The 111,245-nt window shown below is 52.2% G+C and carries 117 protein-coding genes and 9 pseudogenes (1 of these 126 running past the window's edge); 53 read left to right on the forward strand and 73 right to left on the reverse strand.

What is annotated here, in order from left to right; genetic code table 11:
• Positions 1-474 precede the first annotated feature (474 nt).
• The 11 genes from OTG14_RS22155 to parM form a co-directional block, all read right to left on the reverse strand.
• Positions 475-672 (reverse strand): hypothetical protein, encoded by a 198-nt coding sequence (locus tag OTG14_RS22155; RefSeq protein ID WP_072050670.1) that lies wholly within the window; start codon positions 670-672, stop codon positions 475-477.
• A 49-nt stretch (positions 673-721) separates the two neighbouring features.
• On the reverse strand, positions 722-1,132 hold the full coding sequence (locus OTG14_RS22160) for a DUF1380 family protein (protein WP_117500388.1): 411 nt from the start codon (positions 1,130-1,132) through the stop codon (positions 722-724).
• A 42-nt stretch (positions 1,133-1,174) separates the two neighbouring features.
• A complete protein-coding gene (locus OTG14_RS22165) occupies positions 1,175-1,603 on the reverse strand; it encodes an antirestriction protein (protein WP_063409766.1) in 429 nt (142 codons plus the stop codon).
• Positions 1,604-1,955: 352 nt separating this feature from the next.
• The gene (locus tag OTG14_RS22170; RefSeq protein WP_117500387.1) at positions 1,956-2,378 is read right to left on the reverse strand and encodes a DUF1380 family protein; all 423 of its coding nucleotides are present in this window, start codon (positions 2,376-2,378) and stop codon (positions 1,956-1,958) included.
• Between the two features lie 55 nt (positions 2,379-2,433).
• Entirely contained in the window at positions 2,434-2,655 is a 222-nt protein-coding gene (locus OTG14_RS22175) for a hypothetical protein (RefSeq protein WP_013087144.1), read from the reverse strand.
• On the reverse strand, positions 2,652-3,344 hold the full coding sequence (locus OTG14_RS22180) for a DNA methylase (RefSeq protein ID WP_248175879.1): 693 nt from the start codon (positions 3,342-3,344) through the stop codon (positions 2,652-2,654). Before OTG14_RS22180 ends, OTG14_RS22175 begins: the two co-directional genes overlap by 4 nt.
• A gap of 405 nt (positions 3,345-3,749) precedes the next feature.
• On the reverse strand, positions 3,750-4,130 hold the full coding sequence (locus tag OTG14_RS22185; protein ID WP_248175878.1) for a hypothetical protein: 381 nt from the start codon (positions 4,128-4,130) through the stop codon (positions 3,750-3,752).
• Between the two features lie 294 nt (positions 4,131-4,424).
• Positions 4,425-4,628 carry a hypothetical protein gene (locus OTG14_RS22190; protein WP_045325841.1) on the reverse strand — a complete coding sequence of 68 codons (204 nt, stop codon included), beginning with the start codon at positions 4,626-4,628 and terminating at the stop codon, positions 4,425-4,427.
• 28 nt (positions 4,629-4,656) lie between these two features.
• Positions 4,657-4,920, reverse strand: a complete 264-nt coding sequence (locus tag OTG14_RS22195; protein ID WP_117500385.1) for a hypothetical protein — start codon at positions 4,918-4,920, stop codon at positions 4,657-4,659.
• A gap of 3 nt (positions 4,921-4,923) precedes the next feature.
• Positions 4,924-5,586 carry a plasmid partitioning/stability family protein gene (locus OTG14_RS22200; protein ID WP_117500384.1) on the reverse strand — a complete coding sequence of 221 codons (663 nt, stop codon included), beginning with the start codon at positions 5,584-5,586 and terminating at the stop codon, positions 4,924-4,926.
• Between the two features lie 2 nt (positions 5,587-5,588).
• Positions 5,589-6,560, reverse strand: a complete 972-nt coding sequence (parM, locus tag OTG14_RS22205; protein ID WP_117500383.1) for a plasmid segregation protein ParM domain-containing protein — start codon at positions 6,558-6,560, stop codon at positions 5,589-5,591.
• A 231-nt stretch (positions 6,561-6,791) separates the two neighbouring features.
• Between parM and umuD the strand changes: the two genes are divergently transcribed.
• Together umuD and OTG14_RS22215 are read left to right on the forward strand one after the other, a co-directional pair.
• Positions 6,792-7,223: a translesion error-prone DNA polymerase V autoproteolytic subunit gene (gene umuD / locus OTG14_RS22210; RefSeq protein ID WP_117500382.1), complete on the forward strand. Its 432-nt coding sequence runs from the start codon at positions 6,792-6,794 to the stop codon at positions 7,221-7,223.
• Positions 7,223-8,494: a Y-family DNA polymerase gene (locus OTG14_RS22215; protein WP_239619749.1), complete on the forward strand. Its 1,272-nt coding sequence runs from the start codon at positions 7,223-7,225 to the stop codon at positions 8,492-8,494. Before umuD ends, OTG14_RS22215 begins: the two co-directional genes overlap by 1 nt.
• Before the next feature lie 648 nt (positions 8,495-9,142).
• Here OTG14_RS22215 and OTG14_RS22220 read toward each other — a convergent pair.
• Both OTG14_RS22220 and sopA read right to left on the reverse strand, forming a co-directional pair.
• Positions 9,143-10,105: a ParB/RepB/Spo0J family plasmid partition protein gene (locus OTG14_RS22220; RefSeq protein ID WP_117500380.1), complete on the reverse strand. Its 963-nt coding sequence runs from the start codon at positions 10,103-10,105 to the stop codon at positions 9,143-9,145.
• The gene (gene sopA / locus OTG14_RS22225; RefSeq protein WP_045334590.1) at positions 10,105-11,271 is read right to left on the reverse strand and encodes a plasmid-partitioning protein SopA; all 1,167 of its coding nucleotides are present in this window, start codon (positions 11,269-11,271) and stop codon (positions 10,105-10,107) included. Before sopA ends, OTG14_RS22220 begins: the two co-directional genes overlap by 1 nt.
• 739 nt (positions 11,272-12,010) lie before the next feature.
• Between sopA and OTG14_RS22230 the strand changes: the two genes are divergently transcribed.
• On the forward strand, positions 12,011-13,021 hold the full coding sequence (locus tag OTG14_RS22230) for a RepB family plasmid replication initiator protein (RefSeq protein WP_045334592.1): 1,011 nt from the start codon (positions 12,011-12,013) through the stop codon (positions 13,019-13,021).
• A gap of 246 nt (positions 13,022-13,267) precedes the next feature.
• Here OTG14_RS22230 and OTG14_RS22235 read toward each other — a convergent pair.
• From OTG14_RS22235 to OTG14_RS22250, 4 genes and pseudogenes are all read right to left on the reverse strand, one after another.
• A pseudogene (locus OTG14_RS22235) lies at positions 13,268-13,522 on the reverse strand (tyrosine-type recombinase/integrase); the annotation flags it as partial.
• A 190-nt stretch (positions 13,523-13,712) separates the two neighbouring features.
• Positions 13,713-14,456: a site-specific integrase gene (locus tag OTG14_RS22240; protein ID WP_047366186.1), complete on the reverse strand. Its 744-nt coding sequence runs from the start codon at positions 14,454-14,456 to the stop codon at positions 13,713-13,715.
• 41 nt (positions 14,457-14,497) lie between these two features.
• Positions 14,498-15,205 (reverse strand): hypothetical protein, encoded by a 708-nt coding sequence (locus OTG14_RS22245; RefSeq protein ID WP_052685521.1) that lies wholly within the window; start codon positions 15,203-15,205, stop codon positions 14,498-14,500.
• Between the two features lie 50 nt (positions 15,206-15,255).
• Positions 15,256-15,558: a hypothetical protein gene (locus OTG14_RS22250; protein ID WP_047366185.1), complete on the reverse strand. Its 303-nt coding sequence runs from the start codon at positions 15,556-15,558 to the stop codon at positions 15,256-15,258.
• A 524-nt stretch (positions 15,559-16,082) separates the two neighbouring features.
• Between OTG14_RS22250 and pifC the strand changes: the two genes are divergently transcribed.
• Together pifC and OTG14_RS22260 are read left to right on the forward strand one after the other, a co-directional pair.
• On the forward strand, positions 16,083-17,171 hold the full coding sequence (gene pifC, locus OTG14_RS22255) for a transcriptional repressor PifC (RefSeq protein WP_267215790.1): 1,089 nt from the start codon (positions 16,083-16,085) through the stop codon (positions 17,169-17,171).
• On the forward strand, positions 17,172-19,379 hold the full coding sequence (locus OTG14_RS22260) for a KAP family P-loop NTPase fold protein (RefSeq protein WP_267215764.1): 2,208 nt from the start codon (positions 17,172-17,174) through the stop codon (positions 19,377-19,379).
• 317 nt (positions 19,380-19,696) lie between these two features.
• Here OTG14_RS22260 and OTG14_RS22265 read toward each other — a convergent pair whose 3' ends face one another.
• Both OTG14_RS22265 and OTG14_RS22270 read right to left on the reverse strand, forming a co-directional pair.
• Positions 19,697-19,927, reverse strand: a complete 231-nt coding sequence (locus OTG14_RS22265; RefSeq protein ID WP_267215765.1) for a hypothetical protein — start codon at positions 19,925-19,927, stop codon at positions 19,697-19,699.
• A 240-nt stretch (positions 19,928-20,167) separates the two neighbouring features.
• Complete coding sequence (locus OTG14_RS22270) at positions 20,168-22,306, reverse strand: AAA family ATPase (protein WP_267215766.1); 2,139 nt, start codon at positions 22,304-22,306, stop codon at positions 20,168-20,170.
• Between the two features lie 303 nt (positions 22,307-22,609).
• Between OTG14_RS22270 and OTG14_RS22275 the strand changes: the two genes are divergently transcribed.
• Positions 22,610-23,563: a type II toxin-antitoxin system RelB/DinJ family antitoxin gene (locus tag OTG14_RS22275; RefSeq protein ID WP_214580427.1), complete on the forward strand. Its 954-nt coding sequence runs from the start codon at positions 22,610-22,612 to the stop codon at positions 23,561-23,563.
• 15 nt (positions 23,564-23,578) lie between these two features.
• The gene (locus OTG14_RS22280; RefSeq protein WP_113228082.1) at positions 23,579-24,181 is read left to right on the forward strand and encodes a hypothetical protein; all 603 of its coding nucleotides are present in this window, start codon (positions 23,579-23,581) and stop codon (positions 24,179-24,181) included.
• A 1-nt stretch (position 24,182) separates the two neighbouring features.
• On the opposite strand, the gene OTG14_RS22285 is transcribed toward OTG14_RS22280, so the two are convergent.
• The gene (locus tag OTG14_RS22285; RefSeq protein ID WP_267215767.1) at positions 24,183-25,049 is read right to left on the reverse strand and encodes a hypothetical protein; all 867 of its coding nucleotides are present in this window, start codon (positions 25,047-25,049) and stop codon (positions 24,183-24,185) included.
• A 281-nt stretch (positions 25,050-25,330) separates the two neighbouring features.
• Entirely contained in the window at positions 25,331-28,450 is a 3,120-nt protein-coding gene (locus OTG14_RS22290; protein ID WP_267215768.1) for a hypothetical protein, read from the reverse strand.
• 563 nt (positions 28,451-29,013) lie between these two features.
• Between OTG14_RS22290 and OTG14_RS22295 the strand changes: the two genes are divergently transcribed.
• Positions 29,014-30,657 carry an acetolactate synthase large subunit gene (locus OTG14_RS22295; protein WP_267215769.1) on the forward strand — a complete coding sequence of 548 codons (1,644 nt, stop codon included), beginning with the start codon at positions 29,014-29,016 and terminating at the stop codon, positions 30,655-30,657.
• A gap of 236 nt (positions 30,658-30,893) precedes the next feature.
• Here OTG14_RS22295 and OTG14_RS22300 read toward each other — a convergent pair whose 3' ends face one another.
• The 3 genes from OTG14_RS22300 to OTG14_RS22310 all read right to left on the reverse strand — a co-directional run bounded on the left by OTG14_RS22300 (position 30,894) and on the right by OTG14_RS22310 (position 33,927).
• The gene (locus OTG14_RS22300; RefSeq protein ID WP_267215770.1) at positions 30,894-32,906 is read right to left on the reverse strand and encodes a 2Fe-2S iron-sulfur cluster-binding protein; all 2,013 of its coding nucleotides are present in this window, start codon (positions 32,904-32,906) and stop codon (positions 30,894-30,896) included.
• A 270-nt stretch (positions 32,907-33,176) separates the two neighbouring features.
• Positions 33,177-33,569, reverse strand: a complete 393-nt coding sequence (locus OTG14_RS22305; RefSeq protein ID WP_032650478.1) for a VOC family protein — start codon at positions 33,567-33,569, stop codon at positions 33,177-33,179.
• Between the two features lie 211 nt (positions 33,570-33,780).
• Positions 33,781-33,927, reverse strand: a complete 147-nt coding sequence (locus tag OTG14_RS22310; RefSeq protein WP_267215771.1) for a hypothetical protein — start codon at positions 33,925-33,927, stop codon at positions 33,781-33,783.
• A gap of 92 nt (positions 33,928-34,019) precedes the next feature.
• Between OTG14_RS22310 and OTG14_RS22315 the strand changes: the two genes are divergently transcribed.
• From OTG14_RS22315 to OTG14_RS22330, 4 genes are all read left to right on the forward strand, one after another.
• Positions 34,020-34,595, forward strand: a complete 576-nt coding sequence (locus tag OTG14_RS22315; protein WP_032650476.1) for a CGNR zinc finger domain-containing protein — start codon at positions 34,020-34,022, stop codon at positions 34,593-34,595.
• A 524-nt stretch (positions 34,596-35,119) separates the two neighbouring features.
• Positions 35,120-35,695 (forward strand): TetR/AcrR family transcriptional regulator, encoded by a 576-nt coding sequence (locus OTG14_RS22320; RefSeq protein ID WP_267215772.1) that lies wholly within the window; start codon positions 35,120-35,122, stop codon positions 35,693-35,695.
• Between the two features lie 50 nt (positions 35,696-35,745).
• Positions 35,746-36,222: a nuclear transport factor 2 family protein gene (locus OTG14_RS22325; protein ID WP_068795336.1), complete on the forward strand. Its 477-nt coding sequence runs from the start codon at positions 35,746-35,748 to the stop codon at positions 36,220-36,222.
• A gap of 206 nt (positions 36,223-36,428) precedes the next feature.
• The gene (locus OTG14_RS22330; protein ID WP_032650471.1) at positions 36,429-37,436 is read left to right on the forward strand and encodes an alpha/beta hydrolase; all 1,008 of its coding nucleotides are present in this window, start codon (positions 36,429-36,431) and stop codon (positions 37,434-37,436) included.
• Positions 37,437-37,648: 212 nt separating this feature from the next.
• Here the strand turns inward: OTG14_RS22330 and OTG14_RS22335 are convergent, their stop codons facing one another.
• On the reverse strand, positions 37,649-38,374 hold the full coding sequence (locus OTG14_RS22335; protein WP_032650468.1) for a type 1 glutamine amidotransferase: 726 nt from the start codon (positions 38,372-38,374) through the stop codon (positions 37,649-37,651).
• Positions 38,375-38,487: 113 nt separating this feature from the next.
• On the opposite strand from OTG14_RS22335, the pseudogene OTG14_RS22340 reads away from it, so the two are divergent.
• Positions 38,488-39,255 (forward strand): annotated as a pseudogene (locus tag OTG14_RS22340) (AraC family transcriptional regulator).
• A 168-nt stretch (positions 39,256-39,423) separates the two neighbouring features.
• On the opposite strand, the gene cynS reads toward OTG14_RS22340, so the two are convergent.
• Both cynS and OTG14_RS22350 read right to left on the reverse strand, forming a co-directional pair.
• Positions 39,424-39,894 carry a cyanase gene (cynS, locus tag OTG14_RS22345; protein WP_267215774.1) on the reverse strand — a complete coding sequence of 157 codons (471 nt, stop codon included), beginning with the start codon at positions 39,892-39,894 and terminating at the stop codon, positions 39,424-39,426.
• Positions 39,895-39,921: 27 nt separating this feature from the next.
• A complete protein-coding gene (locus OTG14_RS22350; protein ID WP_048268850.1) occupies positions 39,922-40,581 on the reverse strand; it encodes a carbonic anhydrase in 660 nt (219 codons plus the stop codon).
• Positions 40,582-40,691: 110 nt separating this feature from the next.
• On the opposite strand from OTG14_RS22350, the gene cynR reads away from it, so the two are divergent.
• Positions 40,692-41,579 (forward strand): transcriptional regulator CynR, encoded by an 888-nt coding sequence (cynR, locus tag OTG14_RS22355; RefSeq protein ID WP_032650460.1) that lies wholly within the window; start codon positions 40,692-40,694, stop codon positions 41,577-41,579.
• 148 nt (positions 41,580-41,727) lie between these two features.
• Here cynR and OTG14_RS22360 read toward each other — a convergent pair whose 3' ends face one another.
• Entirely contained in the window at positions 41,728-41,943 is a 216-nt protein-coding gene (locus tag OTG14_RS22360) for a YdgH/BhsA/McbA-like domain containing protein (RefSeq protein ID WP_032650458.1), read from the reverse strand.
• Positions 41,944-42,547: 604 nt separating this feature from the next.
• Here OTG14_RS22360 and vapB point away from each other — a divergent pair.
• The 7 genes from vapB (at position 42,548) to OTG14_RS22395 (ending at position 47,707) form a co-directional block, all read left to right on the forward strand.
• Positions 42,548-42,778: a type II toxin-antitoxin system VapB family antitoxin gene (vapB, locus tag OTG14_RS22365; RefSeq protein ID WP_007853351.1), complete on the forward strand. Its 231-nt coding sequence runs from the start codon at positions 42,548-42,550 to the stop codon at positions 42,776-42,778.
• On the forward strand, positions 42,775-43,191 hold the full coding sequence (locus OTG14_RS22370) for a type II toxin-antitoxin system VapC family toxin (RefSeq protein ID WP_007374381.1): 417 nt from the start codon (positions 42,775-42,777) through the stop codon (positions 43,189-43,191). The genes vapB and OTG14_RS22370 overlap by 4 nt, the downstream gene beginning before the upstream one ends.
• A gap of 72 nt (positions 43,192-43,263) precedes the next feature.
• A complete protein-coding gene (locus tag OTG14_RS22375) occupies positions 43,264-44,826 on the forward strand; it encodes an ATP-dependent nuclease (RefSeq protein WP_119916852.1) in 1,563 nt (520 codons plus the stop codon).
• Positions 44,811-45,833, forward strand: a complete 1,023-nt coding sequence (locus tag OTG14_RS22380; protein ID WP_007374383.1) for a DEAD/DEAH box helicase — start codon at positions 44,811-44,813, stop codon at positions 45,831-45,833. The genes OTG14_RS22375 and OTG14_RS22380 overlap by 16 nt, the downstream gene beginning before the upstream one ends.
• Positions 45,834-46,041: 208 nt before the next feature.
• Positions 46,042-46,599 (forward strand): OsmC family protein, encoded by a 558-nt coding sequence (locus OTG14_RS22385; protein WP_007374384.1) that lies wholly within the window; start codon positions 46,042-46,044, stop codon positions 46,597-46,599.
• A gap of 183 nt (positions 46,600-46,782) precedes the next feature.
• On the forward strand, positions 46,783-47,352 hold the full coding sequence (locus tag OTG14_RS22390; protein ID WP_042936984.1) for a TetR/AcrR family transcriptional regulator: 570 nt from the start codon (positions 46,783-46,785) through the stop codon (positions 47,350-47,352).
• Between the two features lie 16 nt (positions 47,353-47,368).
• Positions 47,369-47,707, forward strand: a complete 339-nt coding sequence (locus OTG14_RS22395) for a carboxymuconolactone decarboxylase family protein (RefSeq protein WP_007374386.1) — start codon at positions 47,369-47,371, stop codon at positions 47,705-47,707.
• Between the two features lie 130 nt (positions 47,708-47,837).
• On the opposite strand, the gene OTG14_RS22400 is transcribed toward OTG14_RS22395, so the two are convergent.
• A complete protein-coding gene (locus tag OTG14_RS22400; protein ID WP_117500371.1) occupies positions 47,838-48,740 on the reverse strand; it encodes a LysR substrate-binding domain-containing protein in 903 nt (300 codons plus the stop codon).
• Between the two features lie 141 nt (positions 48,741-48,881).
• Between OTG14_RS22400 and OTG14_RS22405 the strand changes: the two genes are divergently transcribed.
• Entirely contained in the window at positions 48,882-50,201 is a 1,320-nt protein-coding gene (locus OTG14_RS22405; RefSeq protein WP_267215775.1) for a 6-phospho-beta-glucosidase, read from the forward strand.
• 109 nt (positions 50,202-50,310) lie between these two features.
• Here OTG14_RS22405 and OTG14_RS22410 read toward each other — a convergent pair whose 3' ends face one another.
• A complete protein-coding gene (locus OTG14_RS22410; protein ID WP_007374389.1) occupies positions 50,311-50,640 on the reverse strand; it encodes a thioredoxin family protein in 330 nt (109 codons plus the stop codon).
• A gap of 291 nt (positions 50,641-50,931) precedes the next feature.
• Between OTG14_RS22410 and OTG14_RS22415 the strand changes: the two genes are divergently transcribed.
• Positions 50,932-51,774, forward strand: a complete 843-nt coding sequence (locus OTG14_RS22415; protein WP_035943311.1) for a helix-turn-helix transcriptional regulator — start codon at positions 50,932-50,934, stop codon at positions 51,772-51,774.
• Here OTG14_RS22415 and OTG14_RS22420 read toward each other — a convergent pair.
• A complete protein-coding gene (locus OTG14_RS22420; RefSeq protein ID WP_042936985.1) occupies positions 51,758-52,321 on the reverse strand; it encodes a YbhB/YbcL family Raf kinase inhibitor-like protein in 564 nt (187 codons plus the stop codon). The genes OTG14_RS22415 and OTG14_RS22420 overlap by 17 nt on opposite strands.
• Before the next feature lie 370 nt (positions 52,322-52,691).
• On the opposite strand from OTG14_RS22420, the gene OTG14_RS22425 reads away from it, so the two are divergent.
• The 4 genes from OTG14_RS22425 to OTG14_RS22440 all read left to right on the forward strand — a co-directional run bounded on the left by OTG14_RS22425 (position 52,692) and on the right by OTG14_RS22440 (position 56,255).
• A complete protein-coding gene (locus OTG14_RS22425) occupies positions 52,692-53,798 on the forward strand; it encodes an alkene reductase (protein WP_007374392.1) in 1,107 nt (368 codons plus the stop codon).
• Positions 53,799-53,879: 81 nt separating this feature from the next.
• Complete coding sequence (locus OTG14_RS22430; RefSeq protein ID WP_007374393.1) at positions 53,880-54,581, forward strand: DsbA family oxidoreductase; 702 nt, start codon at positions 53,880-53,882, stop codon at positions 54,579-54,581.
• A gap of 62 nt (positions 54,582-54,643) precedes the next feature.
• On the forward strand, positions 54,644-55,417 hold the full coding sequence (locus OTG14_RS22435) for an SDR family NAD(P)-dependent oxidoreductase (protein WP_103072766.1): 774 nt from the start codon (positions 54,644-54,646) through the stop codon (positions 55,415-55,417).
• A gap of 85 nt (positions 55,418-55,502) precedes the next feature.
• Complete coding sequence (locus tag OTG14_RS22440) at positions 55,503-56,255, forward strand: alpha/beta hydrolase family protein (protein ID WP_007374395.1); 753 nt, start codon at positions 55,503-55,505, stop codon at positions 56,253-56,255.
• Positions 56,256-56,499: 244 nt separating this feature from the next.
• On the opposite strand, the gene OTG14_RS22445 is transcribed toward OTG14_RS22440, so the two are convergent.
• Positions 56,500-56,994 carry a thioredoxin family protein gene (locus OTG14_RS22445; protein WP_267215776.1) on the reverse strand — a complete coding sequence of 165 codons (495 nt, stop codon included), beginning with the start codon at positions 56,992-56,994 and terminating at the stop codon, positions 56,500-56,502.
• Between the two features lie 185 nt (positions 56,995-57,179).
• Between OTG14_RS22445 and OTG14_RS22450 the strand changes: the two genes are divergently transcribed.
• Entirely contained in the window at positions 57,180-58,028 is an 849-nt protein-coding gene (locus OTG14_RS22450) for a DMT family transporter (protein WP_267215777.1), read from the forward strand.
• A 131-nt stretch (positions 58,029-58,159) separates the two neighbouring features.
• A complete protein-coding gene (locus OTG14_RS22455; RefSeq protein ID WP_252797911.1) occupies positions 58,160-59,395 on the forward strand; it encodes a MalY/PatB family protein in 1,236 nt (411 codons plus the stop codon).
• Between the two features lie 233 nt (positions 59,396-59,628).
• On the opposite strand, the gene hxlB is transcribed toward OTG14_RS22455, so the two are convergent.
• The 5 genes from hxlB to OTG14_RS22480 are packed head-to-tail and all read right to left on the reverse strand — an operon-like array spanning position 59,629 to position 62,888.
• Positions 59,629-60,150, reverse strand: coding sequence for a 6-phospho-3-hexuloisomerase (gene hxlB, locus OTG14_RS22460; RefSeq protein WP_007374399.1), 522 nt, complete (start codon positions 60,148-60,150; stop codon positions 59,629-59,631).
• Positions 60,151-60,204: 54 nt separating this feature from the next.
• Complete coding sequence (locus OTG14_RS22465; protein WP_007374400.1) at positions 60,205-60,663, reverse strand: PTS sugar transporter subunit IIA; 459 nt, start codon at positions 60,661-60,663, stop codon at positions 60,205-60,207.
• Positions 60,663-60,956, reverse strand: a complete 294-nt coding sequence (locus OTG14_RS22470; RefSeq protein WP_007374401.1) for a PTS sugar transporter subunit IIB — start codon at positions 60,954-60,956, stop codon at positions 60,663-60,665. The genes OTG14_RS22465 and OTG14_RS22470 overlap by 1 nt, the downstream gene beginning before the upstream one ends.
• 21 nt (positions 60,957-60,977) lie before the next feature.
• Positions 60,978-62,348: a PTS galactitol transporter subunit IIC gene (locus OTG14_RS22475; protein ID WP_007374402.1), complete on the reverse strand. Its 1,371-nt coding sequence runs from the start codon at positions 62,346-62,348 to the stop codon at positions 60,978-60,980.
• Between the two features lie 3 nt (positions 62,349-62,351).
• Positions 62,352-62,888: an RpiB/LacA/LacB family sugar-phosphate isomerase gene (locus OTG14_RS22480; protein WP_004105507.1), complete on the reverse strand. Its 537-nt coding sequence runs from the start codon at positions 62,886-62,888 to the stop codon at positions 62,352-62,354.
• A 370-nt stretch (positions 62,889-63,258) separates the two neighbouring features.
• On the opposite strand from OTG14_RS22480, the gene OTG14_RS22485 reads away from it, so the two are divergent.
• Positions 63,259-64,014, forward strand: a complete 756-nt coding sequence (locus OTG14_RS22485) for a DeoR/GlpR family DNA-binding transcription regulator (protein WP_007374403.1) — start codon at positions 63,259-63,261, stop codon at positions 64,012-64,014.
• Between the two features lie 131 nt (positions 64,015-64,145).
• Here the strand turns inward: OTG14_RS22485 and OTG14_RS22490 are convergent, their stop codons facing one another.
• Positions 64,146-64,406 (reverse strand): type II toxin-antitoxin system ParD family antitoxin, encoded by a 261-nt coding sequence (locus tag OTG14_RS22490; protein WP_267215778.1) that lies wholly within the window; start codon positions 64,404-64,406, stop codon positions 64,146-64,148.
• 141 nt (positions 64,407-64,547) lie between these two features.
• Here OTG14_RS22490 and OTG14_RS22495 point away from each other — a divergent pair, with 141 nt between their 5' ends.
• From OTG14_RS22495 to OTG14_RS22505, 3 genes are all read left to right on the forward strand, one after another.
• Entirely contained in the window at positions 64,548-65,072 is a 525-nt protein-coding gene (locus tag OTG14_RS22495) for a hypothetical protein (protein ID WP_119916846.1), read from the forward strand.
• Positions 65,073-65,440: 368 nt separating this feature from the next.
• On the forward strand, positions 65,441-66,211 hold the full coding sequence (locus OTG14_RS22500; RefSeq protein ID WP_119916845.1) for a TraX family protein: 771 nt from the start codon (positions 65,441-65,443) through the stop codon (positions 66,209-66,211).
• 14 nt (positions 66,212-66,225) lie between these two features.
• On the forward strand, positions 66,226-66,549 hold the full coding sequence (locus tag OTG14_RS22505) for a hypothetical protein (RefSeq protein WP_015572034.1): 324 nt from the start codon (positions 66,226-66,228) through the stop codon (positions 66,547-66,549).
• On the opposite strand, the gene OTG14_RS22510 is transcribed toward OTG14_RS22505, so the two are convergent.
• Both OTG14_RS22510 and repA read right to left on the reverse strand, forming a co-directional pair.
• Entirely contained in the window at positions 66,527-67,330 is an 804-nt protein-coding gene (locus OTG14_RS22510; RefSeq protein ID WP_267215779.1) for a DUF4225 domain-containing protein, read from the reverse strand. The genes OTG14_RS22505 and OTG14_RS22510 overlap by 23 nt on opposite strands.
• 887 nt (positions 67,331-68,217) lie before the next feature.
• Positions 68,218-69,231 carry a plasmid replication initiator RepA gene (gene repA, locus OTG14_RS22515; protein ID WP_267215780.1) on the reverse strand — a complete coding sequence of 338 codons (1,014 nt, stop codon included), beginning with the start codon at positions 69,229-69,231 and terminating at the stop codon, positions 68,218-68,220.
• Positions 69,232-69,886: 655 nt separating this feature from the next.
• Here repA and OTG14_RS22520 point away from each other — a divergent pair.
• From OTG14_RS22520 to OTG14_RS22530, 3 genes are all read left to right on the forward strand, one after another.
• Positions 69,887-70,153 carry a type II toxin-antitoxin system TacA family antitoxin gene (locus OTG14_RS22520; protein WP_014172304.1) on the forward strand — a complete coding sequence of 89 codons (267 nt, stop codon included), beginning with the start codon at positions 69,887-69,889 and terminating at the stop codon, positions 70,151-70,153.
• Positions 70,141-70,626, forward strand: a complete 486-nt coding sequence (locus OTG14_RS22525) for a GNAT family N-acetyltransferase (protein ID WP_063136862.1) — start codon at positions 70,141-70,143, stop codon at positions 70,624-70,626. The genes OTG14_RS22520 and OTG14_RS22525 overlap by 13 nt, the downstream gene beginning before the upstream one ends.
• 209 nt (positions 70,627-70,835) lie before the next feature.
• The gene (locus OTG14_RS22530; RefSeq protein ID WP_248215629.1) at positions 70,836-71,501 is read left to right on the forward strand and encodes a helix-turn-helix domain-containing protein; all 666 of its coding nucleotides are present in this window, start codon (positions 70,836-70,838) and stop codon (positions 71,499-71,501) included.
• Positions 71,502-71,632: 131 nt separating this feature from the next.
• Here the strand turns inward: OTG14_RS22530 and OTG14_RS22535 are convergent, their stop codons facing one another.
• Positions 71,633-72,001: a hypothetical protein gene (locus OTG14_RS22535; protein WP_248215632.1), complete on the reverse strand. Its 369-nt coding sequence runs from the start codon at positions 71,999-72,001 to the stop codon at positions 71,633-71,635.
• Positions 72,001-72,654, reverse strand: coding sequence for a hypothetical protein (locus OTG14_RS22540; RefSeq protein WP_248215633.1), 654 nt, complete (start codon positions 72,652-72,654; stop codon positions 72,001-72,003). The genes OTG14_RS22535 and OTG14_RS22540 overlap by 1 nt, the downstream gene beginning before the upstream one ends.
• A 239-nt stretch (positions 72,655-72,893) precedes the next feature.
• On the opposite strand from OTG14_RS22540, the gene OTG14_RS22545 reads away from it, so the two are divergent.
• On the forward strand, positions 72,894-73,883 hold the full coding sequence (locus OTG14_RS22545) for a tyrosine-type recombinase/integrase (RefSeq protein WP_232946156.1): 990 nt from the start codon (positions 72,894-72,896) through the stop codon (positions 73,881-73,883).
• A gap of 311 nt (positions 73,884-74,194) precedes the next feature.
• Here the strand turns inward: OTG14_RS22545 and OTG14_RS22550 are convergent, their stop codons facing one another.
• Positions 74,195-74,872, reverse strand: coding sequence for a hypothetical protein (locus OTG14_RS22550; protein ID WP_232946158.1), 678 nt, complete (start codon positions 74,870-74,872; stop codon positions 74,195-74,197).
• Between the two features lie 578 nt (positions 74,873-75,450).
• Here OTG14_RS22550 and OTG14_RS22555 point away from each other — a divergent pair.
• On the forward strand, positions 75,451-75,813 hold the full coding sequence (locus OTG14_RS22555; protein WP_136487027.1) for a type II toxin-antitoxin system TacA family antitoxin: 363 nt from the start codon (positions 75,451-75,453) through the stop codon (positions 75,811-75,813).
• Positions 75,800-76,384: a GNAT family N-acetyltransferase gene (locus tag OTG14_RS22560; RefSeq protein ID WP_136487025.1), complete on the forward strand. Its 585-nt coding sequence runs from the start codon at positions 75,800-75,802 to the stop codon at positions 76,382-76,384. The genes OTG14_RS22555 and OTG14_RS22560 overlap by 14 nt, the downstream gene beginning before the upstream one ends.
• 138 nt (positions 76,385-76,522) lie before the next feature.
• Here OTG14_RS22560 and OTG14_RS22565 read toward each other — a convergent pair whose 3' ends face one another.
• The 7 genes and pseudogenes from OTG14_RS22565 to OTG14_RS22595 all read right to left on the reverse strand — a co-directional run bounded on the left by OTG14_RS22565 (position 76,523) and on the right by OTG14_RS22595 (position 84,541).
• On the reverse strand, positions 76,523-77,311 hold the full coding sequence (locus tag OTG14_RS22565) for a DsbA family protein (RefSeq protein WP_232946159.1): 789 nt from the start codon (positions 77,309-77,311) through the stop codon (positions 76,523-76,525).
• 28 nt (positions 77,312-77,339) lie between these two features.
• Positions 77,340-81,548: pseudogene (locus OTG14_RS22570) on the reverse strand (conjugative transfer relaxase/helicase TraI domain-containing protein); the annotation flags it as partial.
• Positions 81,544-82,539 (reverse strand): annotated as a pseudogene (locus OTG14_RS22575) (TrbI/VirB10 family protein); the annotation flags it as partial. The pseudogenes OTG14_RS22575 and OTG14_RS22570, both read right to left, overlap by 5 nt.
• Positions 82,540-82,541: 2 nt before the next feature.
• Positions 82,542-83,282, reverse strand: a complete 741-nt coding sequence (gene traK, locus OTG14_RS22580; RefSeq protein ID WP_267215784.1) for a type-F conjugative transfer system secretin TraK — start codon at positions 83,280-83,282, stop codon at positions 82,542-82,544.
• A gap of 11 nt (positions 83,283-83,293) precedes the next feature.
• A complete protein-coding gene (locus OTG14_RS22585; RefSeq protein WP_267215785.1) occupies positions 83,294-83,875 on the reverse strand; it encodes a TraE/TraK family type IV conjugative transfer system protein in 582 nt (193 codons plus the stop codon).
• Between the two features lie 6 nt (positions 83,876-83,881).
• Positions 83,882-84,184, reverse strand: a complete 303-nt coding sequence (gene traL / locus OTG14_RS22590) for a type IV conjugative transfer system protein TraL (RefSeq protein WP_193807518.1) — start codon at positions 84,182-84,184, stop codon at positions 83,882-83,884.
• 3 nt (positions 84,185-84,187) lie between these two features.
• Positions 84,188-84,541 carry a type IV conjugative transfer system pilin TraA gene (locus OTG14_RS22595; RefSeq protein WP_047650753.1) on the reverse strand — a complete coding sequence of 118 codons (354 nt, stop codon included), beginning with the start codon at positions 84,539-84,541 and terminating at the stop codon, positions 84,188-84,190.
• A gap of 196 nt (positions 84,542-84,737) precedes the next feature.
• On the opposite strand from OTG14_RS22595, the gene OTG14_RS22600 reads away from it, so the two are divergent.
• Positions 84,738-85,379 carry an Arc family DNA-binding protein gene (locus OTG14_RS22600; protein WP_193807516.1) on the forward strand — a complete coding sequence of 214 codons (642 nt, stop codon included), beginning with the start codon at positions 84,738-84,740 and terminating at the stop codon, positions 85,377-85,379.
• Between the two features lie 32 nt (positions 85,380-85,411).
• On the opposite strand, the gene OTG14_RS22605 is transcribed toward OTG14_RS22600, so the two are convergent.
• Positions 85,412-85,807 (reverse strand): relaxosome protein TraM, encoded by a 396-nt coding sequence (locus OTG14_RS22605; RefSeq protein WP_193807514.1) that lies wholly within the window; start codon positions 85,805-85,807, stop codon positions 85,412-85,414.
• Positions 85,808-86,380: 573 nt separating this feature from the next.
• Between OTG14_RS22605 and OTG14_RS22610 the strand changes: the two genes are divergently transcribed.
• Positions 86,381-86,920, forward strand: a complete 540-nt coding sequence (locus OTG14_RS22610) for a lytic transglycosylase domain-containing protein (RefSeq protein WP_119916796.1) — start codon at positions 86,381-86,383, stop codon at positions 86,918-86,920.
• A gap of 28 nt (positions 86,921-86,948) precedes the next feature.
• Here OTG14_RS22610 and OTG14_RS22615 read toward each other — a convergent pair whose 3' ends face one another.
• From OTG14_RS22615 to OTG14_RS22680, 14 genes and pseudogenes are all read right to left on the reverse strand, one after another.
• Positions 86,949-87,770: a DUF932 domain-containing protein gene (locus OTG14_RS22615; RefSeq protein WP_015572081.1), complete on the reverse strand. Its 822-nt coding sequence runs from the start codon at positions 87,768-87,770 to the stop codon at positions 86,949-86,951.
• 16 nt (positions 87,771-87,786) lie between these two features.
• Entirely contained in the window at positions 87,787-88,080 is a 294-nt protein-coding gene (locus OTG14_RS22620) for a hypothetical protein (protein WP_119916887.1), read from the reverse strand.
• A 704-nt stretch (positions 88,081-88,784) separates the two neighbouring features.
• Positions 88,785-89,129, reverse strand: coding sequence for a hypothetical protein (locus tag OTG14_RS22625; protein WP_370447151.1), 345 nt, complete (start codon positions 89,127-89,129; stop codon positions 88,785-88,787).
• Positions 89,129-89,503 carry a hypothetical protein gene (locus OTG14_RS22630; protein ID WP_119917277.1) on the reverse strand — a complete coding sequence of 125 codons (375 nt, stop codon included), beginning with the start codon at positions 89,501-89,503 and terminating at the stop codon, positions 89,129-89,131. Before OTG14_RS22630 ends, OTG14_RS22625 begins: the two co-directional genes overlap by 1 nt.
• 687 nt (positions 89,504-90,190) lie before the next feature.
• Positions 90,191-90,526 (reverse strand): hypothetical protein, encoded by a 336-nt coding sequence (locus OTG14_RS22635; RefSeq protein WP_119917275.1) that lies wholly within the window; start codon positions 90,524-90,526, stop codon positions 90,191-90,193.
• Positions 90,527-90,568: 42 nt separating this feature from the next.
• Positions 90,569-91,360: an N-6 DNA methylase gene (locus OTG14_RS22640; RefSeq protein WP_267215786.1), complete on the reverse strand. Its 792-nt coding sequence runs from the start codon at positions 91,358-91,360 to the stop codon at positions 90,569-90,571.
• 40 nt (positions 91,361-91,400) lie between these two features.
• Positions 91,401-91,601 (reverse strand): hypothetical protein, encoded by a 201-nt coding sequence (locus OTG14_RS22645; RefSeq protein WP_013087182.1) that lies wholly within the window; start codon positions 91,599-91,601, stop codon positions 91,401-91,403.
• An 89-nt stretch (positions 91,602-91,690) separates the two neighbouring features.
• Positions 91,691-92,152: a DUF1419 domain-containing protein gene (locus tag OTG14_RS22650; protein WP_233003802.1), complete on the reverse strand. Its 462-nt coding sequence runs from the start codon at positions 92,150-92,152 to the stop codon at positions 91,691-91,693.
• Positions 92,153-92,212: 60 nt separating this feature from the next.
• A complete protein-coding gene (locus OTG14_RS22655; RefSeq protein WP_119917276.1) occupies positions 92,213-92,527 on the reverse strand; it encodes a hypothetical protein in 315 nt (104 codons plus the stop codon).
• A gap of 407 nt (positions 92,528-92,934) precedes the next feature.
• Complete coding sequence (locus OTG14_RS22660) at positions 92,935-93,141, reverse strand: hypothetical protein (protein ID WP_267215787.1); 207 nt, start codon at positions 93,139-93,141, stop codon at positions 92,935-92,937.
• 263 nt (positions 93,142-93,404) lie between these two features.
• On the reverse strand, positions 93,405-93,524 hold the full coding sequence (locus tag OTG14_RS22665) for a type I toxin-antitoxin system Hok family toxin (protein ID WP_223230179.1): 120 nt from the start codon (positions 93,522-93,524) through the stop codon (positions 93,405-93,407).
• Positions 93,472-93,678: pseudogene (locus OTG14_RS22670) on the reverse strand (DUF5431 family protein); the annotation flags it as partial. The pseudogene OTG14_RS22670 and the gene OTG14_RS22665, both read right to left, overlap by 53 nt.
• 225 nt (positions 93,679-93,903) lie before the next feature.
• Entirely contained in the window at positions 93,904-94,389 is a 486-nt protein-coding gene (locus tag OTG14_RS22675) for a GNAT family N-acetyltransferase (protein WP_039025114.1), read from the reverse strand.
• A complete protein-coding gene (locus OTG14_RS22680) occupies positions 94,377-94,643 on the reverse strand; it encodes a type II toxin-antitoxin system TacA family antitoxin (protein ID WP_039025113.1) in 267 nt (88 codons plus the stop codon). Before OTG14_RS22680 ends, OTG14_RS22675 begins: the two co-directional genes overlap by 13 nt.
• 356 nt (positions 94,644-94,999) lie before the next feature.
• Between OTG14_RS22680 and OTG14_RS22685 the strand changes: the two genes are divergently transcribed.
• From OTG14_RS22685 to OTG14_RS22695, 3 genes are read left to right on the forward strand one after another with little or no spacing between them, the layout of a single operon-like run.
• Positions 95,000-95,587 carry a TetR/AcrR family transcriptional regulator gene (locus tag OTG14_RS22685; protein ID WP_119916886.1) on the forward strand — a complete coding sequence of 196 codons (588 nt, stop codon included), beginning with the start codon at positions 95,000-95,002 and terminating at the stop codon, positions 95,585-95,587.
• Positions 95,587-96,543 (forward strand): DMT family transporter, encoded by a 957-nt coding sequence (locus OTG14_RS22690; protein WP_126488721.1) that lies wholly within the window; start codon positions 95,587-95,589, stop codon positions 96,541-96,543. Before OTG14_RS22685 ends, OTG14_RS22690 begins: the two co-directional genes overlap by 1 nt.
• On the forward strand, positions 96,540-96,875 hold the full coding sequence (locus tag OTG14_RS22695; protein WP_119916884.1) for a protein secretion chaperonin CsaA: 336 nt from the start codon (positions 96,540-96,542) through the stop codon (positions 96,873-96,875). Before OTG14_RS22690 ends, OTG14_RS22695 begins: the two co-directional genes overlap by 4 nt.
• A 173-nt stretch (positions 96,876-97,048) precedes the next feature.
• Here OTG14_RS22695 and OTG14_RS22700 read toward each other — a convergent pair whose 3' ends face one another.
• Positions 97,049-98,437: an MFS transporter gene (locus OTG14_RS22700; RefSeq protein WP_052259185.1), complete on the reverse strand. Its 1,389-nt coding sequence runs from the start codon at positions 98,435-98,437 to the stop codon at positions 97,049-97,051.
• 237 nt (positions 98,438-98,674) lie between these two features.
• On the opposite strand from OTG14_RS22700, the gene OTG14_RS22705 reads away from it, so the two are divergent.
• The gene (locus OTG14_RS22705) at positions 98,675-99,076 is read left to right on the forward strand and encodes a MarR family winged helix-turn-helix transcriptional regulator (RefSeq protein WP_024906927.1); all 402 of its coding nucleotides are present in this window, start codon (positions 98,675-98,677) and stop codon (positions 99,074-99,076) included.
• Positions 99,077-99,186: 110 nt separating this feature from the next.
• Positions 99,187-100,197 carry an aldo/keto reductase gene (locus OTG14_RS22710; protein WP_024906928.1) on the forward strand — a complete coding sequence of 337 codons (1,011 nt, stop codon included), beginning with the start codon at positions 99,187-99,189 and terminating at the stop codon, positions 100,195-100,197.
• Between the two features lie 99 nt (positions 100,198-100,296).
• Here the strand turns inward: OTG14_RS22710 and eamB are convergent, their stop codons facing one another.
• Positions 100,297-100,884, reverse strand: coding sequence for a cysteine/O-acetylserine transporter (gene eamB / locus OTG14_RS22715; protein ID WP_024906929.1), 588 nt, complete (start codon positions 100,882-100,884; stop codon positions 100,297-100,299).
• Between the two features lie 104 nt (positions 100,885-100,988).
• Here eamB and OTG14_RS22720 point away from each other — a divergent pair, with 104 nt between their 5' ends.
• Positions 100,989-101,867, forward strand: a complete 879-nt coding sequence (locus OTG14_RS22720; RefSeq protein WP_024906930.1) for a LysR family transcriptional regulator — start codon at positions 100,989-100,991, stop codon at positions 101,865-101,867.
• A gap of 428 nt (positions 101,868-102,295) precedes the next feature.
• Here the strand turns inward: OTG14_RS22720 and OTG14_RS22725 are convergent, their stop codons facing one another.
• On the reverse strand, positions 102,296-103,591 hold the full coding sequence (locus tag OTG14_RS22725; RefSeq protein WP_244288155.1) for an MFS transporter: 1,296 nt from the start codon (positions 103,589-103,591) through the stop codon (positions 102,296-102,298).
• 377 nt (positions 103,592-103,968) lie between these two features.
• Here OTG14_RS22725 and OTG14_RS22730 point away from each other — a divergent pair, with 377 nt between their 5' ends.
• The gene (locus OTG14_RS22730; RefSeq protein ID WP_114268498.1) at positions 103,969-104,937 is read left to right on the forward strand and encodes a sugar-binding transcriptional regulator; all 969 of its coding nucleotides are present in this window, start codon (positions 103,969-103,971) and stop codon (positions 104,935-104,937) included.
• A gap of 449 nt (positions 104,938-105,386) precedes the next feature.
• Positions 105,387-105,824, forward strand: a complete 438-nt coding sequence (locus OTG14_RS22735; protein ID WP_267215788.1) for a PTS sugar transporter subunit IIA — start codon at positions 105,387-105,389, stop codon at positions 105,822-105,824.
• Here OTG14_RS22735 and OTG14_RS22740 read toward each other — a convergent pair.
• A pseudogene (locus tag OTG14_RS22740) lies at positions 105,739-106,002 on the reverse strand (EamA family transporter); the annotation flags it as partial. The gene OTG14_RS22735 and the pseudogene OTG14_RS22740 overlap by 86 nt on opposite strands.
• Here OTG14_RS22740 and OTG14_RS22745 point away from each other — a divergent pair.
• The 4 genes and pseudogenes from OTG14_RS22745 to OTG14_RS23765 all read left to right on the forward strand — a co-directional run.
• A pseudogene (locus OTG14_RS22745) lies at positions 105,995-106,201 on the forward strand (DsbA family oxidoreductase); the annotation flags it as partial. The pseudogenes OTG14_RS22740 and OTG14_RS22745 overlap by 8 nt on opposite strands.
• Positions 106,202-106,266: 65 nt before the next feature.
• Entirely contained in the window at positions 106,267-107,040 is a 774-nt protein-coding gene (locus tag OTG14_RS22750) for an SDR family NAD(P)-dependent oxidoreductase (RefSeq protein ID WP_119916883.1), read from the forward strand.
• Positions 107,041-107,273: 233 nt separating this feature from the next.
• Positions 107,274-107,725, forward strand: a pseudogene (locus OTG14_RS22755) (transposase); the annotation flags it as partial.
• 4 nt (positions 107,726-107,729) lie between these two features.
• Positions 107,730-107,846 carry a hypothetical protein gene (locus OTG14_RS23765; protein WP_333020572.1) on the forward strand — a complete coding sequence of 39 codons (117 nt, stop codon included), beginning with the start codon at positions 107,730-107,732 and terminating at the stop codon, positions 107,844-107,846.
• On the opposite strand, the pseudogene OTG14_RS22765 reads toward OTG14_RS23765, so the two are convergent.
• From OTG14_RS22765 to OTG14_RS22780, 4 genes and pseudogenes are all read right to left on the reverse strand, one after another.
• Positions 107,798-108,712, reverse strand: a pseudogene (locus tag OTG14_RS22765) (efflux RND transporter permease subunit); the annotation flags it as partial. The gene OTG14_RS23765 and the pseudogene OTG14_RS22765 sit on opposite strands and share 49 nt — an antisense overlap.
• Complete coding sequence (locus tag OTG14_RS22770; protein ID WP_214580432.1) at positions 108,690-109,421, reverse strand: plasmid SOS inhibition protein A; 732 nt, start codon at positions 109,419-109,421, stop codon at positions 108,690-108,692. The pseudogene OTG14_RS22765 and the gene OTG14_RS22770, both read right to left, overlap by 23 nt.
• Complete coding sequence (gene psiB / locus OTG14_RS22775) at positions 109,418-109,852, reverse strand: conjugation system SOS inhibitor PsiB (protein WP_239619752.1); 435 nt, start codon at positions 109,850-109,852, stop codon at positions 109,418-109,420. The genes OTG14_RS22770 and psiB overlap by 4 nt, the downstream gene beginning before the upstream one ends.
• A gap of 37 nt (positions 109,853-109,889) precedes the next feature.
• Positions 109,890-111,245 carry the 3' portion of a ParB/RepB/Spo0J family partition protein gene (locus OTG14_RS22780; protein ID WP_267215789.1) on the reverse strand. Its footprint extends 657 nt past the window's final position, so 1,356 of the gene's 2,013 nt are visible here — the last part of the coding sequence; its start codon lies off the right edge, out of view — the gene reads right to left on this strand; it ends in the stop codon at positions 109,890-109,892.

The raw sequence follows: 111,245 nt of genomic DNA on the forward strand, positions 1-111,245 counted from the left end.
TCGGAACGGCGTGGCGCCATTAAAGCGACGGCATCAGCCGGCGCGGTGAAGGCGTTCCGGACGGCACGGCCGGAGAAGCCGCAGCCTTTGACCTTAGCCATCAGCCCCTAGCGTCAGCCCGAAACCCGGAGGGGTTCGGCGGAGCCCGGCGGGTGCGCAGCGGAAGCCCTGGCGGAGTGGGGCTCGACGACCGGACAGCAGCGCTGGCCGGGAGCCGAAGGGGGCCAGAAGTAGGATTCAGGTGTTTTCAAAGGATTTGCTGATCGGGTTTCAGAGCCGACAACCACGCCACGCCACGCAGGACCGTATCCGTGACAATTTGCCCTCACAATGCCTTTCATCTGCATCTCCCCGGGCTTACACCAGGGCGGGAGGGGGCAGCGCCGCAGGCGCTGGCCTTGCCGTCCGTCAGCCCGAAGGGATGACAGGGTTTTCGCGCGCGAACAGGCGGCGCCTATGCCCCGCCCGGATTATTTATTGTCCGTCGCCCTGACCGCCCTGGAGAATGAAGTGGCCGCAAAGATAGACGGCGCACTGGCGGGTAGCAGATTCGCAGATCTCTTCCAGCACTTTAGCTGTAGTAACGGGGCTGAGTCCGGATTCGCGACGTCGCTCGTTGATAAGTGTTTTATACTGGCGCAGGATGCTGCGGGTTTCCGGTGACAGTTGCATAGTGTTCTCCTTTTTTCAGTTTCCGGAGGCAACGCCTCCGGTTTCTCTGTCAGGCATCGAGCGCCGCGCGCAGGCTCAACATGACCTTATTTTCTTCTTTCAGGGTTTCTTCTGCCGATCCGCCGCCATCCTCGGCGCATACGGCGATACGCTCCATTTCCTTCCCTGCAAGCTGCATCACCACCGCAAGCGCCGCAGCCGGAATGGTGACATTACGGTGTTTCCGTTTTTCTTCCACCATCACCTCAATAATGTTGTAGATGAGAGGGACACACCCGGAGGGATACAGCTCTGCCTCCAGTCTTTCCATCACCACGTCTATCTCTTCATCACTGAGATCCCAGTCAATGCAAAGACCGCGAATATCGTTCCGGCTCCAGCTGGCGAAAACATATTTCTCGCCATCGAGGTCGGAATGTCTGAACATTTCAAGGGCAATTTCTCTTGCTGTACCAATCATGTTTTTCTCCTTTAGTCGGGCGGCATCGCCGTCCGTGGTCAGTCAGTCAAGAGCACGCCAGATCGTGGCGCTTTCCGGATGGGTATCAGCAAATGCCATAAGCTGCTCATAACGGCGACAGAAGTGGCGGCACAGCTCCTCATGGTCATGGTTGCTGTGGTGCCAGCTCCGGTGATTCAGTACCAGCGCCGTGAGGACGATCCCCGCCACTTCTCCGCTGACAGTCTGCTCAAACCAGTTGTCCGGATTGCACAGGGTCAGGCTCTCCACGTCAGGCGCCATATATCCGCCGCCTTCCGGCAGCCGGTAAAACTGCCAGAATCCCCCCTGATACTCAGGGCAGTAACGCTGGGCATAGGCGTACACGGATGCCTCGGACGTCATAAAATCGCCGCCAAACAAATCAGGCAGGAAAGTCAGGCGCTGCGCACCCTCAAGACGAACAGCATCACAGGTCACGGTCTGGTTCATAGGTCCTCCACGGTTAACATATTCTCGGTTCCGGCATCGCCGTGACGACACGACAGACCGGCGAAAAGCGGAGGACACAGGGGCGACGCCGCAAGCCGCAGCGCAAAGCCTTCACGGGCTGAATGCACCGTGAAGGGTGCGAACGGGTGAGGACGGAGGCGTCAGCGAACCCTTGTGGCCGATGCGGCCGGGCTACAGTGAAGTCACGGCGCATGCCGTCACCGCACGGAGCTTCAGGGGAGTTTCATTGTCCCGACGTGGCCCGGAGGGCGGCGGATAAAAGCGGAAGGCACTGACATCCTTATTCGCAGTGGATGGCCACCGGTTGCCGGGGCGTTACCCCGGCGTTCTCTCAGGCGGCCAGCGTCTCCTGTAGGGCGCGAACGTTATTCAGCTCATCCCTGACAGATTCAGGCTCCTGCCGCCCGGCTTCCCAGGCCATACCGATCCGGTTTTCCAGCTCGCATTCATAGTTACGCAGGACGCGGGAGAGGAGTACCGCCGGAACGCTCACCTGACGGTTTGCCGCTTCGCGCTGACGGGTCAGAAGGTCGCTAATGGTCAGATTATTTACCCCCTGCTGACGGTATTGCGTCATTTTCATTTCGCCGAGCGCCTTCATCACATTCCGGATTTCAGCCCCGTCCGGTTCTGGCTGGGCTTCACGGCAGGCCACGCTAATCCCCTCTTCCGTCCAGACCAGCAGGACCAGGAGTTTGTCAGGCGTGAACATGTTTTCAAGATCTTCACAAAGTTCTTCGCGGGTTCCGTACATTGTTTTTTCTCTCTTGTAAGGGGTTACAGGCCGGGCCTCAGCCCGGCAGGGTCAGTCAGTCCTGAAAGGTCTCGTCCAGCACCAGGGCTTCGCGGTAGGCTTCCAGAAGCAGGGTGTTGATCCGGCGCAGGGTCTGCGCTGCCATACGTTCAGTAAGCGTTGCCGCGTCGTGTCGGTGCTGCGATTCGAGGCGGTTCAGCAGCATCCGCACATCACACATGGCATTGCTGAGCGCAGCCACGTCCGCGCGCAGGTGTTCAAGGCCCGGGTAATTCATGCGGCCTCCGGATAGTCAGGGTAAAACGCGCCGTCATTGGCCGCCGGCATCCTTCTCGCCCGTTCAACCTGTGCCAGACGGCGGACGCCGGCGGCGTGGTACTGCTCAAGCATCTCGATCCCGATATAGCGGCGGCTGGCTTCGGCGGCGGCCACGCAGGTGGAGCCGCTGCCGGCGAACGGGTCAAGGACAATGGCCCCCGGACGCGTGAACGATTCAATCAGTGGCCGCAGGCTCTGCACCGGCTTCTCCGTCGGATGGTGTCGGTTGCCCGTGTATTTCCAGGGGATCACGTCCGGGATGGGACGGTCCGGGGTTTGCGGCCTCCCCTTCGCCAGCAGGTAGGCGCTTTCATGTGTGTAACCCACGAATGTCGACTTTGAGGCGTAGCTCTTGGCAAAGACGATATGGCCAACCACCCGGAAGCCAGCCGCTTTCCACGCATTCAGAAACAGATCCGCGCGGTTCCAGGCATAGAAGCTCACCATAAGGCTGTCGTTTTTCAGCACGCGGTACATTTCATGACATGCGGGCTGGAGCCATTCGGCAGAGTTGTCCCCGGCCAGGGTGCGGCCGGTACGGTCTTTATAGCCAACCAGATACGGCGGATCGGTAAGAATAAAATCAACGGCACGCGCCGGAAAACGGGACATCACCTGCACGCAGTCACCCAGAATAAAACGGGACATAGACATACTCCTCTCTGATATGCGGCACCCTGTTGCGCCGTGCCGCCACAAAAACCCGGCGGAAAGCGGAGGGCGCAGGGGCGACGCCGCAAGCCGCAGCGCAAGCCTTTCACGGGCTGAATGCACCGTGAAAGGTGCGAACGGGTGAGGACGGAGACAACGTGAACCCTTGCGACCGCAGCGGCCGGGTTAGCGTGAAGGCACGGCGTTGAACACGCCGCCGACTGGCGGCCATTAAAGAGGAGGGAACCGACATCCTTTTATTTGACGGCAGGGATGAAATGTCACCCTGCCGTTTTTTTTAGTCCTGAAGAGAACAATGCAGGACAGAGGGTTACAGGATTGAGAAAATGAGACAATGCCAGCTGAAGACTGGAATCTGGAAGTGGACAGCTGGCACGAAACTTATTTAGCTGTACTGCAGGCTGAGACTAACGATGATCGGAGTACGCGAAACTCTATCACGTCGTTACGCCCGAGGAGCTTGAGAGCGTCTGGGGAACAGGCCATTGCAGCCTTCAGTGCCAGTGAAATGGCGAGGCTGCGGTAGCGGTTTTGCAGCATGATGGGAGCATCAGCAGGCACTGCGTCAGACACCTGTAGATACGCTTTCCATGCATCTGGCTGTGCCAAAGCATCACGTTCCACGGCTTCGAGCTGGTCTTCACGTTCCTTTTGCTTTTTCGTGGCCATCTGGTCAAGAACCGCCACTGTGGCTGCGGCATTCACCGCACCAGGTATTGCCAGTGTGAGCGCCACAAACAAAATTGCAGTATTACACTTCATTTGTCCTCCTCATTGTGTTCATTTCCTTTATTTCCTGACAGTTCAACAGCTCGCTGGCCGCCGCCAGCGTCAGCCCCGCTCTCTTAACCTTTTGCATCAGTCTCTCCCTGGCTGTCTGGTTACCACTCTGAACGATGTTCTTGCTCAGGATCGGCTCTTCGCCTTTTTATCGTCAAAAGCCAGGAGATCCCCGATGCCGATCAGCGAGGCATAGCAGACCTGCATCGCGATTGTCACCGGCAGGGAGAGATGTCACCCTGCCGTTTTTTTGCCATGAAATGTACGGGGCCGGATTTAACGCGCAGGTGCAGCACCCATACGTCTCAGCGCATCCTGAACTTCACGCAGCCCAAAAATCTCTTCCGGCGGCTGCTCCTTTCCGGCCAGACTACAGGCCGTAAAGACTGCATTTGATGCGGTTAATCTCTCACGGTGCAGCGCCTGCAATGCCACAACTACCAGCGTGCGTTCTTCTCCTGTCAGTTCTTCAAGCTGCATACAGTTTCCTTCAGGTTAATGTTCATACTCATCCCCGCCCCTCTGGTTTTTTCTCGTCAAACGCCAGGAGAACCCCGAGGCCGATCAGCGAGGCGTAGCAGACCTGCATCGCGATTGTCACCGGCAGGGATATGTTATCAGCCAGTACGCCGGGAACGACGACGGCCACGCCTGCCAGTATCATTCCCCTGCCGGTCTTTTTGACACGTTCCGGCCACTGGGATTCGGGCACGTTCCGGGCGCGCAGAAAGGTATGAATGCACTGTTCTGCCTTTTGTTTAATCACTGACATGTTTTAGTCTCCGAATGCCCGTCGCATATTTTTCTTTATCCTGGTCGCGTCACCGGTTAACGGTGCGGCAGGCTCTGCTGGTTTCTCCGGTACTGCAGCCTTACACGCGCCAGCTGTACCGGCCATCTGCTGAACCAGAACCTGCAGCTCGCTGACCGTGCCGGGCGGTACCGGCATACTGGCCAGCAGACGCGGCAGCTCCGGTGCGGTCGTATGCAGGGCCAGACCGGTGATAATCAGGTTTCTCAGCAGCTCGCCACGCAGGCGGGATGACACGCCCGTCAGCACACGCTCAACCCGTTCACTGCTCCGGTCATCCTGAAGCGTCAGGGTGTAACGCCGGCGCTGGTATTCCGTCTCCGGTGACATGGCCAGAGCCGCCACGCCACCATCAGGCTCATCAGGAAGTCCTGAGAGTGAAGACCAGGAGCCGGATACCAGCGCCATCACGGCACAAAGCCGGATGGCGCTCAGATGCCCGTCAAAGAATACCGGGATCAGCGCCGGTAAACGGGCATCCGTCTGGTACATCACCGCCCCGGCGGTGGCGGCGGTCCGGATGAAGTCACCGCGCAGGGGCTGTGAGATGGTGCTGATGGTCGCCATCGCCGCGATGTCGGTGCGATCGTCGCTGTGCAGATAGAAAGAATACTGGCCGTCCGGCACGTTTAGTCCTCTTTATTGTAAAGGGCAATCTCTCTGGCCAGCGCCAGTTGCGGATCGCCTATAACCTCAATACGGTCAGGAGCCAGAGGCCAGGCCTGACGGATAGCCTCTTCAATGAGGGATGCCCCTCCCCCGACCAGGAATACCCGGTTAACGTTCCTGAAGGCCGTCAGCTCACTGGTGACACGTGCGCCCAGGGAAGTGATTGCCTCTGTAATTTTGTTCAGCACATCGTCAATTTTTCCGGCATCGTTGATCACACGCTGCAGATACTGACGATCATTGCGGTTGCGGATGACCGTGTCAGCAATAAGCGCGCTGGTTTCGCTGTCTGCAGCCCGCAGCGCGCCTGCAGCTGCGCGGGTGACCTGTGACACGCCGACAGATGGATTGCCGTGTACTGCACTGATATCATCAAACTGTCCGACAATAACACCGGCATCGAGCGTGGTTCCGCCGAGATCGATAATCAGGGTGGTCTCAGCGGGTCCGGGTTTCAGCTCCGCGAGACGGGAGAACGCCGCCGGCAGTGATTCCGGCATCACCTTCACGTCCGTTACGGTAAATGCCCTGCCCTTATTCAGAACCAGCTCACGCATCAGGTTTTCCCGTTTGCGTCGGATGTTCTCCTCGTTCCGCTGGCAGTCCCCGTCATAATACTCGCTCAGGGGCAGCGTCACGGTCAGGCTCACCGGCTGCGGCTCAAGCCCGCTGTTCAGCAGCGCATGATGCACGGCCAGCAGGTTGAGATCACCGTACTGATACTCCACGTTTGTTGTCGGGATGGCATCCCGGCTGACGCTGTCCCAGGTGTATTTCAGCGTGCCCACCTGATAGTTGAACGTTGCAGCACTGAACTCCGCCACTTTCCAGCCATGCCGGAAGGAGTTAGCAGAAACCCGGGTCTGCAGCTCGTTTCCATCAAACCATGCCAGCTTAACATTAGTTGAACCATCATCGCAGTAAATATTCATCATTATGCTCCGTCAATTAAACTCAATTTGATACATATTATAAGAGCAAAATGGAAAAACAAAAGCCTTATTTCTCATTATGAGCAACAATAAAGAATCAAAATGATATTTACGAACATTTTGAGTAGCTTAGGTTACTCATTCTGTTCATGGCGCAGGCGATCTGGATTATCCTCACGCTGTTAAATATACTGTATAAATAACCAGTATATTTAGACATCAGGAGGAAAGATGAAACTGCAGCTGTTCAGCACCGGGAAAGAACTCCCGCCACAGGCCCATCCGTTGTTTGCAGACCTCGCCTGCTGCGGTTTTCCCAGCCCTGCAGCTGACTATGTCGAGTCCGACCTGGATCTCCATGATTACTGCATACGGCATCCGAGCGCGACTTACTACCTTCGTGCAAGCGGAGACAGCATGGCTGACGGCAGCCTGTACAATGGCGATCTGCTGGTTGTGGACAGTGCCGAGAAGCCCCGGCATGGCGATATTGTTGTGGCCAGCGTGCAGGGGGAATTTACGGTTAAACGGCTGCTGCTGACGCCACGACTGACGCTGCAGCCCATGAACGCGGCCTGGTCACCGATTTATCCCGATCCGGACGATCTGGATATCTTTGGCGTCGTCACGCACATCATTCACCGTCCCCGGGAGATGTACTGATGTTTGCCCTGGCCGATGTGAACAGTTTTTATGCCAGCTGCGAACGTGTTTTCCGCCCGGATTTGAAAGGAAAGCCGGTTGTGGTGCTCAGTAATAACGATGGCTGCGTAATCGCAAGAAGTGCCGAGGCAAAGCCCTGGATCAAAATGGGCACACCGTGGTTTCAGATGAAAAACGAAAGGTACCCGGAAAAAATATACGCGTTCTCAAGCAACTATGAACTTTATGCCTCGATGTCGGCGCGCGTGATGAGCTGCCTGGAGGAGCTGGCCCCCAGGGTGGAACAGTATTCGATTGACGAGATGTTCCTCGACCTGACCGGCGTTGAGCATTGTATGGACCTGGAGGACTTCGGCCGGCAGCTGCGCCAGCACGTGTATGACTGTACCCGTCTGACCATCGGCGTGGGCGCCGGACCAACGAAAACGCTGGCAAAATCAGCCCAGTGGGCCTCAAAGGAGTGGAAACAGTTTCGTGGCGTGCTCGCCCTGACCCGGGGGAATCCTCAGCGAACGCGGAAACTGCTTTCACTGCAGCCGGTCGAAGAGATTTGGGGCGTGGGAAACCGTATTGCACGCAAACTCAATGTACTGGGCATTAAGACCGCGCTCGATCTGGCCCTGACGAACCCGGCCTTCATCCGCAAAAATTTCTCCGTGGTCCTCGAGCGAACGGTGCGGGAACTGAACGGGGAAAGTTGCATGTCGCTTGAGGAAGCCCCGCCGACAAAGCAGCAGATAGTCTGCAGCCGCAGCTTTGGTGAGAAGGTCACTGAATACGATTCGCTGCGGCAGGCTGTCTGTCAGTACGCAGAGCGGGCCTCAGAAAAGCTGCGTAAAGAGCGCCAGTACTGCCGGCATATTTCCGTTTTCATCAAAACGTCTCCGTTCGCCGTTAAAGAGCCTTACTACGGCAACGTGGCCACGGAGAAACTGCTTACACCCACTCAGGACACCCGGGACATTATTGCGGCCGCCACAACGGCTCTGGAGCGTATCTGGAAGGACGGGCACCGGTATGCCAAAGCCGGTGTGATGCTGAATGACTTCACCGGCTCCGGCGTTTCGCAGCTGCAGCTGTTCGACGAACGTCCGCCACGTCCTCACAGCGCCGAGCTGATGAAGGTTCTCGATGGCATTAATCATTCCGGTCTGGGACAGGTCTGGTTTGCCGGACGAGGGATTGCGCCTGCATGGCAAATGAAACGCAATATGCTCTCCCCTGCGTACACCACCCGCTGGAAAGATATTCCCGTTGCGAGGATCAGATAAATTCTGCTTTCAGAGAGAGCCAGTAGTGCTCGCCGCAGCCGAACGACATGGCGAAGCCCGCGAGTGAGCGAGGAAGCACCAGGGAACAAAACGAACATAATCTTCTTACGCGCCGAATACAGGAATCACTGTAACAATCTCAAAATCGGTATTGTGATAGAAACAACTGAACAGAGTGGGACCATGGTCCCAGTTAAATCCGGCGTGTGGAATCGATATTCCCGGTGGGGTTTGACGGGTGAGTTCTGCCACGCAAGTATGAGGTGGGACCGTGGTCCCAGTTAAATCCGGTGTGTGGAATCGATATTCCGGGCGGGGTTGACGGGTGAGTTCTGACACGTAAGTAGGAGGTGGGACCATGGTCCCAGTTAATCTGGTGTGTAGAATCAGTATTCCGGGATGGGTTAGCGTCTGAGTTCTAATATGCAGGTTGAGGGGTGAACCGTGGAACTAGTTAAGAAAAAGTAGCAGGAACTAGATTTTAAATTATGGTAACAATCAGGTTGAGAGAAGAAAACAGACCTTTTTAACAGCTCAGGGCTATAGTGCAGATAATAGCTGCTCCGGATGTATATATTTCGAAGCAGCATGTAACGCATTAAGGATATTGGAAATTAACGATAACGCTCGCTTGTATCATTAAACAAGCTAAACTTTTTGTAGGTCGCGCAGTATGTTTTCTATCTTCTCGATACACTCGGCAGGCAAACGAGATTTATCGAGATTAAAAATCACCTTATCGCCTTTGTATAGGGCTGTCGCACCAGGTACAAATTGATGACGGGTATTAAGATTAACTTTTTTACCTGATGGCTCTTTCAGAACATCCGTCAGTAAACCAATAACTTCCTCGGATTCAAAGATAACTCCCGCTTTCTTTTGCTCATGAAGCTGTTGTGTCCGTTGCAACAATAAAGCTTCTTTTCCCGAAAATGCTTTGTACAGCGCCTCCCCTGAGCGGGCGGAAAGTTCACCAGGATGAGTAAACAGGGCAACCACTGATTTTGGCAAATGGGCTGTGTTGATGCAACGCGTGATGATTTTACGGGAAATATTCTCAGCTTCAGCCAAAGCAGAGATATTGCCGTTAAAATCATTTTCCAACCGCTGTGCATAGCGCTTACCCCGTTCATAAGCACTGACTGGGCGGTAATCATTACCCAACCTAGATAACGACATCATCTGTTCGTCATCGAGATCGCCCACGAGAACGCGATAATCCGATGATGTCATTATGGCGGCTTTACGGCGACGACTGCCATCTGCAATCTCAATTACACCTTCTACCCGTCGTCCGAACGCAGGCGTCTGCTGACCACTCAGGAGAAAAGAGGGGATCAGATCATCAAGCGCGTCTTCGGTCAGTAGTTCCTGGTCACGTTCATTACCTGACCAGACTCTTGATACCGTTTCAACACTCTCGCCCGGGATGGCTTCAAGAACAAATTTCACTTCCCGACCACAAACCGGAAGCAGAATGGTATTCCCGCGGGCCATGGCTCCCACCCGTGCAATTAATGAATCAACCATCGGTGCAGCGGGTGCCGACTGTTCAGTTTCGGGGCGGATATCTTTTACGGTATGTTTTGGAATGACTGGTGCACGTTTCATTATCTGATCTCCCAGCGAGGTTTAATCAGGCGATCAAAAATTTCATTACAAACAGGCTCCCAGATAGCCAGCGCATTTCGCCAGGCTCCTGTAGATGAGCGCTGATCGATAGCCTGCTCAAATACCGTTCTCATACGGATCTGACCTTTACCGACTTCGTCGGTCTCGCGTACAACATTTTTCAGTACCATGCTTCCCCAGGCATCGCGGATCTGTTCTTCCATCCAGGGTGACTGTGAGCCATTGTTATTGCTGTATTTGGTCAGAAGAATTCTGACGTCAGGTTCAAAACCCTGCAGGTCCACGTTTTTTAACAGATCGCGCAGCATGTCAAAAAACTGAAGGGCAGAGGTGTAATCAAATAACTCTGCTGGCGTTGGCACGATGAGTACATCAGCAGCACAGACGACATTGATGGTACCAATACCGAGGTTCGGTGCACTGTCGATAACAATGACATCATAATCATGAGCCACCGTTTCGATGGCCAAGCGAAGCATCATATGAGGTTCTGTCGGCAGTTTTCCGTTGTCAAACCTTCCCATGAGCTCTGTCTCAATGCGGTGCAGGGCAAGGCATGACGGAATGATGTCGAGACCCGGCCAGCAGGTGGTTTTGACGGCATAGGCTGCATCATCGCGCTCACCGAGATAAAAAGGCAGCAGTGTATCTTCGGCATGGATATGCAAATCAGGGACCCAGCCGTGGTACATGGAGGCTGTGCCCTGTGGATCATTCCCTTCGACAAGCAGTACCCGCAACCCTTTCAGCGCTAGATCCTGTGCCAGGTGGACAGATACCGATGTCTTATAGACACCCCCTTTATGTGCTGCCACCGCGATGACGGGCGGAACGCTGTCATCAGGACGGCGCAGACGGGTGCCAAATACATCCCGCATATGGTTGATTTGTTCAATGGTGTAGCCCACCCGCTGCTCCACACGTCCACGCATTTCCATATCAGGATGGGGAAGGCGTCCTGCTTTTTCTGCATCACGGATTGCCTGAGAAGAAACGCCAATCAGATCGGCGGCCTCACCCACACGCCAGCGACGGGTAATTTTCCTGGCTTCCGGGCTATCATCGTTAAACTGTGCAATCGCGATTGCTTTCGTCATTTCATGACCGGCCGTAATGCACTGGTCAAGCGTTTCCATCAGTCCCATTCTCTGTTCCTTGTTATCATCTTTGCATTAATCTATTAAATCTTGGTGAAAGGCGCAAAGCAACATTAAAATTGCAAACCGTCTCAAAAATTGCAAAGCTGATCAAAATGCAACCGTATTCCGTTCAGCATCCGCTTGAAGGTTGCCGCATGCTTCAGTCAATATAATCCGCTCGCCGCAGAAAGCGTGCGCACGCAGGCGCATGCGTCGAGGAAGCGGAATTACTGATTACTAGCAGGGTGTGGCTGACGCTCTGAAGCTAACGAAGATCCACCGAATGGATCTGAATGGTGAGGAATTGACTACGGTATGCAGATTATTGACTGCGGTATGAATCACAATAGGAACAGGGAAGGGTAATGAAATGCATTTCTCTGCATATCACAGTCAATATTATTGACTTTCAGGGTGTTGTATTACCGGGTTGTTGTACCAGGATTCATATTGTGTCATGTCAGTCGTCCATATGTACGGGATGCTGTCAGTTATTCCATATTTCGATCCAGTAATTGATCCTTAAGGAGATCATGGTGAGATCAAAAAGAGATCCCCGGATCGTGCAGCGCCCCGCTACGCCTGAGCCCGGAGACTGTCTACATTAACTGTGGTGTGTGGTATGTTGACTGTTATGTGCGGGATCACCTATTGCGGTATGCAATTGTATTAACTGGGGTATGTATTTCCGTTGACTGTGATATGCGTATATACTTTCCTTTGTGGATAACCGCGGGTTAATAAAATGGCTATGGAAAATAATGAGTTACCCCTGAATCTTCAGGAGGTCAACAAGACAACGGGCGAAGTTGTTAAGCTGGATGTCAACAGCGCCAGTACTGTTCAGCCTGTTGCGCTCATGAGGCTTGGTTTGTTCGTTCCTACCCTGAAATCAACCTCCAGGAGTAAGACGAACCGCAAAAACGTCACGGATGCGACTGAGGAGCTCGTACAGCTGTCCATTGCCCGGAGTGAAGGGTATACCGATGTCAGGATCACCGGATCGCGCCTCGATATGGATACGGACTTCAAAGTCTGGCTTGGGATCATCCGTTCAATGTATGATTTTGGCGTCAAGGACGACACGCTCAAGCTGTCTTTTGTTGAGTTCGTTAAAATGTGTGGTTTTGACTCCCGGCGCTCTAACAAGAAAATGCGCGACAGGATCAGCAACTCCCTGTTCAAGCTGGCATCCGTAACCCTCAAGTTTCAGAGTGAAACGAAAGGGTGGACTACGCACTTGGTTCAGTCAGCCTATTACGACATCACTGCCGATGTTGTGGAGATCAGGGCAGAGCCCAAGCTCTTTGAGCTTTATCAAATGGACAGGCGGGTCCTGTTGCGTCTGAAGGCCATCGATGCCCTGCAGCGCAAGGAATCCGCACAGGCACTCTATACCTACATCGAAAGCCTGCCACAGAATCCGGCCCCTATCTCCATGAAGCGTATGCGAGACAGACTCAACCTAACATCTAACCTCTACACGCAGAACCACACGGTGCGCAAAGCCATGGCGCAGCTGAAGGATATCGGCTATCTGGATTACACTGAATTCAAACGCGGCCGGGCCACCTACTTCAGCGTGCATTACCGTAATCCTAAACTCATTAGTAGCAAGGTCGTTGTTCCCCGTGAGCCGGAAGAGGAAGTACCTGAGCAGAACTATGACGAAGTGATTAAAGCCCTGAAGGCTGCAGGTATTGATCCTCAGAAACTGGCAAAAGCGCTCGCCAGCGTGAAACCGGAAAATGACTGAGATATGCCGTTCTAGGGTTTGTTGACTGTGGTATGCGTTCTGCATACCACAGTCAATTTATACTGATTCATCATCACCTTCAGGTTTTGCCCGCCTTGACTGCGATATGCGGATACGCCTACCGGGGTATTGATATTGACTGCGGTGTGTGGGAAAGCGGGCAGTCTGCTGAACATCTTCACTGCGATATGTTTCCCTTCATCACTCAGTCAATATTGTGCGTCAGGCCGGATGCCCTGAGCCCGGTACTTTCACAAAGGGTCTTAACCCGTCGAGATCAAAGGATTTCGGGGTCAGCGTCCGGGATTCACCGATCCGCACATCCGTGTTACAGAAAGTGGAGAACAGCATGTGATGGCACAGGTCCGGCATATAGAAGAGCAGGGCTTTCACTTCGGAGGCGAGGAGGTACGCCAGGGGGGCGACGGTTAAGGTGGCCATCCTTCTGAGTGCGACCGCGGTCGCAAAGTCAACCCCATGGGCTATCGGCAACAGTGAAATGCGTTCTGGTTAAATGGGGTAATGCCAGGATGAGCAGGATCGGAACGAGAAGGTAAATAATGAAGAAGAGCTAAAGTGTGCTACGTGAATTCCGGCTATGTACCCTGTCAGTTTTCACGTAACGCAAGATTAATTTATTATCGGATAAGTGGGTTTCGTTACAACTGTCTGTAAACGTTAAAAAATTTAGTTATCTGATTTTCAGCATTGCAACAGCATCAGCCTCTGCCATTGAAAATTGCACTCGATGCCGTGCCGCCACATCCAGGGCAAAAACCTTCGTATAGACCTCAGTCGAACTGACCGACTTATGTCCCATTAAGCTCTGCAGCACCTTAAGCGGAATACCGGCGTACAGCATGTGCATCGCGTAGCTGTGGCGGAACGTGTGCGGGGTCACCGGCACTGAGAACGTCACCCCGTCGGCGGCAGCCGCATCAACTGCTTCATTTATCCAAGTCCTGACCGTCCTGTCTGTGATTTCCCAGATCCGTGCCTTCTCGGTTCTGCCGGTGCGTTTATTACGGCGCTCCAGCGGAATTTTCAGGGTGGCCACCATCATTTCCAGCTGGCTGGCATACTGTGGATCGGAAAGTGGAACGATACGATGAGGCTGGCTACCGGCCGGAGCACGGCCGGCCGTTCTGGTGGCTTTTTCGGTCCGCTGTTTGAGCGTGGCCAGCTGCACGAAAGGGTAGGGCGGTGCCAGCGAAAAATCCCCACGCGTAAGCGCCAGGGCTTCATTGATACGCGCGCCGGTATTCCAGAGGGTTGCCAGTAGCATTTTGCGGTGGAGATCTGGCACGTAGTGGAGCAGGGCGCTCACTTCCGGCGCCAGCAAGTATTTTGGCAGTTCGTCCTGAACCAGAGCCATCTGACGAAGAGCAAGTGCTGCCGGATAGTCAATAGCAACCGGCAGTTGCATCGATGCCATGCCTCCTGGGGCAGAGAGAAAACCAGAGACAGCGGGCAAAGTCATGGTGAGTTACCTTTCTGAGCAGAGGAGGAAGTCGTTTTTACCTGGATAACGGGCATTATTACGCGGTGATGCGCGTATCTGATAACCCGTTCAAGAGCGCTCCCCCTGGCAATACACAACTTTGGCCATAATGACCAGGAATATTCTTCAAGCCGATCATCAGGCATTGAGTTCAGTATTCTGAGCTGGCGGGACAGGTGGATAGCTCTTATTCCCAGGCGGCTGGCCTGATTGTTCAGCTCAACAATACCATCGTCGTCATAGGGGGAGCTTTCAATAAAAGCAGAGCTCACTGCCGAAACGCCCTCTTCCCTGAGAACCTCAAGTTGCTGAATCTGGTATAAGAGAGCTTGAGGTAAGGATCGCCAGTCCCCAGCGACTGAGGCAAAACTTAGTTCGGGGATCTGAAAGTTTGCAGTGATGCGGGCCTCATCATCACGTTCACCTTCATCCTGTGCTGCATGTAAGCAACGCTGCGCAAATCGCTCCAGCAAAAAAACTAGACCGGTACTGATATAAAGGCGTTCACTTTCTAGTTTCGCAGATGCAGTTCTTTCCTCACGCTTACGGGTAAAATGATGAGTCAGACCCACGCCACCCAAGGCTGCACCTATCGACGAAACCGCCGTAATGATCTGCGGCCACAGGCTGGCACCTTCCTTCACCACCTTCACGCCTTCAGTCGCAATAAACCAGTCAGCCATATGTGTCCCTTTATTGATAAATCCCGCCCGTGCGTTTTTACCGACCGGGTTCAGAATCCGTCCTTCATTCGCCGCTGCACTGACAGCCAGGTGAGCTCTTCCAGCCCGTCCGGGACGATCCGCTCCGGATTGGTGTAGATGGCGCTGGCATCCCCGGTCAGCCACCAGGAGCCGGAGGCCCGGATACGTTCGGCCACCGTCAGGCCGTCCCAGGTCACAATCAGCCAGGTGTGCACGCCATGATCCTCAGGGGGGCGGAGCCAGAGTCGCTGATGGCCGAGGGCGGTCAGCGCCCGCCAGACGGTTTCAAGTGAAACCGGGACGCGCTCGCTTTCGTGGAGGGATTTATTCATGTGCAACAGTCACTATTGGTTATTGTTTTCGTGACATCCCTGATGATGATCGTCCTTAAATTACCCTGTCGTAATCATTACTAATATGATAAAAAGCCTGCGTATAGCAACTCTTGTAAATTACCGGACGCCCGTTTCAGGGTGATCCGACTTTCATGAATATAGCAACTTTCCGGAAGTTTACCACGCACACGGAATAACCACACCGCCCTTTTATGGGGGTGAGCGGGCGGTCACGGGGCAGGGCAGGAACACAACATATAGCGTCATTCGCAGCTGAAGGTACCGCTACATCTTGTGTCATGGGGCCGCTGCGCGCCTGTGGGTTCTGAAAGATCCGGAACTCAGGGTTTTCGGATCTGTGCGAAAATAAGAAGGGGCGGGCGTTGCTGTAGCATTACAATCATCGCATTCAGTAATTCATACCGCATCACAAACTACAGCTTTAAATTAGATTAATTTGTAGCTCTTTTCATAAATGCTAGGTTAGCATAAAGAATAAAACAAAGATGAAAGGAACGATGATGCTCAGCCAGCTTAACCTGCGTTTTCGCAAAAAGCTGATCGAGGCGCTGAAAATGCGCGCCGGTCGGGAAAATACTTCGGTCAATGCCCTGGCCGAACGCTTCCTCGATAACGGGCTGAAAACGGCCGCCGCCGGCGATGGATATTTTCAGCTGGTCGCCGATCCGGAGGCGACGGTCCGGCAGCTGTACCGGCATATCATTCTCGGCCAGACCTTCGGCACTGCTCCGGTCTCCCGGGATGAGCTGCGCTTCATCCTGGCGTATGCCCGGGAGGCCTTTATTTGCGGCCGGAACAGAGTGGCCACGCTCCCGGCTCTGGACACACTGCTCGACATCACCCGCGACCTGCTGGCCTGGCAGGTGGAGCATGACCGCCCGGTGGACGGTCATTACCTGAAGGGGATCTTCCGCCTGTCCGGGGAAAACTGGATGGAAGAGTTTGACGCCTTCCGGGCAGAGCTGCGCCCCGTTGTGGACCAGATGTATGCCGAACACCTCCTGCGTCCGCTGGAGAGCGACTGTTTCAACCTCGCCGATATTCCCGACAGTGCTCTCGCCAGGATTTTCACCCTGCCGCGGCTGAAAACCGTTTTCCCGCTGATGCTGCGCGGGCTGGACTGGAGCGGGGAGAAGGCCCGAGATCTGGCTCAGGAGCTGCGCCCGGTGATCCCGGCCGTCACGCAAACCATTGAGGCCGGCACGCTGCGCCTTGAAATCCGCATTGACGGCCAGCACCCCGGAGAACGCCCTGGGGCCTGGTACACCACGCCCCGTCTGCACCTGCTGATCACCGGCCAGGACTTCGTGGTGCCGTACGGCTGGGAGACCTTCTCCGAACTGCTGGGCCTGTTCACTCTGTATACCCGCCATCCGGAAGCCCTGGCGCACGGTCACCAGGGGGAGCGCGTGATGTTCTCCCCGCCCGGGCACGTCACGAAGGAGGGATTTTTCGGAATAGACGGCCTGCGGATTTTTATGCCGGCAGAGGCGTTTGAGACACTGGTCCGGGAATTCACCGCTAAATGCGCGGAAGGTATGCTCACGGAGGCCCTGACCGGGCTGCGCTGCCTGTACGGAGATCTGTAGATGGCGACTGAAAATGTTCTGTCTCGCGCCGGCTTTGAAGGCCCGGTACTGAAGGCTGAAGATGACCGTTACGGGTATACGGCGATAGCAGAGGGGCTGGCGCGCAGCATCAGCGCCCTGGATGAAAATGTCAGCACCGTGATTGGTATCGAAGGGCAGTGGGGTTCCGGCAAAACCAGCCTGCTGAACTTACTGACTGAACACCTGAAGACTCAGGTTCCGACCACCACGCAGATTGTGGTTTTCTCTCCCTGGGTCAACTCACCGGATGAAAGCCCGGTAAGCGCGCTGATGATGACCATCGCAGCCAGGCTGACCAGTCTGGATACGTCGGCCATGGTGCTGGCAGAAAAGGCAGTGCCACTCGCAGAGAATATTCTCAACTACGCGCAGCAGACTTCGCGCCGGCTTGCGCCTGTGACGCGATTCGCCGGTAATTTTGTTCCGGGCCTGGGACTTGTCGCCGACGGCATGGACGCCCTGGCGGAAACCAGCCTGAAGGGACGGGAACAGACTGCGGCTGAACTCCGGGCTGACATTGAAGGTAAAATTGCTGCGCTGGACATCAGCTTTATCGTTGTGATTGACGATCTGGATCGTCTGGAGCCTGCGCAGGCGGTGGAAGTGCTTCGTATGGTACGGTCGGTCGCGGACTTCTCGCGATTCCGCTACGTCATGTGCTACGACCGGGATGTGCTGGCGCATGCGGTTGAATCTGGTCTCGGTGTGCAGAACGGCAAGCTCTATCTGCAGAAAATCATCCCGCTGTCGTTCAGTCTTCCCAGACCGGAAAGTTTTGATTTGCGCAGGGAATTTATGGCGGGTGTGATCAGACTCTACACCTCTGTCTGCCGGACCGACCCCGATGAGACACTTCTTCAGGAGCTGAGAACGGTCACGGATATGTACGGGGCAGGTCTGAAAACTCCCCGAGAGGTTCAGCTTACGCTTAATGCGCTGGCCTTCCGCTACAGTGGCCTCAGGGATTATGTCTGGCTACCGGACCTGTGCTTCCTGCAGCTCATCCGGACAGTCAACCCGGATCTTTATGACTGGATCGAGCACTATCTCACCGAAAGGGCCGTGGTGGAGTCCGGCGACGGTACCGTCAGCGAGGCGGAGCAGGCTGAGATGGTCACCAGCCTTGGCCAACACCTTTCACTGTTCCGATCGTCAGAAGCGAAATCCGTGACATCACTGCGTCACTGGGTCCCGGGTATATCAGGTTATAAAACTGAGCATCTGAAGCTGTTCGTTCAGGTGGACGATGACGCAAAAGCCGTCCTGACGGCCAACCGGCGCCTCGGCAGTGCTGTCTACTGGCGTTACTATTTTGCGTACTCCTCCCCGCAGAATGTCCTGCCACCTGACTATTTCACCGAACTCTTCCGTAAGGCAGGAAACCCGGCTGAACACCCCGCTCAGGCAGAAGAGCTGCTGAGCCGCATCAACAGCAACAACATTTCCTCCCGGACCTGGTTCGAGCATATACTTAGTCAGCTGACCTGGCCGGTAATTGCCGCGCGTACAACTGAAGAATGCGAAGGCTTCTTGCGATTCTTCTTTGAGCACGGCGATGAGGTTATTAAGCGTTACACCATCCGTAATGAATGGTTCGAACCCCATAATCTCGATATGAACAGTGTGGCTGTCCGCCTGCTGGAGAGGATCTGCGAAGACAAGCGCTGGCCTGTTCAGGAACATTTGAGCGAAATGCTGGATACGGGAAAGTCGTGGCGCTGGATAGCGGACTTCTTTCGCCAGTTACTCTGGTTGCACGGCCTTGCCGGAAACAAGGCGACGGATGAACAAAAGCAGTTTCTACCCCCGGAAGAATTAAGACTATTGCAGCGCCGGCTGGCTTTCCGTCTTGATGCTCCTGATATTACCGGTCAGTTTAGTCTGGACGGTCTGCTGCAGTCCCATATCTGGGCGTGGTGCGATATTAGTGGACTGGAAAGCGTAAAGGCATGGGTACAGAATGAAACTGCAGAGGATGAAAAATTTCTCAGATTTCTGCTTGCCCTGCGTTACCGCGGGATAAGCTCTGCAACCGGGCATTACAGGGCGCTTAGCCTGACTCAGATCGCGGAGTTTACAGGCAGTGAGGAACAGATCAAAAGCAGGCTGACAAAAATAGAGGGGCAGGGGAATTACAGTGATCTTGTTTCAGAGGTGAAAGCTGCGATATCCCGTAACCGATTCTGAATGAGAACCCGGGTATAATCCGTGAAGACGTGTTAATCCGGTTGTGCGCTGCTATCAGACCGGCCCGGACGAAAGACGATCACCGGATACGCCATCGCGACCTTTGCCATACTGGTAGCAAATGATACTAGGAAGTTTAAACCGGGTGCCTGAACTCATACAGGAAGAGTCAGTCAGTTGCAGGCTGGCTTATGTAAAAAGTAAGCGTGGTGCCAGATGTGGTACTTTTTTATATCACCCAAGGAGAGTATGGGAAATTGTGAATCCTCAGATACCCCTCGATGGCCTTCAAGAAAAAAACCTCCTTTCGGAGGTTTTCAGGTTCCGTTACTATTTTCTCTTCCGATCACAGCAATAAGTTTCCTCATTAAATGGATCAAAGCCAGAGCGATACTGACAAGTGCGCCTATTGCTCGTTCATTCATTTCTGCTATCCCTAATCCAATCAAAAAAAGCAGGATCAAGTTTGCAGAAATCGCCAAAAAGAAAATGGAAGTAACTGAAAAATATACAATTTTGACAAGTGGATCGTCAGATTGTGGTCGCATTTAAGTCCCCTTAAATGCGCAGAAGTCCGTCACCAGGCGTTCAACTCTGGTGACGGAGAGAGTATGTATGTATGAATTCAAAAGATCAACAACCACTGAATTGATGTGGATGAGGCAGCGTTGTCCATAAGAAGCGGTGTTCACTTCAGTCTCTTCGGAATCACTTTAAGGTGGTAAAAATTTTTGAATGATGTACCAAAAGACCTCCCCTTCGGAAATTCAGCTGGGGAGGCAGGTGACTCAGGCAGTACGGGCAATGATGCCCTGATTAGCTGCAGGTGGCAGGGCGATGAGTTTGTCACACTCCACGATTACGTACTCCGGGATGAGATCGAACCTGGACGGATCCAGCTGACATATGAACTCATTTTCTATGTGGTACGTTTCGTTAACGAATTTTCGTATTACCGGATGATCCTGATCCAGCTCCAGTAAACGGAATACCTGTAGTTTTTCATAGCCGTTACGGCAGCGACGGTACAGGTTTTTTATTTCTTCCGGACTACTTACGAGTGCATGAAGTCGCGGGTAATCAAAGCTGTCCACATACTCCCGGATATCCTGCCGGGCCTGCTGAATTTTCTCCGGCACCATTTCGGGGTAGCCCGTGCCCGCAGCGGCAGGCTCGCGATGATCCAGCGGAACTACGCGACGATGGAACAGATTGGACAGGAGCTGATAAGCATCGCCACGTTCGTCAACGATTTCAAAGTAGCGGCGAAGATAGATGAGCTTAATGATCTCCTCACAGTCTGCTGATACGGTGATGGATTTGCAGATCTGCATGAACGTCATGATATCGCGGTCGTTAACGGGTAATTCCTCTATGACTCCGGCAGACAGACGCAGGCAGGAGGCGGTCACCAGATTACTGAACAGCTTTCTGACCGACTTCAGCGTGTCAATCACAGGCTCCACGTCATGCGTCAGCATGAGTACAGTCCGGTTCTTCAGGCATTCACCGCTGTCCCGCCTGAACAGCATTTCGAGAATGGCAAACTTCTTGTTTTTGTCAAAAGAGGAAATGGGATCGTCCAGGATAATCAGTCCCGGATTTTTTGACAGGCATTCATACATGAACAACACAATCGCAAAGGCGTTCCGTTCTCCGTAGCTGAGATGCTGGCTGCCGCCGCTGACATACCCGTCAAAATCCATGTGTCGTAGCCTGAGCTTTCTCTGAGCGCCCTCACCGGAAATATCCACCCTGTATTTATAGCCGGCATAGGTGAGGAAATTATTGATGTTTGTTTTGTGCTGGGCGATCAGCCGGACCATGCTGTCCCGGTGCCGGTTAATTTTTCCCTGCAGCGGTCCGGCAAGGTTTATCAGGTCCTGAAGGGCCGCGTTCAGTCTGTTGGTGATCCCCTGCGTGAGCTCGCACTGCAGATCGGGGAAGAACTGCAGGTCAATCAGCCTGGCAGTGAGCACCTCCCGAACATTCTGCTGTTCCTGCAGTGTGAAAACATTCAGGCCTCTCAGTGCAGTGAGTTTCTCCGTCAGTGTGTCGGTCTGGCGTTTCAGCGCTATCAGGTACTCGATATGTTCTGCTTCCGGACCGTTTTGAAGCTGCGTGATGGCCAGAAGGCGTTCTCTGGCGTCCTCCGTCAGGTAATTACCAAGGTTTTCTACCAGTCTGATGATGGCGGTCAGGTTTTTAATGGTGGATTTATCGTACTCCTCGCTGACCTGGCGGATTTGCGCTTCCTTTTCCCTGATATCACCGGTACAGAACGGACAGCAGCCATCTGAAAGGGGGGAAAACTCAAGTCCCTTTGTCTGCCAGTCAATCCAATCAACGCGGCGTTCACTGCGGATGTAGGGTTGATAGTTCTCAAGACCTGCCGGAATGTGGTGTATTTTATTACCACCTGACAGCCCTCTCATGCCGGTTGAAGCACGTGAAATTCCGGAACTGGTTGATTTAAAGGCAGTACTGAGTTCCTGCAGGTGGTCTATCAGCGAATTCAGCTCGGCGTGATCCGTGAAAACCACCCGGATCGTTTGTGTCATTTCTTCTATTTCACGCTCTCTTTCCGCATGGGCTTCATTGCGGATAAGAATATTAAAGCTGTCACTGATGAGCTCGTCCGGCTGGAACGTAAACTGGCCGACGTACTCTTCGTTAAAGCACATCACGTCTCCAATCCCCTCAGCACCGATGACAACAGGCCCGGCACTATCGGGATTTTCTCCGCGCAGCCGGAAGGGCATCAGCGCCTGCAGTCCCTGAGTATCGTTCCGTGCCGCACAGCTTATGGCCCGGGAGAGCGTGCTTTTGCCGGTACCGTTGGGCGCAAATTTGATATTCAGTTTATCTTCCGTGAGGGTGATACGGGCCCGCTCGATGTTATTGCAGTGGTGTATTTCAATTTCCATTCGTCTGTCCTTAACCGTAAATTCTAGGTTCCGTTATATCCTGACGTAAGGTAAGCGTTGTTGCTGTGATGTAGGCGCATATTACGTTTCGTTTGTAATGTGATTTATGCATTCCCGGGATTTTTTACATTGACGAACATAGAGTAGATCCGGCTTCACCAGAAATCGGATCTGCCCGGAAAAGGAGGAAGTACCATGGTGTTTATGTTGCTATGTAGGAGCTAAATTTACTGTGTAGCATATTTACTACATCTGTGTTTGGTGGTAAAAAATAACACACAGGAAAACAGGAGAGCATATAAGATGGCAGCCATAAACATAAAGATAGATGATGTACTCAAGGATGGCGGAGATGACGTTCTGCGGGAGCATGGTCTGAACACAACGCAGGCTATTACACTATTCTGGCAGTACCTCGTCCAGCACCGCAGGCTGCCTTTCATCGCTGAGACCAGACTTTTCACAGCAACCGATCTTACCCTGGCCATTGCCACCCAGTATGGCGATGCGCTCAACCAGATGCATAAAATCCAGGACATGCTCAGTTCCGGCGCGACAGAATTCGCTGAACTTGCCGCCGCAAAACTGGAGCTCTCCCGTCATGCCGCAGCCATTCAGCAGAATGGCTGGCGACTGGAGTCCCTGCCCGAGGACAATGATTTATCAGCCTCAGCACGGCGGATGCTCCCCCGCATTCACTACCACCTGACCGGATGTGACTTTGCATTGTCTGACTTACCGTCCTGCCCCCCGATCCCGGTCCGGATGGTTAACGGGTTTAGCACTGCACTACAGCAATACGAAACTGAGTTTTCCAGGCTACAGGCGGTACTGCGTGATTCAGGCCTGCTGGCACGCCCTGAGCCGCTGCGTGAATTTGTTTACCGGGACGACAACGTCATGATATCGGTCATACAGCAGCATGATTATCACCACGGGGCATGGATTGTGCGGATGCAGGCCAAAACCCTGGAACATGAAAATGCCCTGGAGGATGCCGGCCTGACTTTCCCGGAACTGGAGGGCAGGGTGTTTCTGCCCGGTAGCGTGTACGGAAAAGCGGTACGCAATTCGCAGACCGGAAAATATGAGATGGGATTCCGGTTTCTCTCCGGCGTCACAGAGTTTCATATGTACTCCAGCGGGCACGAGGAGGACGGGAATCCAACCTCAGCGGATCAGGTGGCGGCCAGCCTCGCCGTAACGGTGGACACTTATCTTGTAACGTTGCTCCATGAAATGGCCGGCAAAAATTAACCCTGGAGATAAAAAATGAATAATAACCACGGTATTCCTGACCATCTTTTCAATGATCATACTGGTGCATACAAAAATTCCACGACTCTCGCCACTTATATTCATCTGATTATGAATAAGATAGAGTCTGATTACGGTCCGCGTGACAGGAACTGGTGGTTGGCTGGAGTTGAGTTTCATGAGGGCGTCCCACAAGTCTGGTACCCTGAATCCGATGTAAATTCGGTTAGTGGTTCTATTGTCATAATGCTAGGGGCAAAAACCTTTACGGATGTCAAACGCGCCGTCTATCAGCTTGCCCACGAATGCGTCCATACGCTGAGCACGGTGATCGGCGTAAAGGCACCGGTACTTGAAGAAGGGCTGGCCACCGCCTTTTCTGAAGACATCATTGAACAGTGGTTCGGCGATACTGACAAGAAGGCCTACACTGATGATGTTCGTTACCGTGATGCGGCTGCAAACGTCCGCACGTTATTGCAGCTGGAACCGGATGCTATCAGGCGCCTTCGGGAAAAAGAACCTGCGTTCAAGCGGATGACTGCGGCAACGTTTTCTGACGCAGGTCTGGACCAGATCCCGCAGCCGCTGATTAATGAGCTGCTACGGACTTTTTAAGTCACCGGATGCAGTGTTTACTGCCCTCCCCGCCGGCAGCCGGCGGCTGGGGAGAGATCCTGCGAGGGGTTGCCCATGCCCCCGGAAACCCCTCTTTATACAGCCTGGTGCGTATCATTTTGACCCGCTCATTACTGATGTTATCGGTATCGAGCGATACCGTGACCAGTATTGCCAGACTGGCATCGGTGAGGGTAAAGCGAGCCGGAAGTTTCCAGCAGCTGCTCCGGGCTGTTTCAATGCCTTCAAACAGCACCCGCAGGTAGTCCGGCACGGCTTCCCCTCTGCCGTCGACAATAGCTTTCTCGCTCCGGTGTAAAAATTCGGCTTCAGGAATGTCCCTGGCGGCGACGTTGAGGATCTGTTCAAGAGAGGGCCAGTATTTGCCGTCATACTGGCTGCGCAAGGCGTCGAGAGGATCACGCAAATACGAACGATAGTGCCCGTTCTGCGCTGAGGCCATCTCAATCAGATCGACAATATGCGTCGTGCGCTCCAGTGAAAAGGCGTTACGATTGAGTATCTGGCCCTGCTCTGTCAGCAGCGCAGACAACGCTGCCGCCTGCGCGGCGATTTTCTCATTCAGCTCGGTCAGCCTGCGGTAGTCAGCTTTCAGCCGGCTGTTATGATCCTGAGTGCCATACGCTCCCGCAAAAAAAATCTGCTCCAGCAGGGTGTGGCACTGCTGCCAGCTGAGCCGCTGCTGCGCAATGTTTTCCCATACCGGCATCATTTCTGTTTCACGGGAAATAAGCCTGTCCAGCAACGGCCAGTGCGGTTTTCGCAGCGAATGTTCGTGGAGGTCATCACTGTATGCTTTAAGTGTATTAAGCACGTCATCGGCAGTACGGGTATGCAGGTAATGCATGTCTTTTCCTCATCAGGTCCGGTTCCGGCAATTATGTCCGGGCACCACGCGATTGTCGGTAACGCAGGAGAGAAATATTTACTGGCGCTGCGTTACTTCGCTTCCGGCTCAGCCGCTTTTCGGATCTCAGGAAAGGAAGAGAGAGATTATTGCAGGATACGCAGAAAAAACGGTGAATTGTTGTGATACGTAGATTATTGCTATAAGTATCGCAATTTGAATTAATTATTAACAACAAAGCAATTTAACAGCGACCCCATCCGGGGTCACCTTAACTTTGCTCAGCGATGTTCAAACCGGGCCACCAGTGGACCAGTGATTTCCATCTCCATTTCCCAGAGCGTTGTCATCACTCCTTCAAGTGGATTGTCACTACTGCGGTAGAAGGTGTTAAAAAGGGTTCCATCCGGGTACCTGAACAGCCTGAGTTCACCGAAGGATTCCGCGCTGACCATAACCGAAAATTCCTGTTCGGAATTGAGGACAAGGTAAATAAGACAGTTATTGATCCTGAAGGGCAGAGTGCGGCTACCTCTGGCCGACACATCAACCTGTATGCTAAACGCGTCATGCCTTTCCGGCTGATAAACCAGTTCCCTCAGTTCTTCGCTAAAGCGGGAACCGTAGCTCACCAGTATGTAATTCTGCTGATCGGCGGACCGTTGCGCGACTTTCATTAACAGTGTTTCGAGGTTTTTGACCTTCATCGTTAATTTAGCCTGTGATTGCCACAGTAAATTATGCAGTCTGTGGTAAATATTTGTCCTTACATCTGATATAGACGGAAAATCTCCGTAGAAATTACTATTAAGTTCTCTGGCAACATAATCTTTGGGAACACTCATGGGAATGTATCTCACCAGCCAGTTGCGATCGCATTCTGAATTTTGAGAAAAAGTGAAGTAGTTAAGCAGAGTCTCTTCAGACAATGCCCCAGGAAGTTCTTTTGTCAGACGAGTGTCGGTATTCCTGAGACGTTCAAGATCTACTTCGGCAGCAACGATATCTGCCGCTTTGCTGCGACTGAAGACCTCAATGTATTTATCCAGAACGTCATTAAAGAAAACCACGTTCGTTGCATAATCCGCTTCTGAAATGATATAGCCTTCATAAGGGACTGAAGGATCACGTTTCAGCCGTTCAAGAACAGAAATTATTCTCACTTTACTGAAATAGGAAAACAACCCTCCCGCAAGGGCGTCATTAGCACGCTGCGTAACCTGCTCAGCAGGTCTGGCGAGCTTTATAGCCAGCAAGGAAAATGCTCCGTAGAGGCTCCCTAAATCCTCATGTACTCCTGTATACGTACGCCCCGGAATGTAAGGCCTTTCATTATATGAGTTCATAACCTCAATGGTTTCTGATAGCCCGCTGTACCAGTTTGTATTCGCATGAAGATTACAGTGCTCAATTCTCAGTATCATATCAATGATATCGACAGAACGTCTGAACGCAGATGTCAGCGTATCATGAGTGTCTCTTTCTTCATATAATTCAGACGTAATGATATGGTTAATAAGATCAGCTAAATCTATCTTTTCTTGGGGTTCAAAATGCGCAATGAGATAACCTGCCATTAACAGGCGTAAATCAGACAAGGCATTTGCAAACATAATGGATAAGGCCGCATCTTTTTTATATGGACGCCCCCTGAGTAACATTGCCCACTGCGAGTCTGTTTCATCCAGAGACAGATAATCCGGGGTCAGGAAGAAACTGTGCCAGTGGTACTCTTCCTCCCAGTGCCGTGGAAACCGGCTCTGGTTAAACCAGAGACACAGAACGTCGTGAGCATATCGTACGGAAGAAGCATTATCTGCAACCACTGACGGAATAAGCAGCCTGGCGGTGTTATGCAGATGATACATCAGGCGGCCAGTAGAATCTTCGCTCCCTGGTTTGCCAATGATCGAGCTCATACTCCAGCCCTCCCACAGACCAATAAAATGGCGTACAAGTTCTTGATGAGTCTGCTCCTGGCTGGCCGAGAGTGTGACACCCAGTCCTGCTTTCCACTCGTTTAACACATGCCATACTCTGAAAAGCGACAGTAAAAATTGTTGGAAATCGGTAAAACGAGTACTCTGTGTTTTTCTGTACACATGTAATGGAATGGCCATAGATTCATAGAAATACTCGCCTGAATATTCGGTTGACTTTACGGTTTCACGAACAAACCTTCTCAAATCATAATGGAATGAATCACTGAATGTGTGGCTGAACCCCGATTCTTTTACTTCATCAAGATAATTTCCATCACTACTGTAACTATAACTTCTTTTAATAGAGGTATAGATATCCGTTAATCGATTAACACCTGTTCTGAATACGCTAATATTTTTATCGTTAAGTGCATCGTAAGCCTCGCCAAAGAAATCAAAAGTAATATCATCCAGACTTCTGTTATTCCCAGAATGCCCTGTCACAATACAACGGCGAAATAAATATCGCCATAATTTTGAAACAGGCATGATACCTTTCGATGATAATAATGTCAGTTCACCAGAACGAACACCAAAGGAGGGCAAAATAATAATTTCTGCATCCTGTCCATCCACCTTTTTAAGTCTTCTCAGCAGAAACAAAAGTGGTCTTATATAGACATCTATAATAACATCATTTTTCCTGAAATTAAATTTAACATGGGTCATTTCTTCCTTTTCAGAGAGTGAGTAAGGAAGTATTTTAATACAGCCAAGATAATCCCCCCCAATATTAACCCCAGGATATCGGAGCCATGCAAGTATATAGGAATTTTGAATGTAGTCATCCACTACCTGTGACAAAAAATACTTATTCAGAAGACGATCGCGCTTGTTCTCATCCAGAACATTCAAACTGCTGACAAAGAACCAGATAGATAGGAAAATATTAAATAACATCCACACAAAAGCTGTTACGGCGAAAGAAGTATTAAGATATCCATCACCTATAGATAACGTCATACCGCCCAACACGATAAATGCAGCTAGTGAAAGACCACTCAGGCCCGCAAACATATATCCAGAATGAAGTTGATACGCGGACTGAATATGGATCCTTGCTGATTTCTTTTGAAACAAAACACTTATAAGACCCACAACCAGCGGAAATACAATACCGATTATAGTCAACTGGCTACCCAGTAAATTAGACATCCAATCTGAAAGCTTGGTAATGCCCTTAAAATGCTGCACAGCGAAAGGTTGCAATACAGGGCGAAAATATTCGACCACGCCAACAGCCCCGAAGGCTGCGGACCAAAGAACCAGCATAGCCCGGATGTAATGGGTGGAGCAGGAAACAAGTATTCTCTCCACCGGGTTCCAGCGTAGTTTTTTGTAATCCCGGTTCGACTTCAGGCTCCGCCGGAGCTCAGCTCTGACCTGCCATGAGACACTCTTTAGAAGTTTTCCAAACATAGATATCCTGCGTTTTCCATAAGAAATTTCATGAATAATAAGCGGTAGGGACCTTTTTTTCTCTGGAAAACGTCACCCGATGCCCTTCATGCAAAGTTCGTCACCCTGTTATCCGATTTAATGAGTTTTCGGCTCTCTGTAGCGAAAGAGATAATTAAATGCACTGTACGCAACAAATAACACATTTTATTGCAATATTAGCATTATTGCAGAAAGAGCAAGATTCAGGGAGGTAACTGACTGAAATAGCAATAAAGTGGAAAGAGATGTTATTCAGGTGATGTATCGATCGCTCTCTGACGTCCCGAATCGCCAGCGATTTGACATGCACCGCATGGGTGATTTATGGAGTCTGCCCCGTAGTCGCCTTTTCCATTCTCATGGATCAGTAAAAATATTGACTATGTAGAACGATCGTTCTACCCTTAAATTAAGATGTAGACAGACTGTTCTACATAAAGCTCATATTGCAGGTCATGACCGATACACGAGAAAAGATATCGCAGACTGGCGCGATGCAGCCTGAATGTCGTTCCTGACAACTGACTCCGAGGTTAAACAAGATGGCTAAGGCCTCCGATATTGTTGTGCGGTGCCTGGAAAGCGAAGGCGTTAAGTATGTGTTCGGCATTCCCGGTGAGGAAAACCTCAGCTTGCTGGAGTCTCTTCGTGAGTCGCCGATCAGGCTGGTGCTGACCCGTCATGAGCAGTCCGCCGGTTTCATGGCTGCCACCTACGGCCGCCTGACCGGCAGGGCAGGAGTCAGCTTGTCCACTCTTGGCCCTGGCGCCACCAACCTGGCTACTGCGGGCGCTTACGCGTATCTGGGTGGCATGCCTATGCTTATGATCACCGGTCAGAAACCGATCAAAAATCCCAGGCAGGGTCGCTTTCAGATTATCGACGTATGCAGCATGATGGACCCCATCACCAAATACACTCACCAGCTTGCTTCGGCAGACAATATCCCTTCACGCATGCGTGAAGCGTTTCGCCTGGCTGAAGAAGAAAAACCGGGTGCCGTGCACCTGGAGCTGCCGGAGGACATCGCCGCTGAGCAGACTGACAGCATACCGATCCCGCGCAGCCTCAACCGATGGCCACTGGCAGAACATTCCGCTATTGACGCGGCCGTAGCGAAGCTGCGGAAGGCCCGCAGCCCGATCCTGGTGATCGGTGCGGGGGCCAGCCGCAAAATGGCTGCAAGGGCCCTGAAGCAGCTGATCGACAAGACCGGCATCCCGTTCGTTACCACACAACTCGGCAAGGGGGTCGTGGACGAGCGTCACCCACGCTTTGTGGGGAACGCTGCACTGTCCACCGGAGACTTCGTCCATCGGGCCTTCGAATCTGCTGACCTGATCGTCAATGTCGGTCATGACCTGAGTGAGAAACCACCGTTTCTGATGGTTCGCGGCAGTACCGAAGTCATTCATATCGACTACCGGTCCGCCGAAGCCGATGCCCTGTATTTTCCGCAGCTCGAAGTGACCGGTGATATCGCTGATGCTGTGTTGAGGATCGGCGATGCACTGAACAACACTGTACAGTGGGATTTCACCCGCCTTCTGGCGATTCGGGAGGCTAATGAGGTGCAGATTGCCGAAGGCGCAGATGATGACCGCTATCCGCTGTACCCACAGCGTCTGGTGGCCGACGTTCGTCGTGCAATGCCGTCTGAAGGCATCGTGGCACTGGACAACGGTATTTATAAGATCTGGTTTGCCCGCAACTACAAGGCACACAAACCGAATACGGTCCTGCTCGACAATGCCCTGGCGACCATGGGAGCTGGCCTGCCGTCAGCGATGGCCGCGCATCTGGTTTATCCGGATCGGCCGGTGATTGCCGTGTGCGGCGATGGCGGCTTCATGATGAACAGCCAGGAGCTTGAAACCGCACTGCGCTTAGGCATGCACATAACCGTCATCATACTGCGTGACGACGGTTATGGCATGATCCGCTGCAAGCAAACCAGAATGGGTTACGCCGAATTCGCTGTGGGCTACGGTAACCCGGACTTTGTGAAATATGCAGAAGCGTACGGCGCCAGTGGTTACCGTGTTGAAAGCGCCGGAGCCCTGCTCCCCCTGCTGGAACACTGCGTTAAGACCCCAGGCGTTCACGTAATCGACTGCCCGGTCGACTACGGCGAGAATGATCGGATCCTTAATGATGAATTGCGCGCGAGGTCGCTGGCCGTCTGAGGGGGATTCAAAGCCGCCGGATTACGGCGCCTGTTGGGTCACGTCCGGCCACCGGCGTGTTGCCGCTTTCGGTTCGGGGTGTGTAAAAACGTGGCTGACCACTGGCAACGAGCAGGCCGGTCCGCGTCCTGTGCAGATACCACACAAAACGGACAGAGGAAGACTGCCGTCGCCTGAGCGAGTCAGGCGGTGCTGCCCGACTCGCTCAAAACCCGTCCCCGAAAATCCGGAACCGTTCACAGTTCTATTTCTACGTACCCTTCCGCAGGAACAGCACAGCAAACCAGCACCTCGCCGTCGGCGGGAGCGATCGCCGGCTGGCGTGGATAATGCACGCTTCCGGAAACCAGCCGGGCGGCGCATGAGCCACATTTGCCTGAACGGCAGTTGTAGCCGGGCCTGAGACCCGCAGCCTCAGCAACGTCCAGAAGAGTCCCACTCTGACTCGTCCATTCGGCGTTGACTTCAGATGAGGTAAAAGTGATCTGTGCACTCTCGGGAAGTACTGTGGCCGGGAATACCTCCCCGGGTTCCCCGAGCTCGCCGGCACCGAAGAACTCATGGTGGATATGTGAAGGGTCCACGCCAATTTCACGTAACCCCGCATAAAGTGATTGCATGAAACTTTCCGGCCCGCACAAGTAAAACTGATAGCCGCCAAAGGGGAGCAGCCTGCTGAGAGCATCCACGCTGAGCCGCACCTCAGTGTCGTGTGTATCCCCCAGTTTGTCCTCCGGGCCGGGAGCACTGTATGCCGTGAAGAGGCGAAGCCAGTCGTATCTTTGGGCCATGGCCCTGAGCTCGCGACGAAACGCCTGACTGGCGCTGTTCTTTGTCGCATGAACGAAGTAAACCATGCGACGGGATGCCCCTTTTTCAAGGGCCAGTATCTGCGCATCAAGCATGGCCATCATGGGTGTTATACCCACCCCCCCGGAAAGCATGACGATCGGCTGGGTGCTGTCATCCAGCACGAAGCTGCCCGCAGGTGACCCTACCTCGATGACGTCCCCGGCTTCACAATGGTCGTGCAGCAGCCGGGACGCCACCCCGTATTCTTCCCGCTTGACCGAGAGGCGATAGTTCTGCCCGTTTGGTCCCTGCGAAATTGTGTAACTACGCTGAAATACCTCACCATTGCTTCGAAGCCGTACCAGCAGGAACTGTCCCGCCTGATGCATTTCAACCGAACCACCATCTGCAGGTGTAAGGTAGAAAGAGGTGATGTTCTCGCTCTCTTTAATCTTCGACGCTACCCGGAAGCGCCTGTAGCCACCCGTTTTGAGTGCGGTCAGACGCGCATCGTTCCAGGTGCCCGTGGCAACAAGTCCGGGCCACGGCTCGGACTCGGGCCCGATAACCGGCATCACGGCACTGGCATGCCAGATTTCTTCCGGTACCACGTCTACGATGCGCTCGGCACCTTCAAACGACCTGATACGGTCGGGGTCCCAGTCGACGGAACCGCGCCCCGTGAGTACCACTGCCTCACCCGTTTCAAAATCCGGTACAAACAGGCCGACCCGGCCGTCGCTCTCGATGTTGCCCAGCGTGTTGAAAAAGCGATTGCCGGAGAAATCGGGAAAGGAGAGCGTGCCGTCCCCGTTGATACCGAGAAATCCCGGACGCCCGCCCCGGTGCGAGGCATCGACACCGGCGCTTCCACCATCCAGCGAACCAGCCGCACGTGAGGCGATAAAGAAAGTGTCAGCGGCCTCAATAATCCGACGAACTTCCGGATCGGTCAGGCTGCCGCGCCGGCGACTCACAGCTCCCGGCTCGTCCTTGCCAGGAGGCAGCTGCCGGGCCTGAATATACTGCGGACAGTTTCCGAAGCTCTGATCGACCCCGATGGTCATTACACCTGCTGCGGCATGCTGTATCCGGCCATTCACTCGATTGCGGCGTCTGCTTAACAGGTCAATCCCGAGCGCGCCAACGCTGGCACCGGGTGACAGATCCAGGTCGAGTTCACGTGAAAGAACGGGGGCCCGGTGGATCTCGAGTGTGTCCGGAGTGGTGGAAACCAGAAAACCTGGTGACCCGAGAGCCGGAACGCACCACGGCCGGCCGTCTGAATCGAGCAGTCCCAGAATCAGCATCTGCAGATTTTCAAAGAAGTTACGATGTTGCAGAGGCATCTCGGTGCGTACAAAACTTTCCACCTGCTTAAGCCATTCCTCTGGCACTTCGGCACGTGCCTGTACTGCACGTTCACCGTCATGAAAGACACTGCGTGTCTGCTGCATGGGGCACCCCCTGGGATCGTTTACCGTTGCTGTAAGGCCAGAACCCGCTTCGACGAAGCGAAATAATCACTGGCACCTGAAGCGAGAAAATTGCCTTCACTGTAGGCGTAAAAAGCCTGCCAAATGCCCCAGGGATCCCATGCCACATCATTCTTAATGCATGGCTCATGCAGAGGAGCAGGACGGCAATCGCACAGGCAACAGCCGCCAGGGACTTCTCCCTGATATAGCATCACGGTAATGTCCCTGGCACAGGGCATCAGAAACTACTTAACCCGGGTAATAGAATTCAACCCGTATGCCGCTCGGTTCGTAGCACATCATGTGCATAGACGGCCCCTCGCGGAGCAGGGTGGGCTCAAATTCAATTTCAACCTGATTTGCCTTCAACACTTCAAGGATCTGGTAAAGACCCTCTTTAGTCTCCACCTGCAAAGCCAGGTGATGGAGCCCGACATTGTTTTTACGATTGAACTGAATGGGTTCTTCTGTTTGTGTTTTCCAGAGTGTGAGCATCACTGCACCGTCTTTCACGAAGATGGCCGGGTAATCGTCACGCCGTTTGACTTCCTGCCAGCCCAGTAAATCAGTGAAGAACGCTGCGCTCTCTTCAAGATTTGATACGGCTAAACCAACATGTTGTACACCATGAGTTAACGGCATTGTTCCTGTCCTCTTGTTAATGGCTCTGTTAAGGCTCGATCGTCAACCGACAAGCGCGCCTGTGGTATGTGAAATTTCTGTTTAGCTTCGGACAGCCGCGTCTCTCATCGGGAAAACAGTGGCTACCCATTTCTTTAAGCGAGTCTATTCACCATTACTGCCCGCCAGGCTCCAGGCTCCAGGCTCCAGGCTGCTGAATGCCTGAAGTGGATCAACCCGACTGACGGACGTGGCGGTCAAGAAATTCCCGGACGGCCTCGCGGTAAAAAATATTAACGTTACCTGCCCGCCTGTCGCGGTAGTGCATCTGCGCCGTTGCGTTGTCTGCTATCGATAATCCCGAATGTGAAGGCGACATAGCAATTATCGAGTAACTATTAAAGTGCTTAATTGAAGGTTACACACAATTCTGGTAACCTGTCAAAATTATTTAATGAGTTACAGGTGCGTATGGAAATCAAAAATCTTTCTTCCCCGCCTCTCTTCCTGGCCGATAATCTCGCGCTGGACTTCATCAACAGTGAATACGGGACGGGCGAAAACCGGCATGATTGCTTTGATGACGCCCGGAGCGTTATCGACTGGCTGCAAAGGGTGGACCTTGTGCCGAAAGGAACTATGGCTCCGCGTGGGCTACTCGAGGAGGCTCGCCAGCTGCGGGGTGCAGCCCGCGCGGTCGTGCATGCTGCCATGAAGTCCAGTGAGTCAGACCTGACGGTGATTAACCGAATTCTCGAGACAGGGCGCCCTGAAACGCGGCTGAAATGGGATCAGGATACACAACGCTATCGTGTGGATGTGTATTCAGATGCTGGCAGCCCGGCAGACCTCCTCTGGCCCATAGCCGATGCACTTGTGAAGCTGGTCACGGATGAAAAGTTCAAATATGTGCGGCAGTGTGAAGCCCATAACTGCATTTTACTCTTTCACGATCTGAGTAAATCCCATCGCCGGCGCTGGTGCAGCATGGCCACCTGCGGCAATCGCATGAAAGTGGCCGCATTCCGAAACAGGAAAGCTTCATAGCCACTCAAGTGCGGCTTCAGGACATGCAGGTAACAACATCAGTGTCCGGGTCTGCGGACACATTATTCTCCAAGAAATGAATGTAACGTGAACTGGATTATCCTGAATAACAAACGCTATGTAATAAACCTGATGCCCTTAAATGGCGGGTACAGGTTGGCGGTAGCCGGTGAGCGCACGAGTATTTCTCTCGACAGCGCTCAGATGGAACGAACTATCAGGAAGCATCTGGGTTTATCAGGTAAGAACCATAGTACAGAGTTAACCAGCAGCGCAGCTTGAAGCTGCCTTGTTGTATATACCCCGCCCAATCCGGGCCCTCATTCCGGATACTCTTTCCCCGTCAACAATTTCTTTTCAAAAAAACAGCTGATCGCAAAAATAAATTTATTAGCAATTTAATGATTTATAAGACTTATTTAACCACTATTTCACCCGTAAATAAATAATCAAAAATTAGTGCTTGACCAGGTAGAACGATCGTTCTACCTTTAAGGCATGAACGAGAGGTTAGCGAGAAGATCATGAACAAGAAGCCAACGGATACCCGGGAAAAAATCCTCACTACTGCTGAACAACTGATCTATCAGAACGGCATCCACGCCATGGGCATGGACCTTCTGGTGAAGACCTCAGGCGTCGCAAGAAAGAGTATTTATCGTCATTTCTCGAACAAGGAGGACGTGGCATCGGCCGCGCTGAATGGGCGCGACGAACGCTGGATGCAGTGGTTCAGAACCGAGTCTGATAAAGGTGAAACGCCTCAGGATCGCATTCTCAACATGTTCACTGTTCTGAAAAGCTGGTTCGAGTCCGAAGGCTTCCGTGGCTGCGCCTTTATCAACACAGCCGGGGAAGTGGGAGATCCGGATGACCCCGTGCGCCTGATAGCGAAAGTGCATAAGCAGAAGCTGCTGGATTATGCGCTCGAGCTCAGTGGGCAACTGAGCACCGGACACGCTGAGGAACTGGCCAGGCAACTGCTGATTCTGATGGAGGGGGCTATCACCGTAACATACGTGATGGGCGACCGGGATGCCGCTGACAACGCACGGGACGTTGCGAAAGTTTTGCTGGAACGGGTCTCTGCCGGGACCTGAATGAAGAATATTGCTATTAACTACAAACCGGAATTAACAGGAGTTTTACCATGACTAATACACAAGTTCGTCCGCCGCTTCCGCCATTTACACTGGAAACGGCTATCGAGAAAGTTCGCCTGGCTGAAGATGGCTGGAACAGTCGCGACGCTGCAAAAGTCGCACTGGCTTACTCACTGGACACCAAATGGCGTAACCGTGCGGAGTTCGCGAATAATCGTGATGAAGCCGAAGCGTTCCTCGCCCGTAAGTGGAAAAAAGAGCACGAGTACCGCCTCATTAAGGAACTGTGGGCGTTTACCGGGAACCGCATCGCCGTCCGTTACGCATACGAGTGGCATGATGACTCGGGTAACTGGTTCCGCTCTTACGGCAATGAAAACTGGGAATTTGAGGCCGATGGCCTGATGAAGCGCCGCTTCGCGTGCATCAATGACATGCCTATCCAGGAAAGCGAGCGCAAGTTCTTCTGGCCGCTGGGACGCCGTCCTGACGATCATCCGGGCCTGTCTGACCTGGGTCTGTAAGTTATTCAGCTATCCCGCGTAAGGCCCGCGACCACTGTCCTGGTCGGGCTTTTCTCAACCGGTCGATGTAAAAATGCGAGCTGGTTGAGGCGGGGGCTCTTAAGTTTTTCCCGGTGCGTGGTATTCAGAAACAGGTAAAGCCGGTGTGCTTTGCCTATTTATATAGCGCACTATTTTATAGCGAACAATATTATTAAGGTCGTACTATGAATATGAAATCTGTGTTGCTGACTGCCGCAATGGCAGCCGTTTCCGCCAACAGCTTTGCCGACGCGTCTCAGCCGGAGCATCACGTGCAGGAATTTCTCAATGCCCTGAACGGTGCCGGCGGTAAGCCTATTGAACAGTTGTCTCCGCAGGACGCGCGTCAGGTGCTGATCAGCGCCCAGAAAGGTGCGAAACTGCCTGCTGCTGACGTCACTGATAAAACGATCAACGTTGATGGCGGCTCCATCAAACTTCACATTGTGAAGCCTCATAACGCACAGGGTACCCTGCCGGTCTTTATGTTCTTCCACGGCGGCGGCTGGATACTGGGCGATTTTGCGACGCACGAACGTCTTGTTCGTGACCTGGTGACTGAGTCTGGTGCAGCAGCCGTCTTTGTCGACTATACGCCATCACCGGAAGCGCATTTCCCGGTTGCAATTAATCAGGCTTATGCAGCAACCCGCTGGGTTGCCGAGCACGGTAGCGAAATTGGCGTTGACGGCAGTCGTCTGGCGCTGGTAGGTAACAGCGTCGGCGGTAACATGGTTGCAGCCGTAGCGCTCCAGGCCAAACAGCATAAAGCGCCGGCGATCCGCTACGAAGTCATGCTCTGGCCTGTAACTGACGCGAATTTCAATACCGGGTCTTATAACCAGTATGAGAACGGGTATTTCCTGTCGCGTAATATGATGAAATGGTTCTGGGATGCCTACACCACTAAAGAAAGCGATCGTAACAACATCCTGGCGTCGCCGCTGCGCGCCACGCCTGAACAACTGAAGGGGCTGCCTCCTACTCTGATTCAGACAGCCGAATTTGACGTGCTGCGCGATGAAGGTGAGGCGTTTGGCCGCAAACTAGATGCCGCAGGTGTCGACGTGACGGTGACACGCTACAACGGGTTGATTCATGACTACGGCCTGCTGAACGCGCTGAGCGACGTGCCTGCTGTGCGGACCGCACTTGCTCAGGCCGGCGATGAGCTCAAAGAACACCTGAAATAACTGCCTGGACCGGCCGGTTTCATCGGCCGGTCGGTTTTTGCCCTCTGCCACTGTCCGGACCGCCGCACGAACTTTATGGAACCGGACTATTTAGCTTTTTTGTACTTCCCCCGTTAAGCGTACGACCTGTTGCCTGCCGGGGGCTTTTTTTTTCGACTCAGCAATGTCGTCAGTCATCGACCCGGCTCGTGATCCTGCTGCAGGTCATGAAATCATGACCCGGTCCGACGGTAGCGCGACTCGAGCTTGTCGAGAAAAGTAAACAACACTTTATTCATTTCTGTGTAGTCGTGGGTCCTTAACTTTTCCGCTGACTGGACAAACCGATAGTCTGCCGCCCGGCTCAGGTCATCGCCGGAATGTGCAATCAGTAATTCAACCACGGACCGCGTGAGTTCCATATGGCACTGAAACCCGTAGACCAAATCAGAATAAGCCACTATCTGTCGCGGGCAGCCTTCGCTCCAGGCGATGATTTCGGCCCCCGGCGTAAGTCCCGGCATATCGTTGTGCCAGTGCCCGACGTCAAGCTGATGTCCGAAATGAGAAAACAGCGGGTTGTGCTCACTCGCAGCGGTCATAAATACCGGAAACTTGCCGATTTCTTTTTCCGGACTGTGGGCGAACGGAGCCCCCAGGGCTTCCCCAATCAACTGAGCGCCCAGGCAAACACCGATGACGGCTTTACCCAGAAGAACTGCAGAGGCAATGAGCGCCTGCTCGGCAAGGGAATCAAAATGCGGACATTCATCAGGGGTGACGGACGGATCCTGTGGCCCTCCCATCACTACCAGCAGATCGATGTTCCGTACATCGGCAGGTAGCTTTTGACCCGCATACACGCGCGAAAAGGTTACCTTGTGGCCACGAGCCATAGCCCAGGTTTCAAACGCCCCGGGTGCTTCAAAATCTTCATGCACAATAAAATGTACTTGCATAGGCTTATATCCTTCTGAGTCCTGTTGAGTAATAGGTCAGGTGCACTCCTCCCGCGAAATACCGGTCGGGTGACGCCAGTCGGAACATGATAGACGTGAGGTTTGAATCTGAAATGCCAGTAAGCATCGATAAAGCGCCAAGACACGATGAATCAGCGGGCTGGTCAGCCACGGCCATTTCCTATCGGCGCGGGGAAGAGGATCCCCCTCATTATCACCTGGAAGGACAACTTTTATACGCCAGCAGTGGCGTTCTGCTGGTTGAGGCTGCAGGCAGGCGATGGGTTATTCCCCCTCAGCGGGCACTCTGGCTCCCGCCGTTGATTGAACATTCTTACAGACTTCTGTCGCATACGGAGCTGCGCGCGGTTTACCTCAGCGGCAGCCTGATTTCTGAGTGCACACATTTCTCAGAGAATAACCGGGTACACGTCATCGAGGTGGTCCCGCTGGTAAAGGAGTTAATAGCCGGCCTGTTTATAAATGATTACCACACGATCACGAAGCGAAAAATGGCGCTTTTACTTCTGGAAATCATCGGTGAAGCGCCCTCCGTACCCGCAGAGCTACCGATGCCGCAGGATGACCGATTATTACGTGCAGCAGGGGAGCTGATGCTCAGCCATCGCTGGGAAAGCACGTTATCTGATATGGCTGACATAGCAAACATGTCGGAAAGGTCTTTTTCCCGCCTGTTTTTACGCGATACGGGGTTCAGCTTCCGGACATGGAAACAGCGGGCAAGAATATACGCATCACTGGATCTTCTTTCCGAAAACGTATCAGTTAAACAGGTTGCCTAGCAGCTTGGCTTTTCTTCGCCTGCCGCATTTTCAGCCGCATTCCGTGCAGTTATGGGGGTAACACCCGGTGAGTTTTGACGGGGGTGGCCGGGGCACGACGGCACACCGGGCATTGCCGCTATCCGGCACCGTGACGATGCTGGCACAGCAACTTTCAGGCGCTCAACGAGGGGGCGGCAGCGCAGCATCGCGACCGGAAAAGCAGGCAGCCCGGCACTTCAGATGCCGGGCTGGATACTGAGGGGATCAGAAAGGCTTGGTTGGCAGGTACTTGCCGTCCAGGGTGATCACCGCACGGTGTCCACCGTCCGGATCTTCAACTTTTTTGATGTCCAGTTTGAAGTTAATGGCGCTGATTATGCCGTCGCCGAACTTCTCATGGACCAGTGCCTTGAGGGTAGGACCGTAAACTGACATCATCTCGTAGAAACGGTAGATTGTCGGATCGGTCGGGATTCCATCGGCAAAGCTGCCGCGAACAGGCACCGACTGCAGCAGCTTAACTTCATCGGCATTCAGGTCAAGCTTTCTGCCGACAACCACTGCCGCATCAGCGGGCAGCGGATGCTGACCGAGCAGAGCTGCGGTAACGAAGGCTTCCGACAGACCTGTGCCGTCAACGATTTCGGCTAAGGAGAGATCCTTACGGGCCTTAGCCAGAATAATGGTTTCGGTGAGTGCCTGACGTGCAGCCTGGGTAACTTGAGTCTGGATCATGGTCTTTTCTCCTGGTAGGTAAGGGGTTCAGGCAACATGCCTGGATTGTGAGGAAACGGCGTTAACTTCTGGATTTTCAGCAAGAGACACGAAGGCACCGGTTCTGCCATCAAAAGCATCAATACGACCGCTCTCAATGTCATAGATCCAGCCGTGCAGGGTCACCCGGCCTTCTTCAAGCGCCAGACGAACGGACGGATGAGTCTGGATATTAGCCAGCTGAGCGATGACGTTTTCGCGCACCATAGCTGCGACTTTGGCTGACTGGTCGGAATGCTGTCGGGCTTCATTGACCACACGGGCAGAGTCGGCATAGCGCAACCAGCTCGATACGGCGGGCATATGGTCGAGGCATTTACAGGTGGCAACGGCGGTCATGGCGCCGCAGTCAGAGTGGCCGCAAATCACGATGTCATTCACCTGGAGCGCGGCGACTGCATACTCCACTGAGGCTGAAACCCCGCCCGGTTCGGGACCGTAGGACGGCACAATGTTACCGGCGTTGCGGATCACGAATAAATCGCCAGGTTCGCGCTGGGTAACCAACTCGGGCACCAGACGGCTGTCAGAGCAGGAAATGAACAATGCTCTCGGGCTTTGCTGATTAGCCAGGCTCTTGAACAGCTTGACCCGCTCGGGGAAAGCGTTTTTCTGGAACTTCAGAAAACCTTCAATAATCTCTTTCATGGTTGCAATCTCAGTGTCGGTTGTGTGTGACTGAGATTAAACAACCCGTAGCATAAGGTAAAAGTCTATATTATTATGGATTAATTCAGATAATCTTATGATGGTAAGTTATGCTCGCACGTCACATACGGTATTTTCAGGCGGTTGCTGAACATCTCAGCTTCACCAAAGCTGCGGCTGCACTGCACGTCTCTCAGCCAGCCCTCTCGCAGCTGGTAAAGCAACTGGAAGAAGAGCTCGGCACCCAGTTGTTTGACCGGTCTGGTCGTACAACACGTCTGACGGATACCGGACATGCTTATCTTCAGTATGTACGCCGTGCATCTCAGGAGTTGCGGGAAGCCTCACGGGCGATCCACGACGTGAACGATCTCAGCCGTGGTTCGCTTCGCTTAGCCGTGACGCCAACGTTCACAACGTATCTTGTCGGGCCGCTGGTCGAGGCATTCCACCTTCGCTACCCGGAGATCACCCTCAATGTACGGGAGATTTCACAGGAAAGTATGGAAGAGCTTCTACAGGAAGGGGAGCTGGACGTGGGGATAGCATTCGGGGATGTTCACTGCCCGGACATCGACGCGATACCGTTGCTGGATGAAACGCTTGCACTCGTGGTAAACAGCGGGCACAGGCTTGCGAAGGAAAAATCTGTCGGGCTACAGGCTTTGAACACCGAGTCACTGGTATTACTCAGCAAGGAATTCGCGACCCGCGAACAGATTGACAGCTACTGCCGTAGACACAGCATTCATCCAAAGGTGCTGATGGAAGCTAACGCTCTCGGGGCGGTAATAGAAATTGTCCGCAGGACATCTTTGTCCACGCTCCTGCCCGCCAGGACGGCCCTGGCCCGGGATAATCTGGTGGCGATCGCCCTGGAACCCGAGCGCCTGACGCGTACAGCGGTCCTGATGCGTCGAAAGGACGCCTATCAGAGCTTTGCTGCCCGGGCATTTACTGAACTGGCAGCAGAAATATCCGCGCATCTGAACGGGTAATTGCCTTTTTACAGTGACAGACGCAGGCAGGACTGGTGCTTGTGCCTGGCAGCCGCCGTCAGTAAGAAATAGCTATACCGCAGTCTCAAAAGCAGAAAGGGCCGCCCGTCGGGCGGCCCTTCCCGGCACCTCCTTGTACGACCATTCCTTATTTGTGCAGCTTAGCTGTCATGTGTACGACGTCATTGCTGCTGGCTTCAGTGATGGTGTACTGAGCACCCTGTTGCTGAGCCTGCGCAGCAATCTTAGCCTCAGCGTCGTCGAGCGTCAGCGCAGTCGCGGTAATGCTCTGCGCCGATACTGAGGCCGACATCAGTGATAGAGTGGTCACGGCTATGATTGACAAAGTTTTGATAATTTTCATGGTTTTAATCCTTAGGTTATATGGTCAGAGGAGTGTTCTCCTTCGCTGTAACACAAGGTTAAGGAATTCATCTTATAAGGTAAAAGTCTCATTTGTTATAGATTAATTTAGATAATCTTATACATACATAAGAGCTGAAGAACGAAGCTGTGATTGATAACAGAGCGTGAAAACGTTGCCGGCAACGGATAGCTCTTTGCCAGTAGAGAATAAACATATTGAATGCCTGTATGCCGGGACTGCTTCAGGTTTTTCGGGAGCAGTTCACTCGGCATACAGGCGCAAGCTCTTCGCTCAAAAAAGACAGTGTAGCCTGCGCCAGCAGTACGCCATTCAGAGGAAAATTCACTTTACCACTTGCCTCCTTAATCTCTCTTAATCGTTAACCTGCACAGATCCGACTTTACCTTTTTTCGGATCTCAGCGGAAAAAGAGAAGAAAGCGTATAGGTCATGCATATCCATATGCCTGACATCTGCATAGGTAATGCATACGCATATACTCACCATCTGCATATGCTTTACCTATACAGATCTGTTCCGGAGGCATATACTTCACCTATGCGGGAATACTCCCTGGCACACTCAGCATATGAGGAAAAACCATGCGCACAGTCTCTATTTTTAAAAACGGCAACAACCGCGCCATCCGTCTGCCCCGCGATCTGGATTTTGAGGGGGTGAGCGAGCTGGAGATCGTCCGGGAAGGGGACAGCATCATCCTGCGTCCCGTCCGGCCGACCTGGGGCTCGTTCGCGCAGCTCGAAAAAGCTGACCCGGACTTTATGGCGGAGCGCGAGGACGTTGTCAGCGACGAAGGACGGGTTAACCTGTGAACAAAATCTATATGCTCGACACGAACATCTGCTCGTTCATCATGCGCGAGCAGCCGGAAGCCGTGCTGAAGCGCCTGGAGCAGGCGGTGCTGCGGGGTCACCGCATCGTGGTTTCGGCCATTACCTACGCCGAGATGCGCTTCGGCGCCACCGGGCCGAAGGCCGCGCCGCGTCACGTCCAGCTGGTTGACGCGTTCTGCGCCCGCCTCGATGCCATCCTGCCCTGGGATCGCGCCGCGGTGGACGCCACCACGGAGATTAAGGTGGCGCTGCGCATGGCCGGCACGCCGATTGGCCCGAACGACACGGCGATTGCCGGACACGCCATCGCCGCCGGCGCCGTGCTGGTGACGAATAATACGCGGGAATTTGAGCGGGTGCCGGGTCTTGTGCTGGAAGACTGGGTAAGATAACGCTGAAAACAAAACAGGCGGTCTGGCGCTGCCGGACACTCTTTCAGTCAGCGGTATATAAAGGAATAAAAGATGCCTCTGATCACGCGGCTTATGCTGCAAAACTTTAAAAAGTTTCCGGAACTGGACCTGCGCTTCACTCATGACCGTAACATTCTGGTCGGGGACAATGAGTCCGGGAAAAGCACGATTCTGCTGGCCCTTGACCTTGTGCTGAGTGACAGCCGGCACCGGGTCGAGGCACTGGGTGTGGAATCGCTCCTGTCCCAGTCAGCCGTCAGGCAGTTTCAGGAAGGTGAGCGCCGCGCCGATCGGTTACCCGTGCTGACAGCTGACGTTTTCCTGAGTAACGGGGGAGATCCTGACCTGAACGGCAGGCAAAATCTGGCGGGTATCGATGCGGATGGTCTCAGAATGCGCATTGCACCCATGACGGAGGAATACGCTCAGGATATTCACCATGTCCTGCAGCAGGATCCCGATAATTTTCCCTATGAATACTATTCCGTGCGGTTCAGCACCTTCTCCGGCGGTCATTTCGCCGGCTTCAGACGCTATCTGCGCCATCTGCTGTTAGACAGTGCACGCATCGATAACGAGCACGCCGCACAGGAATATACGCGCACGGTTTACAGCGTCAATGTGCCGGTGGCCGATCGGTACCGGCTTGAAAACAGTTACCGGCAACAGAAAATGCACTTCTGCACCCGGCATCTGTCCGCCATAAACGACACGCTGGAAACGTATCAGTTTGGCGTGCGTTCCGGTGCCAAATCAGGTCTTGAGGCGAATCTGGACATTACCGAGGACGGTATTTCCATTCGTCACCGTGGAAAAGGAAGGCAGTGCTTCATCAAAACGGAGTTTGCACTGCAGCGGCATCAGCAGCAGGGAGAGCTCCACGCACTGTTGCTTGAGGAGCCGGAGAATCATCTCAGCCATGTCAGTATGAAGAGGCTGGTTAATCAGCTTGCCGCTGAACGGCAGACGCAGGTGTTTATTGCCACACACAGCAGCCATATCTCCTCCCGCCTCGATCTGCGTAAGGCAATCCTCCTCGGGCCTGCCCGGCCGGTACTGATGAATGAACTTTCCGCTGAGACTGCCGCCTTCTTTATGAAAGCACCGGATAATAACGTGCTGGAATTTGCGCTGGCCAGACGTGTGCTGCTCGTGGAGGGGGATGCTGAGTTTATTCTGATCGAGGCCTTTTATCGCCGCCTGTATGGCAGGGCGCCGGAGGATGACGGGGTTCACATCATCGCTATCGGCGGAACGAGTTTCCGTCGTTATCTTGAGCTGGCCCGTCTTCTGGAAAATCGCGTCGCGGCCCTTCGTGATAATGACGGCAACTACCAGCAAAATTGCGATGAACGCTATGCTGACGTGCTTTGTTCCCGCACCCGGGTATTTGCCGATCGCGACAACACCCGATCCACATTTGAAATCTGCCTGTATCAGGATAACGCTGGTCTGTGTGATGCGCTTTTCCGCGGAACCCGCCGGACACTCACGGTGCAGGAATACATGCTGGCCAATAAGGCAGAAGCAGCATTCCGGCTGTTACAGCTGCACGCCGAAGAGCTGACAGTACCTGATTATATTCAGAGGGCACTGGCATGGATAAGAGAGTGATATTTGCGGTTGCCGGCTCGGGCAAGACCACGCTGCTGATACGACGGTTGAGTGAGGACCGGCGGACGCTGCTCCTGACCTTCACAGTGAATAATGAAGCGCATCTGCGGGCGCAGATTATCAGACGTTTTGGCTTTATCCCGGACGGGATCAGGGTGATGACCTGGTTTGAGTTTCTGCACGGTTTTTGCTTCCGGCCTTTCCTGCAGGAGCAGCTGGCATCGCGTGGCCTGAGCTTCGACCAGCCCCCACCCGGAATACCGCGCACGAATGCCCGGCATTATCAGGATCCCGCCGGACGGCTGTATCACCGGCGGCTCGCACACCTGCTGACAGCCCGGGGGCTGCTGCCGGATATCCGTACCCGGCTTGCCCGTTACTACGATGAACTGCTTGTCGATGAAGTCCAGGACTTTGCCGGACATGACTTTAATTTTCTGCTGGAGCTCTGCCGCGCGGAAATCACTGTGCTCTGTTGCGGCGATTTTTATCAGCATACCTTTGACACAAGCCATGACGGCAACGTTAATTCAACGCTGCACGATGACATTACGCGATATGAGGCCCGCTTCGATGCAGCCGGTTTCACGGTTGACCGGGACACGCTCAACCGGACATGGCGTTGCTCGGCTTCAGTGTGCGAGTTTATCACCGGGCAGCTGAACATCCGTATCGCTGCCCATGGGACACATGCCACCCTGATTGAAACGATCGCAGATGCAGAGCGCGCTGCCACCCTGCACGCTGATAATACGGTGATTAAGCTCTTCTATCGTGAACATCACCGTTACGGCTGTTACTCGCTGAACTGGGGCGTCAGTAAAGGGCTCGACCACTTTCAGGATGTCTGCATTGTGATGGGACCCACACACTGGAAGCTTCTGAATCGTCAGGAACTGGCAGCCCTTCCGCCGTCGTCCCGTAACAGGCTGTACGTGGCATGCTCACGGGCGCGCGGCAACATTTATTTTGTCTCAGAAACTCATCTGCGCCGATTCAGGGTCTGAATCAGTTGATCCTCCATTGCGCAATATCCAGTAAAACAAGCTCTTCTTGGCCGCACACACCTGTATTTCGTTCAGATTCGGAAGGGATTTCATAAGCACTCCGGATGTAGTAGACAACGCCTGTTTCTGCGTGTAATCTACCATCTAGTTGATTGGTTGATTTTCAATTAATCATTAATTAAATCCGCACTGTATCTCAGGAGTTAAAATGACTGATTTAAAAAAACCTTTTGCTGACGCTAATGTTATTCGCGGTACACGAGAAGCTATTCGCCAGCATCCAGAACTGGGCAATCTCACCTTTAACATGAAGAGTAAATCCAACGGTGGAGTATCCGTCCGAGTGGAAACTCATGCGACTATCCAGAACGGCAAGGTTGATACCAGTCGCTCCGGAAAATTTGCTAATGTTGGCGATGAACCTGCTGATTTATCGGGTACTGATAGCGGTATGGGCCCAGCTGAATACATTTTGCAGGCACTTGCCGGTTGTTATACCGCGACTCTGACTGTGATGGCGGCAGAAAAGGGCATTGAACTTGATGGTATTGAACTTGACCTGAATTTCGACATTAATCTGAACGGTTTCCTGGGTCTTGACGAAAAAGTTCGCAATGGGGCGAAAGCGATCCGTGTTGGCGTTAAGCTCTCCAGTCCGACCGCCAGCCGTGAACAGCTTGAAGAAATGGTTCGTGCTCTCCCAGAAAGCTCGCCGATCCACGATACCCTGGCGAACCCGGTCAGTATTGATACCCGGTTGGTGTAGGTAAAACTCAGAGAGGGAAATGCCTGAACACTGTCATTTCCCTACTGCCTGATGGCTATTAACTCCGACCAAAACGCGTTATCAGAGAAGGTTAAATTACTGTTGTGAACTGATGTCCCCTTGCAGGGAACAACAGGCGCAGATAATATCTACCAACTAGTAGATTATAATTGTGAGGATTATATGTCAGTCATGACACGAGAAAGGCTTCTGAATGAAGCGGACCATCTGATGCGCGAACGGGGTTACTCTGCATTCAGCTATGCTGATTTGTCAAAGAGTATTGGTATCACTAAGGCCAGTATTCATCACCACTTCCCAACCAAAGACGTTTTGGGCGAACAAGTGGTGATTCAGGCCCATACCGATACCAAAAACCGATTTGAACAGATTGAAAAGACGGAGAATACGGTTGCGCAGATGCTTACCGCTTACGTGGAGCTTTTCATCGAGAGCTATCGCACGTCGCGTATGCCGCTGTGCTGTGCTTTGTCTGCGGAAATGGCCAATCTGCCACCGAATATCAGAGTTCAGGCGACCGAATATTTCGATATGCAGATTGCCTGGTTGACCAAAATTGTCAGCCGTGGCGTTGATGCAGGGGAACTGACTGCTGACTTGCCGCCATCAAAAATGGCGCTGCTTATTTTGAATTTATGCGAGGGCGCTAGCGTTGTTTCCCGGGCGATTAATAAGCCTGAGCTTTTCAACGATACGCTTGAACAGATCCTAATGATTGTTAAAAGAAAATAATTCTGGAGATGACCCCATGTTAGATTGGAATGAATACCGCTCAGAAGTGATGCAACGTGTTGGTGATCTGGGTAAGCTGACCCCGGAAACGCTAAAAGGCGTCATGGCTTTGGGCAACGCCGGCAATAAGACCAACCTTCTGGGCGCGAAAGTGCGTGAACTGATTGCACTGGCTTGTGCGGTGACGACTCGCTGTGATGGTTGCATCGCCGTCCATGCCGAAGCTGCCGTTAAAGCTGGCGCCACAGAAGAAGAAATTGCTGAAGCCCTGGGTGTGGCGATCAACCTGAATGCAGGCGCTGCAGTTGTCTATTCAGCACGTACGCTGGATGCGATTAAGCAACTGAAAGCGTAATAGTTATCGCGCTGAAAATATAAAAGGGCATGACTGCCCTTTTTTCACTTCTGACAGACATTGTCATCATGCTCTCTGGCATTAGGTCTGATATGGCTTTCATTGCCCCTTTTCAGAACGAAAACAGACTTTATTTCTCGTTAAACACATTTCTCACCCATTCGGCCAAAGCCCGAACGCCCGGTCGGTTAAGGTTTTCTCGTGGCATAATGAGGTCATATCCTCGCCCGGCGGGTATTTCTATTTCAAAAGGGGCGACCAGTCGGCCCTCATCGAGGTAATGTCGAATGAGTCGTTTTCTGCCCATGATGATACCGCCGCCATTGAGTGCCGCTTCAATCGACATCTGACAATTGTTGAAGCTTAAAAAATTATCTTCAACGGGCAGGTTTTTGCCAGACTCCCTGCACCATTCTCGCCATTCTGAAAAAACATTCTGGGAGTCAACGGATTCAGAGGTATGAATGAACGGGACTTCAGCTAACCAATGGTTTGCTTGCCTGATTTTTTTTGCAAGAGATGGAATACAGACGGGAACCAGCATCTCTTCAGATAACCGTTCGCAGTAGAGATCGGGGTATTTCAGATTACTGTAGTAGATAGCGACATCTACCCGTTCAAGATTAAAATCTACCAGACCGGCCCTCACTCTGAAATTGATATTCAGCCCTGGCCACCGTTCGGTAAATACCGGTAAGCGCGGCATCAGCCAGAGAAAAGCGAAGGTAGGTGGAAGGCCGACAGACAAGGTTCCTCTCAACCCCTGCACGCGAATATCTTCTATTTCATCACTGATGCGTTTAAGTGAAAACGCGAGTACGCCAAGTAAACGCTCCCCTTCATCGGTCAACTGAAGTTTTCTGGTCATTCTGATAAACAGTCTGAATCCGAGCATGGATTCAAGAGAACGAATGCGTTGGCTAACGGCCCCTTGCGTCAGATTGAGGGTTGTCGCCGCCTTAGTAAAGCTCATATGCAGTGCTGCCGTTTCAAACGTATGCAATAGTGCCAGTATGTTCTGTTGAGCGAGCATTCATTATTTTCCTTCTTAATTTTTCTTATGCATTATTTACAGTAATGCATACCCCGGAATTGATCGTTTGTCCACTAAGCCCCTTGTCCTCTTTAATTGGCCCAACAGACGTCCTGACAACAACGATGAGGGGAATATCTAATGAAGGGTCTTAAGTTAGTGGTTATTGGAGCGGGTTCAAGCTACACACCTGAACTGATGGAAGGCATTATCAAACGTCAAAATGAATTTCCGATCCGCGAGTTATGGCTGGTTGATATTGAGGATGGCCGTGAAAAAATGGCGATCATTGCGGGCCTCACCCGACGGATGCTGGAAAAAAATGGGCTGGATATACCGGTTTATGAAACCCTTGACCGCACAGAAGCACTGACCGGTGCCGATTTTGTTTGTTCTCAGTTCAGGGCCGGCTGCCTGGAAGCACGGATCAGCGACGAAAGGATATCGCTGAAATACGACATGATCGGTCAGGAAACCAATGGGCTGGGTGGGTTTGCCAATGCATGCCGCACTATCCCGATTGCATTGGCTATAGCGAAAGAAATGGAACAACTGTGCCCGGATGCCTGGTTGCTGAACTTTACTAACCCGTCGGGAATGGTCACGGAAGCGATACTGAAATACAGCAAAGTCAAAACCGTAGGGCTGTGCAATGTGCCTGTTATCATGCAAAAAGGTATTGCCAGTGCTTTAGGTATCAGTGACATCAATGAATTTATCATGCAGGTCGCGGGACTTAATCACTTCATTTTTGCGCGCCATATTTTTCATGAAGGTAAGGATAAGCTGCCTCAGGTTATTGAGCTGATTTCAGAGGGGAATGATCCGTTGGTGCCTAAAAATATTCCTCCTTTCAAATGGCCGGATCGGTTGTTGGCGAATATGGGAATGATACCTTGCCCCTACCTGCGTTATTACTACATGAGCGACGACATGTACCGTCAGGAGCTTGGCGAAGCACAAGGGGAAGGGACTCGTGGTGAGATCGTAAAGGAGCTCGAAAGAGAACTATTCGAAATTTATCGAAACCCGGAACTCGCCGAGAAACCGAAAGCGCTGGAAGGTCGGGGAGGACAGTACTATTCGGATGCGGCATGTGAATTGATGAGCGCAATATATAACGACAAACGCATCATCATGCATGTCAATACGCGAAACGATGGTGCGATTGCGGGCCTGCCGGATGACTGTGCGGTTGAGGTCAGTTCAATGATCACCCGTTCAGGACCTATGCCACTGAATGTCGAACCTTTCCCGGAAGATGTACTTCGTCTGATTCAACTGATGAAAAGCTTTGAGCAATTGACCATTGAGGCAGCCATCAGTGGTAATCGGTATACGGCATGGCGCGCCTTGGTTATTAATCCCCTGGTCAAAAGCGGTCAACTGCTTGAAAATGCATTGGATGAAGTGATCGAACATAACAAAGCGTTGATGCCGGCCTTCCAGCGCAATAAATAACGCTAAGCAGACTGGTCGGTTATTTTATAACAAAGCGGTTATCACTCTGAACGAGGGGGAACCGCTTGCCGATGATGCATCAGACCGCTAAGAGATAGATAAAAAGGCATTACTGCCCTTTTTTCAGCTCTGACAATGCTTGCTGATAAAACCCTGCCGATTTAACACCCGGTATACGCTGGACCAACTGCCCATCCTTGAACATCAGTACGGACGGCAGCCCCCAAATTTCATATTTGGTGGTCAGCACCGGTGCCAGATCCACATTCACTTTGCCGACTTTGACGTCGCTGTCAGTCTGCTCGGCAAAATGGTTAAAAATGTCTTCGCTCATCTGGCAAGGCGGACACCAGGGGGCAGAGAAGCGCACCACCGCAACCCCTTCATGCCTCTCGATTTCTCTAAAATTATCTTCATTGTAAAGGGCTAATTCACGCATCATTCACTCCAGTACGTTGTAATTTGTGAACAATTCTACCTACCAGTTGGTAGAATTGATTAACATAAAAAGCTATCATCAATTGAAAGGTACTTAAGCGAAGACAATGCCATGTTTTATCAATGGTTAAGCCTCATCTTATGTGGACGGCGTGCTGAGAATTGTGATATTTCACTCCATCTGAATGAGAAAACTGACGTATTGTAAAATCGGGATTACTTTATAAAAAAGCAAGCCCATCCATAAAGTGTCGGCCTACAGGGCTGGCCTATTCCTTTTCGTAAGGCGATGATGGAAAGAACATTATCCAGTCGTATTAATGTGGGGAGTACAGCGCATGTGCTGCATACGCAGCCCCTGATGATGCGCCATATCACTATAGATGAACCCACAATCATCCTGGTCCGCCATGGCAGGAAAATAATCCGCTGGGCGCAAGAGGAGATAACGCTGGAAGCGGGTGACGCGGTGGTCATCGGGGAGGGGCACTCTTTTGATATCATCAATACACCATCACCTTTAACGGGTACGTACGAAGCATCATGGCTGAGTTTTTGTGCCGATTTCGTCCAAAACTACTGCTTCATGCATGCCCCACGTATGAGCATGCACGAAGCAAATAAAATGGCGGAGCCAGGCAACAGTTTTCGCCAGGCCTTTTATCACACTGCACAGGCCATTACAGATACTGAAAACATACCTGAAAGTATCGTGGCCAGGCGTATGGAAGAGATGCTGAGTTGGCTGGATGAATACCGCATTTTCTTCGCGCTGAAACAACATACCGGACTGGCGATAAAAATCCGCAAACTCGTTGCAGCAGACATATCACAAGACTGGAATACTGCGCAGGTAGCGGCTGCATTTGGTATGTCGGCCACCACCCTGAGACGCCATCTGCATGCCGAAAATACGTCATTCACCCATCTGGTGACTGACATTCGCATGTGCCGCGCCCTGACACTTTTGCAGGTGACAGATCTTTCAGTCACCCGCATATCCCTGGAAGTCGGCTATGAAAATCCGTCTAAGTTCGCCGCCAGATTTCGAACTCGCTTCGGATTCAGCCCCAGCCTGGTCCGGGTTTCCGGCCAGGCTATCGGCAACCTGGCTGCGGTTAGCGGCCCTGCGTAATCTGAAGATGCGCTTCGCCCAGTGAGTTCGCTTTTGCCATAAAGCCGACCAGGGCGGGCGTCGAGTCCGCCGTTATTCCCGGAAGTTTGTCGACACGAAGTGCCGTCAGCGTGATCTCATAACGGTGCGTTTCACCCTTCGGCGGGCAAGGGCCGCCATAACCCGGGATACCGAAATCAGTCCTGGTCTGAAGAGCCCCTTGCGGGAGGTTTTTGTTATCCGCCGTTATCCCCGCCGGTAACGAATGAAGCGATGAGGGAATATTAACCACCTGCCAGTGGATCCAACCGAGGCCTGTCGGCGCGTCCCGATCATAGATTTTGAGAGCGAAGCTTTGGGTTCCTGCCGGCGCGCCACTCCAGTTAAAAGAGGGGGCAAGGTTTCCACCACTGCACCCAAATCCATAAGGTGAACTCAGGGTTTGAGCCACGGGGAAATGGTTTTTTTCAAGCTCATGACTTGTCAGCGTAAAACCGGCTGCAAAAGCGACCTGACTCGACAACGCCAGGCATAATGTACTGATAACTGTAAGGTGATGTCTGGACATTTACTCTTCTCCATAGGGGGGTGATTAATATCCGAATGATAAGAGGAGAGAAAGAGCCCGCGCCGCCCTGAACCGGCCAGTCTTAGCTCCATAACGCCCAAAAATGATATTTGTAATTCTCTGATTTCACAGGATGACGACCATCTCGCCGACGGCAGCTCACCTTACGCGGTATTCCCGGTGCCTGTCTGCTGTGACAAAAGAACAGCATGATTTGTTCTTTTACCTATTGACCAATCAACTAGTAGGTAGGTATAGTGCAACCATGCGCTTAACCGGCATCAGGTAGCGATCGTCAGCTCCCCGGCCCGCTAAGTATTAACTCCGGCCCCAGCGGGGCTTTTCTCTCTTTCGCCTTGCGAGGTACATGATGAGTAAGTTGTTCACCCCCTACAATCTGTCAGGCATGCAGTTAAAAAACCGCGTGGTCATGGCCCCGATGACCCGCACCCGCACAATGAACGACGTGCCGGATGACGTCGTTGCACTTTACTACGCCCAGCGCGCCTCTGCGGGGCTGCTTATCACCGAAGGCATGCCCGTTTCTGAAGAAGGGCGCGGCTATCTGTATACCCCGGGGATCTACAACGCTGCACACGTTCAGGGCTGGCGCAAAGTGACCGATGCGGTACATGCGAAGGGCGGCCGTATTTTTGCTCAGTTGTGGCATGTGGGCCGTATGTCTCACGTCTCTCTTCAGCCAGGTCACATAGCGCCGGTTTCAGCGGGCACCGTTCAGGCGGTCAATACCACCGTTTTTGCGCTGACCGAATCCGGAGAACCGGGCCCGGTTGTACCAAGCCAGCCGCGCGCGCTGGAAACGCATGAAGTGAAACGCATCACGGCAGACTTCGTGCACTCCGCACGCCTGGCGATGGAGGCCGGTTTTGACGGCGTGGAAATCATGGCGGCGAACGGCTTCATTTTCGACCAGTTCCTCAGCAGTGAGCTGAACCCTCGCACTGATGAATACGGTGGCTCTGTGGAAAACCGTCAGCGGTTCCTGCTGGAAACGGTTGATGCCATCTCTGCGGCTATTGGTAGCAATAAGGTGGGCTTGCGCATTTCACCGTTCGGGCGGATTTACGACCTGGCGCCATATGAAGGTGAAGAAGAGATTTGGGCCAGTATCGCAGCGGCTCTCGGCCAGCGTCAGCTGGCTTATGTACATCTCTATTATCAGCCTGTTTATACCCAGGCACCGGTTCCTGCCGGGTTCAAAGCCGCGTTCCGTAAAACTCTGGGGGGCACGGTTATTGCCGCCGGCGGCTTCACCCGCGAGATTGCCGAAACGGCACTTGAGGCAGACGAACTGGATCTTGTCGCGTTTGGCGTGCCGTACATCGCCAACCCTGATCTGGTCGAAAGAATGCAGAACGGCTGGCCGCTGGCCGAAAGCGATCGCACGACGTATTACGGCGTGACGGGGTCACCAGAGAAAGGCTACACCGATTATCCCGCCTGGAAAGCCAACTAACGCCACGAAGCCGGTGGTATTTGCGGTGCCCACATAAACAGGCACCGCCAGACGAAATTAATAGGGTATTCAGGAGCCAATATGCAAACCCTTAAGCCGATTATTACGATAGATATCTGGTCAGATCTGGTCTGCCCCTGGTGCTGGATTGCCAAAAAGCGTTTCGAACAGGGCCTTGCCGCCTTTGAACACAAGGAACAGGTCGTGGTCCGCCACCACAGTTTCCGTATTTCCGGCGACCGGCCTGCCGTGCCGTTCCGCAAAGCCCTTTACAAGAAGTTTGGCGGGGAACATGGGGCGGAACTGATGATGAATCAGGTGGGCACGGCCGGGAAGACAGAAGGGCTCCAGTATAACTTTGACACCATGCTTTTTGGCGATACCGAAGATGCCCATACGCTGCTCGCGGCTGCGCGTCACGCCAATATGGGCGACGCCATGGCAGAACGGTTTTATCGGGCCAGTGTGACTGAGGGGCGTTCCATTTTCGATCCGCTGGAGCTCATTGCGTTAGCTACAGAAGTGGGCATGTCCAGAGCCGACGCTGTAAGTGCCCTTGCCAATGAGGCCTTCCGTGCATCGGTGGCCGAAGATGAAGCCCATGCCCGGTCGATCGGGGTCAGCGGGGTCCCGCTGTTCCTGCTCAATGAAAAATATGCTATCAGCGGCGCGCAATCTGCGGACAACTTCCTGAACGTGTTGAAGCAAGTCTGGGAAGAAAAAGCGGCTGAACTGGCAAAAACTGACGGCCAGACCTGCGGCGCTGACGGTTGCAGCATCTGACACCTGAACGAGCCGGCTGCATGACTGCCGGCAAATCTACCCTGCAAATAACGGAGTTCAAAATGAGCGATTATTTTAAAGGCAAAAAACTGCTTGTCGTGGGTGGCACCAGCGGTATGGGTCTGGAAACGGCGCGTATGGTGCTGAAAGCCGGTGGCAGCGTGGTACTGACGGGCAATAAAAAAGACAAGGCAGAAGCGGTTCAGAAAGAGCTGAGCCCACTGGGTTCCGTGTCCGTGATTGCGGCAAACCTGATGACTGAAGAGGGCATGAACGCCATTCGTCAGGAGATTAATGCTAATCATCGCGATATTAGCCTGATGGTCAATGCGGCCGGGATCTTCATGCCGAAAGGCTTTACCGAGCATTTGGAAGCCGATTACGACATGTACCTGATGTTGAACCGGGCAACCTTCTTCATCACGCAGGACGTGGTGAAGAACATGCTGGCCGACGGCCGTGAAGGGGCGATTGTGAACGTGGGCTCCATTGGCGCGCAAGCCGCACTCGGCGACTCACCGGCTTCCGCGTACTCCATGGCCAAAGCCGGTCTCCACGCCTTGACACGCAACCTGGCCATTGAGCTGGCCAGTGCGGGTATCCGCGTGAACGCGGTCTCGCCAGGGATCGTGCATACCCCGATTTATGAAGGCTTCATGGCGAAAGAAGACATTGCCAGCGCAATGCAATCGCTGAACGCTTTCCATCCGCTGGGGCGTGTCGGCACGCCGGAAGATGTGGCCAATACCATCTTCTTCCTGTTGTCCGACAAAGCCTCCTGGGTGACTGGCGCAATCTGGGATGTCGATGCCGGTATCATGGCCGTTCGCAGATAAGCTCGTCGTAACCTATCAGCCGCCCCATGATGGGGCGACTGATAGGTATCTTGCTTGTAATTCAACCATTCTGAAAGTTAACATAATGAAAAAATTGAAATTTACCTTCAAAAATGCAGAAGGTGAGGAACTTGCCGGGTTGCTTGAATTGCCAGAAAATCCAAAAGCCTTTGCCCTGTTGGCGCACTGCTTTACCTGCGGGAAGGATCTGAAAGGTGCTGCACGCATTGCCAGGAAACTGACAGAAAATTCAATTGCGGTGCTTCGCTTTGATTTTACCGGGTTAGGCAACAGCGAAGGCGATTTTTCCAATACCAATTTTTCCTCGAATATTTCTGACCTGCTGTGCGCGGTCGATTATCTTCGTCGGGAATACGAGGCTCCTTCGCTGCTGATTGGTCACAGCCTTGGCGGTTCGGCAATCCTCTCTATTGCAGCCAAAGTGCCTGAAGCCAGAGCGGTCGTAACCATAGGTTCGCCAGGCGAATTGACGCATGTACAGCGGTTGTTCAAAGACAATATCGAAGATATCAGGAACCATGGCGCTTTCCCGGTAGAGCTTGCAGGCCGGGTATTCACGCTCAAAAAGCAAATGCTGGATAACATTCAGGAGCATAAAATAGCGGAGAAGGTATTTACCATGAATAAGCCGCTGCTGATTTTTCATGCTCCCAATGATGATACCGTGCTGATTGAACAGGCAGAGAAAATTTTTAAAGCCGCCAGACACCCCAAAAGCTTTATCTCACTGGGTGAAGCAGATCATCTTCTGACGCATCCTCAGGATGCGGAATATGTTGCCGGGATTATCGTTGCCTGGAGTTCTGCTTACATTTAGAGGGCGTGTAAAGCTTCGTGAAGCTGCAGGTGCTGTCGTTGGCCACTGAATAAACGGGCGTAGCATTTTGGTTGCACATACAAGACTGCGTAGCATGCTTTCTTTACGCGAAAAAAGCCCTGCTTAGATGCAGGGCTAAGGGCATTGTTGCTATGGTTTATTTTTATTATTTCCCTGGCATTGCTCAACTTCCAGGTTTATTACCTTCAGGTTGAGATTCAATTAATTTAACTTTAACGCTCTCTTATTTTCCTGGAAAAATTGAAGCCACTTCGCGGGCAGTATCGACCAGAAGTTCACCGTTTTTGTAGCTCTCGCTCACTTCTCCGTTCTTGCCGATAGCGGTTTTAGGCCGTTCAATAAACTGCCCCAGCGGAGTCACGTTCTCATCCAGTACCACGGCAAACGGAATTTTGACTTTATCGACACCAAAGTGTGCTTTAAAGACGTCTTCGGCCTTGTCGCGGGTGATAATACCCAGACGTATTGCCGGCGTTGACGCGGCAATGGCATGGATTACAGGCAAGTTTTTATGGCAGTCGGGGCACCACATTTCAGCAGCTACCAGAATGCTGTACGAACCCGGAAGTTGCGAGAGCTTACTGATGACATCGTCAGGTAATGCCTCGTTGGCAAGCCCCTCAAAATGCCGCAATGCGTTGCGGTCTTCTTCTGCTCCGCTGCCAACAAATTCGTTATAATCTGATGCTGCTTCGAGCAGTACGTTGAAATCTTGCATATGTTCTCCTTTGTTAGTAACGGGTCTACGGCTTTACATAAATCTGGCAATGATAAAGGTCAATGCTCCAGGCATGACCTGAAAAGGCGTACCATTTTAGTCTGGCTGCCATAAGTAGATATTGCCATCCTACCTACTAATTGATAGATTATCACGTAATTTGTTAATTTTGAGGCGTCACGCTGATGGGGCGGTCTGTTGGATTCAAGATAGTGATAGCAATGATGGCATTCGCAGCCAATTCTGTGCTCTGTCGGATTGCGTTGAAAGGCGAACATATTGATCCGGTGACGTTCAGTGACCTTCGCCTGATGAGCGGGGCGGTGGTCTTGTTACCACTGTTGTTGAGACGTGAGGGGAAAAAGCAGGGCATCTGGAGCTTGAAAAGCGGGTTCTTTCTTATGGCCTACGCCCTGTGTTTCTCCCTTGCCTATATCCATTTGGATACAGGAACAGGTGCTTTGCTCTTGTTTGGCGTTGTGCAACTGGCGATGGTGGCCCATGGCCTTTTCCATGGGGAAAGGCTGTCTTTTTCCAGAGCAACGGGGCTTGGGCTGGCTGTAGCCGGCATGGCTGCTCTTCTCTTACCTGGTGCCAAAGCGCCCCCCTTGGGCAGCGCTGTTCTGATGGCGCTTTCAGGCCTTGCCTGGGCGGCTTATACCCTCTGCGGAAAGCGCTCTCCTGATGCTGCGCAGGCAACTGCGGCAAACTTCATCCTTGCTGTACCTTTTGCCCTGGTGTTGTCGCCGTTCATTAGCCAGGGAGCGCACTTCGACGGTATCGGAATTGTCCTGGCAATACTCTCTGGTGCCGGTGCTTCTGCCGGAGCCTATGTACTCTGGTATTCACTTTTACCTCGTCTTGAGTCTGTTGCAGCCAGTACGGTTCAGTTGAGTGTGCCCTGTCTGGCGATGCTGGGAGGCGTAACATTTTTGGGCGAGTCACTGAGCCTCAGAATGGCTTTTTCAACCCTGGCAGTTCTTGCAGGCATTCTGTTGGTGATCAAGGCTCCGGGTCAGAAAATACGGCACTGATATTAACGTGCCAGTCATGACTTGATCACTCTGCAAATGGTTTTTTAGGTTTTAAAGCAATGGAATATCTAATTGTTAGCAAAAGTCAGTGGCGCTGTAACCTCATTGGATAAACTAACCGGGTAACCTCTATGAAATACGATTTTGATGAAGTAGTGGACAGGACTGGAACAGATAGCTTAACCGTCGACGGCTGGCGCGAATATATGTTCGGTGACCATGAAAGTCCCGTGCCGGAAGTACCGGCCACTGGTTTTATAAACCTCTGGGTAGCAGACATGGCTTTTTCCACCCCCGAGCCGGTGCTTGAAGCCATACGTTCCCGGTTAGATAAAAAAATTCTTGGCTACACCCGCGTTTATGACAGGGACTACTATGAGATTTTTGGGGCCTGGTGTGAAAGGAATTACGGATACCGGTTTCAGGAAGAAAGCATTGTTTTCTCCCCCGGTATTATCCCTGCACTTAACCGATTGGTGCCGTTACTCACCCACGAAGAAGATAGCATCCTCATCCTGACCCCTTCTTACGCACCGTTTAAAAAAGCCGGAGACTATAGCGGTCGTCGCGTCGTCGATTGCCCGCTTAGAAATAACGAAGGCCACTGGGCGGTAGATTTTGAGGCAATGGAACAAGCCCTGAGCGATGACCAGCAGCGAATTAAAGCCTTCTTTCTCTGTAACCCGCATAATCCCACCGGACGTGTCTGGCGACGTGATGAGTTGCAGAAAATGATAACGTTATGCCTTAAACATGATGTGTGGGTTATTTCTGATGAAATACACTGTGATTTATCCCGCTCGGGCGTCACGCATATTCCCGCCGCGTCAGTCTTTCCTGAAAATCATAAAATTATCACCTGCATGTCGACCAGCAAGACGTTCAACCTGGCGGGTAATCTGCTGGCAAATATCATGATCCCTGATGCCTCAGTGAGAGCAGAATGGCTTCGCCTGCATGATGATTTTATCTCACCGTTGAGTCTGGTGGCTAACAAGGCCGCCTGGTCCGAGTGCGATGAGTGGTTGACTCAGCTCAGGCTCTACATTGACGAGAATTTCCGTTTTCTACAGGACTATCTGAGGACATATCATCCGCTGGCCCGTTTTATCATTCCGGAAGGGACCTATCTGGCATGGATTGATATCTCTCCTCTGCTGGATGTCAGTAATCAGGAAGAAGTAACCCTCTTTTTTGCCAGACATGCGGGTGTATTGCTTGAAGGGGGACAAATGTTTGTCAGTAACGGAGACGGGTACATACGTCTTAATCTGGCTTGTCCACGCGCCGTGCTTGCCGAAGGGCTTAGCCGCATAAGCAACGCATTGAGTGCCAGTTCTACCGGAACCATAGCCGCAACAATGTAGCCAGGAGAACAGGATGACGAAACACTATGACCAGAGAGACTGGATAGGACGCTGAACAGTTCTGATTTTAGCATGCCAGCGTATCAATTGTGTGCGACAAAGAAACTGATTGGGGTCGTTGGGGGCGAAAAAGACGAAGGTATTATTGACGCTCTTAAATGTGCTGATTGCTGATTTTGATACGGCTATTAGGCTCCTGGGGTAATAGCCGCTTGTACTTTGCCTCGCCTGTATCACTCAATATCGGCGTGCCGTTCCTTCATTGTCTCATTCGTTTCATTAAGATTGGCCATTAATGCCAGAACCATACTGTCATAGGTCAGCAGGGAAGCCTGTTCGAAGAGAGAGGCCATCGGTTGAACGCTATGGACTGCCGGGATAGTGAGCACGTAATCCGCCAGGGTCGCCAGAGTTGAATCTGGTGAGGTAGTGATGAGCGCAATATAAACGCCATTATTCTTAGCAATTTTCACCTGGTTGATCAGGCGTTGGGTCTCTCCGGAGCCTGAACCAACGATCATCAGGTCGTTTTTGCGGGAATGTGGAGCGCTGATTTCCCCGACCACACTGACGGACAGGCCAAGATGCATCAGCCGGTTAGCAAAAGCGTTTATCATTTGCCCTGAACGTCCAGCACCGGCAAGAAATACATGACCGGCAGTAATAATAGAATCAACAAGTGTGCTAAATTCTTTCTCATCGATTTTATCCACAAGTGAAGATAACTCTTTCAAAACGAGGGAGTACTTTTTCATTATGGTCATTCTTTTATTGAAAAAGGCAGACAGGGTATATCTGCCTTTTGTTTATCAGGATGCGGCAAGCATTTCTTCAACATATTTCCCGACTTCGTGCGTTTTAAGGTTACGGCACGACTCGATGAACGAAATATCCTGGAAGAGCGTAAAGAGTCGACGCAGCACAGACATATGCTGATCGCTTGTGGCGAATGCGAGATTAAACATAATGCTGCATTCTACTGTGAGGTCAGCATCTTCCATCTGACCAAACACGACCTCTTTATCAAAACGTACAATGCTTATGCTGTTGGTTTTTACCAGCGTATAGTCCGCATGTGGAATGGCAATGCCCTGACCGTTCGCCATCAATAAACCGGTTGGATAAGTCTTCTCACGCTCCAGGCAGGCCTGTATATAGACGGGCGTGATATAGCCTTTTTCCAGCAGCTTCTGGCCTGCAAACTCAATTGCAGCATGCCAGTCAGCGATCGTACCCTCGACGTCGTTTACCAGAATCTCAAGTTTCATCATTTCACCTGGCCAAGCATTTCTTCTTTAACAGCATCAAAGATTTCATCTTCGCCCAGACCCGTTAACAGGCCTGCTCCCACAATCACACGCGTGGTGATGCCCGGGTTATCCAGCTTGGTTGAAGAAACGATCAGGTCATAGCTGTTAAACGTGTCCGTGGTACAGGCCATTAAAGAGGATTTATCTACCTGCGCTTCGATATTCTGTTCTTTCAGATAGTCCTGCAGGACAGAAACCATAATGGAAGAGGAGGCAATACCGTTTCCGCATACAACTAAAATCTTTTTCATTTTCAGGTACCTTCTGAGGTTTTAAGCCGTTTTTTCTGCCTCAGTTTTCAACTGACGGCGCGCTTTCTGTTTGAGTAAGTAGCCTACGGACAACAACAACACAGCGGCGAGAGCATAGCCTGCGATACCAACATGGCTGAGGCCAGCAAAAAGGCCGGTGAACGGGTTAGCTGACGGGTTAAGCGATGAGTACATCACGCTGGCATCAGGATTTGTGCCGAATTTCTGGAACACTTCATTCGTTGCCGGAGCCATCCAGGAAGCGATGTATAAGCCGCTGCCAAACAGGATGATGGAGGTCACCCAGGTTCTAATAATGTTGCCATTAAAAACAGGCACCATACAGGCAATAAAGAATACGAACTGTGAGAGGTCCCCCAGTGGCATCACGCGGTTGCCAGGAAGAACAACGGCGAGGATAACAATGACCGGGATCAGCAGCAGTGCAGGCGCAATAACTGAAGGATGACCAACAATCAACGCGGTATCCATCCCGACAGTGATCTCACGATCCGGGAAACGTTTAACCAGTTTCTTACGCGCCACGTTGGACAACGGAACCAGACCTTCCATCATGATTGAGGTCATGCGTGGCAGCAGGAGCATCACTGCGGCAAGGTACATACCCAGCTGCAGGCTGGCGATAATGGTGTGATACGGAGATTCCCAACCATAACCACAGAAGCCAAGAAGAATACCAATAATGAAACCAACCATGGTCGGATCGCCCAGGATACCAAAGCGTTTCTGAATGCTTTCCGCTGTAACGTTCAGATTACGGAACCCAGGTATGCGATCGTAGATCCAGTTAAACGGATAAGCGAAAAGCAAATAGGTATTTGCAACCGGATGGGAGATGGCAACGCCTTTTGGCAGGTTGAAGAATTTCTCGTTGTTTTTGGCACCCAGGTCAGCCGCAATAAGTGCCCAGACATGGAACAATGCAGCCGTAAGAACACCATAAAGGAAGCTGCCGGAATAAACCCCAACGATCGCTCCCATAGAGGCATTCTGATGAAGATTAAACACGTCAACGTTTACACAGTCCGTTAGACGGGCCACCAACATGGCAATATTCACGGCAACGCACAGAGGAATAATTATCGCCCCCATGTTTGAGCCAAAACCCATTACGGCGGTGGCTGCGCCACCAACGTCAATGGCGCTCAGTGAGGAACCGGTAGCCTCAGCAAGTCCCGTAACCGCTGGCTGCATTTTTTCAAGCATCAGCTTGATGGTCATGGTTAATGCAATAAAGCCGATGCCGACTTTAATGGCTGATGATATACACTCTGACAGGGGGCGCCCCAGAAGTTTCATCAGAATAAGGAAGATGACCGGTATAAAAATAAAATTACCCAGGTCATTGATAAACTGTGTGATCAGTTCCATTTTTTAGCCCTCAGATTTCTCATCATCTGGTCTGAAACCCATATTCCATCGAACATCTTCAGGTTTCGTCAGTAATGCGTTGTCACTCCGTTCTGCTTCCAGTAGATTCTTTTTGGAATTTTCCCTTGCAGTTGCAAAGTCGAACGCGTTGTCATACCAGGCATCAACGATCATTTTTGTGTATTCAAGATCATTAACTCTGCAGCCAAGTCCAATCACCTGTGCATTGTTACTGAGTCTTGCTCGCTTGGCCGAGTAGGGATTGGTGACGGCGACAGCACGGATCCCCCAGTGCTTATTTATCTGGCATGTAAAGCCAATTCCGGTACCGCAAATGTAGATACCGAGGCGGCATTCGTCCCGCTGAATCACACCTGCCATTTCATCCGCAAGACGAGCGAAATTGTTGAAACCGTCTTCTTTGCGTTTCACGGGATCGTACACGACCTCGGCATTTTTCTCTTCTTCGAGATACTTTTTAATTTCCTCCTTACGATCAAATCCAACATCATCACATGCGATTGCAATTTTCGTTTTCATCTCAAACAACCTGTCATTAAGAACTTAAGCCAAGTATGATGTTGGTATATATTGGTTGTCAACTGAGATCAAAATCACAAAATTTATAACTTATTGATTTATATTGAATTAAAAACCAACAAAAGCTAATATTAGCCAATTTAATGGTGTTATACAGGAGGGAGAGATTTACCGGCTGTGTTGATGTAAATTGATGTAAATTTATTAATCATCTGATTTTAATGAGTTTTAATGAATTTAACCCTTGTTCTCACGAACGACAGTTCCCAGAACTCTGGCTACTCATCTTTCCCTTTGGTTTGTTTTAGTTTGCATCTTATGTGCTATGATTCGCTTCATTACATTGAGTTGAAAGGTTATAGGGGGAAGGATGTACCTGGTTGAAGAAAGGAGAAAGTTGATCCTTGAAGAGATTATTTCGGCGGGTACCGTTTATGTTAGCGACCTTGCCAAAAAGTATGAGGTCACTTATGAAACCATCCGTAAAGATCTCACCCATCTTGAAAAAAAAGGTCTGCTGGTTAAAAGCCACGGAGGGGCGACATTAAAACAGGGCGCTGTCGAGCATCCTTTCCAGGTCAGGGAAAAGGAAAACAGTACTTTCAAACAAGCCATAGCCAGAAAAGCTCTGGAATTTATCCCCCCCAATAGCTCAATGATCATTGGTACCGGGAGTTCTAACTATGAACTGGCCAATTTGTTGTGCATGAAATCTGGCTTTAAAATTTTTACCGATTCTTTGCCCGTGGCCAGCGTGCTGATCGAGTCAGAAAACCAGGTCTTTTTGTTCGGCGGAGAACTGAGGAAGAAAAGCTCTTCTGTCTTTGGTGGGTGGGCTGTGTCAATGATTAATGATATTAACGTTGATCTCTGCTTCATCGGCACTGATGGCTTCAACAATATGACAGGTCCATCAACTCCGTCCTCCTCGGATGCCTTTCTGGATCGAACGATCATTGCCCATTCCGAGAAGAAATATATCCTGGGCGATTATACTAAATTCCAACGAAGTAGCTTATTTAAGATCTGCGACTGGTCTGAGATTACCGCGCTGATAACGAATGATATTGCTGATAAAGACGGTATTGCCGAGGTTGCGAAGCATACGACAGTTGTAACTTGTTGATTCTGAATTCAATAATTTCAATATTTACGATAAGGATGAAACGGATGTTATCTCGTGAGTCAGGAAGGGACGGTGCCACACAATCCTTCATTTAGAAGGAATCGTCCCTGACATCTGCTTTGGGAGTCAGCTCAATCTCTTTCATTTACCACCCTGGCCCTGGCATTATTCAGGAATGCATCCTTGTTCCATGGTTTCGCCTTGCCGCTGCTTATCCCTTCGGCCAGCAGATCGCGCAGTTCCTGAAGACGGGATTCAGCCTGCTTTTCGCGCAGCAGCCGCAGCGCGTCGCGCATGACCTCGCTCTGTGTACGGTAATCACCGGCTTTAACCAGAGAATCGATAAATTCGCGCAGCTTTTCACCCACGTCCACCGTCATCGTACGTGCCATAACCCCTCCGTTTCTTGATGTAAGATTTGTTCTTACATCAGTATATTATTTTTACATCAGGATTGCCTGCTTAGTGATCGAGACTATGGACTGTATTTAAGAGATCAACAGGGATGCGAAATCGGATAGATATCTAATAGAATGCTGAGTTATAGCCTTAAGCGAGAGCTGGAAATGAAATTAACAGAAAATCGTGTGGATACACTCATAGATACCCTGAACGACCTTATCTGCGATGAGCAAAGTATTACTCGCGAACAGCGAGAAAATTTAATTAAAACGGTTGCCACACTGGGTGGGCTTAAGGAGCGACTACGACTCGTTTCTGCGGAGAAAGAAGCCAGGCAGATCGCTAAAAACGAGAAGTTAAAGAAACCGCGCGAACCGGACCTGGTGTTTCCCCGTACAGGAAAGCCGTGGCTGCCAGAGGACCTCGATGTTATCCATTCCATTATCGACGATTTACCTGATGACAGAATTGATGATCACATCCTGTGGCTTTCAAAGCAGCAAGGGCGTACTCCCTATGCTGTCGCACTGAAGATTGTAGGTGTAGGAAGAATGGATGATGAGTGGGCGAAAGCTTGGAAACCCGCGGCAAAATCGCTTCGAGAAGATTATGCAAAGCTTCATCCAGCTCCCTCTTCGGATATCAGCCAGGTATAACCGGTTTTTGGTTGAGATGTATATGAAGTTATTTTGCAGCAGCATATTTTATAATTATAAAACATCTGCCCCTGCAAAATATGGTAAAATAATAACCAATTACACTCCTTAATCTAAATATATCAATATCTTTGCCGATATATATAGTAAGGAAGGGAGAGTGATGAACGATTTTCATTTTTTAAATATCTGTATTCAGAATAAGGATGTGGCAGGTGCAATGCGCGTGCTGCGTGATAAATCAGAATTTGCGGTGCGCAAGATTCTGGAGAAACTCAGGGTCAGGGTCACAACGCAAACCGGCAGGGCATTCTGGCATTATGTTCAGGGCTGGCTGTTAACCGCGTGTCGCCAGGGGAATATACAGCATGAATCGTTCAGTACCCGACGTTCTTCCCACTATCCGGAACGCCAGCCAGCTCAGTCCCGCTGCTCTCGATATGGTCAAGCTTCTCGCACTTCTGGCCATGATTATCGACCACACCAATACGGTGTTTCTGTCGCCAGCCTGGCCGGTGATGTATGCGCTTGGCCGGATGGCCTTCCCCCTGTTCACGCTTATATGGGCGATGAACGTACAGCGTACCCCGGAACGACTGCAGAAGAGAGCCAGTCGTCTGTGGGTCTGGGCAGTCATCACGCAGCCGATGTTCAGCCTGGCCTTCTGCCATCACCAGCCCTGGTGGGCCCTGAACATTCTGTTCGTGTTTGCCGGCGTCACGCAGCTGCTTGCCCTGCAGTACCGGCACGGCCGGAAAGGAATGCTCGCCGGATATCTGCTCCTGGCCCTCATGATTTGGCCACTGCAGCCGGCAAGCTACGGGCTGGCAGGAATAACGCTGGCCATCAGTATGGCAACGGTTTCTGGCAGCGATACACCCGGAGTGCAGCGGCTGGCAGCCATCACTGCCGTGCTGTCACAGATTTGTTTAAACGGGTTATCGCATCTCCTGGATATGCCCGCAGAAACATTATTACTGGCCACGCTGCCTACTCTGGTATTCCCCCTGGTGGTGGTTTGTTTCTGCAGGGAAATCTGTCCGGAAGGCCGCCAGCGTTTCATGCCGCGTAATTTCTTTTACTATGCTTACGCTGGCCACCTGGGGATTATTGGTCTGATACAGTATACTTTCGCCTGATTAGGGAGGACGTAATGGCTATCAGTGAGAAAGACCTGCTTGAGGCAGGTTTCAGCAAGAGCGAAGTGGACAACTTACAGGGCCGGCTTGCAGCAGGCGGAGGCACCATGCAGCATCTCATCGAAGCGCTCTCACGGCGCTTCCGGGTGTCGGCATGGATCACGGTCGCGCTGGTTCTGGTTATGCTGGTCACCCTCATCGCCGGCAGCCGGACACACATTCTTTCCGGGGGCATGAGTTCCCTTGTTGTCCTGATCATTGCCTGGGTGACCTTTCCACCTGCGCTGGGCTGGAAAGCTTTCCGCCTGCAGAAAACTATTTCCCGGAAGGCTCAATAGTCAGTAAATCAAGCGCCACTTTGGCTTTAACCCCCCATCCCGCAATTTTAAGCGCCATTACGGAACGGGGCGTGCCGGATACTTTCCTGAAGAAATCTGGCCTGGTCCAGTACCACAGCCGTTGTGCTTCGGGTTTCAGCCTCAGGCCATACGCGCCGTAGACTTCGCTGAAGAGTGTGACAGCCTTATACGTCCCCAGCCCCTGCTGCCGGCTGAAGCCCAGAAATTCAGCGATCTCCATCGAGCCGTCAGCGAATATTCCCTCCGTCTGCTTATCACCGAGGAGGTTGTGCGCGGCTTCCCGTGAAATCGTGTTAAAGCCATTTACGACAATCACCGCGCCGGCCACCACGCCCACCGGCGTCATTGAGGACATCATGACGATCCCACCAAAGATGGCCGCACCGGCCACCACGACGTCGACCGCTGAAATGATGTAGCCCACAATTTTGTTCTCGTCCCGGACAACCTTCACCTCAGCATAGAGTTTTGCATAGCCGGTTTTGAGCGATCGGGACTGCTCCAGCAGGCTGGTATTTTCAGCCCGTAAGGCCCGCAGACAGGCCATACAGTCATCATCCGTTTTCGCCCGGCGCGCGGCCTCAAATTGGGCCATGATGAATGCCCTGATCTCATCCACAAACTGAATCCGGATAAAACCATCCTGGAGATGCATAGCCGCCACCGTGTTGGCCGTATTCACCAGTTTCCGGGCCTCAAGGTTTATCATGGTTTCGGCCCAGGCACGGGGATTCTGGCCGGGTAAAAGCAACGTGTCCATTTTATCGCCTCGCTTATATGTTTCTGAAAGCATATTCCCGAAACGAGTTTTGACAACAAAAAAAGGGCACGCTGCCCTGCAGAACTCACTAGGCCGCATCGCGGCATGGAGGCGCCAGCTGAGGCCAGACAGGGAGAGAAAGTCGACGGGCGCCGTGACCGGCGTAAGCCGCTGCGGTTTGAAAAGTTCTGCCTGTCCCATCCCTTACCCTGCAAAGCCATACCCGTTAACCGCCACGCCTGGTAGGATGTGCGCGGTCGGAGTTAGCACGTCGAGGCCAGAGGCCGCTGACGGGCTGTATCTCCGCGTTAGCGCCGTGAGGCGCTTACGAGCGTGTACAGCTGGCTTGCCGCGACGCTAACTGCAGCAGCTCTTACCTCTAGTTACAACATCCCTCTTAAAGCGAGGGTGTTCCGGCCCTTCGGGCCGGGGCGGCGTCGGTTTAGCAGGGGTCAGGTAAATATGCAGTGTCGGGTTCTGGCCAGGACGGGGCCCGGCGCCTGCGACGGGAGGTACTTTTGATTTCGTTCTGAGCGCGCGGCCGTGAGGCAGGTGCATGCGAAGGCATTTTACGTTATCCACAGAGTGGCCGAAGACAAAGATCTACTCTGGAATGTAATGAACAGAGAGATAAAAACGGTGAAGTAAGACTATTTTGCGGAATGTCTTTTATTCATTTCCGGGTTACTTCACTTATTCGTTTGCGAATTTCTGTGTAAAAAAAAGAGACGGTGGCCATTGCGGACCATAACGACCGGCAGAACGTCATGGTGACCGGAAGGAGAAAGGAGTAAAGGTTGAAAAATGAGCAGAATGGCCGAAAAAAACCAGCACGAAAAGCCCCGGTGAGGGGCCTGTAAACAGAAAAACTGTTGTTTCGTCTGTGACTAGTCAGGTGGAGAAAGCGCCAGATCCAGCTGGTAAAGATGCTGGATGGCCAGAGCCTTCAGGCGCTCAGATGTGCACCAGTACGCTTCGTCAGGCGGCAGGGTGCGGTAAATCCATTCAGACATTGCATGGAGTCGTTCATCTGCCGGCAGCTTAATCAGATTGTTGGCACGTTTACGCTCCGCGCCTTTTTTCCGACGGTAAACGAGTGCCTCCCGGCGCTTACGGCCGGACCAGCATTTCCGCGCGGAATGGGGCTGAACATCATCATGTTCGCTCATCACCCCTTCCCGGATCAGCTGCTCACGCTCGGCGCTCTGGCGGAGCTTCTTTTCCTGCTCTTTAAACAGCTTGTCCATATCGACGCCCAGCATCTGAAATCCCACGGGGGTGATATAGACATACGTTGGCAGCCAGGAGCGGGATTCACGATCCCAGGTGCGTTCTTCCGCAAGGCCAAGAACGCCAAACCGTACCTGTTCCTCAATAAGCCGTGAAAGGCGTGACACCGTCACCTCCGTTTCCGGAATGACATTGCCTTTGGCGTCCTTTGCACTCAGCTCTTTTGCAAGACGGGAGATACACATGCCGACAGTATGCTTGCCGGCATCACAGAAGCTGATGAGCACTGGCCAGAGCGCATCGAGCAGGCGCTGACGTTCCGGACGGAAGCCATATTTACGTCCCGCTTTACGGCGGCCGGCGACATAGAGAGGGTGACGAGAAACATGCATGCGCAGGCTGACCTGCCCGGTTTCATTGTCTTTTTTCACCAGGCGATTGTAGGCATAACCGAGCTGTCCGGAGAGCTTTTTATAATGCTCCGGGCGATACCAGGCCGGGTTCTCACATTTGGCTTTTGTGGAATGCTCACCGCGTTTGCGGCGGGTCAGTTTTTTGACCGGTGCAATGAGGAAATTACCCTGAGTGCCGGCATCGACATCCTGCCAGAAACGGGTTAGCTCATCTTTCGGTAGATCTGACCAGTGAACAGAAATCTGATTGTCATTCACGGCGGCCTGTTCTTATGGCGGCCGGGTGTTGTGTTATGTGGTGCATGCGTTATAATCCTTCACAGGCAACGCGCCTGCTTTTGGACCCCCTGATACCTGTGTCTTCCGCCAAGATGATGACAGTTATCGGGGGGTTTGTGCATTCAGGCTCCGGGAAATCCCGTTACCTGCTCCTGAACGTTTTAACGGACACGTCCTGTCCCTGTTTGTTTCCGGAAGTCCGCATTTCTTCCGTAAAACCATCTTTGTCTCCAACCTGCCTCACCACAAAGCAGTCAAACCGTCAGTTTGAATTAGGTCACAAAAGTAATCTGAATCAACAATCTGTCCCACCACAAGACGATTGCTGACGCTCCAAATACTACCTTCTCGTAAGTTAATTTTCCAGATGTTAGGCCAGATTACCATCCATCGGCGCGAGCATATTGTCCTTAAGATATTTTTAACCGACAGAGATCGCTGAAATGTCAGGGCATTATGTGTAATCTGGGAAACCAGCCGAGAGAAGAGAAATCTGCGTTCAGGGCATTTAACTCAGGTCGTTACACTGTGATGCTTTCGGCTTATATCTACAGTGAAAAAATGTGTATAGCATTTGCTATACACTATTCCTGTGTTAAGCTTGTAAAGCAATTGCTATACAAGAGGTGCAATGATGAAATCAGATGTTCAGCTCAATCTCAGAGCCAAAGAATCTCAAAGAGCACTCATCGATGCTGCTGCAGAGATACTTCATAAATCACGTACGGACTTCATTCTGGAAATGGCATGCCAGGCTGCGGAGAATGTGATCCTTGATCGGCGTGTATTTAATTTTAATGATGAGCAGTATGCAGAGTTTATCGATATGCTCGATGCGCCAGTTGCGGATGACGCTGCCATCAATAAACTGCTGGCAAGGAAACCTCAGTGGGACGTGTAACAGCACCGGAACCTTTATCCAGCTCACATCAACTGGCTGAGTTCGTCAGCGGGGAGGCCGTTCTCGATGACTGGCTTAAACAGCGAGGGTTAAAAAATCAGGCTCTTGGTGCCGCAAGAACGTTCGTTGTTTGTAAAACTAGCACCAAACAGGTTGCCGGTTTTTACTCCCTGGCCACAGGCAGTGTTAACCATGTGGAAGCGACGGGAAGTCTCAGGCGCAATATGCCAGATCCAATCCCGGTAATCATACTTGCTCGCCTGGCTGTCGATGTCTCATTCCGTGGACAAGGGCTGGGGGCTGATTTACTGCACGATGCAGTATTGCGCTGTTATCGTGTGGCTGAAAATATAGGCGTTCGTGCAATTATGGTTCATGCGCTGACAGAAAAAGCCAAAGGGTTTTATCTTCATCATGGTTTTAAGGCATCGCAAACCCAGGAACGGACTCTGTTTCTCAAGCTGCCGCAATAGATTCATTGGCAAGAAAGGGATGCGTATTACACTAAAGCATTGATATTAAAGAGTATAAACAATTGGTTTAACATAATCTTTGTTATGCGCACTAGAGTTGTAATGGCTCAATGCTAATGTCTATTTGTGGCTCATTGGAATGTCCAGGCTATCGTTTTCGAATCTGTATATCTGGTCAACCACTCACTTTTCCTGATGAGGAGTTTTCTATGGCTATATATGACGCCGGGATGTTCACCGTGAAAGAAATCAACCGCCTCAAAATCCTTCAGGATGTCATAGAACGTAATTTACGACCCGCTCAGGCTGCGGAGATGCTCGGCATCACGCCACGTCATTGCAGCCGTCTGCTGAAACGTTATAGTCAGTCCGGGCCGCTTGGAATGAACAACCTGAGTCGCGGTTGCACTGGTAATCGCCTGTTGCCTGCGTCATTTACTGACCAAGCACTGAGTATCATACGAGAACGCTACCGCGATTTTGGCCCCACGCAGGCCCGGGAAAAGCTGGACTTGATTGTGAATATTTCATTCATCCCAAGAAATGAAGACAGTTACACTAAAGAATACAATGCTATTTTTGATAAGTTTATTTATTCTGACTACGAAAAATATGTCAAGCTAAACGAGTCTTTGAATCAAAAGTATTTTGCATATGAAGGGAAAACAAGCAATTCGCTTATACCTTCAATGCAAAGTAAAAAAATACAAATAAGTCGAAAAATCATTCCTGGCATGAGTATGCAAGACTTTAACATTAAGTTCCGCCTAAAAATAGAGAGTTCTGAAAAATATAGAGACACTGTAATATTTTTTAGTTCTCAAAAAAATAAAGAAGTAAACACCATTCTTTCCAGTTCATTCAAATCAGATTGATGAGCGCCATGACATTATGCTAATGAGGAATTCGATGTTTGCGACTCAAATGTTCAGAGTTTATTCAGTAAATAATTTTTGTTCCCAAAGGATTTTAGGCCGCCTTATACATATTGGCGGCCTAAAGTTAATTATTTTGAGGATTTTTCTCCCGATAGATAACCCAATACCCCACTGATGATCGCTGTTATCACAGGCATAAGCGAGGATGTGAACTCTTTGCCTGCCTGCGAGTTTATAATGTAAATGGCCCCGATGTATATAATTATTAAAGCAAGTATGCAAACCAATGCAGAAATCACAATTGTTTTATTGCGACTATCTCCACTTGCCTTAATTTGCGAAGGGCTTTTAGGTTTTAGTTCCTCAAGCCTTTTCTCAAGCATCTTTTCAAATGCCATCCACGCGGCATCAATTTGTAACACAGATGAACTACCTGTGTTAATTTGAGGCCCCCCAAAAAGGGTACTAGATGATGAAGGTTTCTGCTGGGCTGCCATCAATAGATCCCTCCTAAACTTTCAGGAGTCAACTCCTTTATCTTTTTCATTAAAATATCTGATATTAGTTCTTTTTTGAAAACTTCATCAGTTGGATTATTATTAATATCCTTCTGAATAAAAATAGCTTCAGCATCTACCCCTCTGGTATTGATTATAGCATTCCCAAATGAATAGATATGGTTGAAATCAAACCCGAACTCCTGGTTTACCTTATTAAATCGGTAATTAAATTCATTTACTAAACCTAAATCTTTACGGGAGAGTTTTTTTGCAAGTGCTGTTGCAGGGTTTTTTTCAAGTTCAAAATAGTTTCCAACCATACCAATTCTATTAATTTCATAATTATTGGGTATATTTTTAACAATAAGTTTTAACTTCAATATAAAATCACTCATTGCTTCATCTTCTTTGAATTTAGAATCAGCAACATTCATCGTGAAGTCAAATCTGTTCAGTGAAACATTCATTAAGTATGTGTCACTTGAATTAGTGGCAGTTACCCTTGGAATCTCAGGTGGGACCTCAGTAGGTAACGGTATTATTTGTGGCATACGGTCAAATAAGTTTCCTATCCCTTCATTTAAAAGATTAAAAAAAGTATCCGGCCTGACAATATGTTGATTAAAGAATACAACAAACTGATAGTTCATTACATGTATCATTTCTTAACCCTACTCATTTTCATTGCTATGTATAAATTAACATTTTTAAATTATATATCAGTAATATACACATTTATAGCAGGAGGTTTGGCGGAAATCATCAATTATTCTACTTATTAAAATGTACCTTTGAAAAAGTAGACTCTCTGCAGTACGCTTTGGCATATACTATTCCCCGATTTTTCACGCAGCGCGCCGGACGCTTTCCGGCCCGGACGGAGCCCGACATGAGCCTGATGCCCGACGACGAACCTGAGCTGAGCCTGCCCGCAGCCGTCATGTCACCCGGTGAGGCGTTTTTGCCGGCGCTGGCCGGTGATAATGCTCCGGTCAGCCCGGCCCGGGCCTACCTGCTTTCCCTCAATTCCCCCCGCAGCCGGCAGACCATGGCCTCGTTCCTGAGCATTGTTTCCGGCATGCTCGGCGCCGCGTCCCTGGAGTCCTGCAACTGGGGCAGCCTGCGGCGCCATCACGTGATGGCCGTGACCGAGCTGCTGCGCGACACCGGCCGGGCCACCGCCACGGTCAACACCTATCTTTCGGCACTGAAGGGCGTGGCGAAGGAAGCCTGGATGCTGAGGCTGATGGACGTCGAGAGCTTCCAGCACATCCGGGCGGTGCGTAACATGCGCGGCAGCCGACTTCCGCGCGGCCGGGCCCTGCCGCCGGATGAGATCCGCGGGCTCTTTGCTGCCTGCGAGGCCGATGATTCCAGTATCGGTTTCCGAGATGCGGCGATGCTGGCAGTCATACTCGGCTGCGGCCTGCGCCGCTCGGAGGCCGTGGGGCTGGATTTGAGTGACGTTGTCACAGATGAGCGGGCGCTCAGGGTGCTGGGCAAGGGGAACAGGGAACGGCTGGCCTACATGCCGGCCGGCACCTGGCAGCGCCTCAGAATGTGGATCGGCGACGTGCGCGGGGAAAAAGACGGGCCGCTGTTCACCCGTATCCGCCGCTTTGACACTTTGACCAGTGACCGCCTGACTGACCAGGCGGTGTACCATGTCCTGCAGGTCCGCCAGCGCCAGGCCGGGATTGCAAAATGCGCGCCGCACGATTTGAGGAGAACCTTTGCGACGGCCATGCTGGATAACGGTGAAGACCTGATTACCGTGAAGGATGCGATGGGCCACGCCAGCGTCACCACCACCCAGCAGTACGATCGCCGCGGCGAAGCGCGCCTTCGCACGGCCCGCGATCGCTTGGACCTGATCTGACACGGCACAGGATATCTGGAGGTCATCATGTTAAGTTAATATCATATTAACTTAACATGATGATATGCCGGACCCCGTCCGGGCTACAATGCCTGTGGCACCGCGGCAGGGTTTGCGATAAAGTGAGGCCGCCGACCATCCTGCTTTCCCTTCTGAAACGGGGGTGGTTTGGATCTGTGGATGGTCGGTGGTTTTCTGACACTGGCCAGATGCCGTTGTGGTTGTAGCTGCACCGCCGGAATGAAGACGTTCGGACAGTATTATATTCTTCCGTGTTTTCACTCGACCTTGCGCGAATGTCATGCCCGAAGCTAATGTCCCTCATGCCCATTTTGGGATGATACAATCCTTTTTCCGCTGCTGGGATGGAACATTCCTTCAAGCACCAATACCTGAGCTTCTTCCAGCTCACCAAGCGTCCCCCGGATGGGAGCCTGTGAGGCAATATGCAGCGACAAACTTTTGTCCGCGTCTTCACAGGCATCACTGACTTTTTTGAAGCGGGACAACATGACTGCAAGCGTCATGTGTTGTGGAATAGTCAGCGTCTCAGGTGTTGTGCCGGAAAACTGTTTTGCATCATTAACTGTACTTTCGTATTGCGAATAGCAGCGGGCAATTTTCTGTGCAGTTTCACTTTCACTCTTTGCCAGCGAGAGCAGCAGGTCCTCGGAAAATGTGACATCCCGCGTACTTTGTTTTTCAAGATATTCGAGAGTAAGTTTCTCTGAGGTGACCTGTTTTTCAGGGTATTCAAACGCCATTTCCCTGTACGCGCGCAGCAGGCGATACGAAGAATTAGCATTTTCAGCATAGCGCTTTAACTTATCCCCTATGGATTCCATGACCACCAGAGATACCTGCCTGTCGGTGTTTTGTGAGCGGAAATCAGCCTGAATGGTGAAGTACGCGGCCACACCTGAAATCACTAATGCCAAGAGTGAGAGGATATCAGACACTGTAATATTCAATTTGTGTAAAAATTTCACCTTAAGATCCTTTTATCAAAACTCACTTGACCGCCTGATGTTCATCACGCTTTTCCATTAATAGTCGCCCTGTTCCAGCAAACCTCTATAAAAACAGGCTTAATGTACTTCAAACTCCCCCTTGAAGATGTACCTGGCATCTGAGGGCAGTTTCTTAGTTTTGTCAAAATAGAACATCAGGCCTCTAATATCTCAACAGTTTTCTGGGTGCTCCCGGAAAAAGGGACAGGTGTAATCATCGCCCATCTAACGTACGGGCATTGTCCGGACGTTTGACAGATTCATTTTTAACCTGTATCTTTAAAACCGTACATTGTACGTACCAGAAACGTTAAATTTTAATTAAATTCATATTTATAATTAATTCAATGACTTGTATTAGAAAACGATCAATCTACTTAAGGAATCCAAACATGTCCTCATACACAATCCGTGCAAACATTTTGAATAGAGAGCTTTTTACAGATTTAGATGAATCCAAAATAAACCGGCCCGCAACATCTTTCTGCAGGCACCGAAGATACTCATAAACGTTAAGGAGGCTCACTACATTTTTATTTTTCTATAAGGTTTATATTATGAGAAACAACCACTTACGTGGTGGTTCTGAAGGTTTGGCTTCGGCCACCGCGCTCAATGAAAAAGAAGTAGGTATTTTTCCTACTTCAGAAGTTAAAAATACACGCCTGGAGTTGAGAACAACTTCGGATTTCAAAGAAAAAGTACGTTCCGCTTCTTCCTTAATGGGAGTTGATATGAGTTCGTTTATTGTTTTGGCTGCCACTGAACTAGCACAGAAAACGCTTGAAAAACAACGCATGCGTTTGCTGACAGAGGAAGCGTGGAACAAACTGAACGCACTAATTGATGCGCCTGTCACGGACAAGGATGATGAGCTGGAGCGGCTAATGGTGGAGAAACGCCGCTATGTTACAAGGTAATACTGAACCAAAACCCTTTGTAATTGAAGCCTTTAAGAAAGGCAGTTCTTACAAAGGGGTTAAAGATTTTGATTGTGGAGATAAGGTTATTAATGACTACGTTAAAAGTAACCTTAAGCGAGACGGTGAACGCGACAACAAAAAAATCTTTGTTCTTCTTGACCCCAATAAAGAAGAACGGATTGCAGGATTTGTCAGCGTTCATCTCCATCTTACGGGAAAGGACGAACTGCCTGGGGACGCGTTTCCCTACTCGCTTCCTAAGGCAGTGCCCGTAGTAAAGATATCTATGATTGCCGTTACTAAAGAGTATCAAAAAGACGGCTGGGGTAAGCAGTTGCTTGGTGTGGCTCTGGACCATGCACTTGATGTTGCTTCAATTGCCAATGACGTCAAGGGTGTTGTCCTTGATGCTAAGGAAGATGTTGTGAAGTTTTACGAGCGGCATCGTTTTACATTGGTTGAAGACACTCCGGATGAATACGGAACCTGCTTTATGTTCTTATCGATCCGTGAGTTGCAGGCGCTTGACGCCAAACGTAAACAGCAAGACCAACAGTCGGCTGTATAGTAATTATGATCATGAGGTAACCAGACCTCATGCGATGATATAAAAAGCCCAGCTATATGCTGGGCTTTTTATTATGTCCTGTTATCGATATAAAATGTGCTGATTAGATTTCTGGTTTGAGATCGTCTTCAACGCACATCATTTATCCAAGTTGGCTTTATGGATGGCAGACAACAACCTGTCATCGGTAACGGCTTCCGGGAAAACCGTGATGGTGTCAGGAGTCGCTCCGCTAACGGGCATGACGATGATCCCCGGCGTTCCGGTGAGTCCCAGCGCCTCAGCCAGGTTACTGTTTTTCTCAAGGGACGCGGTATGGTCGCCAGGAGCTGGGACGGCCAGCCCCGCTTTTGACGCTGCCCCGTGAATATCCTGCGCCGTCAGTTTGCCTTCATTATGGCCGGTGGCGTAGATGGCATTGTGATAGGTGACATAGGCCTGCGGCCCTTTCTGTTGCCAGACCGTCAGCCCCTGCTGTGCAGCCTGAAGTGAAGCTTCCCAGCGACCACCAAATATTGGCCACTCCTTAAAGAGGTAGCGGACGTCCGGCTGCGCTTTCATGACCTTCTCCAGCTCCGGCGCGAAACGGCTGCAGAACACGCACTGGTAATCAAAGAATTCAATCACCGCGACCTTTGCATTATCAGGCCCGTAAGCCGGAGTGTCCGGATCATGCAGAAGGTTCGCCTGATTCTCCATCACGTTGAGTGCAAACATCTTCTGCTTACGAGCCTCCTGCTGTTCCTGCAGCTTATTACTGACGGTCACCAGAATCTCCGGGTGAGATACCAGATAGCCGGCAGTGATTTCGCCTATACGCGCCTCCTGCTCCGGGCTGAATACCGGCTGAGGGGCCGAAGCGTGCGCCGTTGAAATAAAGCCAATGTATGTTGTAACTATTAATGCGGCTAATTTGTTTGCTTTCATTGTCTGATTCTCATGATTAAAAGGGGGATTAACGTTCTTTCTGAATGGTTCGGGTGAGGGTCTGTTCTTCACGCTCCGGCATGCGGCCGCGTTCAATATTTTCTGCCGCCCTGAGCATGTCGCGTTCAGCGTTTGCCAGATCTGCAATCACACGCGATGCCCGCGACTGTTCACCGGCGGTCTTGTCAGCACCTTCCAGCTCGCTTCTGACGCCTGCAGCGGCTTTCATTTCCTGTCCATCGGTGTTTTCCTCACCTCTTACCCTGGCGATCACATCCGCATCCGGGTTGAGTGGTTCCGGTTTACGCGGGTTAATGTCTTCCGGTTTCAGTCTGATCACCTCTTCCTGTGGAACTTCCGCCAGCAACGACTCCGGCTGCTTGCTCCGTCCGGCTTCTTCATTGCGAACCTGGTCTGCCAGCATTTGCTCGCGCAGCTGCTGTACGTTCTGTTCGTCCGTCAGCGTGGAGACAATACCCGGTGACACATCCTGTTTTGTCCCACCGCTTACCTTAAGCAGCCATGCTGAAGGCGGTTCATCACCGGTCTGCCAGACCACGCCGTCCTTTGGATGATTTCGTACTGCATCGAGTGCAGCCGTCAGGTCGCTGGCCACAATCGTGTTTCCGGACTGACTCCGCTGCAGCACGGCGCCACGGGCACGCTCTGTCATGACCATTCGTGTCTCCCCCTGAGTCATCCGTCCTTCCGGGCTGGAAACCAGGGAAACCAGGGCCAGGCCCGCACTCCTGCCATTGTTGTCATACACCGGCAGCGCCAGCGCCGGTTCAGGAAAGCGCCGGGTGGCCGGGATGATTTTTGCCGTCAGTGACGCCTCCTGCATGCCCTGATGGCGCACCCAGGCGCGTCCGATGGCCGTTTTATTCACCGGCTGCCCCATTGCCCAGATGGCTTTCGCCTGTTTGCGCTGCGTTTCCGGTGCCAGCGCATCGTGCGCCGTTTTGATATCACGCTCCGGTGTTTTTATCGCCTTAACCCAGTCAGCTTTCTTGTCGGTGTAAATCTGGACGTGCTCCTTGACGCGGGAAGTTGAAATGTAGAAGGCACGACGGGAAGCCAGTGCCTTACGCCCGTCTTTCGTGCCCTCAAGCGCAATGACATAATCGCTACTGGCCCCCTGTGCACCGTAGCCGGTGACGGCCCAGCCGTAGTCGATATGCTGCTGCGCCCGGACCTTCTCCGGATTGATGGTGACGCGACCGTTCTCCCCTTTCAGACGGATATTCCCCTCCTCGCTGACCGACTCCACCGTATAGCGCTGGTTGGCCATCTGCCCCTGTTCGCGATCGGTCGCCGTGAACTTAAGCAGATCGCCGGAACGGACTTCCATCTCGCTGCGGCGAAACAGCTGCACGTCACCGGTGATCAGCTCCTTCGGTGAAATCAGAGCAATCTTCCCTTCCTCATCACGTACCGTCACCGTTCTGCCGTTACGGTCAACAGCCACCACATCCTGGTAGCGGTCACCGCGTTTAACCACCATCCCTGCTTCCCAGGCCTCTGTTTTGTTGAACTCATGGCGCGTATGGGTGATTTTATCGAGTACAGGCACCTTGATGGCCTTCTCCCCCAGTTCTCCCCGCGCTGCAAGCGCGGCATGAATGCCGGCATTTATCGCTTTACGGTCGGCGTTCAGCTGCGCAATGATGAGCGTACGGGACCGCGCCTCCGGCGTCCGGTCCTTCCAGTCCGCCACGATGTCGTTAACAGGCGTCTCCGTTTCCTGAATCGCACTTTCCGGGAGCGCGGCTGAAGCGCTACGCGCCACACGGTCAGCCGGCTGGGTTTCAATGCGCTGCAAGGCCGCATCGATCCGGTTATCGATGATGTCGTGAACGGCGCCGCGCAACTGCATGTCTTTCTGACGGACGATTTCCTTCATGATGGCCACATCCATCGGGCTTCGCTCCTGCATCAGCTTAAACGGCGCGCCCACGTCGACCGCTTCAAACTGGTCGATATCCCCCATCGAGACTGCACGTCCGCCGCCGCTGGCAATGGCCTGGAACAATGCCGCCGTATCCTGGTTGCCTGCCATTGATGATTCATCGATAAGAAACACCTGTCCTTTATAGTCAGGTTTCCCGCCTGCGGCCGTCGCCTGGTCATGCTCAACGACAAAGGATTTGATGGTCTGCGCCCGCACACCGACGTCGCTCATTTCTTTCACCGCCTGGTGCGTAGGAGCAAGCCCCGTCATCACCGGACGAACGTCCACCGGTAGGGTCTCCAGTGCAGATATCACCGCCTTCAGCTGCGTGGTTTTCCCCACGCCGGCATAGCCCTGAATCCCGATAAACTGATCCGTGGTACCCAGCACCAGGGTGGTCGACTTTTTCTGGCCATCGGTGAGTCCGTTCAGCACGGCCTCCGGTACCTGTTCCAGCAACGGCTGCTGCGTACCTTTCCCTTCCTCCACCACGCGCAGAATGGCTTTCTCCATCTCCCAGGTGGACCGGGACACCAGTACCGGCTCTCCCCCTGCGGATACGGACAACAGCTCGCCATTTTTAATCATCGCGCCAATTTCATTCCCGATGGCTTCGAGGTCGGGATGATATTTCTGCGCTTCCGTCGCCAGCTTAAGCTCGCTGATCACCACGGTGCGCTGGTCGTTAATGGCACGCCACACGGCCAGACCCGCGTCCGTCCGGACGCTGTGATGCAGTGAATCAACCGCCTGACTGACGTCCTGGTGACCGCTCAGGTTTCTGACCAGCTGCACGGGAGAGGCATTGGTCTTCATGCGCTGCAGCCGGGCTTCAGCCCGGTCCTGCACTTCGGCGGTGAACACTTCCGCCCGGTGGCCACTCTGTGCCAGCGAGTTCATGGTCTGGGTCGATATGTCGCGGCTGTTGAGCGCGGCCAGCACTACGCCGGTGTCGTTATCCCGTCCGCCCGGCGCGGTCACGTAAGCATGTGACAGATAGAGCGGCTGGTCTTTTGGCAGCGTCAGTGTGTCTTCCCCCCGTTTAACCTCAATCCCCTTTTCACTTATCCCGGTCACCTCAAGACGATCTTTGGCCTTCAGGCTGTGCTCGCGGTCGCCCGCCACGGACAGCAGTTTTTCGCCGGTGGCCACGCTGAGGGTTTCACGGCTGAAGAGACGCCAGTCAGCGCTGATATCACCGATTTTCATCCGGGTCAGCACACCATCCCCATCGATGAGCGAGAGGACTCGCGTGTCCTCATGCACCCGGTCAATCACATAGGACTTACGCTCTTTTGCGTCCGTGCGATCTTCAAGCACCATGCCGGGACGGTACGAACCTGGCATGCGGCGCGTTTTGCTGTCGAGCCACACCGGCTGCCGGGCCTCTATCTCCACGCCGTCACGCCCCAGCTGCCCTGCGTTCTGCAGCGCCTCACGTACCAGGCCCGTCAGCTGCGCCTGTTCACGTTTGCCGACCACGACGGCGGTGACGTTATCAGTTCCTCCGCTCAGCTCTGCAAACCGGTTGGCCAGTGCCTCGTAACGGTCGCGTTTGTTCGGAATACTGACCACTTCGGCCTCAAGCCCGGGCGCAGGCTCCGTGCGGCGGGAGCGAGCAACTCCCGCGGACTCCAGAACGGACATGGCGTTACCGTTCGCCTGCCGTCCGGCACTGTCGAGAAAGACCAGCTGTGCGTCCTGCGCGCGCGCTTCGCCCAGCAGAACCAGCGTCTCCTTTAGCCCCAGACGCTCTGCCCCTTCGATAATCAGCGTGCTCTGGGGTTTAAGGTGGAAATCACCGCTCAGAACATGCTGCCGGCTGATAATCCGTTCACGCAAATCGTCGGATTTTGCCAGCGAAATGGCGCGCTCGGCAGAGCTGGCCAGCACCTGCACGTCACGACCGTTCGCGCCGGCAATACCGGCCAGCTGCGCGGTCAGGTCAACCGACATACGTATAGCGAGGTCAGCGCAGATGGTCCGTGAACTTGAAACCCAGAATGGATCGGACTCCCCTTCCACCGGAATGAGGCTGGCAGCCAGGTTGTCATAATCGACTGCATCAATACACTCACCCCACATCTGCCAGTTGGCACAGCGTTCGTCGTGGGCATTCAGGATGAAATCGGTGGACGGGTTGTAATGGGTTTCGGTAAAGGTACAGCCGGAGTCGTAGATGATGGCCCGGTCACCACGTTTGCGGATGTAGTCGAGTAACCAGCGTATTAGCGTCGACTTCCCCACCCCGATAGTGCCATGCATCAGGAAATTGAGTACCTCCGCCACCAAAACCTGACAGGAGGCCTGCTGCACCGGCGTAGCCGACAATCATGCCGTTTCGCATAACGGGCTTGCCGCGAATGCCGCCTTTACCCTGGAAGCTGACATGTCCCTGAAACTCCATGTCCACGTGCTTGCCGTTTTTCAGGATGCAGCTGATGGACTGGGTGCGGACGTTTCCGCGTTCGCTGGAGATATCGCCCCACATCTCACCCACAATAAAGCAGCCGTCAGCGTTGAACTCCTTGTTGTTGGGCATCTGAATGTTGCCCTGCAGGCGGATGGTTACAGGACTGGTATTCTGCTGACCGGTGACGCTGGCGTTCGCGTCAGCCCCCTCAATCAGAACAGCATCAGAGAATGAGCCGGAAGGAATCCAGGGTAATTTAGTTGGCTTTTTCTTCAGGCTGTCGTAGCTGAACTTTGTTGTCGACAGACCGCCTGTCATACGCTGGCCGGAGCCGCCCGGGTAGAACGCTGCGCCCTGCCCCATATTCACACCAGTGGCGGCCGGTGTGCCTGAAGGGGTTACGGTGTATTCGGGTGGTCGGGCCTGGCCGGCAGCAACAGGACCGGGGAGTGGTGTTCCGTTCTGTCCAGCGGGTGGTGTCTGCTGGCCAGTGGTCTGGTTGCTGCCGGGGGCTTTCGTAAGCTGGTCGCTCAGGCGCTGAATTTCAGCGTCCTTTTCGGCCAGCTTTTGTTCGGTGTTGAGCTTGTTCTGCGCGAACTGCTGAGTAAGCGTGGCAAGGCTTTGCTCAAGGGCGGAGGTCTTTGCCTGCTGCTGCGCCAGCGCTGCATCGTTGACCTGTTCGTTAAACGTCGCGGTCACAACGCCGGTCAGGTTTGGTGTTGCAACCGGTGCGGGTTGCTTTTGTTTTTGCTGGTATTGCCCGTACCACATTACGCCGCCTGCTGCAGCTGCGCCGCCAATGATGACAGCGGCCAGGATGGCCAGTTGCTTGCGGCGGGTTTTCAGGTTTTCATTCAGGCTTATGGTCATGGGCGGGCGTCTCCGTCATCTGAAAACACAATCCAGGCATAGCCTTCGCCGCCAGCGTAGAGCTGATTCTGTGACAGCATTACGGCCCGGACGCCCTTACGCCAGAAATCGCGCTCGCGGAGGCTGCGGGTGATGCTGCCAGGGTTGCTCATCCGGAAGCGAACAACCCGCAGGTGGTTGCCCACAAACTGGCGTTCAGGCGTCAGGCGTACATCACTGGCGGGTGTGTAAGCCGGAATGCGGCTGACCGGGTATTCCCGGTAGTCGTCCGGCACCTGACCATTGACTACAGCGCGGGATAGCGCAACCAGCGTTTTTTCATAGGTCTGCCCTTCTTCCCATGCCTTCGCATCGTCGTTCTTACGAAGTGGTGGTGACATCGGGGTGAAGCGCAGTGTTTTGCCGTTACCCGGCTGCGGCCTGACGTTCAGGCTCAGCGATGAGCCGTGGTCAGTCTGGATAAACAGGGTGAAGTTCTGGCCGACAAGCGGAGACAGGATAAGCGCTCCGTCCTCGGTCTGGCTCTGGTCATACGCACCGGTTGGTCCGCTGATGCTGGTAATGAGTTCCCCGTCTACAACAACCTTGCTTGGGTTGGTGTTGCTGAGTGTGACGTTAAAGGCGGCGTCGTTCTCAAACGGAATGGCTGCGGGTGCGGAAGCGGCCCGGAGGCCGCTGGTAGATAATCCCGCTGCCAGAAACACAGCAGCAGCTGCCGGTGAAATGCGAAATTTCATGGGCAGTCCTGTCAGTTAGTGGGAGATACCGGCCTGAGTTCTTCAAAGCTGTGGAGGTTAATCACACCATTGTCATAGCTCAGTTTCAGCCGGTAGGTTTTTTCCTGGTCTTTCAGTGGCGTGATGATTGCGCCGTTTGTGGTGGAGGATTTCAGTACCCCGCTGTACTGCACGGAGTCATCATCCATGACGCGAATTTCTTTTGTGTCGAACTGGGTGGTGATGCCCGCTTTCTTAATGCGTTCAGCTTCAATATCCAGAGATTTCTTGAGTACGTCCCGTTCGGCGGAAGGGACGAATCCAAGAACCATTTTCTGGTTGGTGTCGATGTTTTCGGGGGTGACGTTGAGTCGCCAGTAAATAAAGGAAGCGGCGAACTGTGTCAGGCCGGTGGCATCGACACTTTTTGAATCTGATGCGAATGGGCGGTTAAACGTTAACGGCGTGGTGATGGTTTTCTGGGTGGTGGCGAAATACCATGCCAGTGACCCTGTCAGCACATTCCCGGCGCCCATGAGTAAAGTTAAAGCTGAAAGACCAATAAACGCATAGCGGAGTTGTTTATCGCGCTCTCCTTTAATATTCAGTTTCATGAAAAACTATGCCCTCCAGTGCCGGAAACTTGAATCAGGTATCTGGCGAAAGGTTGCTTTGAATAAAAGTGATGGCAGGTGCCAGTAACAGAAATTAAGTAACCAGTACGACCCCTGCCCTTTTTTCAGATATCTGACTATGAACCAGAGAATTCCCGCGATTACACCAAGTTCAAGTGACAGATTGTTAAGCACCCCGAAAAGTAGAAGGGGTGCGGTAACAATTAATTCGTCAATTGGTAAGCCTAAATAGCGGACCTGCTGGTTCATTGTTTCCGGGAAGTTATATTTATCTCCTTCCCCACTCATCTTTTAGCTCGCGATATTGAAGGCGATGCGGGTAAAGATGATTGCCATAACGATACCGACAAAGACAAGTGGGTTGCGGGCCTTAATGTAAATAAACAGGCCCATGATGATTTCGGCGATGTAGAACCATGTAATCAGTGATGAGCCAGAGCCGAAAGTGGAATTAACCGTTGCTTTCTGTGAGGAAAGAAGGTCAGTACCGGATGCGAATGCCGGGTGAGTGACCATAAGTGCAATTAAAAAAGCGCTTGCTGACTTTAAGTAAAATTTAGCTTTGCGATTTTCGCGTGCTTTGCGGAATAAAGACGCTACCGCCCATCCCTTACCGACGTTAAGGGCACTGCCTTTGGTTAACATGTTTGTTTTCTCCGAAGTAAACAAAAGTGAATCGCGTAAGTGCTTGTTTACGCGGGCGCAATTGTCCCATGACCCTAAAAAAAAAAAACTGTGATGCATGTCACACTTTTTGGAATCATTCAGATTTATCCGAATATGTAAGTGAGTAGGCTTTGTTGACCAGAAAGTTCAGAAATGGCCTCCGGGATCTATAGCTATGAAAGTTAAAGAAAAAATGTGGGATGGTCGCGGCCGTCCACGCAAGTTCCAGCCAGGTGAAGCGGTGGAGTGGCGATTGCGTGCGCCGGATAATCTGCTTATGGAGCTGAGAATATGTGCCAGAGCTGGCAACAGAAGTGTGAATGAGGAAATTATTGCCAGGCTTTTGTTGTCGCTGAATTATCAGCCCGGCAAACCTGTCATTAAAACTGCGGGGGGTGAACGGCTCATTGCTCTGGCGGTGAGATTTGAAGAGTGGCTAGGGCAATTACTTGATGGTGAATCTCTTGATGATGCTGGAGAAATTAAATCCTCGCCCAAGCAGGAGCAATTGTGGATGTGGCGTGAGGGTGAAAGAGTTTTGCTTCCGGGGAAAACAACCGGATATAGCATGCGAATTCCTGAAAACCTTGCAGATGAAATCAGGGCGATGGCGAAGGTGCATAACCGTAGTCTGAATGATGAAATGCTCACCCGTCTGATGAATACGCTGGGTTATTTTACGGAAAGGTTGCTTGACCAGAATGAGGATGTACAGGCGCTTAAAGTTCTTTGCATGGAGTTCGAGGTGTTCCTGAAAGAAAAAATAAAGGAGGTGGAGAAAAGTGACCTTCCCTGGGATGAAAAACCGTCCCTGTGATCGATGTGGGCCGGGGTGTCCGGCTCACAGATTTATTCTTTTTCGTTGATGAAGTGCCTTGCTTCTGCTTCGTTCTCGGCTGTGTTTATGCCGCTTAAAATCATATCAAGCGTATCTTCAAGGCTGCCTTCGCCGTCTTTTCCTGTCATTTTTAAATACATCTCAGCGATTAGGGTGGCAATGAGAACTGTGCCTTCGCGTGAGCCGGCTGTTTTTCTTATGAGGTCTCTTCGATATCCTTCGATATCAAATTGATTACCATCCTCGCCATCGCGTTTATAGACAAGCAGTCCAAGCCGGATTAATTCGTTGCAGGTGGCTGATATGTTTGCTTCTCCAGCGTTAGCGCCGTTCTGCAGGTCTTGTTGAACAATATCGCGAACTTCACGTTCAATTTTATCTTTAAGGTAGATGCCGACTCTTCCCATATTTCTTACCTGTTTTAAGTTAGTGTCGGAACCGACACTATGTGTGGCCTGTTGGTGGATTTCCAGATTGCTGTGCAAGGCTGTAATGGGTTGATACTGCTGTGCATTTCTGTTCTATACAGTAGTACAATCCAGCACTATGATGTGCGATAGTGTGACACTGTGCGATATATAATTCAATGTAATTAAAGCATATCTACAATTGTATGATACATGTGTGACATACCGACACTAACAGGTATCAGGATTATACGATAGCGTAGTGTCGGTATGTACGACATTACACGGTCACATTCCAAAATTGCGCAAATTTCTTACAAACATCCCACTGAAATAAAAGGAGAAATCTGCAAGACGAAGTCTTGCGTGGGGTGTGATGTTTTAAAGGGTTAGTAAAGAGCGGCATGTTAATACCGCCTACTGTTCTGACATGTTTATTTCGGACAGGTGTTAAATCCCATCAGGAGAGCGCTCACGCGCGTTTGTAGTGAATTTACTTGATTACGACGATCCGCCGGGGTATTTTTTAAAGCGCCTCTCCAGAGCCCGTTTATTTAGCTAAAAGGCCAAATCATGAAAATATCGTTACTGCCTGCTGCTTTGCTGACTCTTTCACTTTCTGCTGGCGCAGCTCCGCAGATGTGCTTTGATCAGGCCGGGAAAGATTATCAAATTGATCCGCTTCTGCTTATGTCAATTTCGATTAAAGAGAGCCATCTGGTACCAGATGCGATAAATGGATCAAACCGGAATGGGACAGAAGATGTCTGCGGGATGCAGGTGAACAGCTCTCATTACGGTAAACTTAAAAACTTCAATATTACCCGTGAGCGCCTGTTAAATGATCCATGTATCTGCGTTTATACGGGTGCATGGGTACTGGCGCACAACTTCAGGTCATACGGAAAAAACTGGGACAGCGTGGGGATGTATAATACGGGGCCGAGCAAAAAGCTCATTGCGCAGCGCAAGGCCTATGCACAGGACATCAAAAATATATATCGCGTATTACTGGCCAGAAAAAAGTTACTATCTGAACGTCTCGCGCCAGCTGCTGGAAAGGAGCATGAGATTAAAATTGCAGAAACAGCATCGTCACATAGCGGACAGTAAAAAGCCGCTCTGGTGAGCGGCTTAATTTTCAGGCCTTCAGTTTTGCAAACTCCTCGGCCATTTTCCAGAGCACCTGATTTAATTTGATGTCACCATCTATTCCGGTGACTTCCCGCGTTCTGGTCATCTTCCCTTTTTCCGTTCTGCCACGAATCCCCCCACGGATCACATTTTCCTGCACCACGTTAAACGTGGTCCATAAATCCTGGCCTCTGTCGAGCACGCGGCGAGGGTTAATAATTTGCTCCGGTGTAATCGGCGCTGGTTTTCCATCGTACTTAAGTTCCAGGGCGGTCGCACCAAAAAGGCGCTGCTCAGGCAAAGTGAGCTGAATGCTTTTCATGAGGTCAATATTTTCATCAACCGCGTCAAATGTTTTCAGCACCGTGTAAGCGCCTTCAATAACCTGCCCGACAATATCCCCTTTGTGGGGTACGCGGATTTCACCAAAATCCTTCCATGCAACCAGACCATTACTGCAAACCTGACGGAACATACCGGGGATCATTTTATAGCTGCTTGAACCATCATGGCTATTCAGCAGAATAATTTCCGGTACTTCTTTTCCGTTAATCTGGTCATGACGGCGCAGGCGAAGCATATGCTTTGTAAAGTCGCGTTTATCCTGGTCACGTGTACGTGACTGAGTGGCATAATATGGCTGAAAACCTTCATCACGTAAGCGATCAAGAATGTTAATGGTCGGGATATACGTATAACGTTCAGAGCGTGAATCGTGTTTATCCGATGAGAACGCGCTGGGAACGATGCGCTGTAATTCATCATTAGTCAGCGGACGGTCTTTACGGATCGAGGTAGGCATACGATAACGGCTTGCGAAACTGACCATTTTTATTTACTCCTGATTATTTAGTTAGAGATGAAGAAATAACGCGATGAAAATTATCCAGCGGCATTGCAGCTGCCACCGGGCGACCATCTACAAACCAGACAGAGATATAATCCGGGCATTCGTCATTTATTAACGTCAGCTCAGTGGCATTCTCTGGCGGCGTAAAAATTGCCGGTTGTGGCTCCCCTTCCGATGCAGCCAGGACCCAGCAAAACAGATCCGTGAACTGGGACGTGGTGAGGTTTGAATCACATCTTCCGGTAGATTCTTGAGCGGCGGTTTTGACGTTGACGTTTCGTGTGTGCATCCTGGTTTTCTCCTGTGGTGATGGCTGGCCATCTCCCTAGTGAGTTCTCTCGCGGCAAAGGGCAAAAGGAGCAACGGCGAAGGGAGGAAGGAAAGGGGCGGAGACGAAAGTTTTTGCGGCACGCAAAAAGTTTTGGCGGAGTGCATTTCACCCCTTGGATGACGACCCGACGGTGCTACAAGCAGCCCTCCGCGTGAGGACGCACGGGGGATGGCCTCACCGGGGGAACAGGATGCACACACCCGACACGTCGGAACGGCGTGGCGCCATTAAAGCGACGGCATCAGCCGGCGCGGTGAAGGCGTTCCGGACGGCACGGCCGGAGAAGCCGCAGCCTTTGACCTTCGCCATCAGACCCTAGCGTCAGCCCGAAACCGCTTGCGGGTTCGGCGGAGCCCGGCGGGTGCGTCAGCAGCCGCCCTGGCGGAGTGGGGCTCGACGACCGGACAGCAGCGCTGGCCGGGAGCCGAAGGGGGCCATAGCCCTGCCCTTTTTCCGTGTTATGGCCATGACGGAGCTGCAGCTGAGAAAGATAACCAGCAGGACGCCGGTTCTGATCGTAGGTGAGAAGGGAAGCACTGCAACGGGGAAAGGCAGGAGCGCCGGAGGCGCTTTCGCCCTCCCCGTTTCCCCGCAGGGGAAAGAGGTTTGTGCGGTTGCCCTGATGAATGCCACCAGGGCTGGACCGAATACTGTATCAGGGGCTAAATCTCACCCGCCTCAATGGCCATCTCGGTCATTAAATCGTCGTATGCCTCCTTCGCACGTTCTTCCTCAGCCCACGTCAGAAATAAGCCGCGCATCGACGCTGCTCCCATGAATACCGGGCGGTCTTTAAGAGGTAATTTAGCCAGGTAGTCCAGCGCCATTCCCAGCAAAGTGACATCATAGATTTCGTAGTACGCGCCGCATGTTTTTCCAGCCCGCTTTTCCATACGAGCCAGAACCACATCAGCACGAATCACGTCGAACGGATTACGTGAGTGAATATTGCGTACAAAGCCATCAGTGCGCAGGAGCGTTGTTTTATGTGTCACCGTTGTTTGCATCATGATTTGTCTCCAGCGAAGATCTTTACGAAAGAAGGTAATACGCGTGAGAAATTTTCCAGCAATGCAGCTGCGGCAACCGGGTAACCATCCAGTAGCCATACTGAGAAGTAATCCGGGACTTCCGGATCGATATAAATCAGTTCGACACTGTCAGCCGGTGCGACAAAATTAACAGGCTTCACATCAGCTTGTGATTCGCTGACGACCCATGAATACAGATCCCAGAATTGTTCAAAAGTAAGCGCTGAGACTGTTTCACTCTGCCCGATGGTTTCCATAACAAAGCCACTGGACTCAGTTTGTGTTTTTCCCCCTATCTTCCTGGAAGATTCGGGAGCGGCGGTTTTGACGTTGACTTTTTGTGTGTGCATCCTGGTTTTCTCCTGTGGTGATGGTTGTCCATCTCCCTGGTGAGTTCTCTCGCGGCAAAGGGCAAAGGAGCAACGGCGAAGGGCGGAAGGAAAGGGGCGGAGACTAAAGTTTTTGCGGTACGCAAAAAGTTTTGGCGGAGTGCATTTCACCCCTTGGATGACGACCCGACGGTGCTACAAGCAGCCCTCCGCGTGAGGACGCACGGGGGATGGCCTCACCGGGGGAACAGGATGCACACACCCGACACGTCGGAACGGCGTGGCGCCATTAAAGCGACGGCATCAGCCGGCGCGGTGAAGGCGTTCCGGACGGCACGGCCGGAGAAGCCGCAGCCCTTGACCTTCGCCATCAGACCCTAGCGTCAGCCCGAAACCCGGAGGGGTTCGGCGGAGCCCGGCGGGTGCGCAGCAGCCGCCCTGGCGGAGTGGGGCTCGACGACCGGACAGAAGCGCTGGCCGGGAGCCGAAGGGGGCCATCGCCCTGCCCTGTTTTCGGGTTATGGCCACGGAGCTGCAGCTGAGAAAGTTAACCAGCAGGATGCCGGTTATGATCGCAGAGAAGGAGTGAAGCACAGCAACGGGGAACGGCAGGAGCGCCGGAGGCGCTTTCGCCCTCCCCGTTTACCCCGGAGGGGTAGAGTTTTTTGCGGTTGCCCCGATGATATGCACCGGGGCCAGGATTTCCGATCAGATCGGTTCTTCGCTGTCACCTCCGTTTTCCTGCTCATAGTGCATCATGGCCATATTCAGCAGGACATTAAATCCCTCAATGCCAGCCCCGTCCGGCTCGCACTGTTCGCAGAGGTGCAGCAGATTTGCCAGAAAATCCGTGATGACAGTTTGCACGCTTTCGCTTTCCCTGTTCAGCCCGGTTTTACGGGCAAATTTCCAGAGCACATCTGCAGCCAGCGCGGCGTGATCATCGTTGCTGCGGATTTTTATCGGTTCAGCCTGGCCTTGCAGGCGTTCTGCCATCGTCTCCAGCACGGTGGCCGGAACAGCGTTCAGTGTGTTGCTTGTCATTTTCTCTCTCCCTGCGGCAGGTCTGCCCTGCCGCTCTGTCAGTCAGGCGGCCACGGTGGCCAGAAATTTTTTCATTGCATCCAGACGACTGCGAAATGCCAGACGGCCCTGCCAGTCATTGAAGTAATAAACAGGGGTGTAACGCACTCGGTTCGCTTTCAGGGTCAGCGTATTACCGGTCACGACTTTCGCGGGTATACCCAGCAGTGCCAGCTGGATAAAGGCCATATCTGCCACCTTTGGATCGATGTCAGTGCAGGTGGCATACAGCTGTTGTGAAGGGTTATATCCCGCTTCAGCCATCCAGTATGCAAAGGCAATGACCATTCCGGCGCTACCACAGGCAGGCTCATCGAGCGTCATCCACCCCTCACGCTTTATCGTCTCCTGAGCGCCGGGCATGAGTAGTCCGGCCATCAGGCGGGAGATGCAGGACGGGGAGAAATACTGCCCCATTTCGTCCGCGCCCAGCTCCTGCTCCATATACAGAGCGCCGAGGAAATCATGAATGTCACCCGCCAGCCCCTCCACCAACAGGCAGAACAGCTGCTTCATGGCGTCCAGATCGTCCGGCTTATACCGTTCGCAGATGCGACGGCTGTTTTCGATGTTCTCCGGCGAGCGAATACGGGCCATATCCAGCTCGCTGGCTGCGAGGGTGATGAAGTCGCGGAACACTTCGGAACGGCGCATATTTTTCGCCATCTGACGGAAGACACTGGCGAATTCTTTACGCGCCTCAGCTGGCGACAGCATCCGGGCCGGTGCGGAAGCCCGCGGCTGCGGATCAGCCTGGTCGGCCAGGAACAGGGATTCAAAACTCAGTTGTGACATGGTTTCTCCTTACCGGCCGCCCGCAGGCGGCCGTCTTCTGTTAAGCCAGTCCAAGCGCCGGGTAGACGCTGACAGCCAGACCACAGTCAGCATCGGTGGCGTAGCCCGTTTCGGCATTTACCACGGACAGGAACGGCTGCCACTGTGAGAAGCGCAGCGCGGGTACGCGAGCGCGTTTTCCGGCGCGGAGGGCATTTACAAATGCCTTCGCCTGTGCGACAGTTTGCGGGTCAAATTTCACGATCAATCTCCTTACTTTGGTTGTGATTGCCGTATCTCGTTTTGGTCGGCCAGATACGGCGTTGAGAAAGCAGGGGCAACCCTGCTTTTTTAATGCGCGGAATTCAGCGGCGCATCGAGACAGAAACGGGCGATCACGTCGCCAATCAGCTCCCGGTGATGGCGGGTGTGCAGGTCGTGGCACTCAAAGAAGCGCGCGCCGTACCGGACAAAAATCGCGGTCACATCCCCGCCCGTAAACTCCATCGACTTGAACGACTCCCCGCCATACCCTCTGCACCAGTCCACTGGCGGCAACGTTTCCAGCTGGCCGATGTACCGGGCCTCGGTGATTTCCACCCAGGGACGGCGATAGCCGTCATTCTGCTTTTCCTGCACCTGAGTCGCGGGGATCAGCTCCGCGTCCGGATAGAGACGGCGCAGGGATTCCAGCGTTTTCGCTTCACGCTGAGTTACCCACTGCCCGTCCAGCTGTGTTGCGCGGTCATAAACAGCGTTATGAGACGGAACGAAAAAGGCCATTGGTGCAGCGGTCGGGGTGTTAACGTTCATCTTTCATGCTCCTGTCTGATGAGGTTCCGTGCGGGGGCGGCCGCACGGGGTGAACCGGATTTAAATGTCGATACCTGCGCGCTCGATCAGGCGCACGAACTGTTTGAAGTGGTCAGCTTCAGCCACATGGATATGGCGGAACTGTTTATCGACGCCGCTGCTGAGGGCGTAGAAATAGGTGCAGCACATCGTTTCGGGGCAGCGTCTGCGCAGTTTCTTCAGCTCAGCAAGGCTGCTGAACTCCAGAACGTCGGCTTCCTCCTCAGAGTTTTTTTTCGTCTCAGCGACGAGGATCGTGTACGACACGGTTTTTCCCCCCATCTTTCTGGAAGATTCTTGAGCGGCGGTTTTGACGTTGACGTTTCGTGTGTGCATCCTGGTTTTCTCCTGTGGTGATGGTTGTCCATCTCCCTGGTGAGTTCTCTCGCGGCAAAGGGCAAAAGGAGCAACGGCGAAGGGAGGAAGGAAAGGGGTGGAGCCAAAAGTTTTTGCGGCACGCAAAAAGTTTTGGCGGAGTGCATTTCACCCCTTGGATGACGACCCGACGGTGCTACAAGCAGCCCTCCGCGTGAGGACGCACGGGGGATGGCCTCACCGGGGGAACAGGATGCACACACCCGACACGTCGGAACGGCGTGGCGCCATTAAAGCGACGGCATCAGCCGGCGCGGTGAAGGCGTTCCGGACGGCACGGCCGGAGAAGCCGCAGCCCTTGACCTTCGCCATCAGACCCTAGCGTCAGCCCGAAACCCGGAGGGGTTCGGCGGAGCCCGGCGGGTGCGTCAGCGGCCGCCCTGGCGGAGTGGGGCTCGACGACCGGACAGCAGCGCTGGCCGGGAGCCGAAGGGGGCCATCGCCCTGCCCTGTTTTCGGGTTATGGCCACGGAGCTGCAGCTGAGAAAGTTAACCAGCAGGACGCCGGATATGACGCCCGGGATGAAGAACACAGGGAAAACCAGGCTGAAGCCAGGCACAGGCAGGTAACTCATAGCGTTCTGACTTCAGCAAAATCAGGCAGGAAAGGCTGGAGTGTGGACAAGGCGGAGGGAGCAGAGGGGCAGCGCCGAAGGCGCGTCCCCCTTCCCCCGTTCCCCGCAGGGGAACAGCCCTTCCCGGAAGTTCAGGCGTGCGGTCGCGTCAGGAAGGAAAAAGGGGCTACCGGTAAACCGGCAACCCCTTCATAAAGGCGCTTCAGGCATGTCCACACAGTCTCAGCCCCTGAATGGCGGGGGTTTCCCCCCGCCGGGGTTAGCTACTTAGCGGATTCGTAAGCCATAAAAGCTGCCACCTCCCTGTCCGTGTCCCTGTACCGGATTTCGCAGAGCGATTTCCGTGTCAGGTAAGTGAATATCAGCAGTGTGAGACACACTATTAATACGCACCAGAGCAGGGTGTTTCGCGGCAGTTTCATGGCCTTCTTCTCCTTGCCTTGCGGCATCTAAGAGGCTATCCTGATGTTGTCTAGGCATACAGGTGGCCTCGTGGGTGTACTGACCCCAATAAGTTGGACAGATTAACCGAGGCATCAGAGAAAGAGTCCATTTAATATATGGGCTCTTTTTTGTTTATGGCTATAACTCAATAACATTTTCCACAGTCGGATTATCCATCCCACCGCTTCCTTCCTTACGCCTTACAGTCTCATCAATAACCGTTCGTCATCTTCTTTCGTGAAGCATTTCTACTGAATTAACATTAGACGCGCCATCCGATTCTCGCTCGTATCGGTTTGAGCGTAATAGTCTTCGCGTTTATTGAGGGAGTTTAAGAAATAATGTCCGTTGCTGAGTTTGTGATGGTTTGAAACCATGGTGAATGTAGAAATTTTTAGCTTCTTCAGTGAGTGCGTGAACCATAATTGCACGTACACCAATATTCTCGGCAACCCGATAGCAACGAAGCACTGCATCATGAAGTAAATCAGCGCCAAGCCCTTTTCCGCGAAAAGAGAGATCGACTGCAAGACGGGCAAGTATGATGACAGGGATGGGATCTGGCATGTTACGCCGAAGATTGCCTGTCGCTTCTGTATGGTTGACGCTCCCGGTGGCCAGAGAGTAAAAACCGGATACTTGCTTTGTGTCTTTCTTACACACTACAAACGTTCTGGCCGCTCCGAGAGCCTGGTTTTTAAGGCCCTTCTGCTTTAACCAGTCATCGAGCACAGCCTCACCGCTGACGAACTCAGCCACCTGATGAAAAGCTGACAGAGGTTCTGGTGCTGTTACACGTCCCACTGAGGTTTCCTTGCCAGCAGTTTCTCGATAACGGGATCATCTGTAACGGGTGCATCAAGCATATCGATGAACTCCGCATATTGCTCATCGTTAAAGTTAAATACACGGCGGTCGAGGATCACATTCTCGGCAGCCTGACAGGCCATTTCCAGAATGAAATCTGTACGTGACTTGTGAAGGATTTCCGCAGCTGCATCAATAAGCGCCCGCTGCGATTCCTTGGCTCTAAGGTTAAGTTGAACATCTGATTTCATGAGACACCCCTGTATAGCATTTACTTTACAAGAATAGCATAACCATCACGTATAGCAAACGCTATACATCAAGTTGTGGTTTTCATTTTTTAAATACTGATTTCCGCTTTGTGCCAGAAGCGGACATTTATTCGCGTATCTAAACATGCCGGATGTTAGCTTCCTGATGATATGTAATGCTGGCTGGGGCCACTTTGCTGCTGACGCGGCATATATAATTGCCTTATTTACCGGATTCTGTTCGCCAGACCAGCTTATTTAGGGTCACAAAGCCTGTGATAAATGCAGACTTTTGTTGCTTCAGCCTATTTTGTAGGTAGACTGGTCTACCTACAAATGACCGAAAGAGGCTGATCATGACATCTTTATCTGCAGGTTCTGAAACCGCCTACGAAAAATTGCTCAGTGCTGCACGCGTCCTTTTTTACAATCATGGCATTAATGGCACGGGGATTGATGCCATTGTGAAACGAGCCGGCGTTGCTAAAAAAAGCCTGTACAACAACTTTGCATCCAAAGACGAACTGGTGGCGGCCTATCTCAGGGTTCGCCATGAAGAATGGCTTTCTTTATATAAAAACAGGCTGGAAGCTGCCATGACGCCCAGAGAGCGGGTAATGGCCGTTTTCTCTGCTTATGAAGACCATGCTGAATATGCCTATGAGAACGGTTTTCGCGGCTGCGGCCTGCTGAACGCGGCGGCAGAACTTCCCGCCGGGGCACCGGGCCGTCAGGCCGTTCGGGAGCACAAAGAGGAAGTGGAAGCGATCCTGGCTGCGCATCTGACTGAGCTGATGAACGGAAAGGCTGAAAGCGCACGCAGTATGGCAAGACATTTTGCCTTCCTGCTGGAAGGAAGCATTTCACGGGCCGGACTTGAAGGTAATAGTGACTGCGTGACGCAGGCCGGCAACATTGCCGAGCAGATGATGGAGGCGTACTGATGCTTTCTTCGGAAACACGCCTTGGCGGCAGGGCGGGTGTGCTTATCGCAGCTATTCTCTGGGGAACGACCGGCACAGCTGCGACTTATGCCCCCGGGCTCAGCCCACTGGCCGTAGGGGCGGTCGCTATGGGTATTGGTGGCCTGCTACAGGGGCTTATCGCTGCAGCTCCCATCATCCGCCAGCGCGTTCTGATAACTCGGAACTGGCATTTCCTGCTGACCGGAGCAGTGGCGGTGGCGGTTTACCCTCTCGCTTTTTATGCCTCAATGCGTTACGCCGGTGTTACGGTTGGCACGGTTATTACCATCGGCTCTGCACCAATCCTATCTGCCCTGATTGAATGCCGCCTTGACGGTCTCCGACTGACCAAGCGGTGGATGTGCGGAGCGGGCGTTGGCGTTGCGGGCATGGTTCTGCTCTGCCTGGCAGAAAGCAGCGAAAACAGTACCGCAAATGACCATGCTACGACGGGGGTTTTTCTGGGCCTGCTAGCCGGCTTCACCTATGCCTTTTACTCGTGGTCAGCGCGACGGTTAATGCAGGCCGGGGTGGCTTCCCGGGCCGCGATGGGCGTCACATTTGGTGCAGGCGGTATTCTGCTTTTGCCTGTACTGCTGATGACGGGAGCACCGCTCCTGATGGCATGGAACAACGCCGCCGTCGGTATTTATATGGCGCTGGTTCCGATGTTTCTGGGTTATGTCTGCTATGGCTACGGGCTTGCGCGCATTCCGGCCAGTATGGCAACCACGATCACTCTGCTGGAGCCGGTTATAGCCGCGCTGCTGGCCGTTGTGCTCGTTGGTGAAAGGCTGCCGCCTTACGGATGGGCAGGCGTCGGTCTGATAATTGCGTGTCTTGGGATCATTACCGTTCCGGCCGAAAAGTTACGTTTCAGTCTGTTCCTGCAACGAAAAGAAAATTTTGAAATCTCAGAAAGGAAAGAATTATGAAAGATAAAGCCTCATTTGACTCATTTTCGGCTCTCGATATGCGTGCCGGTACCATTATCAGAGTTGAGGAGAGTAAAACATCCAAGCCCACGTGGCGGATGACGATTGACCTTGGACCCGAGCTGGGAACCCGGGTGTCATGCGGAGCGTATACAAACTATGAAGCCGGAGAACTGCAGGGAACACAGGTAATCTGCATCATCAATCTGGGTACCATGAAGATGGGACCTGAAAAGTCAGAGGTGCTGGTACTTGGTGTGTCTGACGGTTCAGGCGGGACCATACCGCTGACAACAGAAAAGCGCGTCAGTAACGGTGAGTGCGTTTTCTGAAACCTGGCGACTTTATATGGCGGTGTGCTGAAGTTATAGATCACCGCTTTCCTTCAACCTCACCGACAGATAAAGCCAGATAGGGGTAAGAAAAGGCTTCCGTTAGCTTCGAGTAAATATGTCCGCTTTGTGCCAGGAGCGGACATTGACTTGCTCCCGTGTTGCTGAGGCATTTACTTTTTCGGGGAAATTTTGCGGCGCAGGTAATTCGCCGACAGCGCCGCAATAAGGCCACACAGGCTCATCAGCAGCCAGGCTGCATGGAAGGATTCGGGTGCAGCAGCTTTACCGCTTAGAGCAACAAAAAGCGCAACGCCGATCGCCGCACCAATCTGGCGTGAGGTGTTGATCAGCCCTGTTCCTGTCGAATACATATGGGCCGGAAGCCCGGAAACCGCACCTGCCATAAAGCCCGTCTGCGCGATACCCGCACCGAGTCCGGTCATAATCAGTCCGGGCAAATAGTTCAGTAACCAGGCATTATCGGTATGGTCGCTGAGCGTTAAAAACCACCAGAGTCCACTCAGGAAGTACAGTACGGAACCTGCGACAGCAAGGTTCTGTGGAGTGGCCTTTACCCTCCCGATAAGCAGCGAGGCGACAACGGCGGTGCCGGGTCCCGCAGCAAAAGCAAGACCTGCCTGTGCGGCGGTCAGGTGCCATGCCTGGGTCAGAAACATCGTGCCGCCAAGTAACATAACGGCAAAACTCATATAAAAACATCCCATGCCTATTGTTGCCGTTGTGAAAGCCCGGGAATGGAACAGACTCAGGTCGAGAAGAGGACGGGAGGATTTCAGGCAGTGGTACACAAATACCGTCAGAACGACGATGGCTCCCATACTTCCCGCGAAAATAGCGGCTTTGTGGGTGGCCCATTCCGAAGTATGAGCTATGGTGGCGGTGAGGAGAGCTATTCCTGACGTCAGGAGTACGCTTCCAGCAATATCGGGGGCAGGCCCGGTATGCGGTGCACTTTCTTTCAGGTATCGGGTACAGATGAGAGCCCCAATCACGATGGGCACGTTGATGAAGAAAATCAGATGCCAGTCCGCCTGAACCAGAAAGCCACCCAGGACAGGGCCCGCCGCGGCCGCAACCGAGCCGGTGGCTGCCCAGAACCCGATCATCTGCTTATGCTTCTCCTGAGGATATGCACCCAGTAGTAGCCCAAGGCTTGTCGGGATGAGCATGGCCGCAGCAACCCCCTGTATTGCCCGCGCGGCGATGAGTATCCAGAGCGTGGGCGCCAGCCCGCAGAGCAGGCTCGACAGACCAAACAGGGCCAGACCTACCGAGAAAATAGTCCGTCGGCCGTACCGGTCAGCAAAACGGCCGCTCAGCACCAGAGTGGAGGCAAAACAGACTGAGAAGATCGTCAGAATCAGTGACAGTGTGGCCTCGGGGTGTTCGGGAAAACTTCGGCTGATCGACGGGAAGGCAAGATTGACGACAAATAAGTCCAGTGAGCTCAGGATGCTGCCCAGCCCGATTGAAAGCAGGCCAGCCGGGTGAATACGTGACGGTGAACTCGATGCTATGGTTGATGAATTAATGGCCATGTTTCCTCTCTGAACAAAGCGCTGTCCGCTGACTACGGGTATAACAATATACGTGTATATACCCACATATTGCGATCAGCGTCAACGCTTTCCAGCAGATCAATAAACCTTCGGGTTCAGCCAGGGAGTCACTGCATCAAATGTTTATTTTCCGGTGTCGCATTCTGGACTCAGATCTAATGCGGGTATACGCTCTTAAATCCCTTTTGTTATCTGATCTTGATATGGGCACTGGATATGAGTTCTCCCTGCTACTGTAAAAATCTGCGTGATTTCACACGTAAGATGACCGCGATTTACGATGCCGAGCTGGATGCCTATGGCATCAATATTGCTCAGTATTCGTTGATGAGGCTGGTGATAAACAATAATCCCGTAAGCCTTACCCGGCTCGGTGATATCGCCGGGCTGGATCGTTCTACGGTAGGACGAAACGTCACCGTTCTGGCGCGTCAGGGGTGGTTGCAGGTTGACCGTGATGGTATGGACAAAAGGCAGCAGCAGGTCTCTATCACCCCTGAAGGTGAAGCGCTTATCAGAGACGCGTTTCCGTCCTGGCAGCGCTGCCAGCACATCATTGAAGAACGTCTTGGCGCGGACAACGTCATGGCGCTGCAGAACATTTTTCACCAAATCTGAATTGCAGGTTGTCAGCGTAAAAGAATAAGATGATATATGGGCATATACCCGCTAATCCGGGTCTCCTTCAAAGACATGGTAAATCATAAACATAAGCAAGAGGTGACAATGTGAAATATCAGATCCTTGGCAATACAGGCGTTCGAGTATCTTCAGTAGCCCTGGGAACGGCAAATTTTGGCATGCGGTGGGGATACGGCGCATCGTTAGACGAAAGTCGGGCGATTTTAGATGCTTTTGCAGAGGATGGCGGTAACTTTATAGATACGGCTGATGTGTATCAGTTCGGTGAATCAGAAGAGTTTCTGGGGGCCCTCCTTCAGGGACGCAGAGAGAATTTCTTTCTTGCGACAAAATATTCGAGCGGCGCATCTAAAGCAGCTGGCGGGCTGGTTACAGGCAACAGTCGCCGGGCGATGGTGTCTTCGGTGGAGTCGAGTCTGAAGCGGCTTAAAACCGATCGTATCGATTTATACTGGGTTCATCATCCTGACGATATTACGCCGTCAGAAGAACTGGTACGGGGGCTTGAAGATCTGTCCAGAGCCGGAAAAATTCTTTACGCCGGTTTGTCCAATTTTTCGGCCTGGCGGCTGGCACGCGCAGCAACGCTTGCCGAGCTGTCTCGCGCGGTGCCGATTGTCGCCTCTCAGTTCCAGTATAGTCTGGTTTCACGTCAGCCCGAACGTGACATGCTGAAAGCCTGTCAGGCGCTGCAGATAACACCCATAACCTGGTCCCCGCTGGGCGGTGGAATGCTCACAGGCAAATACCGCGCCGGTGAAAAAGGCAGGGCAGAAGGGATGGGCGGAAAGGTATTCCAGGCGGAAAACAACGAACAGCGGAGCGCCATTCTTGACGAGGTTCTGGCTATAGCCACTGAAAACGGGGCAAGCCCGGACCAGGTAGCTATTGCCTGGGTTGCTGCACAGGAATGTATCCCTATTATTGGCCCCCGGACCCAGGCGCAGTACGTCAGTAATGTGGGGTTTTCAGGGGCGAATCTCACAGAGGCACAAATCGACAGGCTGAACAGCGTCAGCCAGTTTGACAATGACATTAAAACTGCCCCCGTGCAGGCATTACTGGGGCATGTTATACCGGGTAAACCCGTGGCATAACATTAGGGCTATAGCCCTGGGGGATAAACTGACATCAGAACTGTTGTCAGTTTATCCGACTGAAATGACGGGAACAGGATCAAGCGAACTGTATGTGTTTCACAACAACATATCCACTGCGACCAGTACCAGTGCCCCTGCAAGGATCCTATTGACCAGGCGACCGTGCTGGCGAAGAAGCGCCTGAAAAAGGTGTCCTGCTGCCGCCCAGCAGAGGTTGCCAAAAACACCGATCAAAGCCAGCAGAACGCTGATCAGAATAATCCAGACCTGACTGCTGGTATAGGGAATGACGAAAGTAGAGAGCGCCGTTACTCCATAAAGGATGATTTTTACATTCGCAAACTGCAGTAAAAAACTGGTTCTGAAGCTCAGTGGGACGTCAGAACGGGTGTTATTTGCAGGCTGGCTTCGGGCTATTTTCAGTGCCAGCCAGAGAATATAAATCACGCCTAACCAGGTCAGCCAGTGGGTTACGGAAGGCAGTGTCCGGGTTATCGCCACGGTAAATAAGGCGCACAGGAGCATAATAATGAGAAATCCAGCCCCCATGCCAGCCAGTGGACGTAGGCTTTTATGAAACCCGTGAGTATGCACGCAGCTCAGAGCCAGAATGTTATTAGGACCTGGGGTAAGTGCAGTGATGAAAGTATAAGCCAGAAAAGCGCCAGCAATTGAAAGTGACATAATAACTCCTCTTTTTTTTTAATTTAGAGGATGCCAATAAGAAAAAATATTGAATGTTTTCGCATTCATGATTCAACATTATGAATACTTCACAGGAGACAATCTTGGACTTACGTCGTTTGTTAACCCTCAGGACCATTCTGGAAGAAGGATCGTTTGCCAAAGCAGCCAGTAAACTTTGCTGTACGCAGTCAACGGTTACATTTCAGATCAGACAACTTGAGGCCGAATACGGCGTTCAGCTGTTTGAAAAAATTGGTCGCCGCATGGTGCCAACGGATGCCGCCAGGAATATGATGCCCCATATTCATGAAATGATGGTCGTTATAAATAGCATTAAGCAGGCTGTCCAGCGAAACGATGAACCGGAAGGTGAATTGCGCCTTGCCGTGGGCGAGACGCTGCTCTCCTACAAGATCCCGCAGGTGCTGAAGAGTTTTAAGAAAAGAGCGCCGAATGTGTTGCTGTCTCTGCAATCCCAGAACTGTTATACAATCCGTGACAGCTTGCTGGCCAATGAAATTGATTTGGGGATTTTCTATCGTGTGGGCAATGATGCTTCTCTCATTATGGAAAACTATGGCGAACATCCTCTCGTGCTCGTTGCCTCTCCCGAATTAGCACTGGTTGATTTCACTCGGGGAAATCAGCATATCCCCGTTAGTTTCATTATTAATGAAAAACAATGTGTATTCCGTCTGATGTTTGAATCTGTCCTCAGACAAAGAAAAATAACGATTGACTCCACCATTGAACTCATCAGCATTGAAAGCATTAAGCAGTGCGTGATGGCTAATACAGGCGTGACGTACTTACCGCGATTCACGGTGGAGAAAGAGCTGCGTGCCGGACTGTTGCAAGAACTTCCTCTGTCACCACGCCCTGAAACCCTTTCTGCAGTGTGTGCTCATCACTCAGGTAAGGTCATTACGCCAGCAATGGAGCTGTTTATTCAGTCCTTACGGGAGAGTCTGGATGCCTGATCGCTGCCCTCGTATTGCTTTGCAGGATTGCCCTGTCGGTTTTAGCAGTAGACAGGGCTGACAATGATTAACGGCCAAAGGATGTCACGTTGGGCCGGCTCCCCGGAAGTCCAGGTACGGCTGATGACACTAGGTCAATTTTGCCTTTCATTTTCAGGTATGCGCGGCGTGCTCTGACCTGCTTCCGGTTGATTATCAGATGCCAATTTTAGTCATGGATCCCGGCTGTTATGACAAATGCGAACTTCCGCTGTTCGCTCATAGCGGACCTTGCAGTACACTGGTCTGTTTCGTGCCAGAAGCGTAAAAATGCTTTTATGTAAGCTTAATAAGACAGCCATTTTTCGGCTTACTCCTACTAATCTTCTGATAACTATCTTAACTGTGTTGTGTCTTTGATTAAGCAACAAGCCCTACTGTTTGAGGTGTTATTCACAATCAGTCTCAATCACGCTTTTCTTACCCAGCACTGCAACAGCCATTCCTGAAGCGACTATCCCAATAAAAATCGTAGTTATTAACAGTGATAATGACAGCGATGTCACAGTCAGAAGGGCACTCGCAAATATCACACCCATGGCATTGGAGGTTCGCAGTAAGGCGAAGACTTCGGCTTTCAGATGCGGAGGAGACATTTCATCAAGTACAAGCGAAAAATGTGTTCCAAGTGGGGCAATGACAGAGCCAATACACATCACACCCACAATGGTTGTAATGACGGAGAAATTAACAGTAACCATCAAAGCCCCTAGCATCATCAGACACAGATGTAAAAGTACTGTGCCGGGTGCAGACATCCGGTTGCGGATACTGACCCAGACTCCTCCCATGACAGAGGCAAGGCACAGGGGAACGGTGAAAAAAATGGCATAAAATGGCTCATACCGAAAGTTCAGGGCTAACGCCACAGCACCTATCTCAACGGCTGCGACGGTTGCTTCAGCTGCAGTAGAGCATATAAGCACCAAAGCAACCGGTCTTGTCAGTGCTCTTTGCCTGGTTTTAACCACGGCAGGGGAGCTCCGGATATTAAGCCGGGGAATGAGAACAACGGGAAGTATACCCAGAGCGGTAATGACGAGCAGAGAAAACACCGGGGAGATGCTTCCCAGTCCTGATGCGGCCACGGGAGCCAGAACAAAAACCATCTCATTCAGAGTCGCGGCCATACCCAGCCCACGTGGTAAACGGTTTGCGTTAACCACGTGGTTTAATATCACCCTTAAATACCCCTGAGCTGCACCATTTACCAGTCCGGCCAGACTGGCAAGTATGACTAATACCGTAACAGGCAATTTATACCATGATGCCAGTACTATGCAGAGTAAAGCCATAGAACGAGTCAGCGTCAGAAGCTGGAAGTAAGTGACCGAGTTAAAGCGGTTGCCCAGGCGTGTAAACGGGATCACGCCAATAACCTGAGCAATCGTCATGGCAAGGATCATCGCTGCTCCGCCTCTGCTGTCGCCTGTGATACTGAGTGCAAGCAATGAGAATGCAATGGGACCAGCTGCCTGTGGAAAGCTCAGGAAAGCTGATGAAAGAAGCCATCTGATGAACGACCTGGACTTTTCCCCTTCAGGAGTAGCAGATGATTTATGAAGTTCCCGGGAAGACTTTTTGCTGATATTCATTAATCGTTTTACCGAAATTAGCGCCTGTGATTTCTGTAACCTGGCGGTGACAGAAGGGCTATAGGCCGTATCTGATTGCCGGATATACATTGTGCAAAACACTTCTTACCTTAATCGATGAACCATGAATCGATGAACCATGTAAAAAAACCAGCCTGGTGAAGAAGCTACATTCATACTGCCCGTGCGGTACTGCTTTACTCAAGAAAGGTCATTTCGGGCAACCTGTTTTCAAACCTTTATCATGGATACCGGCTCTAACGTGTACCTGTGGCAGCCGTACGCGCAGGTATAATGCCAGCCAGCTTTACCAACCAAGTACAGTATGCGTGTTGCCCATCACACAGCAGTAAGAAAGCACTCCAGTAAATACCAAACGAGCGTAAAAAAGTGTACTCTTTTGATTAAAATCAGGGGCAACAGGTTAACCTTTGTGATATTTCCTTTCGATTAAAAAGGAATTCGCCATGCCTAAACGTATAAAAAACAGCCGCTGGTCAGGTTATGACCCCCGCTACATCTATTCTCTGGTCGTTCGCCGTTATTTTGTTGAGATGAAGACCAAAACAGAAATTGCCGAAGAACTCGAGATCTCACGATTCAAGGCCGCGCGCCTGATCGATGAGGCGATCGAGCAGGAATACGTTAAGTTTCTTTTTCCCAAACAGCAGATGCTTGATGAAGAAGTGGCTCATAATATCTGCGAGAAATACGGCCTGCAAAAAGCCGTCGTGCTTTCTGTATCAGAATCCTGGAACAGCCAGGAAGAACTAAATGAGAAGCTGGGTGGTATCACAGCCAGCTACCTGGGCAATTACCTGACAGGGGGTATGAAGGTGGGTATTGCCTGGGGGCGCGTTCTGTCCAGTACCGTGAGTCAGCTGACCAGCCTCCCTGCTTTAGATATTGTGCAGCTTTCAGGCGTACATCCGGGTATTGAATTCAGTCAGGGTCCGATAGACCTGATACACCGGCTGGCAGCTATCTCTCAGGGAAAGGCACATCCCATGTATGTCCCCATGTGGGTGGATGATGAAAATCTGGCAGAAAAACTGGCCAGCGATCCTGCAGTGGTTGACACCCAACAGTATTATTCGTGCCTGGACGTTGTTATTACTGGTATTGGCGCCTGGAAAACCGGCTCGTCAAGCCTGTGTGACATTTTTCCCGAAGAATGGCAGACACCACTTTTCCGTGATGACATCGCGGCTGATGTTTGCATCACGCTCGTCAACAGCAAAGGAGAGATCCTTGACAGCCCGATAAGCCGGCTGGGATTCGGTATTTCCACTGAGCAACTGCGAAGTGCGAAAACAGTGATTGGCGTGGCGGGAGGAGAGCAGAAGTATGAAGGTATCGTAGCCTCTCTTAAGTCAGGCCTTCTTGATGTGCTGATCACCGACTTTGATACAGCTGTAAAGCTGGTCAACTCCTGATAAGCCAGGAAAACACCGGTCTCTCTTTCAATACGGGGCACTGCCGGCGCCCCCCTTTGAAATTTCATGACGCAGCGACAGTGGCTCAAATTCGCGAAAAGCCCATACAATCAGATTTCCGTTCATTACGCCTGCAGTTGTCAGGACATCCGCTGAATTACCACTCCGTGATTTCAGGCGCTTTCGCAAAGATACCATGCGAAACAGCTAATCAGCCGTAAACAGATATATTCCTTTTTAATTCAGTCAGTTGATATAAATAAATGGTCATATGGTATTCAGCCATGCGCTCATATGAGCATTATATATTTCGCTCTCTTGTTTATTACTGTGATCGACCTATAACTTTTGCTCTCTGCTTGTTTCCGCAAAACACCGGCATGCAATAAATGCTCATATGTATATATGTATGTGCTCACTTGAGCAAAATTAAGCTACTGGGAGAAGTTATGGATACAGTACTTATCAGCGTCACCGATGGCGGCGACTTCAAAAGTTATGACGAGGTGCTGCAGCATATTCATGAACGGCAGAATGCTGCGGGGACAGTGAAGGATACCTATCTGGAGGCACTACGCGAGCGTGAAGCCATGTACCCGACGGGTATTTTGCTTGATGGCTATTCTGTGGCGATCCCGCACTGTGACAGTACACATGCCAACACACCTTCTGTTTACATTATTCGTCTGCCTGAGCCCGTTGAAGTCGGTCAGGCTGATGGCGATGATAAATTACCGGTACGACTTGTCATCAATTTAGTGGTTACCAACCCGTCTAATCAGTTGCAGCTGTTGAAATCCCTGTTGACGCTGTGGCATCAGGCATTTTTTTTCCGGCAAGGGTATAGGCTGCCCAGGCCAGCCCGGCCAGCCCGGCCAGCGCCATGATCAGCGCACTGCCCGGCTTCGGCGCAGTGGCGCCGGGCAGGAGCAGCATCAGCAATCCGCAGGAGGCAATAACAAGGCCTGCAGCTCTGCCAGGGGAAAGTCTGTCCCCATGAAAAAGGCCGTAAATAACCATGGCCAGCTGGACAACACCAAACAGCAGTAATGCCCCGGCCCCGGTAACGGATGATGAGAGCAGCGCCCGATCAATCGGCGTCAGCGGCGTGCCGCTTTTCCTGCTGAACCAGAAATATGCCATCAGCGGCGCCCAGGCTTCGGAAAATTTCCTCAGTGCGCTGCGCCAGGTCTGGGATGAAAAGCAGGAGGAAATGACCGTAACTGCCGGTCAGGCCTGCGGCACCGGCGGCTGCAGCATCTGATTACCCGACACCTGCCGGCCGTTTATGTGCCGGCTGAACACCACCAGTAAATAATGGAGTCACATATGAGCGATTTTTTTAGCGGTAAAAAGCTTCTGGTCGTAGGCGGCACCAGCGGTATGGGTCTTGAAACGGCGCGCATGGTGCTGAAAGCCGGCGGCAGCGTGGTCCTGACGGGCAGCAGAAAGGATAAAGCTGACGCCGTTCAGAAAGAACTGAGCCCGCTTGGCCCGGTGTCGGTCATTACGGCAAACCTGATGACCGAAGAGGGGATGAATGTCATTCGTGAGGAAATCAATGCGCATCACCGCGACATCAGCCTGATGGTAAATGCCGCGGGTATCTTTATCCCGAAAAGCTTTACCGAGCACAATGCCGCAGACTACGACAGCTACCTGTCGCTGAACCGAGCCACTTTCTTTATCACGCAGGACGTGGTGAAGAACATGCTGGCCGACAAACGCGAAGGTGCCATAGTGAACGTCGGCTCAATTGGCGCGCAGGCTGCGCTGGGTGATTCTCCCGCTTCTGCCTACTCGATGGCAAAAGCCGGCCTGCATGCGCTGACGCGCAACCTGGCGATTGAACTGGCCAGCGCGGGTATCCGTGTGAATGCCGTTTCTCCGGGTATTGTGCAGACGCCAATATACGAAGGATTCATGGCCAAAGAAGATATTGCTGATGCAATGAAGGCGATGAGTGATTTCCATCCGCTGGGCCGCGTGGGCATGCCGGAAGATGTGGCAAATACTATCCTGTTCCTGCTGTCGGACAAGGCAGCCTGGGTGACCGGTGCTATCTGGGACGTGGATGCAGGTATTATGGCCGTACGTCGTTAATTTTACGCCACGCATGTCAGGCTTTAGGTCTTAAAGCCTGACAGACTGCTCTCTCCAGGGTGAGGTTCTCGTCAGCTGAGATTCTTTTCAGCAGCCGCGGTGATAGCCAGGAGTCTCTAAGTCATCAACAGAAGTTGCTGACAACCTCGTGAGCTAATTTGCGCGAAGGATGAATCGCCACGGGTTTAACAGACACCTCCGAGTCATTTAAGATGGCTTAAAGAGAGGTGCCTATGAGCGGTAAGCGTTATCCCGAAGAGTTTAAAATTGAAGCAGTCAAACAGGTTGTTGATCGCGGTTATTCTGTTGCCAGCGTTGCAACACGTCTCGATATCACCACCCACAGCCTTTACGCCTGGATAAAGAAGTACGGTCCGGATTCTTCCACTAATAAAGAACAGTCAGATACTCAGGCCGAGATCCGCCGGCTCCAGAAGGAGCTGAAGCGGGTTACCGACGAACGGGACATATTAAAAAAAGCCGCGGCGTACTTCGCAAAGCTGTCCGACTGAGGTACGCCTTTATCCGTGACAACAGCAGTTGCTGGCCTGTTCGTCTGCTCTGTCGGGTGCTGGATGTTCATCCCAGTGGCTTTTACGCCTGGCTTCAGCAGCCGCATTCTAAGCGCCACCAGGTAGATCTGAGACTGACGGGAAAGATCAACCAGTTCTGGCTGGAGTCCGGTTGATGTGAACTGCATTATTCATACGCATCCGACTCATGTGTCTGCTCTTTCTATGCTGGAAGTGCCCCTGCAGATATCGCATAACCGATGCCGCAGAACCCAGGCAAGCAGGCGCTGGTAAAGCCTGCCAGGCAGCCCCGGACCGGCAGTGTGTTTCTGCAGCGCGTCAGGCAACAGCCAGCTGCCGGTCAGCGGAGAAAACAGTACGGCCACCACCCATGAGCTGATCAGCGCGATAAGTACCACCGCAAACAGGGTGTAGCAGTATTCCCCGGCGCTTGAGGCGGAAAAGCCAACCGGAATAAAGCCGGCAATCATCACCAGCGTGCCGGTCAGCATCGGGAATGCCGTTGAAGTGAAAGCATAGGTCGCCGCACTGGCACGGGATTCGCCGGCTTCCAGACGTGCCACCATGGTTTCCACCGTGATCATCGCGTCGTCAACCAGCAGGCCCAGCGCGATAATCAGCGCGCCAAGGGAGATGCGCTGCAGGCCAATGCCAGCAAGATGCATACAGACAAACGTCATGGCAAGCACCAGCGGGATCGCTGCCGCCACCACCAGCCCGGCACGCAGCCCCAGCGAAACGAAAGAGACGGCCAGCACGATAATGACTGCCTCCCCCAGCACGTGCACAAACCCGCTGACGGCCTCCTTCACTACGGCAGACTGATCGGCAATTCGGGTCATTTCAATACCGTGCGGCAGCTGTGCGGCTTCGCTGTTCATGCGCGACCGCAGCGCCTGCCCGAAATCAAGCATGTTTCCGGTTGGCGCCATCGAGACGGCAAGGCCAACGGCAGGCTGGCCGTTGACGCGAAAAAGCGGAGCCGGCGGCTCTGCCGGCCTGCGTACAATGCTGGCAATGTCCGTAAGCGGGATATAGCGGTTGTTGACCCGAAGCGTCACCGCTCGCAGGCTCTCTTCGCTGCTGAACGCGCCACTGACGCGCAGGGCAATATTGTCACCGGCCGTGCGGGCGGTACCGCAGCTTGTTCGGTACCTGCCAGCGCTCAGCAGTACGGACAGGTTCCGGTGTCTCCCGCACGATGAACGGGATTTCGTACATCACTGCATACAGCGGCTCACCGCTGATGCGAAGCCAGTCAAGTTCCTTCAGCGACGTGAACCGCGACTGCCAGCGCCAGAACGGTCCGGCAAGCTCTGCCGCGTCAAACTCGTCGCTCCACCGGGTGTACCAGGTGCAGACGGTTTCCGGAGACTGAAAATTCAGGTCGATTTTCGCCTGCTCCAGCAGGTTCTGGCGCAGTTTCCAGCGCTGTTCGTACTCACGAGACTGGCGGCGCATCTGACGCGTGGTCTTAATGCCGGACCTGTGCAGCCGTCGACCCGTGCGGGTGTGCATGACCTCAGGAAACAGTTCGGCCTGTACGTCAATTGTGAGCGGCAGCGGGCAGGCTTCGCCACTGGTGGCGATCATCGTGTTAAGCGCCTCCTCGACCTGTTTCAGGTTCGAATGACGGTTATTTGGCACCCAGTGCAGACCAGGTATTTTATTGGCCACCGTGGCGTTGAGGCGTCCGCTGCCCGTGAGAAGACGCAGAAAGGTACGCACATACGGCATGGCGGGCAGTCGTGCGCCGCGTTCACGGGCAGACTCAACATGGCTGATAGCCTGTATTGCAGCCTGACGGGCGGGCTTCAGGGAAACGAGCGCGTGTGAGGACGGGATCATGATGTCACCTCCACATTCATCAGCTTCGCCACGGTGCGGGCAGTGCAGTTAAAGCGGCGCATACCTGCCAGCTGCGCGATCAGCTGGTTTATCCGTTCAGGCTGAAGCGTGTCGCTCTGGTAAAGAGTACGCACCACTTCACCGCCGGAGGACAGCAGCACCAGAAGCCAGTAAGGCGAGACTTCGCCCGGGCTGCACACGCAAAGATGCCAGTCATCACTGCCGTCCGCGCTGAAGCGGCACTGGACAGGGAAGAAGCCGCCGAACTCGCTGCGGTATTCGGCGCAGACGCGCCATCCTTCAGGTGTCGACAGGAGGCCGGTCACGGCATCGCTGAGGGCGCGGCGCGCGTCCTCCCCCTGCTGACGGATAAACTCCAGGTCTGTGGCGGTCAGGGTGTTGATTCGGTTCAGGTCATATTGCATGGTCATGTCTGTTCCCGCCGCCCGAAGGCGGCGGCCTCCGGAATTAAGCAGCGTGGTCAGTGGTATCAGCGTCAGATTCAGTGGCTTCTTCAGCCTCAGCGGCTGGCGCTGTGCGCACCATCCAGTCAGGCAGCCAGCCCTGAGCATTCAGATCCTGCTCGGCGGCCTTCGCCGCATCGCGGCGCTTGAGCTTCACAACTTCACCCGCACGGGCGCTGAGTCCGGCTTCTTCATAGGCTTTGCCAATCTGGGAAATCGTGAGCTTACCGAAGTAGCTCTCAGCATCCGGTTGCCACCATTTGCGCAGGTCAAAGTCCAGCGCCGCTTCCAGCCCGTCCAGTTCGCTTTTCTGCGTATGGTTGTACATACGTTCCTGAATGCCGTTGATACCGTGTGCCGCACAGAATCCCAGCAGGGTGTTCACCTGCTCTGCTGACCATGACAGCAGCCAGGTGAAATCGAGATGCCAGTTTTCGGGCAGCGTTGCCTGAAGCGCCTCTTTCTGTGCTTTGAGCGCCGTCAGCGCCTTCCCTTCATCACCGGATGGAGCCAGTGATGCAAGGTGATACTGATTCGAGGACACGGAGGCTTTCAGCGGTTCATTGCGCTTGCCGTAGGTGCGATCAAAGAGCGCAAGACACAGCGTCCACGTCAGGAGCGCCACCGATACATCGGGGCGACCCGCCAGTTCCGCCTGAACGGCAAGAGTGCGCTCCGCAGACATGGCCTTAACCAGCGTTGCCGGATAGGCGTCAGCGGGAATGTCAGGCGTGGTGTGTCTGATCACATTGCTTTCACGCTCCTGACGCGCCTGTTCTTCAGCTGCCCGGTCTTCGTCGGTCAGCTTGCGGATACCTGGCTGAACCCGAAAATTGTTACCATCCCATGACACCCAGATACCGTGGGCGGCGCGAAATTCCGGCGTGGCTTCGCGGTACTGCGCCTCGCAGTAAATGTCATCGATCTGCTGCTGAAGCTCGTATTCGTCATCGTAGGTTTCAGTAGCATCTCTTTGTTTTTCCAGCTCACTGACGCGCTTCTGTTCTTCTTCCGTCAGGACAGCTTTCGGCATGGCAAAACGGTACAGTTCAGCGTCCTCACCGCTGAAGCGTAGTTCCGTCATACGGTACTCAGCCCAGCCCCAGCCCTGCTCCTGCTTAACGCGAGCGGCGAGCACGGTGAGCTTGCCAGCCAGCAGAGATTTCACCAGCGCTGCATCGGCAAAGGTGCTGTCCTTGTCGCTGAACAGGTCGGCGGTCAGCGTACCGCCAGCGGCGGTATAGGCTTCCTCGCCCACATACTCAAACATCGGGTGACTGATGGCCATCTTGTCGTCGGTCACCATTTTGCGCAGAGTCTGTACAGCAGGATCGCGCCACTGTACAACAGCCTCTTTCCA

Origin of the sequence: Enterobacter pseudoroggenkampii (assembly GCF_026420145.1) — a bacterium.
In the GTDB taxonomy this organism is placed as follows: Bacteria; Pseudomonadota; Gammaproteobacteria; order Enterobacterales; family Enterobacteriaceae; genus Enterobacter; species Enterobacter pseudoroggenkampii.

Bases quoted from the DNA above. Each gene is read 5' to 3' on its own strand.
- OTG14_RS22155 (WP_072050670.1), bottom strand. From the start codon at position 672: ATGCAACTGTCACCGGAAACCCGCAGCATCCTGCGCCAGTATAAAACA.
- OTG14_RS22160 (WP_117500388.1), bottom strand. From the start codon at position 1,132: ATGATTGGTACAGCAAGAGAAATTGCCCTTGAAATGTTCAGACATTCC.
- OTG14_RS22165 (WP_063409766.1), bottom strand. From the start codon at position 1,603: ATGAACCAGACCGTGACCTGTGATGCTGTTCGTCTTGAGGGTGCGCAG.
- OTG14_RS22170 (WP_117500387.1), bottom strand. From the start codon at position 2,378: ATGTACGGAACCCGCGAAGAACTTTGTGAAGATCTTGAAAACATGTTC.
- OTG14_RS22175 (WP_013087144.1), bottom strand. From the start codon at position 2,655: ATGAATTACCCGGGCCTTGAACACCTGCGCGCGGACGTGGCTGCGCTC.
- OTG14_RS22180 (WP_248175879.1), bottom strand. From the start codon at position 3,344: ATGTCCCGTTTTATTCTGGGTGACTGCGTGCAGGTGATGTCCCGTTTT.
- OTG14_RS22185 (WP_248175878.1), bottom strand. From the start codon at position 4,130: ATGAAGTGTAATACTGCAATTTTGTTTGTGGCGCTCACACTGGCAATA.
- OTG14_RS22190 (WP_045325841.1), bottom strand. From the start codon at position 4,628: ATGCAGCTTGAAGAACTGACAGGAGAAGAACGCACGCTGGTAGTTGTG.
- OTG14_RS22195 (WP_117500385.1), bottom strand. From the start codon at position 4,920: ATGTCAGTGATTAAACAAAAGGCAGAACAGTGCATTCATACCTTTCTG.
- parM (WP_117500383.1), bottom strand. From the start codon at position 6,560: ATGAATATTTACTGCGATGATGGTTCAACTAATGTTAAGCTGGCATGG.
- umuD (WP_117500382.1), top strand. From the start codon at position 6,792: ATGAAACTGCAGCTGTTCAGCACCGGGAAAGAACTCCCGCCACAGGCC.
- OTG14_RS22215 (WP_239619749.1), top strand. From the start codon at position 7,223: ATGTTTGCCCTGGCCGATGTGAACAGTTTTTATGCCAGCTGCGAACGT.
- OTG14_RS22220 (WP_117500380.1), bottom strand. From the start codon at position 10,105: ATGAAACGTGCACCAGTCATTCCAAAACATACCGTAAAAGATATCCGC.
- sopA (WP_045334590.1), bottom strand. From the start codon at position 11,271: ATGGGACTGATGGAAACGCTTGACCAGTGCATTACGGCCGGTCATGAA.
- OTG14_RS22230 (WP_045334592.1), top strand. From the start codon at position 12,011: ATGGCTATGGAAAATAATGAGTTACCCCTGAATCTTCAGGAGGTCAAC.
- OTG14_RS22240 (WP_047366186.1), bottom strand. From the start codon at position 14,456: ATGGCATCGATGCAACTGCCGGTTGCTATTGACTATCCGGCAGCACTT.
- OTG14_RS22245 (WP_052685521.1), bottom strand. From the start codon at position 15,205: ATGGCTGACTGGTTTATTGCGACTGAAGGCGTGAAGGTGGTGAAGGAA.
- OTG14_RS22250 (WP_047366185.1), bottom strand. From the start codon at position 15,558: ATGAATAAATCCCTCCACGAAAGCGAGCGCGTCCCGGTTTCACTTGAA.
- pifC (WP_267215790.1), top strand. From the start codon at position 16,083: ATGCTCAGCCAGCTTAACCTGCGTTTTCGCAAAAAGCTGATCGAGGCG.
- OTG14_RS22260 (WP_267215764.1), top strand. From the start codon at position 17,172: ATGGCGACTGAAAATGTTCTGTCTCGCGCCGGCTTTGAAGGCCCGGTA.
- OTG14_RS22265 (WP_267215765.1), bottom strand. From the start codon at position 19,927: ATGCGACCACAATCTGACGATCCACTTGTCAAAATTGTATATTTTTCA.
- OTG14_RS22270 (WP_267215766.1), bottom strand. From the start codon at position 22,306: ATGGAAATTGAAATACACCACTGCAATAACATCGAGCGGGCCCGTATC.
- OTG14_RS22275 (WP_214580427.1), top strand. From the start codon at position 22,610: ATGGCAGCCATAAACATAAAGATAGATGATGTACTCAAGGATGGCGGA.
- OTG14_RS22280 (WP_113228082.1), top strand. From the start codon at position 23,579: ATGAATAATAACCACGGTATTCCTGACCATCTTTTCAATGATCATACT.
- OTG14_RS22285 (WP_267215767.1), bottom strand. From the start codon at position 25,049: ATGCATTACCTGCATACCCGTACTGCCGATGACGTGCTTAATACACTT.
- OTG14_RS22290 (WP_267215768.1), bottom strand. From the start codon at position 28,450: ATGTTTGGAAAACTTCTAAAGAGTGTCTCATGGCAGGTCAGAGCTGAG.
- OTG14_RS22295 (WP_267215769.1), top strand. From the start codon at position 29,014: ATGGCTAAGGCCTCCGATATTGTTGTGCGGTGCCTGGAAAGCGAAGGC.
- OTG14_RS22300 (WP_267215770.1), bottom strand. From the start codon at position 32,906: ATGCAGCAGACACGCAGTGTCTTTCATGACGGTGAACGTGCAGTACAG.
- OTG14_RS22305 (WP_032650478.1), bottom strand. From the start codon at position 33,569: ATGCCGTTAACTCATGGTGTACAACATGTTGGTTTAGCCGTATCAAAT.
- OTG14_RS22310 (WP_267215771.1), bottom strand. From the start codon at position 33,927: ATGTCGCCTTCACATTCGGGATTATCGATAGCAGACAACGCAACGGCG.
- OTG14_RS22315 (WP_032650476.1), top strand. From the start codon at position 34,020: ATGGAAATCAAAAATCTTTCTTCCCCGCCTCTCTTCCTGGCCGATAAT.
- OTG14_RS22320 (WP_267215772.1), top strand. From the start codon at position 35,120: ATGAACAAGAAGCCAACGGATACCCGGGAAAAAATCCTCACTACTGCT.
- OTG14_RS22325 (WP_068795336.1), top strand. From the start codon at position 35,746: ATGACTAATACACAAGTTCGTCCGCCGCTTCCGCCATTTACACTGGAA.
- OTG14_RS22330 (WP_032650471.1), top strand. From the start codon at position 36,429: ATGAATATGAAATCTGTGTTGCTGACTGCCGCAATGGCAGCCGTTTCC.
- OTG14_RS22335 (WP_032650468.1), bottom strand. From the start codon at position 38,374: ATGCAAGTACATTTTATTGTGCATGAAGATTTTGAAGCACCCGGGGCG.
- cynS (WP_267215774.1), bottom strand. From the start codon at position 39,894: ATGATCCAGACTCAAGTTACCCAGGCTGCACGTCAGGCACTCACCGAA.
- OTG14_RS22350 (WP_048268850.1), bottom strand. From the start codon at position 40,581: ATGAAAGAGATTATTGAAGGTTTTCTGAAGTTCCAGAAAAACGCTTTC.
- cynR (WP_032650460.1), top strand. From the start codon at position 40,692: ATGCTCGCACGTCACATACGGTATTTTCAGGCGGTTGCTGAACATCTC.
- OTG14_RS22360 (WP_032650458.1), bottom strand. From the start codon at position 41,943: ATGAAAATTATCAAAACTTTGTCAATCATAGCCGTGACCACTCTATCA.
- vapB (WP_007853351.1), top strand. From the start codon at position 42,548: ATGCGCACAGTCTCTATTTTTAAAAACGGCAACAACCGCGCCATCCGT.
- OTG14_RS22375 (WP_119916852.1), top strand. From the start codon at position 43,264: ATGCCTCTGATCACGCGGCTTATGCTGCAAAACTTTAAAAAGTTTCCG.
- OTG14_RS22380 (WP_007374383.1), top strand. From the start codon at position 44,811: ATGGATAAGAGAGTGATATTTGCGGTTGCCGGCTCGGGCAAGACCACG.
- OTG14_RS22385 (WP_007374384.1), top strand. From the start codon at position 46,042: ATGACTGATTTAAAAAAACCTTTTGCTGACGCTAATGTTATTCGCGGT.
- OTG14_RS22390 (WP_042936984.1), top strand. From the start codon at position 46,783: ATGTCAGTCATGACACGAGAAAGGCTTCTGAATGAAGCGGACCATCTG.
- OTG14_RS22395 (WP_007374386.1), top strand. From the start codon at position 47,369: ATGTTAGATTGGAATGAATACCGCTCAGAAGTGATGCAACGTGTTGGT.
- OTG14_RS22400 (WP_117500371.1), bottom strand. From the start codon at position 48,740: ATGCTCGCTCAACAGAACATACTGGCACTATTGCATACGTTTGAAACG.
- OTG14_RS22405 (WP_267215775.1), top strand. From the start codon at position 48,882: ATGAAGGGTCTTAAGTTAGTGGTTATTGGAGCGGGTTCAAGCTACACA.
- OTG14_RS22410 (WP_007374389.1), bottom strand. From the start codon at position 50,640: ATGCGTGAATTAGCCCTTTACAATGAAGATAATTTTAGAGAAATCGAG.
- OTG14_RS22415 (WP_035943311.1), top strand. From the start codon at position 50,932: ATGGAAAGAACATTATCCAGTCGTATTAATGTGGGGAGTACAGCGCAT.
- OTG14_RS22420 (WP_042936985.1), bottom strand. From the start codon at position 52,321: ATGTCCAGACATCACCTTACAGTTATCAGTACATTATGCCTGGCGTTG.
- OTG14_RS22425 (WP_007374392.1), top strand. From the start codon at position 52,692: ATGAGTAAGTTGTTCACCCCCTACAATCTGTCAGGCATGCAGTTAAAA.
- OTG14_RS22430 (WP_007374393.1), top strand. From the start codon at position 53,880: ATGCAAACCCTTAAGCCGATTATTACGATAGATATCTGGTCAGATCTG.
- OTG14_RS22435 (WP_103072766.1), top strand. From the start codon at position 54,644: ATGAGCGATTATTTTAAAGGCAAAAAACTGCTTGTCGTGGGTGGCACC.
- OTG14_RS22440 (WP_007374395.1), top strand. From the start codon at position 55,503: ATGAAAAAATTGAAATTTACCTTCAAAAATGCAGAAGGTGAGGAACTT.
- OTG14_RS22445 (WP_267215776.1), bottom strand. From the start codon at position 56,994: ATGCAAGATTTCAACGTACTGCTCGAAGCAGCATCAGATTATAACGAA.
- OTG14_RS22450 (WP_267215777.1), top strand. From the start codon at position 57,180: ATGGGGCGGTCTGTTGGATTCAAGATAGTGATAGCAATGATGGCATTC.
- OTG14_RS22455 (WP_252797911.1), top strand. From the start codon at position 58,160: ATGAAATACGATTTTGATGAAGTAGTGGACAGGACTGGAACAGATAGC.
- hxlB (WP_007374399.1), bottom strand. From the start codon at position 60,150: ATGAAAAAGTACTCCCTCGTTTTGAAAGAGTTATCTTCACTTGTGGAT.
- OTG14_RS22465 (WP_007374400.1), bottom strand. From the start codon at position 60,663: ATGAAACTTGAGATTCTGGTAAACGACGTCGAGGGTACGATCGCTGAC.
- OTG14_RS22470 (WP_007374401.1), bottom strand. From the start codon at position 60,956: ATGAAAAAGATTTTAGTTGTATGCGGAAACGGTATTGCCTCCTCTTCC.
- OTG14_RS22475 (WP_007374402.1), bottom strand. From the start codon at position 62,348: ATGGAACTGATCACACAGTTTATCAATGACCTGGGTAATTTTATTTTT.
- OTG14_RS22480 (WP_004105507.1), bottom strand. From the start codon at position 62,888: ATGAAAACGAAAATTGCAATCGCATGTGATGATGTTGGATTTGATCGT.
- OTG14_RS22485 (WP_007374403.1), top strand. From the start codon at position 63,259: ATGTACCTGGTTGAAGAAAGGAGAAAGTTGATCCTTGAAGAGATTATT.
- OTG14_RS22490 (WP_267215778.1), bottom strand. From the start codon at position 64,406: ATGGCACGTACGATGACGGTGGACGTGGGTGAAAAGCTGCGCGAATTT.
- OTG14_RS22495 (WP_119916846.1), top strand. From the start codon at position 64,548: ATGCTGAGTTATAGCCTTAAGCGAGAGCTGGAAATGAAATTAACAGAA.
- OTG14_RS22500 (WP_119916845.1), top strand. From the start codon at position 65,441: ATGAATCGTTCAGTACCCGACGTTCTTCCCACTATCCGGAACGCCAGC.
- OTG14_RS22505 (WP_015572034.1), top strand. From the start codon at position 66,226: ATGGCTATCAGTGAGAAAGACCTGCTTGAGGCAGGTTTCAGCAAGAGC.
- OTG14_RS22510 (WP_267215779.1), bottom strand. From the start codon at position 67,330: ATGGACACGTTGCTTTTACCCGGCCAGAATCCCCGTGCCTGGGCCGAA.
- OTG14_RS22520 (WP_014172304.1), top strand. From the start codon at position 69,887: ATGAAATCAGATGTTCAGCTCAATCTCAGAGCCAAAGAATCTCAAAGA.
- OTG14_RS22530 (WP_248215629.1), top strand. From the start codon at position 70,836: ATGGCTATATATGACGCCGGGATGTTCACCGTGAAAGAAATCAACCGC.
- OTG14_RS22535 (WP_248215632.1), bottom strand. From the start codon at position 72,001: ATGGCAGCCCAGCAGAAACCTTCATCATCTAGTACCCTTTTTGGGGGG.
- OTG14_RS22540 (WP_248215633.1), bottom strand. From the start codon at position 72,654: ATGAACTATCAGTTTGTTGTATTCTTTAATCAACATATTGTCAGGCCG.
- OTG14_RS22545 (WP_232946156.1), top strand. From the start codon at position 72,894: ATGAGCCTGATGCCCGACGACGAACCTGAGCTGAGCCTGCCCGCAGCC.
- OTG14_RS22555 (WP_136487027.1), top strand. From the start codon at position 75,451: ATGAGAAACAACCACTTACGTGGTGGTTCTGAAGGTTTGGCTTCGGCC.
- OTG14_RS22560 (WP_136487025.1), top strand. From the start codon at position 75,800: ATGTTACAAGGTAATACTGAACCAAAACCCTTTGTAATTGAAGCCTTT.
- OTG14_RS22565 (WP_232946159.1), bottom strand. From the start codon at position 77,311: ATGAAAGCAAACAAATTAGCCGCATTAATAGTTACAACATACATTGGC.
- traK (WP_267215784.1), bottom strand. From the start codon at position 83,282: ATGAAATTTCGCATTTCACCGGCAGCTGCTGCTGTGTTTCTGGCAGCG.
- OTG14_RS22585 (WP_267215785.1), bottom strand. From the start codon at position 83,875: ATGAAACTGAATATTAAAGGAGAGCGCGATAAACAACTCCGCTATGCG.
- traL (WP_193807518.1), bottom strand. From the start codon at position 84,184: ATGAGTGGGGAAGGAGATAAATATAACTTCCCGGAAACAATGAACCAG.
- OTG14_RS22595 (WP_047650753.1), bottom strand. From the start codon at position 84,541: ATGTTAACCAAAGGCAGTGCCCTTAACGTCGGTAAGGGATGGGCGGTA.
- OTG14_RS22600 (WP_193807516.1), top strand. From the start codon at position 84,738: ATGAAAGTTAAAGAAAAAATGTGGGATGGTCGCGGCCGTCCACGCAAG.
- OTG14_RS22605 (WP_193807514.1), bottom strand. From the start codon at position 85,807: ATGGGAAGAGTCGGCATCTACCTTAAAGATAAAATTGAACGTGAAGTT.
- OTG14_RS22610 (WP_119916796.1), top strand. From the start codon at position 86,381: ATGAAAATATCGTTACTGCCTGCTGCTTTGCTGACTCTTTCACTTTCT.
- OTG14_RS22615 (WP_015572081.1), bottom strand. From the start codon at position 87,770: ATGGTCAGTTTCGCAAGCCGTTATCGTATGCCTACCTCGATCCGTAAA.
- OTG14_RS22620 (WP_119916887.1), bottom strand. From the start codon at position 88,080: ATGCACACACGAAACGTCAACGTCAAAACCGCCGCTCAAGAATCTACC.
- OTG14_RS22625 (WP_370447151.1), bottom strand. From the start codon at position 89,129: ATGCAAACAACGGTGACACATAAAACAACGCTCCTGCGCACTGATGGC.
- OTG14_RS22630 (WP_119917277.1), bottom strand. From the start codon at position 89,503: ATGCACACACAAAAAGTCAACGTCAAAACCGCCGCTCCCGAATCTTCC.
- OTG14_RS22635 (WP_119917275.1), bottom strand. From the start codon at position 90,526: ATGACAAGCAACACACTGAACGCTGTTCCGGCCACCGTGCTGGAGACG.
- OTG14_RS22640 (WP_267215786.1), bottom strand. From the start codon at position 91,360: ATGTCACAACTGAGTTTTGAATCCCTGTTCCTGGCCGACCAGGCTGAT.
- OTG14_RS22650 (WP_233003802.1), bottom strand. From the start codon at position 92,152: ATGAACGTTAACACCCCGACCGCTGCACCAATGGCCTTTTTCGTTCCG.
- OTG14_RS22655 (WP_119917276.1), bottom strand. From the start codon at position 92,527: ATGCACACACGAAACGTCAACGTCAAAACCGCCGCTCAAGAATCTTCC.
- OTG14_RS22660 (WP_267215787.1), bottom strand. From the start codon at position 93,141: ATGAGTTACCTGCCTGTGCCTGGCTTCAGCCTGGTTTTCCCTGTGTTC.
- OTG14_RS22680 (WP_039025113.1), bottom strand. From the start codon at position 94,643: ATGAAATCAGATGTTCAACTTAACCTTAGAGCCAAGGAATCGCAGCGG.
- OTG14_RS22685 (WP_119916886.1), top strand. From the start codon at position 95,000: ATGACATCTTTATCTGCAGGTTCTGAAACCGCCTACGAAAAATTGCTC.
- OTG14_RS22690 (WP_126488721.1), top strand. From the start codon at position 95,587: ATGCTTTCTTCGGAAACACGCCTTGGCGGCAGGGCGGGTGTGCTTATC.
- OTG14_RS22695 (WP_119916884.1), top strand. From the start codon at position 96,540: ATGAAAGATAAAGCCTCATTTGACTCATTTTCGGCTCTCGATATGCGT.
- OTG14_RS22700 (WP_052259185.1), bottom strand. From the start codon at position 98,437: ATGGCCATTAATTCATCAACCATAGCATCGAGTTCACCGTCACGTATT.
- OTG14_RS22705 (WP_024906927.1), top strand. From the start codon at position 98,675: ATGAGTTCTCCCTGCTACTGTAAAAATCTGCGTGATTTCACACGTAAG.
- eamB (WP_024906929.1), bottom strand. From the start codon at position 100,884: ATGTCACTTTCAATTGCTGGCGCTTTTCTGGCTTATACTTTCATCACT.
- OTG14_RS22725 (WP_244288155.1), bottom strand. From the start codon at position 103,591: ATGTATATCCGGCAATCAGATACGGCCTATAGCCCTTCTGTCACCGCC.
- OTG14_RS22730 (WP_114268498.1), top strand. From the start codon at position 103,969: ATGCCTAAACGTATAAAAAACAGCCGCTGGTCAGGTTATGACCCCCGC.
- OTG14_RS22735 (WP_267215788.1), top strand. From the start codon at position 105,387: ATGGATACAGTACTTATCAGCGTCACCGATGGCGGCGACTTCAAAAGT.
- OTG14_RS22750 (WP_119916883.1), top strand. From the start codon at position 106,267: ATGAGCGATTTTTTTAGCGGTAAAAAGCTTCTGGTCGTAGGCGGCACC.
- OTG14_RS22770 (WP_214580432.1), bottom strand. From the start codon at position 109,421: ATGATCCCGTCCTCACACGCGCTCGTTTCCCTGAAGCCCGCCCGTCAG.
- psiB (WP_239619752.1), bottom strand. From the start codon at position 109,852: ATGACCATGCAATATGACCTGAACCGAATCAACACCCTGACCGCCACA.